This is a genomic window from Stenotrophomonas sp. 1L-E-5-B-C3, assembly GCF_057292075.1.
In genome coordinates this window covers 54,694-168,357 of sequence record NZ_JBXAWS010000009.1, presented here as the reverse complement: position 1 = coordinate 168,357, position 113,664 = coordinate 54,694, and the positions used below count along the sequence as shown (strand labels likewise).

The 113,664-nt window shown below is 65.4% G+C and carries 98 protein-coding genes, 2 tRNA genes and 2 pseudogenes (1 of these 102 only partly in view); 49 read left to right on the top strand and 53 right to left on the bottom strand.

The genetic code is table 11. The features are described 5' to 3' along the window. Window positions 1–304: 304 nt before the first annotated feature. The 5 genes from AC0Z6F_RS13730 (at window position 305) to AC0Z6F_RS13710 (ending at window position 7,477) form a co-directional block, all read left to right on the top strand. Complete coding sequence (locus tag AC0Z6F_RS13730) at window positions 305–427, top strand: class III lanthipeptide (protein ID WP_197573012.1); 123 nt, start codon at window positions 305–307, stop codon at window positions 425–427. A 106-nt stretch (window positions 428–533) separates the two neighbouring features. Beyond that, window positions 534–3,275, top strand: a complete 2,742-nt coding sequence (gene lanKC, locus AC0Z6F_RS13725; protein ID WP_448123521.1) for a class III lanthionine synthetase LanKC — start codon at window positions 534–536, stop codon at window positions 3,273–3,275. Then, complete coding sequence (locus AC0Z6F_RS13720; RefSeq protein WP_448123520.1) at window positions 3,272–4,876, top strand: ABC transporter transmembrane domain-containing protein; 1,605 nt, start codon at window positions 3,272–3,274, stop codon at window positions 4,874–4,876. The genes lanKC and AC0Z6F_RS13720 overlap by 4 nt, the downstream gene beginning before the upstream one ends. A 55-nt stretch (window positions 4,877–4,931) precedes the next feature. After that, window positions 4,932–6,251: an ABC transporter permease gene (locus tag AC0Z6F_RS13715; protein ID WP_485617438.1), complete on the top strand. Its 1,320-nt coding sequence runs from the start codon at window positions 4,932–4,934 to the stop codon at window positions 6,249–6,251. 11 nt (window positions 6,252–6,262) lie between these two features. Further along, window positions 6,263–7,477, top strand: a complete 1,215-nt coding sequence (locus AC0Z6F_RS13710) for an ABC transporter permease (protein ID WP_485617440.1) — start codon at window positions 6,263–6,265, stop codon at window positions 7,475–7,477. 72 nt (window positions 7,478–7,549) lie between these two features. Here AC0Z6F_RS13710 and AC0Z6F_RS13705 read toward each other — a convergent pair. The 4 genes and pseudogenes from AC0Z6F_RS13705 to AC0Z6F_RS13690 all read right to left on the bottom strand — a co-directional run. Next, a pseudogene (locus AC0Z6F_RS13705) lies at window positions 7,550–7,747 on the bottom strand (magnesium chelatase domain-containing protein); the annotation flags it as partial. A gap of 206 nt (window positions 7,748–7,953) precedes the next feature. Beyond that, the gene (locus AC0Z6F_RS13700) at window positions 7,954–10,641 is read right to left on the bottom strand and encodes an XVIPCD domain-containing protein (protein ID WP_485617442.1); all 2,688 of its coding nucleotides are present in this window, start codon (window positions 10,639–10,641) and stop codon (window positions 7,954–7,956) included. A gap of 41 nt (window positions 10,642–10,682) precedes the next feature. After that, on the bottom strand, window positions 10,683–11,345 hold the full coding sequence (locus AC0Z6F_RS13695) for an imm11 family protein (RefSeq protein ID WP_006399598.1): 663 nt from the start codon (window positions 11,343–11,345) through the stop codon (window positions 10,683–10,685). Between the two features lie 200 nt (window positions 11,346–11,545). Next, window positions 11,546–11,902 carry a hypothetical protein gene (locus tag AC0Z6F_RS13690; RefSeq protein ID WP_485617444.1) on the bottom strand — a complete coding sequence of 119 codons (357 nt, stop codon included), beginning with the start codon at window positions 11,900–11,902 and terminating at the stop codon, window positions 11,546–11,548. Window positions 11,903–12,569: 667 nt separating this feature from the next. Here AC0Z6F_RS13690 and AC0Z6F_RS13685 point away from each other — a divergent pair. Beyond that, window positions 12,570–13,172 carry a DUF998 domain-containing protein gene (locus AC0Z6F_RS13685; RefSeq protein ID WP_485617446.1) on the top strand — a complete coding sequence of 201 codons (603 nt, stop codon included), beginning with the start codon at window positions 12,570–12,572 and terminating at the stop codon, window positions 13,170–13,172. A gap of 51 nt (window positions 13,173–13,223) precedes the next feature. Next, window positions 13,224–13,589, top strand: a complete 366-nt coding sequence (locus AC0Z6F_RS13680; RefSeq protein WP_485617448.1) for a hypothetical protein — start codon at window positions 13,224–13,226, stop codon at window positions 13,587–13,589. A 797-nt stretch (window positions 13,590–14,386) separates the two neighbouring features. On the opposite strand, the gene AC0Z6F_RS13675 is transcribed toward AC0Z6F_RS13680, so the two are convergent. The 5 genes from AC0Z6F_RS13675 to ubiK form a co-directional block, all read right to left on the bottom strand. Then, window positions 14,387–17,647: a type I restriction endonuclease subunit R gene (locus tag AC0Z6F_RS13675; RefSeq protein ID WP_485617450.1), complete on the bottom strand. Its 3,261-nt coding sequence runs from the start codon at window positions 17,645–17,647 to the stop codon at window positions 14,387–14,389. A 68-nt stretch (window positions 17,648–17,715) separates the two neighbouring features. Next, entirely contained in the window at window positions 17,716–19,008 is a 1,293-nt protein-coding gene (locus AC0Z6F_RS13670) for a restriction endonuclease subunit S (RefSeq protein WP_485617452.1), read from the bottom strand. Then, on the bottom strand, window positions 19,008–21,131 hold the full coding sequence (locus AC0Z6F_RS13665) for a type I restriction-modification system subunit M (RefSeq protein ID WP_485617454.1): 2,124 nt from the start codon (window positions 21,129–21,131) through the stop codon (window positions 19,008–19,010). Before AC0Z6F_RS13665 ends, AC0Z6F_RS13670 begins: the two co-directional genes overlap by 1 nt. Before the next feature lie 837 nt (window positions 21,132–21,968). Then, window positions 21,969–22,403: an NAD(+)--rifampin ADP-ribosyltransferase gene (gene arr, locus AC0Z6F_RS13660; protein ID WP_485617456.1), complete on the bottom strand. Its 435-nt coding sequence runs from the start codon at window positions 22,401–22,403 to the stop codon at window positions 21,969–21,971. A gap of 125 nt (window positions 22,404–22,528) precedes the next feature. After that, the gene (ubiK, locus tag AC0Z6F_RS13655; RefSeq protein ID WP_005419983.1) at window positions 22,529–22,780 is read right to left on the bottom strand and encodes a ubiquinone biosynthesis accessory factor UbiK; all 252 of its coding nucleotides are present in this window, start codon (window positions 22,778–22,780) and stop codon (window positions 22,529–22,531) included. Between the two features lie 155 nt (window positions 22,781–22,935). Here ubiK and AC0Z6F_RS13650 point away from each other — a divergent pair, with 155 nt between their 5' ends. Next, the gene (locus AC0Z6F_RS13650) at window positions 22,936–23,274 is read left to right on the top strand and encodes a P-II family nitrogen regulator (protein ID WP_005411374.1); all 339 of its coding nucleotides are present in this window, start codon (window positions 22,936–22,938) and stop codon (window positions 23,272–23,274) included. Between the two features lie 89 nt (window positions 23,275–23,363). Here the strand turns inward: AC0Z6F_RS13650 and AC0Z6F_RS13645 are convergent, their stop codons facing one another. Continuing rightward, window positions 23,364–24,023 (bottom strand): RIO1 family regulatory kinase/ATPase domain-containing protein, encoded by a 660-nt coding sequence (locus tag AC0Z6F_RS13645; protein WP_012512352.1) that lies wholly within the window; start codon window positions 24,021–24,023, stop codon window positions 23,364–23,366. 436 nt (window positions 24,024–24,459) lie between these two features. Here AC0Z6F_RS13645 and AC0Z6F_RS13640 point away from each other — a divergent pair, with 436 nt between their 5' ends. After that, the gene (locus AC0Z6F_RS13640) at window positions 24,460–25,365 is read left to right on the top strand and encodes an aspartyl/asparaginyl beta-hydroxylase domain-containing protein (RefSeq protein WP_180889855.1); all 906 of its coding nucleotides are present in this window, start codon (window positions 24,460–24,462) and stop codon (window positions 25,363–25,365) included. Window positions 25,366–25,483: 118 nt separating this feature from the next. On the opposite strand, the gene speE is transcribed toward AC0Z6F_RS13640, so the two are convergent. Next, a complete protein-coding gene (speE, locus tag AC0Z6F_RS13635) occupies window positions 25,484–26,335 on the bottom strand; it encodes a polyamine aminopropyltransferase (RefSeq protein WP_012512350.1) in 852 nt (283 codons plus the stop codon). A gap of 191 nt (window positions 26,336–26,526) precedes the next feature. On the opposite strand from speE, the gene speA reads away from it, so the two are divergent. After that, window positions 26,527–28,416: an arginine decarboxylase gene (gene speA / locus AC0Z6F_RS13630; protein WP_012512349.1), complete on the top strand. Its 1,890-nt coding sequence runs from the start codon at window positions 26,527–26,529 to the stop codon at window positions 28,414–28,416. A gap of 43 nt (window positions 28,417–28,459) precedes the next feature. Then, window positions 28,460–28,780 carry a DUF6122 family protein gene (locus tag AC0Z6F_RS13625; RefSeq protein WP_005411369.1) on the top strand — a complete coding sequence of 107 codons (321 nt, stop codon included), beginning with the start codon at window positions 28,460–28,462 and terminating at the stop codon, window positions 28,778–28,780. A 635-nt stretch (window positions 28,781–29,415) separates the two neighbouring features. Here AC0Z6F_RS13625 and AC0Z6F_RS13620 read toward each other — a convergent pair. The 3 genes from AC0Z6F_RS13620 to AC0Z6F_RS13610 are packed head-to-tail and all read right to left on the bottom strand — an operon-like array spanning window position 29,416 to window position 31,681. Further along, window positions 29,416–30,735 (bottom strand): sensor histidine kinase, encoded by a 1,320-nt coding sequence (locus AC0Z6F_RS13620; protein ID WP_485617464.1) that lies wholly within the window; start codon window positions 30,733–30,735, stop codon window positions 29,416–29,418. Continuing rightward, on the bottom strand, window positions 30,732–31,391 hold the full coding sequence (locus AC0Z6F_RS13615) for a response regulator transcription factor (RefSeq protein WP_005414726.1): 660 nt from the start codon (window positions 31,389–31,391) through the stop codon (window positions 30,732–30,734). The genes AC0Z6F_RS13620 and AC0Z6F_RS13615 overlap by 4 nt, the downstream gene beginning before the upstream one ends. Beyond that, window positions 31,391–31,681 (bottom strand): PepSY domain-containing protein, encoded by a 291-nt coding sequence (locus AC0Z6F_RS13610; protein ID WP_485617466.1) that lies wholly within the window; start codon window positions 31,679–31,681, stop codon window positions 31,391–31,393. Before AC0Z6F_RS13610 ends, AC0Z6F_RS13615 begins: the two co-directional genes overlap by 1 nt. A gap of 151 nt (window positions 31,682–31,832) precedes the next feature. On the opposite strand from AC0Z6F_RS13610, the gene AC0Z6F_RS13605 reads away from it, so the two are divergent. Next, entirely contained in the window at window positions 31,833–32,267 is a 435-nt protein-coding gene (locus AC0Z6F_RS13605; RefSeq protein ID WP_032127132.1) for a PepSY domain-containing protein, read from the top strand. 128 nt (window positions 32,268–32,395) lie between these two features. Here the strand turns inward: AC0Z6F_RS13605 and AC0Z6F_RS13600 are convergent, their stop codons facing one another. The 3 genes from AC0Z6F_RS13600 to AC0Z6F_RS13590 form a co-directional block, all read right to left on the bottom strand. Continuing rightward, entirely contained in the window at window positions 32,396–32,878 is a 483-nt protein-coding gene (locus AC0Z6F_RS13600; RefSeq protein WP_049400799.1) for a hypothetical protein, read from the bottom strand. Window positions 32,879–33,004: 126 nt separating this feature from the next. Next, window positions 33,005–34,213, bottom strand: a complete 1,209-nt coding sequence (locus AC0Z6F_RS13595; RefSeq protein ID WP_485617468.1) for an NAD(P)/FAD-dependent oxidoreductase — start codon at window positions 34,211–34,213, stop codon at window positions 33,005–33,007. A gap of 13 nt (window positions 34,214–34,226) precedes the next feature. Continuing rightward, on the bottom strand, window positions 34,227–34,721 hold the full coding sequence (locus AC0Z6F_RS13590; RefSeq protein ID WP_285301785.1) for a lipocalin family protein: 495 nt from the start codon (window positions 34,719–34,721) through the stop codon (window positions 34,227–34,229). Window positions 34,722–34,903: 182 nt separating this feature from the next. On the opposite strand from AC0Z6F_RS13590, the gene AC0Z6F_RS13585 reads away from it, so the two are divergent. Beyond that, window positions 34,904–35,152: a hypothetical protein gene (locus tag AC0Z6F_RS13585; protein ID WP_049422925.1), complete on the top strand. Its 249-nt coding sequence runs from the start codon at window positions 34,904–34,906 to the stop codon at window positions 35,150–35,152. 87 nt (window positions 35,153–35,239) lie between these two features. After that, window positions 35,240–37,669 (top strand): DUF3772 domain-containing protein, encoded by a 2,430-nt coding sequence (locus AC0Z6F_RS13580; protein ID WP_485617471.1) that lies wholly within the window; start codon window positions 35,240–35,242, stop codon window positions 37,667–37,669. A 611-nt stretch (window positions 37,670–38,280) separates the two neighbouring features. Here AC0Z6F_RS13580 and AC0Z6F_RS13575 read toward each other — a convergent pair. Both AC0Z6F_RS13575 and AC0Z6F_RS13570 read right to left on the bottom strand, forming a co-directional pair. Then, a complete protein-coding gene (locus tag AC0Z6F_RS13575) occupies window positions 38,281–40,386 on the bottom strand; it encodes a phosphoglycerol transferase I (protein WP_012512340.1) in 2,106 nt (701 codons plus the stop codon). A gap of 241 nt (window positions 40,387–40,627) precedes the next feature. Then, complete coding sequence (locus AC0Z6F_RS13570; RefSeq protein ID WP_012512339.1) at window positions 40,628–42,319, bottom strand: ABC1 kinase family protein; 1,692 nt, start codon at window positions 42,317–42,319, stop codon at window positions 40,628–40,630. A 165-nt stretch (window positions 42,320–42,484) separates the two neighbouring features. On the opposite strand from AC0Z6F_RS13570, the gene AC0Z6F_RS13565 reads away from it, so the two are divergent. After that, on the top strand, window positions 42,485–43,411 hold the full coding sequence (locus AC0Z6F_RS13565; RefSeq protein WP_012512338.1) for a DUF808 domain-containing protein: 927 nt from the start codon (window positions 42,485–42,487) through the stop codon (window positions 43,409–43,411). Between the two features lie 107 nt (window positions 43,412–43,518). Here the strand turns inward: AC0Z6F_RS13565 and AC0Z6F_RS13560 are convergent, their stop codons facing one another. Continuing rightward, entirely contained in the window at window positions 43,519–45,057 is a 1,539-nt protein-coding gene (locus AC0Z6F_RS13560) for a GGDEF domain-containing protein (RefSeq protein WP_006360671.1), read from the bottom strand. A gap of 106 nt (window positions 45,058–45,163) precedes the next feature. Here AC0Z6F_RS13560 and AC0Z6F_RS13555 point away from each other — a divergent pair, with 106 nt between their 5' ends. The 3 genes and pseudogenes from AC0Z6F_RS13555 (at window position 45,164) to AC0Z6F_RS13545 (ending at window position 47,138) form a co-directional block, all read left to right on the top strand. Then, entirely contained in the window at window positions 45,164–45,799 is a 636-nt protein-coding gene (locus tag AC0Z6F_RS13555) for a Rossmann-fold NAD(P)-binding domain-containing protein (RefSeq protein WP_485617475.1), read from the top strand. After that, a pseudogene (locus AC0Z6F_RS13550) lies at window positions 45,799–46,502 on the top strand (helix-turn-helix transcriptional regulator). The gene AC0Z6F_RS13555 and the pseudogene AC0Z6F_RS13550 overlap by 1 nt, the downstream one beginning before the upstream one ends. Before the next feature lie 249 nt (window positions 46,503–46,751). Beyond that, window positions 46,752–47,138: a VOC family protein gene (locus AC0Z6F_RS13545; protein WP_065723607.1), complete on the top strand. Its 387-nt coding sequence runs from the start codon at window positions 46,752–46,754 to the stop codon at window positions 47,136–47,138. 112 nt (window positions 47,139–47,250) lie between these two features. Here the strand turns inward: AC0Z6F_RS13545 and AC0Z6F_RS13540 are convergent, their stop codons facing one another. The 4 genes from AC0Z6F_RS13540 to pdhA are packed head-to-tail and all read right to left on the bottom strand — an operon-like array spanning window position 47,251 to window position 51,133. Beyond that, the gene (locus tag AC0Z6F_RS13540) at window positions 47,251–48,639 is read right to left on the bottom strand and encodes a dihydrolipoamide acetyltransferase family protein (RefSeq protein ID WP_485617476.1); all 1,389 of its coding nucleotides are present in this window, start codon (window positions 48,637–48,639) and stop codon (window positions 47,251–47,253) included. Further along, window positions 48,636–48,989 (bottom strand): SH3 domain-containing protein, encoded by a 354-nt coding sequence (locus AC0Z6F_RS13535; protein WP_032973473.1) that lies wholly within the window; start codon window positions 48,987–48,989, stop codon window positions 48,636–48,638. Before AC0Z6F_RS13535 ends, AC0Z6F_RS13540 begins: the two co-directional genes overlap by 4 nt. 1 nt (window position 48,990) lies before the next feature. Continuing rightward, entirely contained in the window at window positions 48,991–50,058 is a 1,068-nt protein-coding gene (locus AC0Z6F_RS13530; protein WP_006474353.1) for an alpha-ketoacid dehydrogenase subunit beta, read from the bottom strand. After that, complete coding sequence (gene pdhA, locus AC0Z6F_RS13525) at window positions 50,051–51,133, bottom strand: pyruvate dehydrogenase (acetyl-transferring) E1 component subunit alpha (protein ID WP_065723605.1); 1,083 nt, start codon at window positions 51,131–51,133, stop codon at window positions 50,051–50,053. Before pdhA ends, AC0Z6F_RS13530 begins: the two co-directional genes overlap by 8 nt. Window positions 51,134–51,468: 335 nt before the next feature. Between pdhA and AC0Z6F_RS13520 the strand changes: the two genes are divergently transcribed. The 4 genes from AC0Z6F_RS13520 to AC0Z6F_RS13505 all read left to right on the top strand — a co-directional run bounded on the left by AC0Z6F_RS13520 (window position 51,469) and on the right by AC0Z6F_RS13505 (window position 56,035). After that, the gene (locus AC0Z6F_RS13520) at window positions 51,469–52,344 is read left to right on the top strand and encodes a tryptophan 2,3-dioxygenase (protein ID WP_012512331.1); all 876 of its coding nucleotides are present in this window, start codon (window positions 51,469–51,471) and stop codon (window positions 52,342–52,344) included. Window positions 52,345–52,524: 180 nt separating this feature from the next. Next, window positions 52,525–54,024: a peptide MFS transporter gene (locus AC0Z6F_RS13515; RefSeq protein WP_006399302.1), complete on the top strand. Its 1,500-nt coding sequence runs from the start codon at window positions 52,525–52,527 to the stop codon at window positions 54,022–54,024. Window positions 54,025–54,043: 19 nt separating this feature from the next. Beyond that, the gene (locus AC0Z6F_RS13510; protein ID WP_485617478.1) at window positions 54,044–54,643 is read left to right on the top strand and encodes a thioredoxin family protein; all 600 of its coding nucleotides are present in this window, start codon (window positions 54,044–54,046) and stop codon (window positions 54,641–54,643) included. A 252-nt stretch (window positions 54,644–54,895) separates the two neighbouring features. After that, window positions 54,896–56,035 (top strand): hypothetical protein, encoded by a 1,140-nt coding sequence (locus tag AC0Z6F_RS13505; protein ID WP_012512329.1) that lies wholly within the window; start codon window positions 54,896–54,898, stop codon window positions 56,033–56,035. An 18-nt stretch (window positions 56,036–56,053) separates the two neighbouring features. Here the strand turns inward: AC0Z6F_RS13505 and AC0Z6F_RS13500 are convergent, their stop codons facing one another. Next, on the bottom strand, window positions 56,054–57,109 hold the full coding sequence (locus AC0Z6F_RS13500) for a PDDEXK nuclease domain-containing protein (protein WP_032973448.1): 1,056 nt from the start codon (window positions 57,107–57,109) through the stop codon (window positions 56,054–56,056). Between the two features lie 379 nt (window positions 57,110–57,488). After that, window positions 57,489–58,046 carry a MarR family winged helix-turn-helix transcriptional regulator gene (locus tag AC0Z6F_RS13495; protein ID WP_006399184.1) on the bottom strand — a complete coding sequence of 186 codons (558 nt, stop codon included), beginning with the start codon at window positions 58,044–58,046 and terminating at the stop codon, window positions 57,489–57,491. 66 nt (window positions 58,047–58,112) lie between these two features. Between AC0Z6F_RS13495 and hppD the strand changes: the two genes are divergently transcribed. Then, the gene (gene hppD / locus AC0Z6F_RS13490; protein WP_006399182.1) at window positions 58,113–59,225 is read left to right on the top strand and encodes a 4-hydroxyphenylpyruvate dioxygenase; all 1,113 of its coding nucleotides are present in this window, start codon (window positions 58,113–58,115) and stop codon (window positions 59,223–59,225) included. Window positions 59,226–59,327: 102 nt separating this feature from the next. Further along, complete coding sequence (hmgA, locus tag AC0Z6F_RS13485) at window positions 59,328–60,626, top strand: homogentisate 1,2-dioxygenase (RefSeq protein ID WP_012512325.1); 1,299 nt, start codon at window positions 59,328–59,330, stop codon at window positions 60,624–60,626. 82 nt (window positions 60,627–60,708) lie between these two features. Here hmgA and AC0Z6F_RS13480 read toward each other — a convergent pair whose 3' ends face one another. After that, window positions 60,709–61,242 carry a hypothetical protein gene (locus AC0Z6F_RS13480; RefSeq protein WP_197585098.1) on the bottom strand — a complete coding sequence of 178 codons (534 nt, stop codon included), beginning with the start codon at window positions 61,240–61,242 and terminating at the stop codon, window positions 60,709–60,711. A gap of 125 nt (window positions 61,243–61,367) precedes the next feature. Here AC0Z6F_RS13480 and AC0Z6F_RS13475 point away from each other — a divergent pair, with 125 nt between their 5' ends. Both AC0Z6F_RS13475 and AC0Z6F_RS13470 read left to right on the top strand, forming a co-directional pair. Continuing rightward, window positions 61,368–62,024 (top strand): hypothetical protein, encoded by a 657-nt coding sequence (locus AC0Z6F_RS13475; RefSeq protein WP_197585097.1) that lies wholly within the window; start codon window positions 61,368–61,370, stop codon window positions 62,022–62,024. 73 nt (window positions 62,025–62,097) lie between these two features. Continuing rightward, complete coding sequence (locus AC0Z6F_RS13470) at window positions 62,098–63,063, top strand: sodium:calcium antiporter (protein ID WP_100469763.1); 966 nt, start codon at window positions 62,098–62,100, stop codon at window positions 63,061–63,063. Window positions 63,064–63,431: 368 nt separating this feature from the next. Here AC0Z6F_RS13470 and AC0Z6F_RS13465 read toward each other — a convergent pair whose 3' ends face one another. The 8 genes from AC0Z6F_RS13465 to AC0Z6F_RS13430 form a co-directional block, all read right to left on the bottom strand. Then, window positions 63,432–63,821 (bottom strand): Na+/H+ antiporter subunit G, encoded by a 390-nt coding sequence (locus AC0Z6F_RS13465; RefSeq protein WP_006399173.1) that lies wholly within the window; start codon window positions 63,819–63,821, stop codon window positions 63,432–63,434. Further along, window positions 63,818–64,102: a K+/H+ antiporter subunit F gene (locus AC0Z6F_RS13460; RefSeq protein ID WP_006399171.1), complete on the bottom strand. Its 285-nt coding sequence runs from the start codon at window positions 64,100–64,102 to the stop codon at window positions 63,818–63,820. The genes AC0Z6F_RS13465 and AC0Z6F_RS13460 overlap by 4 nt, the downstream gene beginning before the upstream one ends. Further along, window positions 64,099–64,605: a Na+/H+ antiporter subunit E gene (locus tag AC0Z6F_RS13455; RefSeq protein WP_006399169.1), complete on the bottom strand. Its 507-nt coding sequence runs from the start codon at window positions 64,603–64,605 to the stop codon at window positions 64,099–64,101. Before AC0Z6F_RS13455 ends, AC0Z6F_RS13460 begins: the two co-directional genes overlap by 4 nt. After that, window positions 64,602–66,137: a monovalent cation/H+ antiporter subunit D gene (locus AC0Z6F_RS13450; RefSeq protein WP_485618012.1), complete on the bottom strand. Its 1,536-nt coding sequence runs from the start codon at window positions 66,135–66,137 to the stop codon at window positions 64,602–64,604. Before AC0Z6F_RS13450 ends, AC0Z6F_RS13455 begins: the two co-directional genes overlap by 4 nt. Beyond that, complete coding sequence (locus AC0Z6F_RS13445) at window positions 66,134–66,526, bottom strand: Na+/H+ antiporter subunit C (RefSeq protein WP_006399164.1); 393 nt, start codon at window positions 66,524–66,526, stop codon at window positions 66,134–66,136. The genes AC0Z6F_RS13450 and AC0Z6F_RS13445 overlap by 4 nt, the downstream gene beginning before the upstream one ends. Further along, window positions 66,526–69,357, bottom strand: coding sequence for a monovalent cation/H+ antiporter subunit A (locus AC0Z6F_RS13440; RefSeq protein ID WP_006399162.1), 2,832 nt, complete (start codon window positions 69,355–69,357; stop codon window positions 66,526–66,528). The genes AC0Z6F_RS13445 and AC0Z6F_RS13440 overlap by 1 nt, the downstream gene beginning before the upstream one ends. Window positions 69,358–69,690: 333 nt before the next feature. Further along, window positions 69,691–70,176, bottom strand: coding sequence for an Mpo1 family 2-hydroxy fatty acid dioxygenase (locus AC0Z6F_RS13435; protein WP_100435362.1), 486 nt, complete (start codon window positions 70,174–70,176; stop codon window positions 69,691–69,693). Between the two features lie 219 nt (window positions 70,177–70,395). Then, entirely contained in the window at window positions 70,396–71,322 is a 927-nt protein-coding gene (locus AC0Z6F_RS13430) for a phosphoribosylaminoimidazolesuccinocarboxamide synthase (protein ID WP_006399041.1), read from the bottom strand. A 141-nt stretch (window positions 71,323–71,463) separates the two neighbouring features. Here AC0Z6F_RS13430 and AC0Z6F_RS13425 point away from each other — a divergent pair, with 141 nt between their 5' ends. The 10 genes from AC0Z6F_RS13425 to AC0Z6F_RS13380 all read left to right on the top strand — a co-directional run bounded on the left by AC0Z6F_RS13425 (window position 71,464) and on the right by AC0Z6F_RS13380 (window position 80,078). Then, window positions 71,464–71,793, top strand: coding sequence for a J domain-containing protein (locus AC0Z6F_RS13425; protein ID WP_485618056.1), 330 nt, complete (start codon window positions 71,464–71,466; stop codon window positions 71,791–71,793). 30 nt (window positions 71,794–71,823) lie between these two features. Beyond that, entirely contained in the window at window positions 71,824–72,498 is a 675-nt protein-coding gene (rpe, locus tag AC0Z6F_RS13420) for a ribulose-phosphate 3-epimerase (RefSeq protein ID WP_006399038.1), read from the top strand. A gap of 58 nt (window positions 72,499–72,556) precedes the next feature. Then, window positions 72,557–73,039, top strand: coding sequence for a GNAT family N-acetyltransferase (locus AC0Z6F_RS13415; protein ID WP_012512318.1), 483 nt, complete (start codon window positions 72,557–72,559; stop codon window positions 73,037–73,039). A 261-nt stretch (window positions 73,040–73,300) separates the two neighbouring features. Beyond that, a complete protein-coding gene (yegS, locus tag AC0Z6F_RS13410; protein ID WP_100435361.1) occupies window positions 73,301–74,254 on the top strand; it encodes a lipid kinase YegS in 954 nt (317 codons plus the stop codon). Window positions 74,255–74,535: 281 nt separating this feature from the next. Next, on the top strand, window positions 74,536–76,011 hold the full coding sequence (gene trpE, locus AC0Z6F_RS13405; RefSeq protein ID WP_448123494.1) for an anthranilate synthase component I: 1,476 nt from the start codon (window positions 74,536–74,538) through the stop codon (window positions 76,009–76,011). A 67-nt stretch (window positions 76,012–76,078) separates the two neighbouring features. Then, window positions 76,079–76,858, top strand: coding sequence for an SIMPL domain-containing protein (locus tag AC0Z6F_RS13400; RefSeq protein WP_006399004.1), 780 nt, complete (start codon window positions 76,079–76,081; stop codon window positions 76,856–76,858). 2 nt (window positions 76,859–76,860) lie between these two features. Next, window positions 76,861–77,448: an anthranilate synthase component II gene (locus AC0Z6F_RS13395; protein ID WP_012512314.1), complete on the top strand. Its 588-nt coding sequence runs from the start codon at window positions 76,861–76,863 to the stop codon at window positions 77,446–77,448. A 16-nt stretch (window positions 77,449–77,464) separates the two neighbouring features. Then, window positions 77,465–78,496: an anthranilate phosphoribosyltransferase gene (gene trpD, locus AC0Z6F_RS13390; protein WP_012512313.1), complete on the top strand. Its 1,032-nt coding sequence runs from the start codon at window positions 77,465–77,467 to the stop codon at window positions 78,494–78,496. 74 nt (window positions 78,497–78,570) lie between these two features. After that, window positions 78,571–79,365: an indole-3-glycerol phosphate synthase TrpC gene (gene trpC / locus AC0Z6F_RS13385; RefSeq protein WP_049401666.1), complete on the top strand. Its 795-nt coding sequence runs from the start codon at window positions 78,571–78,573 to the stop codon at window positions 79,363–79,365. Beyond that, window positions 79,362–80,078 carry a haloacid dehalogenase-like hydrolase gene (locus tag AC0Z6F_RS13380; RefSeq protein ID WP_012512311.1) on the top strand — a complete coding sequence of 239 codons (717 nt, stop codon included), beginning with the start codon at window positions 79,362–79,364 and terminating at the stop codon, window positions 80,076–80,078. The genes trpC and AC0Z6F_RS13380 overlap by 4 nt, the downstream gene beginning before the upstream one ends. 88 nt (window positions 80,079–80,166) lie before the next feature. Here the strand turns inward: AC0Z6F_RS13380 and AC0Z6F_RS13375 are convergent, their stop codons facing one another. Next, on the bottom strand, window positions 80,167–80,928 hold the full coding sequence (locus tag AC0Z6F_RS13375) for a sulfite exporter TauE/SafE family protein (protein WP_153676110.1): 762 nt from the start codon (window positions 80,926–80,928) through the stop codon (window positions 80,167–80,169). Window positions 80,929–81,067: 139 nt separating this feature from the next. Next, window positions 81,068–81,757: a cAMP-activated global transcriptional regulator CRP gene (gene crp, locus AC0Z6F_RS13370; protein ID WP_010482649.1), complete on the bottom strand. Its 690-nt coding sequence runs from the start codon at window positions 81,755–81,757 to the stop codon at window positions 81,068–81,070. A gap of 149 nt (window positions 81,758–81,906) precedes the next feature. Here crp and speD point away from each other — a divergent pair, with 149 nt between their 5' ends. Both speD and AC0Z6F_RS13360 read left to right on the top strand, forming a co-directional pair. After that, window positions 81,907–82,701 carry an adenosylmethionine decarboxylase gene (gene speD / locus AC0Z6F_RS13365; RefSeq protein ID WP_006473908.1) on the top strand — a complete coding sequence of 265 codons (795 nt, stop codon included), beginning with the start codon at window positions 81,907–81,909 and terminating at the stop codon, window positions 82,699–82,701. Window positions 82,702–82,868: 167 nt separating this feature from the next. Then, window positions 82,869–83,189: a DMT family transporter gene (locus AC0Z6F_RS13360; protein ID WP_005411314.1), complete on the top strand. Its 321-nt coding sequence runs from the start codon at window positions 82,869–82,871 to the stop codon at window positions 83,187–83,189. A gap of 84 nt (window positions 83,190–83,273) precedes the next feature. Here AC0Z6F_RS13360 and coq7 read toward each other — a convergent pair whose 3' ends face one another. Further along, complete coding sequence (gene coq7, locus AC0Z6F_RS13355; protein ID WP_100435357.1) at window positions 83,274–83,918, bottom strand: 2-polyprenyl-3-methyl-6-methoxy-1,4-benzoquinone monooxygenase; 645 nt, start codon at window positions 83,916–83,918, stop codon at window positions 83,274–83,276. A gap of 196 nt (window positions 83,919–84,114) precedes the next feature. Here coq7 and rplM point away from each other — a divergent pair, with 196 nt between their 5' ends. Beyond that, entirely contained in the window at window positions 84,115–84,543 is a 429-nt protein-coding gene (gene rplM, locus AC0Z6F_RS13350; protein ID WP_006398837.1) for a 50S ribosomal protein L13, read from the top strand. Between the two features lie 2 nt (window positions 84,544–84,545). After that, window positions 84,546–84,938: a 30S ribosomal protein S9 gene (gene rpsI / locus AC0Z6F_RS13345; protein WP_005411311.1), complete on the top strand. Its 393-nt coding sequence runs from the start codon at window positions 84,546–84,548 to the stop codon at window positions 84,936–84,938. Window positions 84,939–85,229: 291 nt separating this feature from the next. Here rpsI and AC0Z6F_RS13340 read toward each other — a convergent pair. Together AC0Z6F_RS13340 and AC0Z6F_RS13335 are read right to left on the bottom strand one after the other, a co-directional pair. Next, window positions 85,230–85,303, bottom strand: a tRNA-Gln gene (locus AC0Z6F_RS13340). A gap of 58 nt (window positions 85,304–85,361) precedes the next feature. Beyond that, window positions 85,362–85,438: transfer RNA gene (locus tag AC0Z6F_RS13335), tRNA-Met, on the bottom strand. A gap of 120 nt (window positions 85,439–85,558) precedes the next feature. Between AC0Z6F_RS13335 and AC0Z6F_RS13330 the strand changes: the two genes are divergently transcribed. The 3 genes from AC0Z6F_RS13330 (at window position 85,559) to bfr (ending at window position 87,112) form a co-directional block, all read left to right on the top strand. Continuing rightward, complete coding sequence (locus AC0Z6F_RS13330; RefSeq protein ID WP_012512308.1) at window positions 85,559–86,179, top strand: RNA pyrophosphohydrolase; 621 nt, start codon at window positions 85,559–85,561, stop codon at window positions 86,177–86,179. 108 nt (window positions 86,180–86,287) lie between these two features. Then, window positions 86,288–86,497: a (2Fe-2S)-binding protein gene (locus AC0Z6F_RS13325; protein WP_012512307.1), complete on the top strand. Its 210-nt coding sequence runs from the start codon at window positions 86,288–86,290 to the stop codon at window positions 86,495–86,497. 144 nt (window positions 86,498–86,641) lie between these two features. Then, window positions 86,642–87,112 (top strand): bacterioferritin, encoded by a 471-nt coding sequence (gene bfr, locus AC0Z6F_RS13320; protein ID WP_005419804.1) that lies wholly within the window; start codon window positions 86,642–86,644, stop codon window positions 87,110–87,112. Between the two features lie 58 nt (window positions 87,113–87,170). On the opposite strand, the gene AC0Z6F_RS13315 is transcribed toward bfr, so the two are convergent. The 3 genes from AC0Z6F_RS13315 to AC0Z6F_RS13305 are packed head-to-tail and all read right to left on the bottom strand — an operon-like array spanning window position 87,171 to window position 91,937. Then, the gene (locus AC0Z6F_RS13315) at window positions 87,171–89,387 is read right to left on the bottom strand and encodes an ATP-binding protein (protein WP_485618024.1); all 2,217 of its coding nucleotides are present in this window, start codon (window positions 89,385–89,387) and stop codon (window positions 87,171–87,173) included. A gap of 1 nt (window position 89,388) precedes the next feature. Beyond that, on the bottom strand, window positions 89,389–91,275 hold the full coding sequence (locus tag AC0Z6F_RS13310) for an EAL domain-containing protein (RefSeq protein WP_006398832.1): 1,887 nt from the start codon (window positions 91,273–91,275) through the stop codon (window positions 89,389–89,391). Window positions 91,276–91,319: 44 nt separating this feature from the next. Continuing rightward, window positions 91,320–91,937 carry a DUF4126 domain-containing protein gene (locus tag AC0Z6F_RS13305; RefSeq protein ID WP_006398831.1) on the bottom strand — a complete coding sequence of 206 codons (618 nt, stop codon included), beginning with the start codon at window positions 91,935–91,937 and terminating at the stop codon, window positions 91,320–91,322. 179 nt (window positions 91,938–92,116) lie between these two features. On the opposite strand from AC0Z6F_RS13305, the gene AC0Z6F_RS13300 reads away from it, so the two are divergent. The 5 genes from AC0Z6F_RS13300 to ampE all read left to right on the top strand — a co-directional run bounded on the left by AC0Z6F_RS13300 (window position 92,117) and on the right by ampE (window position 95,850). After that, a complete protein-coding gene (locus tag AC0Z6F_RS13300; RefSeq protein WP_012512305.1) occupies window positions 92,117–92,860 on the top strand; it encodes a DUF6776 family protein in 744 nt (247 codons plus the stop codon). A 4-nt stretch (window positions 92,861–92,864) separates the two neighbouring features. Beyond that, window positions 92,865–93,329, top strand: a complete 465-nt coding sequence (locus AC0Z6F_RS13295) for a bactofilin family protein (RefSeq protein ID WP_006398829.1) — start codon at window positions 92,865–92,867, stop codon at window positions 93,327–93,329. Window positions 93,330–93,360: 31 nt separating this feature from the next. Continuing rightward, window positions 93,361–93,753, top strand: coding sequence for an iron-sulfur cluster insertion protein ErpA (gene erpA / locus AC0Z6F_RS13290; protein ID WP_012512304.1), 393 nt, complete (start codon window positions 93,361–93,363; stop codon window positions 93,751–93,753). Window positions 93,754–93,910: 157 nt separating this feature from the next. Further along, window positions 93,911–94,816 (top strand): NAD(+) diphosphatase, encoded by a 906-nt coding sequence (gene nudC / locus AC0Z6F_RS13285; RefSeq protein ID WP_006398759.1) that lies wholly within the window; start codon window positions 93,911–93,913, stop codon window positions 94,814–94,816. A gap of 146 nt (window positions 94,817–94,962) precedes the next feature. Next, on the top strand, window positions 94,963–95,850 hold the full coding sequence (ampE, locus tag AC0Z6F_RS13280) for a regulatory signaling modulator protein AmpE (protein ID WP_006398758.1): 888 nt from the start codon (window positions 94,963–94,965) through the stop codon (window positions 95,848–95,850). A 474-nt stretch (window positions 95,851–96,324) separates the two neighbouring features. On the opposite strand, the gene AC0Z6F_RS13275 is transcribed toward ampE, so the two are convergent. The 10 genes from AC0Z6F_RS13275 to AC0Z6F_RS13230 form a co-directional block, all read right to left on the bottom strand. Beyond that, window positions 96,325–96,750, bottom strand: coding sequence for a DUF2752 domain-containing protein (locus AC0Z6F_RS13275; RefSeq protein ID WP_006473646.1), 426 nt, complete (start codon window positions 96,748–96,750; stop codon window positions 96,325–96,327). Window positions 96,751–96,793: 43 nt separating this feature from the next. Beyond that, window positions 96,794–97,072, bottom strand: coding sequence for a CD225/dispanin family protein (locus AC0Z6F_RS13270; protein ID WP_005411298.1), 279 nt, complete (start codon window positions 97,070–97,072; stop codon window positions 96,794–96,796). A gap of 34 nt (window positions 97,073–97,106) precedes the next feature. Continuing rightward, window positions 97,107–97,394 (bottom strand): CD225/dispanin family protein, encoded by a 288-nt coding sequence (locus tag AC0Z6F_RS13265; RefSeq protein ID WP_012512303.1) that lies wholly within the window; start codon window positions 97,392–97,394, stop codon window positions 97,107–97,109. Window positions 97,395–97,576: 182 nt separating this feature from the next. Continuing rightward, on the bottom strand, window positions 97,577–99,466 hold the full coding sequence (locus AC0Z6F_RS13260) for an MFS transporter (RefSeq protein WP_012512302.1): 1,890 nt from the start codon (window positions 99,464–99,466) through the stop codon (window positions 97,577–97,579). Between the two features lie 97 nt (window positions 99,467–99,563). Then, window positions 99,564–100,358: an SDR family NAD(P)-dependent oxidoreductase gene (locus AC0Z6F_RS13255; RefSeq protein WP_012512301.1), complete on the bottom strand. Its 795-nt coding sequence runs from the start codon at window positions 100,356–100,358 to the stop codon at window positions 99,564–99,566. Window positions 100,359–100,478: 120 nt separating this feature from the next. Beyond that, window positions 100,479–102,656 (bottom strand): YccS family putative transporter, encoded by a 2,178-nt coding sequence (gene yccS / locus AC0Z6F_RS13250; RefSeq protein WP_100469755.1) that lies wholly within the window; start codon window positions 102,654–102,656, stop codon window positions 100,479–100,481. Window positions 102,657–102,818: 162 nt separating this feature from the next. Then, a complete protein-coding gene (locus tag AC0Z6F_RS13245) occupies window positions 102,819–104,876 on the bottom strand; it encodes a TonB-dependent siderophore receptor (protein WP_485618030.1) in 2,058 nt (685 codons plus the stop codon). Between the two features lie 387 nt (window positions 104,877–105,263). Beyond that, the gene (locus tag AC0Z6F_RS13240) at window positions 105,264–108,386 is read right to left on the bottom strand and encodes an efflux RND transporter permease subunit (protein WP_485618032.1); all 3,123 of its coding nucleotides are present in this window, start codon (window positions 108,384–108,386) and stop codon (window positions 105,264–105,266) included. 31 nt (window positions 108,387–108,417) lie between these two features. Further along, window positions 108,418–111,651 carry an efflux RND transporter permease subunit gene (locus AC0Z6F_RS13235; protein WP_006398468.1) on the bottom strand — a complete coding sequence of 1,078 codons (3,234 nt, stop codon included), beginning with the start codon at window positions 111,649–111,651 and terminating at the stop codon, window positions 108,418–108,420. A 74-nt stretch (window positions 111,652–111,725) separates the two neighbouring features. Next, window positions 111,726–112,970 (bottom strand): efflux RND transporter periplasmic adaptor subunit, encoded by a 1,245-nt coding sequence (locus tag AC0Z6F_RS13230; RefSeq protein WP_006398429.1) that lies wholly within the window; start codon window positions 112,968–112,970, stop codon window positions 111,726–111,728. Between the two features lie 186 nt (window positions 112,971–113,156). On the opposite strand from AC0Z6F_RS13230, the gene AC0Z6F_RS13225 reads away from it, so the two are divergent. Beyond that, window positions 113,157–113,664 carry the 5' end (the start) of a M20 family metallopeptidase gene (locus AC0Z6F_RS13225; RefSeq protein WP_032973396.1) on the top strand. 812 nt of this gene lie beyond the right edge of the window, so the window shows 508 of its 1,320 coding nt (coding positions 1–508); the start codon lies at window positions 113,157–113,159; its stop codon lies off the right edge, out of view.

Here is a 113,664-nt window from a genome sequence, read left to right as displayed (position 1 = left end):
GACATGGCCGAGAGTGACTCATCGGCGAATCTCCTATCAGAAAGAGGATCCTTCATTGAATCGAGTTCTCAACTTGCAGAGACTGCTTGTGGAAAGCACCGGGTCTGCGCTTGCCAACAGCTGTACCAGCTCCCAGCACAGCTGCTGCGCCACGCCTGTGGAAGGAGAGCGTTAACACAAGAGTCGTCAGCTGATCGTGTGATCCGCCAGCTGTCGTGAGTAAGTGCCAACTCAGGGGGCGCGCTCATCCAGGGCGATGAGCCAAGGAGAGTGACGCTACCTTGAGTCACTAAGGAGAGAAAGAATGAATCGTGTACTGAATCTGCAGCGCCTGTCTCTGGATACCTCGTTAAGCCTGATGGGCAACAGCTCTACCAGTTCGACCCATTCATGCTGCGGCCCCACGGAGGAGCAGAAACTGCAGTAGTTGACCTAAAGGAGGGCGCCGGATATCTGGCGCCCTCCCATGACAATGCCGGCTGCCAGTGCTCGGTTGGAGACTGCGGGCCGATCATCTCCAAGGATAGCGCGTGATGTCTTCCAGAAAACCTACGCTGCGCGAGCTGCGGCATGTTGACAAGGTCAACTTCATCAGCAGCGACGAGCGCTTCTACGAGCCGAACTACGAGCATTACAGGCCGAGCGATGAGCTAGTGTCGATTGTTGATCAGCTTCTAGTGGCGCATGGGCAAGGCTGGGGCATTCGCCGGATCGGAGTGTGGTCCCATGTCTTGCCACTCGCGAGGTCTGGCTCGCGGTCGCTTCCAGCTCAGGGTTGGAAGATCCATTTGTCAGCAATCGAAGATAACTGCAAGCAGATTCTTCAGCGTGTTGCTGAGCTTCTGCTTCAGCGTGATGTGGAGTTTAAGTTCGCCAACGACTGCCGCACGATGAGGATGATGACATCCAAGCGTTGGCCCCGAGGTGGATCTGGGAAGTTCATTACGGTCTACCCACATACGGAGACTGAGTTCAAAGAACTCATCGAGCTGATGTACCAAGAGGTGGGGGCGAATGTCGGATCTTACATCCTGTCCGACAAGCGCTACAAAGACAGCCGCTGTATCTACTACCGGTACGGCGGCATCATCCAAGTGAACCGTCTGGACTTCATGGGAAGAATGATCCCGATGCTTGTTTCACCGTCAGGAGACCATGTCCCTGATCATCGGACCCCGTACTTCGAGACTCCTGAGTGGGCTCAGGATCCCTTCCTTGCCGAGGAAGAGGAAACAGGGGAGATGGTCTTGAACAACGGTCGCTACTTGATCGAGAGCGCGCTGGGCTTCTCGAACACTGGTGGAGTGTACCTGTCAAAGGACACTCTCACCGGTCGCCAAGTCGTCATCAAGGAGGCCAGGCCCCATGTGGAGCTCTATGAAAATGGCGGAGATGCAACCACCCGCCTGAAAAGAGAGATGTCGAATCTGAGCATCCTCGGTCCGCTGGGAGTCGCCCCTGCAGTCTTGGACTCTTTCTGGGATTGGGAGAATTTCTACCTCGTTGAGGAGCATTTCGATGCTCTCGACATGCGGCAGGTCATGCTCCAGTTCTCGCCGCTGATGACGGTGCGCCCAACGGTGGCAGACAGTGAGAAGTTCTATGGGATGTATCGAACGATCTTCATTAATCTCTTCAGAGTCGTTGATCTGGCGCATAGGGCAGGAATGGTTATTGGCGATCTATCACCCCCAAATATTCTGGTTAAGAAGGAATCCCTGGAGGTGCGGTTGATTGACCTGGAAGCTGCATTCCGACCGTCTCATGGAGAATCCGACGACATCCATACACCTGGATTCAGAAGCAAGATGAAGAGCAGGACAAAGGTAAGCAGCATCGAGGATGACCTGTACGCAGTTTCGGCGATCATGATGTACTCCATGTTTCCGATCGTGGCGATGGCGTATGTCAGAGACGACCTCTTCGACAACGTCCTTCCCATTCTCGTCCAGGATATCGGCTGGGAAGGGACCCCGGTGCTCGATGTGATTCGTGGTCTCGCGCAGGGACGGATCGATCTTCGCGAGGCCGAAGAAAGGCTACAGGTAGGAGCCTCAATAGATGAGCCGTACGGTATGCGCGAGGCTTCTTCTGAGCCAGTGGAGCACTTGATAGAACGGTTGTCTAGGTTCGTTCTGATGAACTATCGACTGAATTCGAAGTACACGCTGTTTCCTTGTGACCCCTTTGCTCTCTCCACAAATGCAACTAGCTTGGGATTTGGTTCGTCCGGCGTAATCTACGCACTCACACGCGCCGGTGCCGAGGTGGCCAATGAAGTACTCGAGCGGCACTTTTCGGATGCAGGACGTCTTCATGAGGCGAACACAGCGCCCGGTGTGCTGACGGGGCTGGCGGGAATCGGATGGGCCCATTTGGCCATGGGCTACGATTCTGTCGGGCTTGGCTTCATTGACATGGCCAACAGAAGTTCAGTTCCGAAGGGCCAGATCTCGTTCTACTACGGAGCAGCCGGCATCGGAATGGCGAATCTGGCAGCCTTTCTTGCCTCGCAAGGCACGAACTATCTGGAAACTGCCTTAGAGCTCGGTCTGCAGCTGAAATCATCTGCGGTTCGTACGGAGGACGGAATCTATTGGGAGGACGACGGCGTCATTCGAGTAGGACTCGGCTATGGTCAATCCGGAGTGGCGCTTTTCTTCCTCCGGCTGTCTCAAGTGACCGGCGATTCTAAGTGGAGGGCGATAGGAGAGTTGGCACTGGCCTACGACCTGTCGAAGGGAAACGAGCTGGAGGCAGGTATCACCACGTTTGCCGCCGCACCTACTGGCCTAACCACCTACGAACCCTACGTGGAGCAGGGTACCGCAGGCATTATAAAAGTCGCCATCAGGTACGGTCTCTGGGATGTAGTTGAATCTCTGGCCTTGGATCTCTACCGCAAGTATTCCGGATTTCCGGGTCTTATTTACGGCCTTGCCGGATTGATAGACACTCTGGTAGATGCCTATGTGTATTCAGGAGATGCAAAGTACCTGAATCTGGCCAATCGCCCTTATGAGGGGCTGACCGACATCTATGTTTTTGGCGACGATGACACAGCGGCGATACCGGGAGAGAACCTGTTTCGCATTTCCTGTGACTACGCCACAGGTGTTGCTGGGGCTATCCGGGCCTTGCATCGACTGAGTTCGCCGTATCCCGATGAATTCTGTCTGGACATCTTGGACGCCCCCTTCTTGAAGGTGCAGGCAGGCCATCAGCTGGGCCCTACCCTCATGGAAGGGCCTGAGTGGGGAATAGGGCAAGAATGAGTACGCCGAGCGGCAGCACTGCGGTGGATCCTGGCCGCGGCCACACACCATGGCGTGACTTCTCGCGTTTGCTAGGCGAGAACCGGAATGAGTACGTGGCGGTGACGATCACCTCCTGTGCAATTGGTGCATTTGAAGGTCTGATACACCCCCTTCTGATCAAGGCGATTCTTGATGAGGCGTCGTTGAGGGGCGATTTTTCGCGTTTGATGTACCTGATCCTTGGCTATCTTGCGCTAGGTGTGTCGCTCAACGTGGGTGCCTACGTGACTTCGCTTTGGCAGCAGCGATTGGACAATCGCATTGTGAGGCGAGTCAGTGAGGAACTTCTGCGCGTCTTCTACAGTGAACGCTACGAAGACTTCCTGCGAAACGGAGTGGGATACTACATTTCGCGGATCAGATCTGACGTAAAGGATGGTCTGGTACCAATGCTTGCCTTGGTCAGAGGAGTTGCAGTCAAGATCTCCATGCTTGTGGCCTTGGTCATAGCACTGCTCTACATCTCATGGAAGGCCTTCGCAGTTCTTGCCGCGATCATCCCAATTGCCACGATTGTCAGCTTGGTGGTCGGCAAACGCATCAGTGCTTTGACATCTACGGAGCGGGAAAAGGAAGCCCAGGTTCTGGTTGTCCTTGCCAGAGCTGTTGGAAGCCTGAAGATGGTGGGGACGTTCGGATTGACAAGCAAGACGTTGAGTTCGTTCGATAGAGGCATGCACGGCCTCTTGGATGCAGGCTACAGTCGATTCAAGGTGGTGCGCACACTTCAAGGCGCAAGTGATCTGACGATGGTTCTGTCGGATGTCTGCTCGATATTCGTTGGTGCGATATTTGTCTTTCAGAAGAAGATGACATTTGGTTCGTTCATTGCATTCATGAACGCATTCTGGCGTGCGGCTACAACCCTAATTGCCATCTTCAAGAACTGGGCAGATCTGAAGAGCTACGGCGCCACGGTTCATCGAGTTTCAGGGTTTCTTGAGTTGCGAAAATCGTCTGAATTTAAGTATTCAGAAAGTGTCATAGCCGATCGCTTGTCCTTTAGCTTCGGCCAAACCAGCGTTCTTCGAAATGTATCCACAGTCATTGATCGGGGGCAGAGGGTTCTCGTCACTGGTGACAACGGCTCTGGAAAGACCACACTTGCCAACATCCTCGCGAGGCACCTGCTGCCCACAGCAGGCAGTCTTTCACTGCCTGCACGAATCAGCTCATCCACTCTGCCGCTCGCATTTCCTCCTCTCGCCATAAAGGACCTTGGGGTTGACGTAGAGCTTCTGAAGACACTGGCTGTATTTTCTTCAGAGATTCTTGAGGCCTATCCTGACCAGCTGTCTGCGGGTCAGCAACAGAAGGTTGCCTTGGCCATGGCACTTAGCAAGAGGGCCGATCTCTATGTATTGGACGAGCCACTTGCGAACCTGGACGCCGGCATCCAACGTATCGCCATGGATATGATCATGACGATCACGAAAGGCAAAATACTGATAATGATCATGCACGGCGGAATCGAGTACCGAAATCTGTTTGATACAACTCTTGCGCTTGAGTCAGAGAGTGCTGGGACTATGGATGAGAACGCAGTCCAGCAGGCTTAGTCGGACCCCATGGGCCGGCGCAGAACAGGTGGGACAGCACAGGAGGGTTGCTTAGATGTTTGGCTATTACGTGAAAGTTGCGCTGCATAACGCCGCAAGGAACAAGGTCATCACTGGATTGATGATCCTGGCGATATCGGTTGGCATCGGAGCGAGCATGACAACCCTCACAGTCATGCACATCCTGTCTGGAGACCCCCTTCCAGGCAAGAGCGGGCACATCTACTACCCTCAAGTTGATGTGAACCCAGAGTCCAAAGGACGTGAGCCCTATGATGTAATGGATTACCGCACCGCATTTGATCTATGGTCGGCCAAGCAGGCGGACAGCCAGGCGATGGTGGTATCCAATCCCGTCAAGGTTAGGTCAGAGCTTCCTAGCGGAGTACCGCTGATGATCTCTTCGATCTCAACAACTTCGGAATTCTTTACGATGTTCGACGTGCCGCTACAGTACGGGCGCGCTTGGGGTGCTGAGGATGACGCGCGTCGCAGCCGTGTCGCAGTGATCTCAGATCGACTCAACCAGCAGTTGTTCGGCGGCCGCAACAGCGTCGGTCAGAGCTTAAGAGTCAAAGACACGAATCTTCAGATCATCGGTGTTCTAGGCCCATGGCGTCCTTCCCCGCTGTTCTACAAGATCAGAGGTGGGCGCTTCTCTGGTGGTGAGACATCCGGCTTCTACGGTGCAGCGGACGATGTGTTTCTTCCTCTCTCAGCTAGCCTCGAGATCAACGAGGGCGACTTCCAACCGTTTACCTGTTGGGCTACCCCAGATCGTCCTGGTGTTCTGGAGAGCTCGCCCTGTGTCGCGGTCGCGCTATGGGTAAAGTTGAGTGGTCCGGAGCGCGTTCAGGAATACGATCGCTTCCTCCGTAACTATGCAGCTGAGCAGAAGCGCCTTGGACGTATCAAGCACGACGACAACACCCGGTTGAGGTCTCTGATGGAATGGCTGGACTTCAATCAGGTAGTTCCCAGCGACGTAAAAGTGCAGACGGTTCTGGCCTTCGCGTTCCTTCTGATCTGCCTCGCAAACGTAGTCGGCTTGCTGCTTGCGAAGTTCATGAGACACGGTGGAGAGATCGGCCTGCGTCGCGCGTTGGGAGCGAGCAGAGTCGCTATCTTCACGCAGTGTCTGGTCGAGGCCGGTCTAATCGGTGCTTTGGGCGGCGTGCTTGGCTTGTTCCTAACGTTACTTGGCTTGTGGATGATACGCATCCAGCCAGTAGCATACGCAGATCTGGTGCACCTGGACATCGCAATGTTTCTGGTCACAGTCATTCTATCTTTGCTCACAAGCCTCTTGGCGGGTGCGATTCCTGCGTATCGAGCGAGTTTTATCCAGCCGGTCACCCAGCTGAAGCTGCTTTGAAGGAGTGTGCCATGCAAGTTGGAATCATCGTGGCGGCGCTGAAGAAGCACAAACTGGCCACATTCTTGATCACCATTGAGATAGCCTTAGCGTGCGCAGTTCTATGCAACGCGATCTTCATGTTCATGGAGAAGAGTCGAGCGCTCAACCTTGATAGTGGCGTTCAGGAGTCGTCACTTGGAATCGTCCAGCTCTCCGGATTCAGCGCAGAAGACGCACATGACATCAACGCCCGTGTGATGAACGCTATCCGGGCTATTCCAGGTGTGGAGGCTGTGGGCGCCATTAGTGCTGTTCCCTTTGGCGATCCTGGAGTCCGTGCCGGCGTGAACACTGACGAAGCGCTTGAGCGCTCTGGCGGTGTTCTGGATTTCTACCTTGGGGATGCTGTGGCGCTGAAGTTGCTCGGTTTGAATGTGGTGTCTGGTCGTATGCCGGAGCCGGCCGAGTATGCGCCCATCGAGCAGTACGTCCCATCCAACGCGCCGGTGCTGGTGACTCGGCAGTTGGCCGATCGCTATTGGCCGGGGCGAAGCGCAATCGGCCAAAGCATTTGGGCCATGGATACCCGATTCACTGTAATAGGTACCGTCGACCACCTTGCTGTCTCTCAACCGGGAGTGGGAGAGGCATTGGGCAATGACTGGTCGCTCATCGTTCCAGCATTGGCCGGGCCTCGGCTCGCTGGCAGGTACCTGGTGCGAGCCAATCCGGAAGATCTTCCGCAGATCTTTGGCCAAGTAGGGAGGGCTGTATCGGCAGCTGCACCTGATGTGGTTTTTGACCATTCTGCCAGTCGCCCGGTCTCCGAACTCAGGTCAGACCACTTTCGCGGTGCCAAGGTCATGATGGGGTTGCTTGCCGCAGTGATCATTGCCCTTCTTGGGGCCACTGCATTGGGAATTGTGGGCTTGGCTAGCTATTGGGTAGAGCAGCGCCGGAAGCAGATCGGCATTCGTCGTGCTTTAGGGGCCACGCGATCGGATATTCTGCGTTACTTCCAGATCGAGAATTTTCTGATCGTCAGTCTCGGCATTGCGGTTGGACTGGTCCTTTCCTACGCGATGAATATTGGCCTAATGCGGTTCTACGAGTTGCCAAGGCTACCGGCAGCCTACTTGCCGGTGAGTGCTATAGCATTGTGGTTTCTAGGCCAAGCAGCGGTCCTGGTTCCGGCACTGAAGGCCTCAGCAATCACGCCCCTAGAGGCGATCCGCTCGCTCTGACCCATTTTAGGGGAAGCCGAGCCCGCAGCCCGACGACGCCAAGGTGCGACATGCTCGAGGCGCGAGGTTCTAGGTGATGCGCCGCTGTGGAAAGTCGAAGCGTGCACAAAGCAAGGCGGCCCGCACACGTTCGCGCGACTCGCGCACGCTGGTTTCGGCCAGGCCCACAATCTGAGTGACAGGTAGGCCGCCAGAGAGATGCACTTCCACCCGCACCAGCGGGGCATCGACCCCGGCGCGGGCACGGCTGTGGACCAGCGCCAGGCTCATGTGTGGGCTCCTGCGAGGAGACGCTTGATGGTGCGGCAGGTGCTCTGCGGGGAGCTATCGGGAATTGCTGGTGAAGTGGCTAGGAGGATTCCGACAGGTGCCTGGAGCCAGCCTTCTCCCTTCGCGGCACCCAGTCTCTGCAACATCAGCGCCGGAACTCGCCCGGTATCAAGTGGATCGACGTTGATCAGCCAGAACCGCTGCCATCAGCCCATCCGCGGCCCCTGCCGGCTCTCTTCCTGCTGCCGCTCCTGCGCTTGCGCCAGCTGCTGCGACTGCTCCCGATCCTGAGCGTCGAGGCTCCGGTTGGCCGCTGCATACTGCTGCTCCGGTGCGATCGCCAGGGCGTCCTGTGTTGGCATCTGCACCCGGTTGGCGGCGGGGTCCGAGGACGCGCCCGGCCCGGAGCGCGTCACGAACAGCGTGGTACCCGCAGCACGGGTGTCGGTGGCTTCACTCAATGCCATGTCTACTGTGTCGCCGGGCTTGAACCCGGCGTCTGCCGCAAGCCGGTAGGCGCTGGCCAGCAGGCGGTCGCTGCTCTGGTCCCACGGCTTGTTGTTCCTTTCATCCAGCATGGCTACCGACGAGCGCAACTGCTCCAGCAGCCCGCTGCCACCTGGGCGCAGGGCTGTGCTGTGGTGCCGGTCTACGTCAGCGTCGTGCTGCGTGGCAGGCCTGGAGGTGTGTGGCGAAGGTGCGTTCGGTGCGACACCCGCAGGTTGTTGCTCCTGCTCTGAGGTCGTGCGCTGCACGTGTGCCTGAGCAATCTCCTCTGGCGTGGTGACGGAAACGATCTGCATGCGCTCGTCATCTTTCCCAGCCAGTGTGGCCAGCGAGCCATCCTTCTGTACCTGCAGCGTGAACGTGCCGAAGCCGGGCACGGCGCGTGCGTGATCCTGGGCAACGGCGGCTACAGCGTCATCAATCTCTTCGGCACTGCGCACAATGCCGGCACTACGGTAGGCGTCCACCACCTGGCTGCGCAGGCCGTACTCGGTCGGCGTGGGGTTGGCCCGGGCGATGTCGGCCATGGACGTCAGCTCCTGTACGCCGGCCTGCTGGCTCTGGCGCGTACGATTGAGCTCCTCGATGATGCTGCCCTCGGCCGGGTTGGTGCCATACACCCAACCCGGCGTTTGCCACTGCCCGTTGGCGTCCTGTGTGTACTTCTCGCCGTTGGAGGCGCGCAGGGGCTGCGTCTGGGTCAGCGCGTTGGTGATCACCTCCGGTACCGGCTCAATGGTGGCGAACTCGTGCCAGTTGTACTGGTTGAACGCCACCTGGTAACGGGCGGCGAGCGCCTCCGGCGTGTTCAAGGCGTTCTGGGCAATGATGCGCTGCGATTCCCGTTCCAGTTGGTCGGACTTTTCCGGGCCGACGGGCACGCTGTAGTCAACGGGGACGCGTCCATCAATCATTGAGTGGATGGAGAGGTTCCATTCGCCGTTGTGCGGATTGCGCACGTAGTGTCGGTTGGTTTCAAACGGCTCGCGCGGCGGCGTGCTCTCGCCGCCTGCATCGAGCTTGAAGGGGTTCTGCGGCTTGGGCAGGTTGGCCATGCCCAGTGAATATGAGTCGTTGGCGGCTTTGTAGTTCAGCTCGTCCACCAGCCGGCCACCGGCGACCATCGTGATCTCGCGGTAGCTTCCGTCGGGCTGCGGTGTGCGCACGCTGCGGCTCCAGGTGCCCTCTGCATCCTCCGGGTCGCGGTTCCATTCGTTGCCACTGCGGTCCACCTGGGTGTAAACGGCCTTCTTGTCCTGGTACTGGGCCCAGTACTCACCGGCGAAGCCGCCGGCCACGCCGCCCAGCAGTCCGGTAGCCAGCGCACCTGGCCCGGTCCAGGAGCCGGTAACGACTCCGTACCCTGCGCCCAACAGGAAGCCGCCGCCAAAGCCGCCCGCGGTGCGCCCCACGAAGTGGGTGGCCGCAGATTTTGCGCCGGCGTCGTTGCCCTCGCTGCGCAACTCGGCCACGCGGTGGCCGGTGATGGCGAAGTCCACGGCCAGTGCGGCGACACCCGCCGCGCCGAGTACGCGGGCGCCGGTAATCTGTCCGCGCGCGGCGGCAGCTTCGGCGGCAGCTTCGGCGGCACCTTCTGCAGCGCCCGCTCGCCCTACAGAGCCAGCCAGTTCCGGAGCCGTGCTTGCCGGGCCAGGGCGCACGATGGTCAGTGGCATTTCCGGGTTGAACGCAGTGCGTACGCGGGCAGCGGTGTGCTCGGTCAGCGGCAGGCGACCGCCCTGGTTGGCCTCCTGAATCGCGGTGCCCATCGATGCGCGGCCACCCCAGCGCTCGCTCAGGGTCGAGTTGCCGGGTTCGTCGATGGCATCCAGCGCCGCCTTCACATTGGCTTCGGACTGGGTGACAGCGCGCCAGCGCAACTCGGAGGGGTTGAGGGTCTTCAGTTCCGCAATTTGCGCGGCGTGGGTGCGCTGGTAGCCGTCCAGATCGGAGAAGAATGTGCGGATCTTGGCGTTGGCTTCCGCCGCGGTCATGTTCTCGGGCGTGTTGGTGACCAGGTCGCCGTTGAGGATGCCGGCGCGAAGGGTGTATTCCAGGTTCTGGATGCGGGCACCCATACGCTCGACGGCGGCAGCGCGCACATCCGGCGGAGAATCCTTCGCCAGCAGGGTTCGGCCATCGTAGGTTTCCGTGAGGTCGTCGAGAACGAACTTCAGTTGATCCGTGTACGCACTCAACGGGCCGCCTGAGTGTGGCGAAATACCCAGGCGGGTTGCCAGCGCGGGGTTCGCGGGCAGGTTGAGAATGTTGTCGGGTCCGTGGAGCGTGAAATGACCACTCCTGGCAAGCGACTTCAGCAGTTGGCTTTGCTCGAACGCATTCTGTTCGATCAGATGGTGTCCCTGAAAAACCGGTGTGTCGGCCATGCGCACCACCTCGTTCAAGAATCCGTTTGAAGGAGCTCGTCTTAGAGATCGGCTACATCACGCAGCCGTACGCCGGAGAAGTTGGCCGCAGCCAATGCATCAAACATCGCGCGGTCGCAGATGGGCGGTGCGCCCATGCGATCCTGGCGGAAGATATGGGCATCGCCCACAACGTCCTGTTTGAATACCAGGCTGGCTCCTCCAACGAGGCTGTAAAGCTTCTCGTCCTCGCCGGTCTGATAATTGTGATCGAGCTTGATTCTCACGCGGGAAGCGGCTTCATCCAGGGCATCGAGCCTGCGCAGCACATTGCCCAGGTAGTACCGAGGGCCGGGGCTGCCGTCGGCAAGGCTGAAGTCGCAGGCCACAAAGGCAAACGCTTCGGGGTCCATCCGCTCAAACAGCTGCTTCAACGGTTCCGACACAATCCAGATGCCAGCGAGTTCTTCCAGATCGCGTGGCATTGCTCCCTTCTGGGGCACATGAATCAGGTGGGGGCGCTCCGGATACTGGCCTGGCGTTCCATCAGGACGCGAGATGACATTCATCCCTGGATCGATCAGCTTCTCTTCGTTGGCGATCTCTATGCCTGGAACCCTGCCGTTGCCCAGGAGGCCGGCGTCGATCAGGAAGAATTCGCCCTTGTGAGATGCGGCTTCGGCTGAAACTTCAGTGGCGGTCGATTCGGTCACGGGGGCGTCCATCTATGGATGCGGGGGCAGAACGGGAAAGCCGTTGGACCGATGCTAGCTGGGCTTCAGTGCAGCCACAAGTTGCGCCGAAACGGTGCCCGAGGTGTCCGATTCGCGTGAATTCCGAGAAAGTTCGGAACAATGCAGAAGAGGGCGCTGCGATTCATTCGTCACTCCGCACACAGACAGAAAACGCCGCGCCATACGCGCGCTCAGTCCTTGGGTCGCATCCGCTCGTGGATGAAGGCAGTCAGCGCGAGGTCGGCCATCACCAGCCCCTCCATCACCCGGTCGCCTACGTACTGCTCGGGCTCACCGTTCTGGCGCGTACGCTCGGCGGCCAGCAGGACTTCCTGCACGATGCGTTGGCCGGTGAGCGCGCAGTCGGCGTCGGACAACTGCATCTGCCGGCTGCGCAGGTGATGCCGCTCGGGCCAAGGCTGTCCGTCGGCCGCAGCGCCCGCGCCGATGGCGTGCAGGATGGCGATGAGGCTGTTGGGGTCCGGGGCCGGAGCGTTCGAGCGCGCTTCCTGGATGGGGCGCGGGGGCGGGGAGTGCGGCGTGGTCATGGCGGGCTCCGTGCATGCAGGCGGAAGCCGCCACCGATAAAGGTGGCGGACGGGGCGTGGCTCGAAAACCGGTGTGTGATGATCGCCGGCGGGCACGAGGCCCCCACGCCCCGCCCGCCATAGCCGGCAGACGGATTGCCAGCCGGCACCACGCAAGGTGATGCCGGCTGGCAAGCGCAAACTTCATCACAACAACGGGTTTTCGAGTCCCGACCACCGATGCACGGTGGCGCAGTAACGATTACCTGCTGTTGTTCGGAATGCCAACGGGTTGGGGTCAATGCCGCCAAAACCCGAGACGCTTTTGGCATTGTCGCATAGCGCCGGAAGCGGCGAGAGCCTTGGCGTGCTAGGCGGAACGGCACTTCTGGAACGGAGTCGTCAGAACCTTCCGCCAGAGACGCAGGGCGCGGCAAATGCGACAGCATTGGTCCGATGGCAATGTGTGATCGCCCGTACGAAGGAACCGGTGCGACGACCGCCGATGGGTGCCGCGTACTTCGCCTCCAAGCGTGAGTGACTTTCTGCCTATTGACCCCGTAGGACGTCACGCAGAATCTGACTACTGCTGTAGTCACCCGGAACTGTCCTGCGCGGAGCAGGAAGGATCTGCGGCGTTTGAACGGATTCCACCCACTGGCGCAGGCCAAAACAAGGATCACTGCACGTGTTACGCCGCAATCGACTTCTTCTGTCTGCGGGTCTGGTCCCGCTTCCGTGGTTCCTGTTCTGGACCAGCGTTGCCGCCCTGTTCGCGCCGGGCTACAACCCGCTTGCACAGCACGCCAGCGAGCTGCTGCAGGCGCCGACGATCGCAAGCGTTTGCGGCAGGATTGCTGCCATCGGCTCCGGCGTGGGCTTCGTGGCGTTCTCCATCGGGGTATGGCGGGAGTCCGGCCGCCGGATTGCCGTAGGTGCAATCTGCTGGTTGGTCTTTGGCATTTCCATGCTGACCAACGGGCTCTGGCCCATGGGCCATCCGATGCACGGCTTCTACACCATCGGTATCGCAAACATCATTGCACCGGCGATGTCGCACATCGAATTGAGCGCGTGGTCTGCCAATCGAAGGGCTTACGCCGTGACTGCTATGGTGAGCATCGCGAGCATCGTCTATCTCTGGTTGAACGTGGTGGGCGCGGACCCGGAGGGGTTCAGGGGGCTGACCCAGCGCCTGTTCTCGTCGATCAATTCGTTGTGGCCGTTCCTGGTGGCGCTGTACCTGCTGCGAAGGGGTTCAAGCGCGCTGAAGGCGGAGCCGACGTATTGATGGGCGTGCAGGCACATGGACGACCATTGAGCGTGTGGGGTTGAGAAGGGTATGAAGATTTTTCGCCGTCAGCTGATCTACGTTCAAGTGCATCAGGACCACTTCATTGCCCGCGTGGTTGGTGGAGACAGGACCATCCGTCGCCAGTGTCATGCCCTTGGCAATCGCGCGGCTCCGATCAAGGACTATTCGAATATCCGGCCGCTGCTCAAGGCGATCTTCTCGGAACTCCTGCCTGGGTTCTCTCTCGTCAAGCCGTGGGGGATTCTGCACTTTGATCCGGTGGAGTATCCGATCACGAGGGAAGAACTTGCCGGGTTCCAGAAGGCTGCCATGCAAAGCGGCGTGAGCTTCTGTTTTCTCTCCACGTGGGAGCAGCGGCATGAAGACAGGGATCTGTTGGAGATGTTCAAGTAGGGTTCGGTCCGATACTTCGTTCTAGGCCACGCAGATTCTTGGGCCGGTCCGAGGCACTGCGAGAGTCCGCTCTTGACCGAAAGCGGACATCCAGTTGGGGCGCTGCCTGTCTACTGAAGCCTTGGCGATTCAGCTCTACGTGCTGCAACTACTGCGATCAGTTGTTGTTACCACCTAAGTCCGGCGGGCTCATTAGCGACGAACTGGATAGACTCTTCTTTGAGAGTCGACTGCTGGGCTTTGACGAGGTGTGATTGAATCCATGAGCCATGCTCAGATTCGTCATCAGGACCCTGACACGTTGCAACAGTGCCGGCTGCCAATCGCTTACGGCGGGTAGCGACGCGCTAGGCAGACCTACTATCGAATCTCTGGTGAAAGCCCAAATAACACGACGAAGCACTCGTTCTTCTGGGTACCTGGCTGGCTGAGTCTGGCGAGCGACGATGCCTTTGGGCGCGTTGTCGGTCAATCCTATGATGGCAGTTGCCAAGAGTCTGAATGCTGTTGAGTGGTCAGAGTGGATATCGCGCACCATCGCTGCTTGGGCATGCATCTTGGTCGTTCCAACACCAGGCGCACCCTCATTCCTGGCCAGCTCGTTGGCCCACTTGATCCAGCGCCGCCGGTCTTAGCCGCATGGAGGCTAAAGGGGCCTGGACATTCGGGCCTCGGTGAAGCGTGGGAGGTGACCTGGCGAAGTCAGCTTCTGGCCGCAGGACGCCATGGGACCCGAAGCGGTCAGCCACTGTCACCGGATGTTGAACAAATCCACTGCGATCCATCGCTACCCGCGCTCATGCTGCCCACTTCCTGCCGCGCAGCGCGTACTCAACGGCAAGGTCATAGACGTTGTCGCACTTCTGCTTGAAGGTGGTACGGTCATAGCTTTCCGGCAAGTCCGCATCAAGCACGCGTTCGATTTCCGCGCGCACCTGCTTCTGCGTCTGCGCGCTCTGGTGCCAGTTCTGAATCAGCACCTTGGGCTGCTCCTCCACCAGGCGCTTCAGCAGGTGCTTGGCGGCCAGCTTCACGCGCTGGGTCTCTTCCTGCGTCAGTGACTCCTTATTCAGCAGATCGAACAGCTCCAACTCGTCCTCGGTCAGGCCTTCGCGGATGTGGCGCTCGGCCTCTTCCTTCAGCTCCTCGGCATAGGCGGTCAGCTCGTCGTAGTAGTTCTCGGTGGACGTGGCGCCGGAGTTGTAGGCGTCGATCACATTCTGCAGCCGCTGGATGAAGCCCACCCGCGTGCTGTTCTGCGCCAGCATCTCGGCCAGCTTTCGCTGCAGAAAGGCCTGCAGGTCGGCGATCTGGATGTTCTTGAAAGGCGCCTGCTGGAACTCCTCGCGCAGCTTCTCAACGTTCACCTTGCTGAGGTCCCAGGCCTTGCCGCGCTGCACGATCTTGTACTGCGCCTCGAACTCCTTGGCGGAAAAGGCCTCGGCCTTGTCCACCACCACGCTGGCGTCCAGCAGCGCCTCGATGCGCTGCACCGCGCTGTCAATGTCGACCTGCTCGACGATGCTGTCCATCACCCCGCGCAGGTACTGGAAGGCCGACACCACGCGGCCCAGCTTGCGGCCCAGCACCTCAGGCTTGCAGGCCTCGTACAGCGAGGAGATCGTGTTCTCGTAGACGTTGAAGGACTTGCGCTGCTCGTCGCTGGCCAGCAGCGTGTCGGCAAAGCCGTTGAACTGGCCCAGCTTGGTGAACACGTCGTCGCGGTCCAGCGCCTCGTGCAGCGGCACACCCTGGCTTTGGCAGTAGGCCAAGCCCTGCTCCATGGCCTCGTCCAGCAGCGTGAACAGATGACTCTTGTCCCGCACCGGCAGCTCGTCGTCCTCGGGGCCGGCGGCGTAGTCCTTTAGCGCCTTCTTCATGCGGCGGAAGACGTTGTAATAGTCCACGATCTCGCCGTGGCGCTTGGCCACGCCCAGGATCTCGTGGCCGCTCACCCGGTTGGCCCGCGCGATGGTCTGCATCAGCGTGTGGCCCCGCATGGGCTTGTCGAGGTACAGCGTGCTCACCGTCGGCGCGTCGAAGCCTGTCAGCCACATCGCGCAGACGAACACCAGTTGCAGCGGGTGCTCCGGGTCCTTAAAGTTGAACTCGATGTCGTGACCGTGCTCATCCAGTGCGTTCATTCGCTGGCGGTGCGGCTTGAGGTCCAGTCCCTTCTTCGCGAACTTCTCTTCCTCGCCCGCCTCCTCGCTGACGATCACCGCCATCTGCACCGCGCCCATCCAGGCCTTGAGCTGCTTCAGGCGCTGGCGCTCCACGTCGTTGGTCGTCGCGGTGATGCGGCCGTTCAGCGCCTTGATCTCGGCCTTCCACAGAGCCTGGACCTTGTCGAACATCGTCACGGCGGTGAACTTGTCCACCGAGATGACGATGCCCTTGCCCAGGTAGCCGCGGCGGGGGAAGTGGTAGACGATGTCCCGCGCAATCGTGTCCAGTCGGTCCTCGCGCTTGACGACCTCCATCTCCTGCGCGAAGCGCTTCTCCAGCTTCTCCTGCGCCTCGCCGTCGAGGTTCTCGTCTTCCAGGATAGCAGCGAACTCGTCGCTCAGGTCGTCATTCTGGATCAGCACCTCCGGCACACGCTTCTCGTAGAACAGGGGCACCGTGGCGCCGTCTTCCACGCTCTGCTGGAAGTTGTACTCGGACACGTAGTCGCCGAACCAGGCGTTGGTCTTGCGCTCCTGGCCCAACAGTGGCGTGCCGGTGAAGGCCAGGAAGTTGGCGCGTGGCAGGCCGACGCGCATGTTCTCGGCCAGGCCCGCGTACTGCGTCCGGTGTGCCTCGTCCACGATGACGACGATGTCGTCGCGGTCGGACAGCAGCGGGTAGTCCTTGCCCTTCTCGAACCGGAACTTCTGGATCAGCGTGAACACCACGCGCTTGTTCTTGCCCAGCATCTCGCGCAGTTGCGCGCTGCCCTTGGGTCGCACGTCGTCCTTCGGCGCCACCACACCGGTGTGCAGGAAGTTGCGGTAGATCTGCCCATCCAGGTCGTCCCGGTCCGTCACCACTACGAAGGTGAAGTTGCCGGTGAGCTTGCGGAAGATCTTACGCGTGTAGAACACCATCGAGAAGCTCTTGCCCGAGCCCTGAGTGTGCCAGAACACGCCCAGCTTGCCGCCAAGCTCACGCCGGTGCCTGAACTGCTCGAAGGCGTTGTTCACGCCGATGAACTGGTGGTTCTGCGCGATGACCTTCTGCGTCTCGCGGTAGAACACGCAGAAGTTCTCCACATAGTCCAGCAGCCGCTCGGGCGTCAGCAGGCCCAACACCGCGCGCTCCACGCTCAAGCCCTGCGCGGCAATAGCAGGGCGATCCAGCTGTTCCTTCTCGTCATCCACCCGCAGCCAGGTGAAGAAGTGCTCCCACTGCGCGGTGATGCTGCCCAGCCGGGTCTCGATGCCATTGCTCAGCAGGCACAACGCATTGGCGGTGAAGAGCTGCGGAATCTCGGCCTTGTAGGTAGTCAGGTTGTCGTCGAAGGCTGCGCGCAGCTTCACGTTGCTGTTCTTCAGCTCGATGAACACCAACGGCAGGCCGTTCACGTACAGCAGCAAGTCGGGCCGGCGGTAGCCATGTTCGCCGCGCACCCAGAGCTGGCTCACCGCCAGGTAGTGGTTGCGGCCGGTGCGTGGATCATGCGCGTCGAAGTCGATGACCTTCAGCCGCTCGGTCACGGTCTGCCCGACCTGCGGCCCGGCCTCGGGCTTGTAGGTAACCGGCACGCCGTCGCGTATCAATCCGTCCATCTCCCGGTTGGCTGCCACCAGGCTCATCGCCGTGCGTGGCTGCACCAGTTGCGCCAGGGCCTGCTCCACAGCATGAGCCGGGGCCTGCGGGTTCAGCCGCTCCAGCGCGGCGCGCAACCGATCGACCAGGATCACCTCGCGTTTGTCGGCGCGGCCGGAGCCGTCATTCAGGTCGTCGGGCTGTGCCGTGAAGCAGTTGAGCGCATCGAAGCCGCAAAGATGCTGCAGCCGCTGCAGCAAGGCCTGCTCGATGTCGTCTTCGCTGATGAAATTCTTCGCGGCGGCCACGGTACCCCCTGGTGTTTGCCGGTTGTGAAGAAGACCTGCTAACGGGCTATCGCCTCATGCGGCGCGGCCTATGCGGCAGGCTGCTGTTGCATGCTGGGCGGGAACTGGATGTCTAAGGCCTCGACGCGGAGTTTGCCGGAGATCAGGCGGGGGAGCAGGGCGTCTCGGGTAGCGTGGAGGTGGGCGTTGGCCCGGCGCAGCATGAGCGACTGCTCATAGATGGGCCCAGCTACTTCGTTGTACCTGTCACGAAGGGCGTCGCCGGGGTTGACCAGCGGAATGATCTTGAAGGTGTCCATGACCACGTTATCGAAGACGCCAGAGTTGGAGACTCCTTTGATCACATCCACTGCGCACCTCAGCCCGGCAAACACGAAGTACGGCTTCTTGTCGATCTTCGGGACCAGCGCGTAGCAGGATTGGTTCATGGCCATCGGCTCGCCGGCCAACACCAGGTTGCCGACCGTGCCCCGTGCGGTGATGAAGATCGTGTCCTTGGGGAAGAGCCTGGATGCGCAGTTCTCCAAACCCAGTTCAGTGATGCTCTGCTCGGTCTGCAAGCAATAAGCACCATCATGCGAATCCTTCGGAGAGAAGAAGAGGATCTCACCACCCCAGTACTGGCTGACCTCGGTGCTTGGTGTGCCACCACCTTGAACCTGCACCATCGCGGCGGCTGTTGATGCCTGCCAGCCCAAAGGCATTCCTCGCTCGTGTGCAGCCGTTTCATAGCCAGGAAACCTCATCCGCACAAACCACTCGCTGTAGATCTCTTCGGCCATGGACTCCAGCAAGGCGATGCGGCGCTGGTTGATAGCGATCAGGTCGTCGTAGCTCTTGAGCGCCGCCGCGATCTTGGGCTGAGCTGCGCTCTCGCGGAGCGTGAGCCGCGTCTTCGTTCTGAAGGCGGTGAACTGAAACCGGGCGACACCTGTGTGCTGAAGATTGAAGACACCCATGTACCCAGAGGCGTAAAGCGCCTGGAGCACGTAATAGAGATAGACGGGGTGGACTTTGTTTCGATCAACGCGCAAATGCCGAGCGAAGCTCGAACACAAGACAGGGCGCCCCCCCCGGGAGGCTAAAAACTCCTTGCTGACGAGCGCCGTTCTGCCAGTTGATTGCTTGGCGGTACCGCCCGCCGTTTCGATGAGGATGTCATCGGCCTCCAGAGCCTTACGCGCGACCAAGTGCTCGGGAATCCAGCGTTGAGGCAACTCGATGCTCGGAGCGTTCAGGCCGGCGAAGTCAGTCCCGCGAATAACGTCACAGAGCACATGCCCTGGCGCCTCTTGGCCTTCCCCCCATTCGCCATCTTTGGTCTCGACAATGAGGTCAGAAAACAGGATTGGCGCTTGCATCACGTTGGCTGTTCCTCGCCCAACACGGCCGACACGTTGACGGCAATGGTGCGCTGAAGCGCGCCAGCGGCATCACTCAGCTCCTGAAGCTGATCCCGCGCGACGGTGAGGTCCGCCAGGAAGTCCTCCTCCGTCTTCCCATCCTCCTCAATCACCACGCCCACGTACCGCCCCGGGTTCAGCGACCAATCCTGCTCGGCAATCTCCTCGCGGCTGGCAAGCTTGCACAGGCCGGTGACGTCTTCGTAGGCCGCCTTGGGGAAGCGTTCCTGCAGCCAGCTCACATGCTGGTAGTACAGCTCGGCAGCCTTCAGTTCGTCATGCAGCGCCTGCACCGCCGCCTTCACGTCCTTGGTCTGGCGGTTGGCAGTGGCGCGCTTGCCCTCAAGCTTGGCGGCCTCGGCCTTGCGCTTGTCCATCTCGCGGATGGCCTTGTCCAGCGCCTTCACCGCCGCGTGCAGGCCGCTGAAGAAGGGCGTGAACTGAGCGCGCAGCAGGTGCTGGGCTTTGTTGCGCTCGTCCACGCTGTGCTTCTGGCCTCGGGTGCGTTCGTGCTGGTCCTGGGCCTGCGCCAGCGCGGCGAGCTGACCCCGCTGGGCCTGCAGCGCCGCAATGGCGTCACGCGCCACCTGGCTGGTCGCCGCATCGGCAGCTTCTTCCGCCAGCACGGCCAGCAGGCGTTCGCTCAAGGTGGGCAGGTGCTCAGCGGCGTCCTTGAGCTGGGCCATGCCCTGGTGCAGGTAGCGGTCCACCTGGTCCACGAACTCCTGGCGGCGGCCCTTGTGCAGCCGGGGGATAAGGGCAATGTTCTGGATCTGCGCGTCGCTCAGCTCGCGGTGGGCGCGGTCCACCTGGGTGAAGATGTTGCGGGTGTCGATGAACAACACCTTCTCATCGGTCTTGCCCTTGTCGAAGAACCACAGTGTGGCCGGCAGCGTGACGGTGTAGAACAGGTTGGACGGCAGCGTGAGCATGCCGTAGATGAGGTTCTGCTCGATGAGCGTGCGGCGGATGTCGGCCTCGGAATGGCGAGCATCGCTGGCCGAGTTGGCCATCACCAGTGCGGCGCGGCCGCCGGGTTTGAGCGAGGTAGCGAAGAGGTTGATCCAGAGATAATTTCCGTTCGGTACGGTCTCGACGGCTTTCTCCTTGCCGTCTTTCCCGCCCGCCGCCTTTGCCTTGGTCTTGTTGCGGGGCACGCCGTAGGTGTTGAAGCGGCGGTCTTTCTCCACGGCGTCCAGCGTCACGTCGTCCACGTTGAACGGCGGGTTGGCCATCACGTAGTCGAAGGCGCCGAAGGCGTTGAAGGGGTCTTCGTAGTAGGTGTTGGCCTGCTTGATGTCGCCGCGCAGGTTGTTCACAGCAAGGTTCATCTTGGCGAGCTTGGCGGTCTCCAGCGTCTTCTCGGTGCCGCAGACGAACACGTCCAGGTCTGCCGCCTTGTCGGCCTGGTGCTGGAGGATGAAGTCCGCCGACTGCACAAACATGCCGCCGGAGCCGCAGGCGGGGTCGAATACCTTGCCTCCATGGGGCTCGATGATCTCGGTCATCAGCTTGACGACCGAGCGCGGCGTGAAGAACTCGCCGCCGCCCTGGCCCTCGCTGAGCGCAAAGTTCGCGAGGAAGTACTCGTAGATCTGGCCGAACACGTCGCCGGTAGCGTCCACCGGGATGTCGGAGAACAGCTTGAGCAAGTCCTTGGGAATGTGCTGGTTCTTGGGGCTGCGGGTGAAGCGGTCGTACTCCTCCTGCGGCAACACGCCCAGCAGCTCGGGCTTGGTGTTCTCGATGCTGGCCATCGCGGCGCGGATGGCCTTGGCGATGTTTTCCTTCTCGGGCAGGTTCAGCAGGTAGTCGTAGCGGGCCTTCGCATCGAGGTAGAAGCCACACTTCTCGATGGCAATCTCTTCCAAGGTACGCTCACGGCGCGTGCCCTGGAGCTTCTTGAATTCCTGCTCGATTGCCGCTTGGTGCTGCCGGTACTTGTTGTCCGCGAATTTCAGGAAGATCAGACCGAGCACCGGGGTGCTGTACTCGCTGGCCTTGAGATCGGAGTTGGCGCGGAGCTTGTCGGCTGCTGACCACAGGTCATTTTCGAGTTTTTTGAGCTGGTCGCGATTCATTCTATTGATCGTAAAGGGGTTTGACCTGTTCCTGTCTTGCCGCCAATTAATATGTACTGACGCGCAGACTCAGTCATGGCGCCCCATGGATTTTCGATAGGCGACTTGACGTTCGTAAACAAATCTTGAGTTGACAATCAAAGATGATACTAGCCGGAAGGCTGCTTGTGGCCGTCGGGCGTCATACGACCCATAGCGGCCATTGGTGCGGCCGCTGATCCTGCCACTGGGTCCATTTGTACGCTGCCCTGTTAGCCGGACCCGGCCGCCCTAAGATCGAGTTGTATCAAGGCGAAGCGCGCAGATCGGTGCTTTGTGGGCGAGTCGCATAACCGGACCCACGGGTCCGTCTACTTGGTGGTTGGGCGCCACTACAGCTATGACTGATCTTTGGGGTCCCATTTCGGCAACCGATGGGCATGCCACACCCTGCATGGTCGACCGCGCAGCGACCGAGGCTGATGTCGCGGCCGGCTCGGCCATCTTCTATGTACAGGGTGGTTCCACTCCAGCTCCAATGAGCCTTCCATGCTGCGCAGTTCAGATACCGGACGATGGCTCTGAGCAGCCTATCGTCATTGTCCAGACAGAGCTCGCGCAGCAGGGCACCATCTTGGGTGTACGGCCACTATCCGGGGGTAATGGCATCTGCATGTCTACGGACGTTCGGTTTCCTGCCGGCTTCGGATCGCAGGTTGGCGCCTAACAGTTCAGTCAAGCCGAGCTTGCTTCGCGAGTCGGACTAATTCCAGAGTTGAACGTCCGCTTCTGTCCGAAAGCGGACATCGTTCGACGACATTGATCTTCCGTGAGCCAAGGCACGGGTCTCTCCTTCCATCAATTGATGATCTCCCCACTCCCAGACGCCACAAATTCCTTCAACTGCCAAACGAACTCCGCGTCGTACAGCTCCCACTCCACAATCTCCCCAACCACCCGCAACGGCTGCGCACTCCGATACGAGCGCGTCGGGTTCCCGGGAAATTTCTTGTTGGTCACGTTCGGATCGTCCTCGAACGGCCCGGTCGGCTCCACCACATACACACGCGGTCGCCCTTCACCCTTGGCCATCTCCGCAGCCAGCCCGGCGCCTTTGGCGATCGTAGTGAAGTAGATGTGGTTCATCACCACGCTGTCGCGATAGTTGGAGCGGAAGCCCGCGCTCAGCAGTTCGCCCACCGCCAGATCAGCGCGGGTGCCGTGGTAGAACGGCCCGGCGACCTGGTCGCAGGTGTCATGCGAAACGGGTGTCCATTCGGTGTCCTGCGCCATCGGCACTGCCCCTGCGTGTGCTGCCGGATCGACAGGCCGGCGAGTCTAGGGCGCCCGGTGGGCCTTGCTGCAAGGCCCCATCCGGGAAATAATCTGCAAACGGGAGGCGCGGTGCGCCTCCTTTTTTATTCTGCGGCGCCGCGTCCTTCCAGCTCGCGCACGGCGGTTTCCAGCGCGTCCAGCTTCTGGCGGGTCTTGAGCAGCACGGCGCGCTGCACTTCGAACTCCTCGCGGGTGACCAGGTCGAGCTTGGCCAGGCCGGCCTGCAGCGCGCTCTTGAAGGTGGCCTGCAGTTCCTCGCGCGATTCGCGGAGGCCCGGCGGCACCAGGTCGCTGAGGCGACGGGCGAGGTCATCGATTTGGTTCAGGTCGATCATGGGGTGCTCCGTGGGGGTGGGCCCGTGCATCCGGCGCGGGCAGGCCGATCGGGCACAAGGATACTGCCGGCACCCATCGCCCGGACAGGCGGCAGCGGCTTCGCACGGGCCGCGTTCAGGCGCTATCCTCCACGCCGGAAGACAGGAGATAGACGATGAAGATGGTCATGGCGGTGATCAAGCCGTTCAAGCTCGACGACGTGCGCGAAGCGCTGGCCGAGCGTGGGGTCACCGGGATCACGGTGACGGAAGTGAAGGGCTTTGGTCGCCAGAAGGGCCATACCGAGCTGTACCGTGGCGCGGAGTATGTGGTTGATTTCCTGCCGAAGGTGAAGCTGGAAGTGGCGGTGACCGATGACCAGGTTGAGGCGGTGGTTGAGGCGATCGTGAAGGCCGCCGGCACCGGCAAGATTGGCGACGGCAAGGTGTTTGTTTACGACCTAGGCAGCGTGGTGCGTATTCGTACCGGTGAGCTGGACGCGGACGCGTTGTAAGCCGTTCGGCGGGATGTTGTAGAGCCGAGCCGATGCCGGTTCTACAGAGGAGCGGTCGAGCAAGCTCGACCCCTACCAAAGCAACGCATTTACCGGCGCTTCGCCCACTTGTAGAACCGCTTCCAGCCCTGGCGCACGGCGGCGACCCAGCCGGGGTCGGCCACGAGCGCGGCCTGCGCAGCATTCGGTGCCTGGCCGGTTACGCGCTGGCGAATCTTCAGCAGGTTCTTCATGTCGCTGCGGCGCATCTGCCGGCTCAGCGGGTTGCGGCGCAGCCAACGCGGGGCCCGCCAGGCCGAGGTGAAGTCCAGCAGCACCGGCACGCCGCCACTGACCACCACGTTGGTGCCATGCAGGTCGTTGTGGGTGATGCCGGCGGCGTGCAGGCGGCTGAGCGCGTGCTGCAGCTGCTCGAACACTTCATTGCCGACGGCCTGCGCGGTGCTCAGGGTCTGGCCGGGAATGAACTCCATGCCCAGCGCCAGGCCACCGAGGGTGCCGAGCAGCGCGGGGGCATGCTTCCAGCCGCCGAGGCGCTGCAGCATGCGGGCTTCACGTCGCACCATCAGTCGCGCGATCAGTGAAACGGGAGTGCCGCGGTAGCGGGAATAGTCCTTGATGACCGCCTCGCGCCCGTCCAGGCAGGTGCGGTAGACGTCGGGGGCCAGGAAGCGTTCGCCGCGCTTGAGCAGCAGCGGGGTGGCGGCGTCATCGCCGCAGGAGGAGGGGGGGAGAGCAGGAAGATACATGTCGGGGTCTCGGACGACCCGGTGGGTGGCGCAAAGCGTCAAGCGAACCGGTGTTACAGGGAGTTACTAAGTTTTCGTTAATTTTAGTACTCGCCAGTTCGCTATTCCACGATTTGTCGGAGAAATGTCGGGGTCGTGGCTGGAACAGTTCGTCGCGCTCAATCGGACAATTCTGTCTCACTTGGCCGATGGTTCTTTCAGAATCAATAGGTTACGTGTCGCTCCGCTTCGTTCATCCGCGGCCCGCTGAACGCCACGCACGTCCAGCTTGACCCCGACGCACGGCCTGCCGACCATAAGCTGTTAATTCGCGACATCGGCGGCCGCCCCTTTCTGGCACGTCCCCGTCCCCTGCCGCGGTCCCCACCGGTGCTGGCTGTCCGGCCGTGCATCGCCCTGTTTCCCGTTCCGGCTGCGGCTGGAGGAAAGTGCTTTGATCATCAAAATCGTCATCGCAGCGCTGTTCGTCGCCTGCGTGCTGTACATCCACTTCCGTGGCAAGGTCCGCGCGCGCTGGTCGCGCCAGCTGCTGGACCATTCCAGCTTCATGGCCCCGATCAACGTGGTCATGTACATGTTCTCGAAGGTGCCGACCACGCCGTTCCTGGACCCGGCCAAGGAATTCCCGCAGCTGGAGCCGCTGCGCCAGAACTGGCAGATGATCCGCGACGAGGCGCTGGCGTTGCGCGATGCGCAGGCGATCGCGGCCTCCAGCACGTTCAACGATGCCGGCTTCAATTCGTTCTTCCGCCGTGGCTGGAAGCGCTTCTACCTGAAGTGGTATGGCCCGTCGCACCCGTCGGCCAAGGCGATGTGCCCGAAGACCACGGCGCTGCTGGAGTCGCTGCCGGACGTGCGTGCGGCGATGTTCGCGCAGCTGCCGTCGGGCAGCGAACTGCGCCCGCACCGCGACCCGTTCGCCGGTTCGCTGCGCCTGCACCTGGGCCTGGCCACGCCCAACAACGACGGCTGCTACATCGAAGTGGACGGCATCAAGAAGAGCTGGCGCGACGGCGAGTGGATGATGTTCGACGAGACCTACATCCACCACGCGCACAACGAGACGCCGGATGATCGCGTGATCCTGTTCTGCGACATCGCCCGCCCGCTGCGCTTCGGCCTGCCGGGCCTGTTCAACCGCGCGGTGGCGGCCACGCTGCTGGCCGGTGGTGCCTCGCCGAACCTGCCGGGTGACCCGACCGGTGGCGTCAACAAGGCCTTTGGCAGCGTCTACAAGGTGCGCCTGAAGGCCAAGGCACTGCGCGAGCGCAGCGTGGTGGCGTATCAGGTCATCAAGTGGGGCCTGGTGTTGGCGGTGATCGCCGGTATCTGGGCGCTTTGATCGTTACATGAGGTTGCCGGCCAGCGGCCGGCACTACCGGAACATGAAAAAACCCGCGCTGTCGCCAGCGCGGGTTTTTCTTTTGCATGGGCGGGTGCCGACCGTTGGTCGGCACGCATTACTTCAGCGCCGCCTGCACGAACGGCGGGGTCACCAGCACGCCGGTGTGCAGCGCGGCGGTGTAGTACAGGGTCTCGAAGGTTTTGGCGGCCGAGTCGGCCTGGCGGAAGTCGAAGCTGCTTTCGCCCTTGCGCGCCAGGGTCACGCTCCACCAGCCGGTGGGGTAGCACGGCTGCGGGAACGGCAGGGTCTTGAACGAGCCGAAGCCGGCCTTGCCCATCTCGGTGCGCATTTCGTTGATCAGCTCCAGCTGCATCAGCGGCGATTCGGACTGCTGCACCAGGATGCCGTCGTCCTTCAGGGCCTTGAAGCAGCTTGCGTAGAAGGCCTTGTTGAACAGGCCTTCACCTGGGCCGACCGGATCGGTCGAGTCCACGATCACCACGTCCACGCTGCCAGCCGGGCAGTTGGCCATGTAGGCCACGCCGTCGTCGAACAGCAGCTCGGCGCGCGCGTCATCGTTGGAGTCGCACAGTTCCGGGAAGTGCTTGCGCGCCATCACCGTCACCTGCTCGTCGATATCGCACTGGGTCACGCTCTCCACGCCCTTGTGCTTGAGCACTTCGCGCAGGGTGCCGCAGTCGCCACCGCCGATGATCACCACGCGCTTGGGCGCGGCGTGGGTGAACAGCACCGGGTGGCTGATCATCTCGTGGTAGAAGAAGTTGTCCTTGCTGGTCAGCATGATGGCCCCGTCGATGGTCATCAGGTTGCCCCAGTCGGTGGTCCGGAAGATCTCGATCTTCTGGAACGGCGACTGCACCTCGTCCAGCTTGCCGGTGATGCGGTAGCCGATGGCCGAGCCCGTGCGCTCGAAGTGTTCGATGTACCAGTTGTTGCTGTCAGTCATGGGAAAACAGTCCTGTTCGGAGGGGTGAAGCCGGGCTGGCGGGCGGGGCCGCGTGGCACAGATGCCACATCCGGACGGATCGGCCCGTTCAGGTTGGAACCTGCCACGGGCGCGGGCGCGCATGATAACGAACCTGTGGGCATATAGGCGTTATCATGCCCCCCCTTTTATTGCCAACAAGGCCGACTGCAATGACCGATTGGTCCCTCGACCAAGCCCGCAAGACCTACTCGATCCCGCATTGGGCGGACGGTTACTTCGACGTGGATCAGGCCGGGCACATGGTGGTGAGACCGACCGGGGCAGACGGCCCGGTGGTGTCGCTGCCCAAGGTGGTGGACGCTGCGCGCGCAGCTGGCGCCAAGCTGCCGCTGCTGGTGCGCTTCCCGGACATCCTGGGCCAGCGCCTGGGCAAGCTGCAGGCGGCCTTCGGCCAGGCCCAGCAGGACTGGGAGTACAGCGGTGGCTACACCGCCGTGTACCCGATCAAGGTCAACCAGACCCGTGGCGTGGCCGGCACCCTGGCCAGCCACCACGGCGAAGGCTTCGGCCTGGAGGCGGGCAGCAAGCCCGAGCTGATGGCGGTGCTGGCGCTGTCGCGCCCGGGTGGCCTGATCGTCTGCAACGGTTACAAGGACCGCGAGTACATCCGCCTGGCCCTGATCGGCCGCAAGCTGGGCCTGCAGACCTTCATCGTCATCGAGAAGCCGTCCGAGCTGAAGCTGGTGCTGGAAGAGTCCAAGGCGCTGGACGTGAAGCCGGGTCTGGGCGTGCGCATGCGCCTGGCCTCGCTGGGCGCCGGCAAGTGGCAGAACAGCGGTGGCGACAAGGCCAAGTTCGGCCTGTCGCCGCGACAGCTGCTGGACCTGTGGAAGTCGCTGCGTGACACCGAGTACGCCGACTGCTTGAACCTGCTTCACTTCCACATGGGCTCGCAGATTTCCAACGTGCGCGACATCGCCAACGGCATGCGCGAAGCCACCCGCTACTTCGTGGAGCTGTCGCGCCTGGGCGCGAAGATCACCCACGTCGATGTGGGCGGTGGCCTGGGCGTGGACTATGAAGGCACGCGCTCGCGCAGCTTCTGCTCGATCAACTACGGCCTGCATTCCTACGCCAGCAACATCGTGCAGCCGCTGGCCAATGCCTGCGAAGAATTCGGCCTGACCCCGCCGCGCATCGTTACCGAGTGCGGCCGTGCGATGACCGCGCACCACGCGGTGCTGATCGCCAACGTTTCGGAAGTGGAAGAGGCGCAGGAAGGCCGCGTACCGGACCAGCACGACGACGAGCCGGCCGCGATCCGCCACCTGCGCGAGATCCACGACGAGCTGGACGTGCGCCCGGCGGTGGAACTGTTCCAGGAAGCACAGCACTTCCACGCCGAAGGCCTGGCCAGCTACGCGCTGGGCCAGATCGACCTGCCGCAGCGTGCGCGCATCGACGATCTGTTCTACGCCATCGCCCATGGCGTGCGTGCGCGCCTGAGCTACGACGAGAAGAGCCATCGCCCGGTGCTGGATGAACTGAACGAGCGCCTGGTCGACAAGTACTTCGTCAACTTCAGCGTGTTCGAATCGATCCCGGACGTGTGGGCGATCGACCAGGTGTTCCCGATCGTGCCGATCGAGCGCCTGGACGAAACCCCGGACCGCCGCGGCATCATCGCCGACATGACCTGCGACTCGGACGGCATGGTGGAAACCTATGTCGAGAACGAGAGCCTGGACAGCTCGCTGCCGCTGCACAAGATGAAGCCGGGCGAGAGCTACCGCATCGGCTTCTTCATGGTCGGCGCCTACCAGGAAATCCTGGGCGACATCCACAACCTGTTCGGCGATACCGACGCGGTGGAAGTGCTGGCCGATGCCGATGGCTACGCCATCACACAGCAGCGCCGCGGCGACACCACCGACGTGATGCTGGATTACGTGGGTTACCGCCTGGACGAGCTGCGTGCGACCTATGCGCAGCGCGTGGCCGAGGCGCAGCTGTCGCCGGAACGTGCGCAGGAGCTGTCGGAGGCGCTGGAAGCCGGCCTGACCGGCTACACCTACCTGTCCGACGAACCGCTGGTCTGAGGTAAACGGGAACGCCGGGCATGGCCCGGCGCTACCGGCCCCGATGAGCGCGCGCGCGATCTTCCACCTGTTCCTGCATGCCGCCGTGCCAGCCCTGCTGGCATGGCTGTTCTGGCGCAAGCGCTTCGCCTCGGCGTGGCTGCTGATGCTGCTGGGCTGGATCATCGATCTGGACCATCTGCTGGCCGATCCGATCTATGCACCGAACCGCTGCAGCATCGGGTTCCACCCGCTGCACACCGCACCGGCGATTGCGGTCTATGCGGGGCTGTGCGTGCCGAAGAAAACGCGGTTGTTCGGTATCGGCTTGATCATCCACATCGTGCTGGACGCGATTGATTGCTGGTGGATGCATCACCGTTGATGCTGGGTGCGTGTCGACCAAGGTCGACACCTACCGGGAGCACGGCGACCGGTCGGGTTGGCGCTTGGTAGAGCCGGCCGCTGGCCGGCTTCCGCAGGGTGTTCCCGTTGATCACGTGGTTGCCGGCCAGCGGCCGGCACTACCCGCCGTTGGGTTGGCGAAGGTCGACACCTGCCGGGTGCACGGCGACCGGTCGGATTGGCGCTTGGTAGAGCCGGCCGCTGGCCGGCTTCCGCAGGATGTTCCCGGTGATCACGTGGTAGCCGGCCAGCGGCCGGCACTACCCGCCGTTGGGTTGGCCAAGGTCGACACCTACCGGGAGCACGGCGACCGGTCGGGTTGGCGCTTGGTAGAGCCGGCCGCTGGCCGGCTTCCGCAGGGTGTTCCCGTTGACCACGTGGTTGCCGGCCAGCGGCCGGCACTACCCGCCGTTGGGTTGGCCAAGGTCGACACCTACCGGGGGCGCGATGGCCGACGGAACTGATGTACTGCTTTGGTAGATGCCGACCTTGGTCGGCGCTTTTGATGCGTGTCGACCAAGGTCGACACCTACCGGATGCACGGCGAACGGCGTTCCCGGTGACCACGTGGTTGCCGGCCAGCGGCCGGCACTACCCGCCGTCAGGTTGGCCGCCTCACGCCACCGGCAACCACAACGTGGCCCGCAATCCCGGCTGTGCATTTTCCAACGCCAACCGCCCGCCATAACTGGCAGCGATATCACCCACAATCGCCAGGCCCAGCCCACTGCTGCCCTCGCGCTCATCCAGGCGCACGCCACGCTGGGTGACCTGTTCCAGCGCGTCTGCAGCCAGCCCGGGGCCGTCGTCGCGCACTTCGATGCGCAACTGCCCTTCGCTGGTGTCTGCAGTGACGTCCACCTGCTGCTTCGCCCACTTGCCGGCGTTGTCCAGCAGATTGCCCAGCATTTCCTCCAGGTCCGCACTGGCACCGGCGAACTGCAGTGCCGGATCGATACCAGCCGCCGTGAACGTGATGCCACGTTCGCCATGCACGCGTGCCATCAGCCGGCACATCGCCTGTGCGACTGCCGCCACGTCGGTGCGCTGGCGATGGTCGGCGGCCAACCCTGCGGCCAGGTAACGGTCGACGCTGGCCTGCATACGCGCACTCTGCTCGCGTACGGTGGCGCGCCAGTCCGCGCCGTCGCCGTCGGCCTCAGTGGCCAGCACGCTCAGCGGGGTTTTCAGCGCATGCGCCAGATCCTGTGCACTGGTGCGCGCGCGCGCGACCATGCGTTGCTGATGCTCCAGCAACGCGTTGAGCTCCTCGCCCAGCGGTGCGACCTCCGCACCCAACCTCCGTGTATCGATGCGCTGCGCGTCGCCGCGCCGCACCCGTTCCAGCTGTGCACCGAAGCGATGCAATGGACGCAATCCGAAGTGCACCTGGCTGGCCAGCACCGCCAGCCACGCCGCGACCAACACACCCAGCGCGATGGCAGTACGCTGGCGGAACGCGGCAACGTCTGCATCCAGCGCGCTGCGATCGGTGGCAACCACGGCCACGAACGGTTCGTTGGCGCGTGGCAGGCGCACCTGCTGCACGCGTGCGCGCAGGGATTGCTGCAGCGGTCCAGCCAGATTGCGGGTGGCCGCTCCCATGGCCGTGGCAGGCAGCGTTTCATCCCACAGCGAGCGCGATTGCAGCAGCACACGGCCATCGGCACCGGCGATCTGCCAGTAAGCACCTGAGAACACGCGCTGGAAGCGTGCGTCATTCGGTTCCTGGCGCAGGCGCAGCTGTCCGTCCGCATCCACTTCGGCCTGCGCCAGCAGGGTCAGCATGTCCTGCTGCAGTTCATGGTCGAAGCGATCGCGCGCGCTGCGCTTGAACAGCTCGCCCAGCAGTGCACTGGCCAGCAGCGAGACCAGCAGCAGGCCGACACCGCCAGCCAGCAGCAGGCGCCGTCGCAGCGAGGGTTGCCGGCTCACGGCGCGGCCAGCCGCCAACCCTGGCCGCGTACGGTCTGGATCAGATCGATGCCGAGCTTGCGGCGCACCCGCCCGAGCAGCACGTCCAGTGCGTTCGAGTCCGGATCGTGGCCGCCATCGAACACCTGTTCGCCCAGGCGGTCGCGGCCGATCACCTGGCCGCTGTGGTGGATGAAGTAACTGAGCAGGCGGAACTCCTGCGGGCTCAGCGACAGCGCCTGCCCATCCAGTTCAAAGCGGCCGGCGTTGACGTCCAGCTGCAGCGGGCCGCAGTGCAGGCGCGGGCTGGCGTGGCCGTGGCTGCGGCGGATCAGGGCGCGCAGGCGCAGCACCAGTTCGTCGGCCTGGAACGGCTTGGTGAGATAGTCATCGGCACCGGCATCGAACCCAGCCAGCTTGTCGTGCCAGCGCCCGCGTGCGGTCAGCACCAGCACCGGAAAGCTGCGGCCGTTGCCGCGCCAGCGCTCGATCACGCTCAGTCCGTCCAGCCCGGGCAGGCCCAGGTCGACGATGGCGGCCTGCAGATCTTCGATCTGGCCGATCTCCTCGGCCTGGCGGCCGTCGGCGACCACGTGCACCACGTAGCCGGCCTGCTCCAGCAGGGGCACCAGGCGCTGTGCCAGTGCGGCATCGTCTTCGGCCAACAGGATGCGCATCAGTCGTCGAGCTCCGTCTTCAGCAGCTTTCCGCTGCGCGCATCATAGTCCAGCTCCACTACCACGCCGTCGCCGCGCAGGATCTCCACTTCGTAGACGCCATCGTCCAGTTCCACTTCCAGCAGCTGGCCCGGAAAGTGCTTGAGCGCATCGCGCACCACGCTTTCCAACGGCACGTAGCGGCCCTGCTGCACGGCGCGGCGCGCGACCTGCTGCGCCGGGTCCTGTGCCGGTGCGGCGGCGGTGGGGGCGCTGGCCAGGGCCAGCAGCAGGGGCAGGGTGGAGAGCATCGGGGCGCAGGGCGGGCTGTAGGAACAGGCGTGAGTGTGCCGGGGCTGAGTAACAGCTGGCTAACAGTGCCGGCTAAGGAGCTGTTAACCACGGGGTGCATTGTGGCGTTGCCGGGATGGTCCGGCCACGAACACGAACAGGAGAACCCCCATGTTGAAGTCGCTCACCCTCGCCACTGTTGCTCTGCTGGCCATCGCACCGGCCGCACAGGCTGCACCGCTGGGCATGGCCCAGGTCGAACAGACCCTGCGCAAGGCCGGCTACACCCAGATCCATGAGATCGAACGCGATGATGGCCTGTGGGAGGCTGACGTGAGCCGCGCCGATGGCCGCTTCAGCGAGGTCTACGTAGACCCCAAGACCGGCGAGATCTTCGACGAGCACAGCGGCCGCGCGCTGTTGACCACCGAGCAGGTGCTGGCACGGGCACAGGCGCATGGCCTGCGCGAGATCCATTCGCTGGAACGCGATGGTGCGACCTGGTCGCTGGAAGCCCGCAATGCCCGCAACCAGAAGGTGGACGTGCGCCTGAGCGGCTATGACGGCCGCATCCTGCACAGCGAGCGCGATGGCTGGCTGGATTGATTCGCGTGCCGGTAGGTGCCGGCCGCTGGCCGGCACACGGGGAGAAAGCGTGTCGACCAAGGTCGACACCTACCGGACACGTGCAGCGGTAGCGGCCGACCTTGGTCGGCCCAGGCCCGACGCGGCGCTTACCAACCAAACGGCGGCGGGTAATCCCAGTAGCCCGGGCCGCGGCCGTAGTAGCCGCCGTACGGGCCGTAGAAGCCCGGGCCCTTGCCTTCGCTCACGTGGATGTTGACGTTGACCCCGTGGGTCTTGCCCTCATCGGTGGTGTAGTTCTTGCTCAGGTTCAGCGTGGCGGCGTTGTAGTGGCTGTTGCCACCGTTCTTGGAATAGCCGATGCCGGTAGTGAAGCTGCCGGACACTTTGACCTTGTCGTCGGTGACGTCGGCGATCTTCGCGTCGTCGTGCACGCGCGGGCCGCTCTTGTCACCGTAGTACGTGCCCGGCGGGTCCTGCTGCAGGGCCGGGTCGTTGAGGTAGCGCATCGGCGCCTGCGGCAGCGTCAGGTCCAGGCCGGCGGCCTGCGGCGCGGTGGCGCCAGCGGCGGACTGGGCCAGCACGGTTCCCGGCAGGGCCAGGCACAGCAGCAGGGTCAGGGGGCGGATCATGACGGCGCTCCAGCGGACAGGTGGCCACGCAACACGCGGCGGTACAGGCCGACGCTAGCAGGGGTTGCTTGAATGATGCCTGTCGGCGCCGGATTGGGGTAGAGCCAGGCCATGCCTGGCTGCAGGTCACAGCCGCCCGAACCCGAACAGCCCTTCCAGCGCATGCCTGCGCCGCTCGATCCGGGCCCGCAGCAGCTGGGCGCCGATCATCGAATAAGTGATGCCGTTGCCGCCGTAGGCCATGGCGAAATGCACCCGTGGCCCCCACTGATCGTGCGGGCCGAAGAAAGGCAGGCCGTCGGCGGTTTCGGCGAAGGTGCCGGCCCAGGAGAAGGCGGGCACCGGATCCAGCCGCGGGAACCAGTGCTGGAGCTGTTTCATCAGCTTGTCGGCCTTGCGCTCTACGCGCCTATCGCGGCGGGCGGGGATGTCGATGGCGTCGTCCAGCCCGCCCACCAGCAGGCGGCGGTCGCCGGTGGCGCGCAGGTAGAGGTACGGGCGTGCGCTCTCCCACACCATCGTGTTGCGCAGCCGGCCCAGCACGTCTGCATCGATCGGGTCGGTGATGAAGGCATAGCTGCTGCGGTTGCGTGCGACGCGCTGATGCAGCCAGCGTTGGTTGGCATAGCCCATTGCCAGCACCACGTGGCGGGCGTGGATCGTGGCGCCGTCCTCGGTGAGGGCGGTTACCCCGCGCGCGCTGGGCGTGAGCGTGTGCAGTACCGTACGGTCATGCACATTGCCGCCGCGCCGGCGCACGCGTTGCAGCAGCGCATAGGTCAGGCGATAGGGATCGACCCGCGCCGCCTGGCGCGTGAGCAGGGCACCGCCGGCGTCCACGTCGAAGCGCTTCCGCAGTGCCTCCGGGCCCAGCCAGCGGGCATCCAGGCCGATTCCGCGCCGTGCCTCACCTTCGGCCATCAGGCGCGGCACGTCGCGATGGCGGCTGGCCAGGTACAGGCTGTCCATGCGCTGGAAATCAACGTCTTTCAGGCCGCGAGCCACGTCGCCCAGGGCCGGAATCGCCTCGGCACACGCCCGATAGGCAAGCGCGGCGGCGTCCTGACCATGGCGCTGCGCCAGTTCCAGCAGATGGGTATCGATCTCGTACTGCAGCAACGCGGTGCTGGCAGCGGTGCTGCCCCAGCCGATGTCGCGCTGCTCGATCACCGCCACGTCGTGGCCATGCCGGGACAGTTCGTCGGCAATCAGCGCACCGGTGATGCCGCCACCGACCACCAGCACGTCGCAGCGCAGGTCCTTTTCCAATGGCGGAAACGCCTGGATCAATCCATTGCGTACCGCCCACCAGGGGTAACCGCTCTTCAGGTCCATGGCCGTGTGCTGCTCAGGCCGTGGGACGGCCGGTATGCGGGGTCTGGATCAGTTCGGACAGATCGAAGCCCTGCAGGCGGGCAGCGGCCAGATAATGGTCCTGCACGGTAGCGTCCAGCTGCGGTTCGCGGGCCAGCAGCCACAGGTACTTGCGATCGGGGCTGCCGACCAGTGCCACGCTGTAGTCCGGCGCGACCTGGATCACCCAGTAGTCGCCCTTGGCGAACGGCAGCCAGCGCAGGCCCTTGGGCAGGAAGCTCACTTCCAGGCGCGCGCTGTCGTTGTCGACGGCGCAGGCCTCGCCGGTGGCTTCCTCGACCTCGCCGTCCATACGGCAGCGGTTGGTGACGCCGACGTTGCCGTTGTCGAGCAGGGTGTAGTGCGCCGACACGTCGGTGCAGCCTTCCGGCTCGTGGCGCATCGGCAGGCGCGCGATCTCATACCAGGTGCCCAGGTAGCGGGGCAGTTTGAGGTCGGCGACGGTCTTCAGCGGCGGGTGCTCGGTCATCGGTGGTCGTGGCAGGGGTGGGCCTCCACGATGCCGATGGCCTTGCCATGGGCGGGTGAAGCCGGGGCGATGGCCGTGTCCAGAACGTTCCGTCGCCCCGGCGGAGCGCCCGTTGTCACCGGCGTGGCGGTATCCTGCTGCCAGCGCCGTGTTTTCCTGATCCAACCGAGGTGGAGGTGCCGATGTACCAGGTGATCCTGTTGAAGAGTGAATCCGCGTTCGCACGCGAACAGTGGCCGCAGGTCGATGACCTGGTCGACTACGAAGGCGTGGCCTACAGCCTGCGTGCCGGCCCGCGCCAGCCGCTGCCGACCGACCACGACTGGCACCCGGTGGCGGTATATGCGCCCGATGAGATTACCGAGGAAGAGTTCCAGGACTGGTACGCGCTGCAGCAGCCGGCCGTGGAAGAGCTGCGCCTGAAGTACTGATGCGCGACGCTGGCGGGGGCGCCCATCCGGCCTTGACCGGCTCTGCCGTATAGTCGCGCGCAGGCGCGGTGGTCCGCGCGAACCGGTGTGGCTGGCTTGTCTTCTTTCCTGCGATCGATCCGTGCACGGGGCCCTTGGCTGGCCCTGCTGCTGTGCAGCGCCTTCCTGCTGTCCGCGCCGGTGCTGGCGCAGGATGATGAGCCCACGCCGAAGCAGCAGCTGGCAGGTATCGATGCAAAGCTGAAGGAGGTCGACCGCAAGCGTGGTGATGCGGCCGCCATCGAGACGCTGGCGATGCTGTCCGAGAATGCCTCGCAGGCGCGGCGGGATGCTGAGGCACTGGAAAAGGAGCTGCAGCCACAGCTGGTTCGCCTCGACGAACAACTGGCGCAGCTGGGCACACCTGCCGAAGGCACCACCGAGCCGCCCGAACTGGCGGCGCAACGGCGCAGCATCAACAAACAACGCGACGGACTGGCCGCGTCGGTAGCGCAGGCCAAGACCAGTGCCGTGCGCGCCCAGCAGCTGGCGACCGACATCGACCAGCAGCGCGCCGCGCAACGTACCGAAGAACTGGGGCAGAAGGTTGCCTCGCCGTTGTCGCCCGCGCTGTGGAGCAAGGTTGCCGAGCGCCTGCCGATCGATATCGCACGCGTCGCGCCGTTGGCCGAGCAGGGGCGCGATACGTTCGTCGCCGGCATCCGGGCCAACGGCTGGGGCACGCCGTTGCTGGGCCTGCTGGCTGCACTGGTCATGATGTTCCCGCTGCGGTTGTGGCTGCGCCGGCTGGGTCGCCGCTTTGCCGCGTCCGAGCGTGCGCCCGATGGCCGCCTGCGGCGCTCCGGCCTGGCCATGTGGCTGCTGCTGGTGGGCACGCTGCTGCCCGGCTATGCCGTGGTGGTGCTGATGGCGGCGCTGGATGCCATCAATGCGATTGCGCCGCGCCTGCAGGTGGTGGCCGACGGGCTGGAGACCGCAACGTTCCGCGCTGCGTTCATTGCGGCACTCAGCGCCTGCATGCTGGTTCCCAAGCGGCCGTCGTGGCGGTTGCTGAATCTGGATGACACCGCCGCGCTCAAGCTGCGCAAGTACGCGTGGGGCGCGGCGGCGCTGGCCTGGCTGAGCACGGTGCTGGTCGCCCTCGATCAGGCCACACGTACCAGCGACGTCACCACGGTGGCGCTGGATGGCCTGATTGCGCTGACCTACCTCGGCCTGATCATGGCCATGCTGGTGACCCTGGCGCGCCTGCATCGCCGGCAGACCGCCGAGGCCGAGGCCAAGCTGGAGGCGCAGGCCGATGGCGTGGGCGCGGCCACACCGGTGCGCCGCAGCAGCTGGCTGGTATTGGCACGCGTGGCGGGCAACGTCGCGGTAGTAGCGGCCATCATCGCCACCCTGCTGGGCTATCTGAACTTCGCCAAGTTCGTGAACCAGCAGCTGATCGGCGGCAGCATCGTGGTGCTGGCGGCGACGCTGCTGTTCAAATTCGTCGATGACCTGAGCACGTGGATGCTCAATGCCGACAGCAAGGTGGGCCAGACCATTCTGCTCAGCACCGGCCTGAGCGTATCGCGGCTGGAGCAGGCCGGCGTGCTGCTGTCGGCGGCGCTGCGTACCGTGGTCGTGCTGCTCACGCTGCTTGCCCTGGTGGCGCCGTTCGGCAACATCGGTGCGGTGGTGGAGCGATTCACTTCGCTGCTCACCACGGGCATTCCGTTGGGCGGAACCACCCTGAAGCCGATGCAGATCGTGTTGGCGGTTGTGGTGCTGCTGGCCGGCCTGGCGATCACCCAGCTGGTGCAGCGCTGGCTGACCGATACCTACCTGCCCAAGACCGAACTGGACCTGGGGGCGCGTAACTCGGTCAGTACCGTCGCCCGCTACGTTGGCATCATCCTCGCCGTGATCTGGGCGTTGACGGCGATGGGGCTGGAGCTGACCAAGCTGGCGCTGCTCGTCAGTGCGTTGTCAGTGGGTATTGGTTTCGGCCTGCAGGTGATCACACAGAACTTCGTCTCCGGCCTGATCCTGCTGGCCGAGCGTCCTGTGAAGATCGGCGACTGGGTGAAGCTGGGCGACCAGGAGGGCGACATCCGCCGCATCAGCCTGCGTTCGACCGAGATCCAGGTGGGCGACAAGTCCACCCTGATCGTGCCCAACTCCGAGCTGGTCACCAAGACCGTGCGCAACATGACGATGGGCAACAACCAGGGCCGCATCCAGATCCAGTTCGCGGTGCCGCCCAGCACCGATGTCGGCAACCTGCGGCAGGCGCTGCTGGATGCGTATACCGCACACACCAACGTGCTGAAGCAGCCGGCGCCGACGGTCTACATCGACAGCATTGCCGGTGGCCAGATCACCATCAACAGCTTCGCGTACGTGGCCAGCCCGCGGCAGGTCTACGCCACCCGCAGCGATCTGTACTTCAGCCTGCTGCAGATCCTGGCGGAGCGGAACATCCCGCTGTCGACCCCGACCGACATCCACATCACCCGCGATCCGCAGGAGTAGGGGTTTCTTTGCAGGGCTGCGCCCTGCACCCGCTACAAGCCGGAGCAAAGGCAACAGCAACGGCAACGGCAACGGCAAAAGCTGGTTTCCTGTGGGATGGCGGGGTGGGTCCGGTTGCGGGGGACGCCGTAAACCCCCAGGCCGGCCCAGCCGCTGGCGGCTGTGCGTTCGGGCGCTTGCGAAGCAGTGCTTCGCAAGCAAAGCGCCCTCACCCATGGGGGCTTGGCCGCGGCATCCATGCCGCGGACACCCCCGCAACCGGACCCACCCCGCCTTCGACAGTTTGCTGCGGTCTGTCGGAAATGCTCTTGGGGTCAGATCCGTTTTCCGGAGGAAAACGGATCTGACCCCAGATTGATTTCCATATCTGACAGAAGTGTCAACCAAGGTCGACACCCACCGACAGACGCAGGAATCTGTCAGAGGTGGGGCGGTGTCGGAGTGCGGGGTGTCAGCCGCATGGATGCGGCTGTCAAGCCTACAGGGACGTACTTGCGGCGTCCCCGCACTCCGGCACCACCCCACCAAACCACGGAATGCCCGCTGTTGCCGTTGCTGTTGCTTCGGCTGTTGCTTCGGCAGGTGCAGGGCGCAGCCCTGCAAAGAAACCCCTACCCTCGTGGTCGGCTGCGGGATGGCACCAGTGCGAATGTGTCCACCGCCAGCTTCTCGGCGTGGTTCAACCACGCGCGGATCTCCAGATCATCCACTTCGTGATCCAGCCCGAACGACACGTTGATCTTGCCGTTGGCATCGGGCTGCACCCACTGCTGCGCCAGTACCACCTTGCGCTGCGAGGACACCGCCTCGATCCAGAAACCACGATCCGGGCGCGTGCTCGCAACCAGCTGCAGCATGTACTGGCCGGCACGGGTACGGCGCCCCTTCTGGGTGATCATGTGTGCCTGGCGCACGCTCGGGCGCGGGCCCTGGAATGCGTCCAGTGGTGCATCCACCGCGATGCCCCCGCGCAGGTCGTTGTCGCGGTACAGCTTGATGCCGTTGTCGCGGTTGACCAGCAGGGCGCACCAGTCACCATCGGCCGAGCCATCCTCGAATGCGGTGCAACGGTCGACGTAGGCCAGCGTGTTGTCCGGGTTGGCATCATCGAACTGGCGCGAGGTGTTTTCCAGATACACCGACTTCAACCCCCAGTCCTTGTCGTACTCCAGCAACACCGGTGGCTGCACGTGCTGCAGGCCGACCACCACCTGGTCATCGCCATCGATCTTCAGCTCGCGGGTCGGTTCGCCCAGCCACAGCGAACGGGCGAAGGCGAGGTACTGCGGGTAATCGCGGCCACCATCGCGCTGGGTGGCCACGCTGGCGCTGGGCGCGCGCTGGGTATCGATCAGTGAACGCCCGAAGCCCATCGTCTTCAGGTTCGGGTCCAGCAGGCTGAGCAGGGTCGCACCCGAATCCAGCGTGGTGCCGGCGTCGGCGCTGAGCTGCTGCGGGGCAATGTCATCACCCAGGAACAGCAGCAGGTTCTCGCGCTTCTGCCGGGTCAGGATATGGGTCAGATCGTTGGGCATCGCCAGGTGGTCGGAAGCGATGACGATCAGCGTGTCCTTGCCGTACGGGCTGGCCTGGATGCGTTCGACGAGCTGCGAGATCAGGCGGTCGCTGCACTTGAGCGCGTTGAGCATGTTGATGTTGCCGTACTGGCTCTGGTAGCGCTCGCCCTTGCACGACACCGGCAGATGACCGGCCGGGTGGTGGGTGTCCATGGTCAGCGTGGTCAGCATGAACGGCGAACCGGCGCGCGAGAGCTGCTCGAAGCGCTGGTAGGCGGTATCCAGCAGCACGTCATCGTGCACGCCCCACGCCGAGTAGTGGATGCGGCCGATCTTCTTCTGCTGCTTGAACCATGCCAGATCATGGACTTCATCAAAGCCGTGGCTGGCCAGGAACTGGCCCTTGCCGGCGAACTGGCCGTTTGCACCGCCCAGGTAATGATTGGTGTAGCCCTGCTGCTTCAGGTAGTCGCCCAGACACACGGCCTTGGGCAGGAAGCTGCCCATGCGATCCATGCTGTTCTCATCGCCCTGCGAGGTGGTCAGCGGCACGCCGCACATCGACGACACCAGGCCAGCGATGGTCCAGCCGCTACCCTCGGCGGAGGCAAGGCCGCGCACGTCCAGCGACTCGGAGGCCAAGCGGTTGAGGTTGGGCATCAGGCCCGGAAAAACGCTCTCGTCCAGATAGGTACGTTCCAGGCTTTCGCCGTAGATCCAGACGATGTTGCGCGGACGCTGCAGCGGCTGCGTCGGCACCTGGTACTCGGGGGCAATGCGGGCGAAGTCGACCGGACGCAGCTGCTGGTACAGGCGCTGGCCGTCGCGGGCCAGCGGGCTGATCATGATCGTGGCCACCCACACGGCCGCGAAACCGGCGAACAACGCGCCACCGTGGCCGGTCCGGCGCCAGCGCTTCACCCGCGTCGCGAACAGCGGCAGCAGCGAGACCAGCGCCAGCACGATGAAGCCGGCAATGTAGCCCTTGAAGTCGGAGACACCGGCGCCTTCCATATCGGCGCCGAGGTGATACAGGGTTGCAGCGTTGAGCCCATCACCGGACAACTTGTCGATCAGCCACCATGCGCTGAGCATGAGCAGCAGCAGCGAGAGCGAACCGGCCTTCCACCACACCCATTTGCCGGACGCGAGGAACAGCCAGCACAGCAGCAGGAACGACAACAACAGTATCCAGAGCATAGGCAGCTTCGGCAGTGACGGGATGTTGATGGACGTCGTACCGACGCGTGTCCATCCGACCGGCGCTGTCGCAAGCACATACACATGACAGGCCGATGACCCGATAGTGCATGCACGAACCTGACTGAAATGTTTGTTGAAAGAACGCGCGCGCAATCGCGCTCAGAAGGTAAAACGAGCGTGAAAGGGTTCGTTGGATTGCATTAAAAACCGCATGAATACGGATGTTTTCGTTGATGCGCTAGCGGTGCCCACGTTCTTCGCGTGCCCGCGCACGACGATCGAACAACAATGCACTGGTGACGATGCCAAGCCCGAGTACCACGCCGATCAGCAGCAGCACCAGCGCGATGAGCGGATAGCCGAACAGATGCCAGCCGGTGTCGATCTTCATCATCATCGCCGCGGCCATGATCAAGGCCGCACTGATGATGCCGGCGGCGACGCGGTTGGCGATCTTCTGCAGGTTCTCCATCAACCGCGATTCTTCCAGGCCGGTCACCTTCATCTGCAGGCGGTTCTCGGCCAGCAGCGCCATGATGTCCGACAGCTTGCGCGGTCCGTCGCGCAGCAGCTGCTGCAGCTCCATCGCCTCGCTGGCGAGGTTGGCGGCAGACAGCGATTTCTTCAGGCGTGCGCGCATCACGTGCTGCAGCTGGCGCTCGACGATGCGACGGGTATCCAGGTCCGGCGCCAGCAATCGGCATACGGTTTCCAGATTGAGCAGGGCCTTGCCGAGCAGGCTCAGCTCCGGCGGTGTGCGCAGGCCGCAGGCGGTGGCGATGCGCACCATGTCCAGCACCACGCGGCCTTCGGAGAAGCTGCCACTGGCGGCGTAGCGCGCGATCAGCTGACCGGTCTCGCGCAGGTAGCGCTCTTCGTCGAAGGCTTCCAGCCGCGTGCTGATGCTGATCAGGTCGTCGGCCACTTCCTCGCCGCGGCCATCGACCGCCGCGAACAGGATCTTCAGCAGGCGCTCGCGCAGGCGCGGCGGCATGTGCGCGACCATGCCCAGGTCGAAGATCGCCAGCCGTCCGTCGGGCATCACCCGCAGGTTGCCGGGATGCGGGTCGGCATGGATCTCGCCGTGCACGAAGATCTGGTCCAGGTAGCCGCGGATCAGCGCCGCGGCCAGTGGGTCCATCGATTGTTCGGTGCGGCGCACATCGGGAATCGCATCCACGCGCACGCCGGTGGCCAGTTCCATGGTCAGCACGCGCTGACTGCTGTAATCCCACAGCGGCTGCGGTATCCACAGTCGGCGGAACGGCCTGAGATGGCGGCCGAAACGGGCCAGGTTCTCGGCCTCGGCGTGGTAGTCCAGCTCCTGCATCAGGGTCTTGGCGAACTCGTTGAGCCAATCGCGCAGGCGCACCCGACGGCCGACCTGGGTCAGATGGTCCGCGGCCAGCGCGAAGCTGCGCAGTGCCTCCAGGTCCGAGCGCAGCTGCGCGGCGACCTCGGGTTTCTGCACCTTCACCGCTACCTGGCGGCCATCGTGCAGCACCGCGCGATGCACCTGCGCGATCGAGGCACAGCCCAGTGGCTCGGGATCGAACGCGGCGAACAGCTTGTTCACCGGCGCGCCCAGCTCCTGTTCGACGATGGCATGGATGCGAGCGACCGGAATCTCGGCCACCTTTTCCTGCATGCGCTCCAGCGCCGTAGCGAACTCCACCGGCACCATGTCCGGGCGCGTGGACAGCATCTGGCCCAGCTTGACGAAAGTCGGCCCCAGGGCTTCCAGATCGCTGACGAACTGCTCCGGGTTGCCATCGGCGGGCACGTCGGCCTGGTTGCTGGCGGCGTCCAGGTTCATGCCCGAGAACACACCCGAATGGCGATAGCGCATCAGCAGGCGCAGGATCTGGCTGCGCCGGTTCATGCCCTTGACCAGCGGAGGGTTGCCATTGGTGGTGGGCGGATTGCTCAAGCGGAACTCCTTGCAGACGACGGCCGGTAGCGCCGGGCCATGCCCGGCGGAACGGGATCACGCCCCAGTCTGGCCGGGGCGGGGTCGTCACGTGGTGAACCCGATATCTTCCGCAGTCCACGCCGGATCGGTCAGAATCCGCTCATTCCCTCACTTGGACGCCCCATGGCCGGTGCCAGCCTGTTTGCCCTGCTCGACGATATCGCCTCCCTGCTGGACGACGTCTCGGTCCTGACCAAGGTCGCGGCGAAGAAGACCGCCGGTGTGCTCGGCGACGACCTGGCGCTGAACGCGCAGCAGGTCACCGGGGTCAACGCCAACCGCGAACTGCCGGTGGTGTGGGCGGTGGCCAAGGGCTCGCTGGTCAACAAGGTGATCCTGGTACCGGCGGCACTGGCGATCAGCGCGCTGGAGGCGTGGCTGCACAGCCGTGGCTGGAACGTGCCGCTGATCGTGCCATTGATGATGATCGGCGGTGCCTTCCTCTGCTTCGAGGGCGTGGAGAAGCTGGCGCATCGCTTCCTGCATTCCTCCGACGACGATGCCGAGCGCCAGGCCGAGCGCCGCAAGGCGCTGGCCGATGCCGAGGTGGACATGGTGGCGTGGGAGAAGGACAAGGTAAAAGGTGCGATCCGCACCGACTTCATCCTCTCGGCCGAGATCATCGTGTTGACCCTGGGCGTGGTCGCCACCGCACCGTTCACCAACCAGGTGGTCACCCTGGCCGTGGTTGCACTGGCGATGACGGTCTTCGTCTATGGGCTGGTGGCGGGCATCGTCAAGCTTGATGATGTCGGCCTGTACCTGTCGCGCAAGGGCGGTGCCATTGCTGCCTTCGGCCGTGGCCTGGTGGCTTCGGCGCCGTGGCTGATGAAATTCCTGTCGGTGGCCGGGACCATCGCGATGTTCCTGGTCGGCGGCGGCATCCTGGTGCACAACGTGCCGGCACTGCACCACGCGGTGCAGGGGCTGGGCGGTGAAGGACAGTGGGGCTGGCTGATCAGCGCCGTGGCCAACATGGTGGTGGGCATCATCGCCGGCGCCATCGTGCTGGCGGCGGTGACCGGATTCCAGAAGCTGCGCGGGAAGTAAGCAACGGCCCTTTGTCCGGTAGAGGCCGACCTTGGTCGGCGCTTTGTTTCCCGCGTGTGCCAACCAAGGTTGGCACCTACCGAGGCAGTTTCCGGTGTACCGGGAAACTACCCTGCCTGCACCCGGTTCTTGCCCTGCCGCTTGGCCGCATACAGCGCGTCATCCGCGCGCCGCAGCAGCGCTTCGGTGTCATCGCCGGGCTGCCATTGCGCCAACCCGGCACTGAAGTGCACAGGCACGCGCTGGTCCTGCACGGTCAACACGCGGTGCGCCAGCGAGCGCTGCAGGCGTTGCACGGTGGCCATGCTGTCGGCACCCTGGGTTTCCGGCAGTACCAGCACGAACTCGTCGCCACCCAGCCGCGCGATGCCGTCGGTTGCCCGCAGCAGCAGCTTGCACACGGTCACCAGGTGCTGCAGCAGTGCATCGCCACCGGCATGGCCATGTGCATCGTTGGTCTGGTGGAAATCGTCCAGGTCGATCATCGCCACGCCCAGCGGTGAGTTGTTGCGCGCGGCGCGGGCCAGCTCACGCTGCAGCAGTTCGTCCAGGCCGCGGCGGTTCAGTGCCTGGGTCAGGGGATCGATGCGGGCCAGATCGCCGGCCGCGCGCAGTTCCTGCTCAAGCTCGGCGATGCGCTGCTCGGCACGTTCCACTTCCTGGCGCGCGCTGGCCAGATGATCGCGCGCCTGCGCGGCCTGCTGCTGCACCTTGCCGGTATCGCGCATCACTTCCTGCAGCAGCTGGTTGAGGTCGGCGATGCTGCGTGCCTCGCGCAGCTGCAGTGCATAGCTGCCGATGCGGTCGTGGTACTCACCGGTGCTGGTGGCCATGCCATCCATGCGTTCGATGAACTCACCCATCAGCCCGCGCATCGCCGCCTTCGAATCGTCGATGCCCTGGCGCAGCAGGCCCTGCTTGTAGATCACTTCGCGCAGCTCGGCGCGGGTGCGCTCCACCGCTTCGGCTTCCAGCGGTCCGTCCAGCAGGTGGCGCACTGCGGCGATCTGGCCCTGAAGCCAGCTGCGGTCGTCCAGCAATTCGCTGACGTTCTCCAGCAGCAGCGCGAACAGCTCAAGCAGCAGCGCCTGCTGCTCCTGCCAGCTCTCGGCACGCACGCCGACCTGGTGGCCGAGTTCGCGCACGCCCTGTTCGATCGGTTCCAGTGCCGTACCCGGTTGCCACTGGCGCAACTGCATGGCCAGCGTCTGCGCCTGCTCGCGCAGGTCCGGATCGTGCTGCAGCAGGGCCACCACCGCGCCGCCCAGCAGCAACCGCAGCTGCTCGGACAGGCGCAGGCTTTCCGGCTGCCCGTCCGGCGAATGCTGTTCGATGGTTCGGATGTACTTGTCGATCAGCTGCCGCATCGCGCGCCCATAGCGCGGCCAATCGGCGCTGGCCTGCGCCGACTGTAGGCGGTCGCCCATATCGCCCAGTTCGCCGGGCAACGTGGCCATGCCATTGGCGAACGCGGCCAGCAGCGGTTCCGGTGCATCGGCCCCGGCGAACAGCTGCTGGAGGGCCACGCCACCGCCGCCCTGCAGCACCACGCGGTCTCCCAGCCCGTCATCCACCACCGCGCGCACGCGTGCCGGCGGCCCAAGGGCGGTACCGGGGGCAGGGCGGTGGTCGGGCTGGTCCGTCATGGAGCAAATCCTGGGGGCTGGCAGGGACTGGTTCCAGCATATCGGCGCGGCTGCCGACGGCTTGAACGGCTAGGATGGGCGACAGGATGCCGCAGTGGAGGTGGTGATGCGCGTGATGTTGCTGGGGGCGACCGGCCTGGTCGGCGGGCTGGCCCTGTCCAGGCTGCTGGACGACACGCGCTGCAGCGCCGTGATCGCGCCGACCCGCCGCCCGTTGGGCGCAGCCCACGGGAAGCTGGAGAACCCGGTGCTGGCCTTCGATGCGCTGCCCGCCGCAGCCGAATGGGCGCGCGTGGACGCGGTCATCTGCGCGCTCGGCAGCACCATCGCTCAGGCCGGCAGCCGCGAGGCCTTCCATCGCATCGACCATGACTACCCGCTGACGTTCGCCCGGCTGGCGCAGGCGCAGGGTGCGCAGACCTATGTGCTGAATTCCGCGGCTGGCGCCAACCCGCAGTCGTCGATCTTCTACAGCCGGGTGAAGGGCAAGCTGGAGCGTGACCTGCGTGCGCTGGGGTTCGCTTCGCTGACGCTGGTGCGCCCAGGGTTGATTGGTGGCGAGCGCAACGAGGTGCGCCGCGGCGAGCGTTTCGCATTGACGGTGCTGGGCGCTCTGGGGCCGGTGTTGCCACGGGCGTGGCGGATCAATCCGGCCAGCGAGATCGCCAAGGCGCTGGTCGAGTCCGCGCTGGCTCCGCAACCGGGTGAGCACGTGGTGGCATCGAGCGCGCTGGTCGGCTGATGTCGCGTGCGCTGCGCCTGACCCAGCTGTTGCAGCTGCTGCGCCGGCATCGGCGGCCGGTCACGGGGCAGGCGCCGATGCGCTGGGCATCAACCTGCGCACGCTGTACCGCGATATCGAGACGCTGCGTGAGCAGGGTGCCGACCTGCGCGGCGAGACTGGCGTTGGCTACCAGCTGGCACCGAGCGATACCCTGCCGCCGATGACCCTGCCACCCGCCGAGATCGATGCATTGGTGCTGGGCCTGCGCTGGGTTGCGGCGCGCACTGAGCCTGCGCTGGCCGAGGCCGCGCGTGATGCTTTGGCGCGTATCGCGCATGTGTTGCCTGCAGCACGGCGCGAAGCGCTGCGTGACAGCGGCCTGCGCGTGGGTCCCTCGCGTGCGGCGGCCAAGGTGCCCGCTGCGCGCCTGCAGGCTGTGCGTGAGGCAGTGGGTTCGCAGCAGCGCCTGAAGTTCGGCTACCAGGATGCACAGGGCCAGCGCAGCGAGCGCATTGTCTGGCCGTTCGCGCTGGGCTACTTCGATGAAGTGCCGATGCTGGCGGCGTGGTGTGAGAGCCGGGAGGACTTCCGTCATTTCCGCCTGGACCGCATCCGCCAGGTGCGCGCGCTGGAGGATCACTACCTCGTGCCTCGCGCCACGCTGCTGCGGCGCTGGCAGAAGGCGCAGGGCATCGCGCCCGACTGGCTGGATCGTTCGTAGCGTCGGGTTTGCCCGCCTGCTTCCGCGTTTCGTTTCCTGCTGCTGGTGGGATGGGTTGGTGGGCTTCGCTCTTTGCTCCTGGTAGATGTCGAGCTTGCTCGACCGCCTTTGATCTTCGCGAACAGCAGTCGAGCAAGCTCGACATCTACCAGAGCAACGGCAACAGCAGTCGAGCACGCTCGACGCTACTGACAGAATCTGTCAGCAGGGCCGTACCACCATGAACGCTCCCAACAACGGAGGTTCCCCATGTTCACGCCCAGCACCCTGCTGCAGTACGTGCGCGACGTCGCCACCAGCGCCACGTTCTACAGCGGCATCCTCGGCAAGCCACCGGTCGAGCAGTCGCCCGGCTTTGCCTTGTTCCTGCTCGGCGATGGTGCTGCGCTGGGCCTGTGGCAACGCGACGACGTGCAGCCGCCGGTGTCCGCACAGGCCGGTGCCGCCGAACTGGCGATGGTGGTCGCCAACCCGGAGGCCGTGCAGCAGATGCACGATGCGTGGCACGCACTCGGCGTGCAGATTCTGCAGACACCGGTGACCCTGGAATTCGGCCACACCTTCGTCGGTGCCGATCCGGATGGCCACCGCCTGCGTGTCTATAGCCGCGCCGAGGGCATGGTCGCGCGCGATTGATCGCCCGCATTGTGTAGATCCACGCCATGCGTGGAAGCAGGCACAAAAAAACGCCGGGCAGTGCCCGGCGTTTCTCCAATTCATGTGCCAACCAAGGTTGGCACCCACCCGATCAGCTGGCCAGCGCCAGGTCGTCCATCATCGCGCGCAGGAAGCGGGCCGCTTCGCCGCCGGTGGCCGCGCGGTGGTCGAAGGTGACCGACAGCGGGATCACCTTGTGCGCTTCCACGCCGCCCATCACCGGGGTCATCTGGTGGCGGGCACGGCCGGCACCGACGATGGCCACGCATGGCGGCACCACGACCGGGGTCGCGTAGCGGCCGGCGAACATGCCGAAGTTGGACAGCGAGATGGTGTAGCCGCTCAGTTCCGAGGCAGCGATCGAACGCGATTCCACCTGCTCGCGCAGGCGGTTGACGCCTTCGCGGATGCCGCGTGCATCGAGCATGTCGGCGTTGCGCAGGGCCGGCACGAACAGGCCGTCGTCGGTGTCCACGGCGATGCCGATGTCCACCTGCGCGTGCAGGGTGCGGGTCAGCGCTTCACCGTCGAACCAGGCGTTCATCGCCGGCACCTTCTGTGCGGCGACCACGATCGAACGCACCAGGCGCGCGGTGACGTCGTTGCCCGGCAGCCAGGCATGGATGTCGGCGTCGTCGTTCAGCGTGGTCGGCACGACCTTGCTGTGCGCATCGGCCATCACGCGGGCCATGTTGCGGCGCACGCCCTTCAGCGGTTCCGGCTGGCCCTTGGCGACCACGCCCGGCGGCTGGGTGCGCATCGGCTTGCCGGCGGCAGACAGCGGGGTGCGTGCTTCGCTCTGCACCGGGGCAGACACCTGCGCCGGGGCCGGCGCGGCGTAGGCGGCAGCAGCGGCCGGCGCCGGAGCGGCACCGATCTTTGCGCTGCTATCCGCAGCCGCCTGCTTGACGTCGGCCATGGTCACCGCGCCATCGGCGCCGGTGGCGCGTACGCGGGACAGGTCCACGCCCAGCTTGCGCGCGGTGGCACGCACGGCCGGTACGGCCTTGACGCCACCGACGGCCAGCGCCTGTTCGGCGTGCACGGCGTTGGAGCTCTGCATCGCGCCGACCACGGTACCGGCGTCATCACGTTCGGCGGCGGCGGGCTTGGCGGCTTCGGCGGCCACCGGTGCGGCAGCGGCCGGCAGCGGCGGCGGGGTCGGTGCAGCGGCAGGTGCGGCATGGCCGTGGCTGTGGCCGGTGTCCTGGCCATCGGCACGCTGCGGCAGGTTCGGGTCCAGCGCGAAGCTGGCCAGCACCGAACCGGTCGGGATGATGTCGCCGGCAGCGCCGGACAGCTTCAGCACCGTGCCGGAGAACGGCGAGGGCACTTCGACGACGGCCTTGGCGGTCTCCATCGAGACCAGCGGCTCGTCCAGCTTGATCACATCGCCTTCCTTGACGAACCACTCGACGATGGTCGCGTCCGGCAGGCCTTCGCCCAGGTCGGGCAGGTTGAAGTTCTTGGTCTGGCTCATTTGCAGTTCTCTTCCAGCAGTTCCAGTTCGCGGGCCGGCAGCCAACCCGTCGCGCCATTGGCGCGCTCGGACCACCACCACCCGCCGTGTTCGTGATGAAGCTTCACCATCTCGCCGTTTTCCACATCCAGCTCGCGGGCGTCGTAGTCGCACAGGGCTTCGGCGCGACCCTCGTCCAGCAGCTGCAACCAGGCGATGGGCGCCCATCCAGCGCGCCCATCGTTGGTGCGTACCCAGGCAAACGCCGGCCATTCCTCGTCACGTACACCTACTTCGACGATCTGGCCGGTGCGGAACCGGAGCGGGTTGGGATACTGGCTGCGGTAAGCCCCCAGGAGGCGGGCCCGCATGTCAGCCGGCCGCCACCGCGCGCTTGGCCGCAGCCACGATCCGCTCAACGCTCGGCAGGTACTTCATTTCCAGGCGGAACAGCGGAATGTGGGTGTCGTAGCCAGTGACGCGCTCGACCGGGGCCAGCAGGTCGTAGATCGATTCCTCGGCCAGGCGCGCGGCGATCTCGGCGCCGAAGCCCGCGGTCTTCGGGGCCTCCTGCACGATCACGCAGCGGCCGGTCTTGGCCACCGATTCGGCGATGGTGGCGAAATCCAGCGGACGCAGCGTGGCAACGTCGATGACTTCGGCGCTGATGCCTTCACCGGCCAGCTTGTCGGCCGCTTCCAGCGCTTCCTTCACCTGCGCGCCCCAGGTCACCAGGGTCACGTCGGTGCCGTCGCGCAGCACGAAGCAGACGTCCAGCGGCAAGGCTTCGCCGTCGTTGACGACCACTTCCTTGTACTGGCGGTAGATGCGCTTGGGCTCCATGTAGATGACCGGATCCGGCTCGCGGATCGCGGCCAGCAGCAGGCCGTAGGCACGCTGCGGCGACGACGGCAGCACCACGCGCAGGCCCGGCACGTTGGTGAAGATCGCCTCGTTGGCTTCGCTGTGGTGTTCCGGTGCGCGGATGCCACCGCCCCACGGCACGCGCAGCACCATCGGGCAGTGCAGGCGGCCACGCGTGCGGTAACGCAGGCGTGCGGCATGGCAGACGATATGGTCGACCATCGGGTACATGAAACCGTCGAACTGCGCTTCGGCCACCGGCTTCATGCCCTGTGCCGCCAGACCGATGGTCAGGCCGGCGATGGTGGTTTCATCCAGCGGGGTGTCGAGGATGCGCTCGGAGCCGAAGCGCTGCTGCAGGCCGGCGGTGGCGCGGAACACGCCGCCGTTGACGCCCACGTCCTCGCCCAGCACCAGCACCGAGGGGTCGTGCTCCAGCTCCCAGGCCAGTGCCTGGGTGATGGCTTCGATCAGGGTGATGGGGGTGGTGGTCATGCTCTGTTCTCCGCGCGCGACGGCGGCGCTGTCGGCGGCGTTGGTGTGCGCGCCGGGCGCGCCGTTCTTGATCTCATCCATGGCGCTGCTCCAGGGCGATCGCCTGGGCACGCTGGGCCAGCAGGTCCTGCGGCGGATCGGCGTAGAGGAAATCGAACATCGCCTCGACCGGCTGCACCGGCGTGTTGAGGTACAGGTTCACTTCCTCGTCCACGCGCGTGCCGCACTGGGCGACCCAAGCAGTTTCTTCTTCCTCGCTCCAGACGCCGGCGTTGATCAGGTACTTGCGCAGGCGCAGCATCGGCTCGCGCTGCCAGGCATCCTTCACTTCGGCGTCGTCGCGGTAGCGGCGCGCGTCATCGGCGGTGGTGTGGTCGGACAGGCGGTAGGTCATCAGTTCCAGCACGGTGCCACCATCGCCGGCCAGCGCACGTTCGCGCGCCTGCTCCATCGCCGCCAGCACTGCGATCAGGTCGTTGCCGTCCACCTGCAGGCAATGCAGGCCGCCGGCCAGGCCCTTCTGCGCCAGCGTCTCGGCACCGGTCTGGGCCGAACGCGGGACCGAGATGGCCCAGCCGTTGTTGACGATGCACAGGATCAGCGGCAGCTTGTAGGCGCCGGCCGAATTCAGTGCCGCGTAGAAGTCGGTCTTCGAGCTGCCGCCGTCGCCACACACGGCCACCGCGATCTGCGGTTCCTTGTTGAGCTTGAACTTCAGCGCGGCGCCTGCGGCATGCAGGCACTGGGTGGAAATCGGCACGCAGAACGGGAAGTCCTTGGCCGCGTTGCCGCCGTAGTCGTTGCCGCGTTCGTCGCCGCCCCAGTACATCAGCACGTCGTGCGGGCGCACGCCGCGCATGAACATCGCGCCATACTCGCGGTAGGACGGTGCGAACACGTCGTCCTTCTGCATCGCAGCGCCGATACCCACGTGCGCGGCTTCATGGCCCAGGCAGGCGGCATAGGTGCCGAGCTTGCCGGTGCGCTGCAGCGCGATGGATTTGCTGTCGAACGTACGTACGAACAGCATCTGCTTGAACAGCGGCACCAGGACCTTGGGGTCGCGCAGCGACGCGGGCAGGTCATCGCGGACGAGCGTGCCGTCCACGTCCAGGTACTGCAGGTATTCGATCTTGAATTCAGCGGCAACCGTCATTGCGTACTGCACCTTCGACAGAGAAGTTACAAATGATATGAATCGCCATGTTAAGGAACGCGTACGGAATAGCCTTCCTGCGGCGCAACACGGCGACGCCCTGTTTTACCCCTGCCGGCGGGTGGGGGGCCAATAACAACAACGTATTCAGTCGTTGCTGCAAAGCATCAGAATACGCCTCTGGCTGACTGCCCGTGCAACGGCCCGAACGGTTCCACGCGCAGCCCCCATATCAGGGGATGCTCCACGGGCGCCCGGACGCCCCGGTATGGACGCGGCGGCTGCCAGCATGGCGGCAACGCGCTACCCTTGCCGCCCCCGATCTGGTCCCGCCCATGTCCGTCGACAACAACCAACGCGATCTCGAAGCTGGCATCCACACCGATCTGCAGGGGCGGCTGACCTATGGCGGCTACCTGCGGCTGGACCAGCTGCTCAGTGCGCAGCAGCCGTTGTCCAACCCGCCGCACCACGACGAGATGCTCTTCATCATCCAGCACCAGACCTCGGAGCTGTGGCTGAAGCTGCTTGGCCACGAACTGCGTGCCGCGATCGGCTTCCTGCAGCGTGATGAAGTCTGGCAGTGCCGCAAGGTGCTGGCGCGCAGCAAGCAGGTGCTGCGCCAGCTGACCGAGCAGTGGTCGGTGCTGGAAACGCTGACCCCGTCCGAGTACATGGGCTTCCGCGACGTGCTGGGCCCGTCCTCGGGCTTCCAGTCGCTGCAGTACCGCTACATCGAGTTCCTGCTGGGCAACAAGAACGCGCAGATGCTGCAGGTGTTCGAGCACGACCCGGCCGGCCAGGCGCAGCTGCGCACCGCACTGGAAGCGCCCAGCCTGTACGAGGAATTCCTGAAGTACCTGACCCGTTTCGGCCACGCCGTCCCGGCGGTGTACGAGGCCCACGACTGGACCCAGCCGCATGTGGCCGACGACGCACTGCAGCCGGTCTTCGAACGCATCTACCAGGACACCGATCGCTACTGGCGCGAGTATTCGCTGTGCGAGGACCTGGTGGACCTGGAGACCGCGTTCCAGCTGTGGCGATTCCGACACATGCGCACCGTGATGCGGGTGATCGGCTTCAAGCGCGGCACTGGCGGCTCGTCCGGCGTCGGCTTCCTGGCCAAGGCGCTGGAACTGACCTTTTTCCCGGAACTGTTCCAGGTGCGCACCAGCCTGCAGGCCGCACCCCCGGCCGATCTGGCCTGACTCCCATTCAGCTTGGTTCCCGGCCGGCGGCTGGATCGTTTCAGATGCAAGTTCAGCGAGCAGGCCGGCACCTGCCTCAAACGGCGTGTATTTGACGTGAACGCCAGAAGTCGGTGATCCTCGCGCGTTGCTCCACTGCACATCGGACGTGCTCGTCATCCACCGAACCAGGAAATCCGCATGAGCTTGAACGCCACTGCGAACACCCCAGAGCCGGCCGTGCCGGACTTCAAGACCATGATGGGCCACCCGCGCCCGTTGTGGATGCTGTTCATGACCGAGTTCTGGGAACGCTTTGCGTTCTACGGCATCCGCTGGGCCTTGGTGCTGTACATCGTCGCCCAGTTCCGTGATGGCAGTGCCGCCGGTGAAGCCGACGCCAGTCGCATCTACGGTGCCTACCTGGCGCTGGTGTACGCCGCGGCGATCTTCGGTGGCTACGTGGCCGACCGGGTGTTGGGGTACCAGCGCTCGATCCTGACCGGTGCAGTCATCATGGCCGCCGGCCTGTTCATGATCTCGTTGCCGGAAGAGCATCTGTTCAAGCTCGGCCTGGCCACGATCATCGTCGGCAACGGCATGTTCAAGCCGAACATCTCGACCATGGTCGGCAAGCTGTACGGCCTGAAGGATGAGCGTCGCGATTCGGGCTTCACCATCTTCTACATGGGCATCAACATCGGCGCGATGATCGCCCCGGTGCTGACCGAGTACCTGGCCCGCAAGGTCTTCGGCACCTCGGAAATGCCGTCCTACAAGGTCGTGTTCATCGCCTCGGGCGTGGGCATGCTGATCTCGCTGGTGTGGTTCTACGTCGGACGTGCCGGCCTGAAGGGCATCGGTGCTCCGCCGGCCGGCGCTGAAGGCTTCGGCCGTGTCGTCATGGTGCTGGTGGGCTCGCTGTTCGCCATTCCGGTGGCCTACTTCCTGCTGGCCACCGGCGCCACCGCGCTGGCCTGGATCCTGGGCGTGATGTTCGCCGCGCTGGCCGTGCTGCTGCTGGTCGAGGGCATCCGCGAGGGCAAGGTGCAGCGCGACCGCGTGATCGCCATGCTGATCATCTTCGCCTTCAACGTGATGTTCTGGATGTTCTTCGAACAGGCCGGCAGCTCGTTCACCTTCCTGGCCGAGAACATCGTCAACCGCCAGATGGGTGAGTGGACCTTCCCGACCGCCTGGTTCCAGTCGGTCAACTCGGTGGCCATCATCACCCTGGCGCCGATCATCGCCTGGATCTGGGTGGCCCTGGGCCGCGCCAATCCGTCGATTCCGCGCAAGTTCGGCCTCGGCCTGCTGTTCAACGGCGCCGCCTTCGCCCTGCTGATGTATGCGCTGTCGCAGATGGTGGTGGACGGCAAGATCCCGTTCTGGACCCTGTTCATGGTCTACGTCATCCAGTCCGTCGGTGAGCTGTGCCTGTCGCCGATCGGCCTGTCGATGGTGACCAAGCTGGCCCCGGTGCGCCTGGTCGGCTTCGGCATGGGTGGCTGGTTCCTGTCCACCGGCATCGGCAACAACCTGTCGGGCATCTTCGCCGGCGTTGTCAGTGGTGAAGGTGGCATGACGGTCGAGTCGGCACTGAAGGGGTATACCTTCGGGTTCTGGGCCCTGATCGGCTCTGGCGTGGTGCTGTTCCTGGTCGCCCCGCTGATCAACAAGCTGATGCACGGCGTCAAATGATGATGAGAGGGTAGAAGGCATGCGTAGCAAGCTCGGTACTGCGGTAGTGGTGGTCTGTGCGGCGCTGATCGGCGCCTGTTCCCAACCGCAACCGCCTGCCGTCGCCGAGCCTACGCAGCCCCTGGATACCCGACCCACCGAGCCACCGGTCGCTGACCCCAGCGAACCGGTGGCCTCGGGCAACACCCCGGTGGCGGCGGACATCGCCGCCATCGCAGGGCTCGGTGCTCAGTTCGACCCGGCCCGCGACCCGGCCAATGACCTGGCCACCGCCAAGGTGGAAGCCCAGCGTGGCAAGAAGCGCATCCTGCTCGAGGTCGGTAACGCCGCCTGCGAGCGCTGCCATGCGTTGGACGAACTGGTGGAAGGCAATGGCGACCTGCGCCGCTTCCGCGATGCCCACTACGTGTGGGTGAAGATCAACGCCAGTGACGAACAGCCCAACACCGCCTTCTTCGCACAGTTCCCGATGATGGAACGCGACTACCCGTATCTGCTGGTGCTCGATGCCGATGGTGGACTGCTGGTATCGCAGGCGACTGGTGAGCTGCGCAAGGGCGGAACTTTCCAGCCCGCGCGCGTGACCGCGTTCCTCAAGCAGTGGGCACCTGACCGGTAGTGCCGGCCGCTGGCCGGCAACCTCGCTGGGTGCCGCCTGCTGGTCAGCATGCTCTGATGGCTGCCAACCGCGGGCCAGCAACCTCGGTGGGTGCCGACCGTTGGTCGGCACAGAAGTGCATCCACGCAGGGCGTGGATCTATTGCGCGCGCCGTCACACTCTCCGAATCGGTGTCTCAATTTCACTGAGTGCACGCCGCTACCGGCAAGGACTTCAGTCGACGCCCCGTCGATGCAACCTACCGGAACGCCCATGCACAGCGACCACGCCGAACGATTGCCCGAACCTGCCAGCGCATTGGCCGAGGGCGGAGCAGATGAGGGCGTGACCCTGCCCCCGCAGGAGGCGCTGCTGGATGACGCGGGTACCGGCGGGGATACCGTTGAACTGGCACCGCCGCGTCACCGCCTGCCGCAGATCGCGCTGCCCGACAACGTGGTGCTGAAGGGTGCGGTGCAGAAACTGGTCGAGCAGAAATCACGGCTCGATGCGTTGGCCGCCGAAGGCCAGCTGGCCGGGCTGCTGCCGCCGGAATGGCAGGGCCATGGCGTGCGTGCCATCGAACTGTCCACCTTCATCCAGGGCGTACTGCCGTTCCTGCAGCCGGGCGAACGTGGCGAAACCGCGCCCGCACGCCTGCCGGTGCGCCATGTGCTGGGCGATGACAGCCGCTGGGGCCTGGACGATGTCTCCGAACCGAAATCGCTGGCCTGGTACCTGGCCAGTGATGAGCGCGCCACTGCCGGCAGCAAGGATGTGGCCGAGGCCTATCTGGTGGGTGCACTCGGCCTGGCGTGGATGCAGGAAGGGCGCAGCCGTCCTGGATTCCTGCGCGCGATGGGCCAGGACAGCCTGGCGGCGCGGGTGACCATGCTCGGCTACCCACCAGCCGGGGAGCTGGCGCTGTACAGCGTCACCGCCCACGGCCAGCCACAGATCTGGTGCGTGCATGGCCGGCGCCGCATGCGCCCGTTGGTGGCGCCGTGGCTGAGCGTGCCGCTGCTGACCGCCTACGGCGTGCCGGCACCGGTGGCGTGGCCGTCCAGTTTCCCGCCGGTGGAGGCCGTGGCCGAGCTGCTGGCGACCGCACGCCAGGGGCGCGCGCTGCCGGAAGTGGACCTGGGCAAGGTGGTGGCGAAGATCGCCGAGGATGCAGCGTCCGATGCCTGGCAACCGGTCAGCCTGCTGCAGCTCAACACCTGGTCGCCGCGCTGGCACTTCTTCCTGGGCACCTTCGTCGGCCTGCCGTCGCTGCTGCTGGTGGCCGCGGCGCTGGCGCTGCCAGGGGCGGTCGAAGCGGCCACGGTTGCGGCTTCGCTGGGCTTCGCCGGTGGCGCCATCGCCGCGCTCGCAGTGCCGTGGATCCATGCACGGCGCAAGCATCTGAGCTGAGGCGTGGGTGCAGTGGAACTACAGAGGGCTGGGCGGCAGGTTCTCCATCTGTTGCCGGGCCCGCTCCATGGCGGTCTGCAATCTCTGCTTGAGGACCTCACGAGAGGGCAGGGTGGTCAGGTATTCCGCAACATGGATGCCTGAGCGGTCCAGCTCCAGCAATTCGATCTGGCCCGCCTTCTTCCCTGTGCAGAGGATGATGCCCAACGGCGCTTGCTCACCGTCCTCACGTTCATGGCGGTCCAACCAGCGCAGATAGAGCTCCATCTGTCCTTTGTACGCAGGCTTGAACTCGCCGATCTTCAGCTCGATGGCAATCAGCCTACGCAGGCGGCGGTTGTAGAACAGCAGGTCCAGATGGAAGTCATCGCCGTCGATCTGGATGCGCTTCTGGCGAGCGACGAAACTGAAGCCCGTGCCAAGTTCGAGCAGGAAGCCCTGCATCTCGCGAAGGATCGCGCTTTCCAGGTCCTGCTCGTCCAAGCTGTCCTTCAGGCCAAGAAAATCCAGTACGTAGGGATCACGCAGTACCAGCCCTGGAGACAGCTGCTGGTTGCCGCGGAGTGCCGCCAACTCATCGGCGATGGTCTGCTCGGGCTGACTGGAAAGCGCGGTGCGCTCATACAGCATCGAATCGATGCGCTGGCGTAGCGTGCGCACGCTCCAGCCCTCGGTGCCGGCCATCTGTGCATAGAAATCGCGCTTGAGCGGATCCGCAAGCGGGATCAGCGCGATGAAGTGGGTCCAGCTCAATTGTCGTATCAGCGATACGACAATCTGCTCGTCTGCAAATGCGATGGAGAACTGCACCATCCGGCGCAGGCTCTTCTCACCGAAGGACGTGCCGAACTCGGCAGACAGTGCCTTTGCGATCCGGGTGAAGAGAAGCTCTCCGTAGCGGGCCCGTTGCCCAGCCATCTGATCCACATGGATGCGGCGGCCTATTCGCCAGTACAGCAGGGTCAGCTCGGCGTTGATGGTCCTGTGCATCCTGTTGCGCGCCGTGCAGATCAGCTCCCTGAGATCGGCCAGCAATTCCTGGCCATGCGGCAGCGTTGAAGGCGTGTCATCCATGAGGGAGTCCGTCCGATGTGGATCCATGGCCGGGCTGATACCCGTTGAACGCTTACCGTCAGGCCGCTCACACGGACAGTCCAATAGGAGAACTCACTGGATCAGCCCGTTTCGATACACCAGCCTCGCGGAAACGGGCGGAATCGGGCCAATGCGGAAATGTCGGCGGGCGAGGGCGACACCCGAGGACGGGATCTGCGGGAAGTGAATGCGTTCGATGGCCTCGCTTGCGTCCCGCCCACGGCCCGCCAAAGAGCGGGTCGCGTCAGAACAAAGGGGGCGGACGACAATCGCCCAGCCACTGTTCCGCTACCGACCAGGGTCGACATCCGCGACCTGGGGCACAAAACGACTTGATCCCCTCCGTCCCCTTTTTCTTTCAGACCCCTTCGCCCATCCGCTCCAGGCCGTCGCCGGCCAGGCGCAGGATCAGCTTCTCCAGCACCTGCTCTTCCTCGTCGCTCAGCACCGACATCAGCTTGCGGGTGATCTCGATCACCATTGGCGCGATGGTCTCGTACACCTCGAAGCCGGCCGCCGACAGCGCCAGCACCGAGCGACGGCGGTCGTCGCCATGGGTCTCGCGCTTGATGAAGCCACGCTCCAGCAGGCGGGCCACGGCGCGGCTGACTGCCACCTTGTCCATCGCCGTGCGGTCGGAGACCTCGCTGGCCGAGGAACCCGGGTACAGCGCCAGGATGGTGATCACCCGCCACTCGGGGATCGCCAGACCGTAACGATCGCCGTATAGCTTGGCGATGTTGCCGCTGACCCGGTTGGACAGCACGCTCAGCCGGTACGGCAGGAACTGTTCCAGGTCGAGCAGGACGTGCGAGGAACGCAGGCGGGTCGAAACGGGATCGGCGGGGCTCATGTTGCGGTGCACCTTGCTGGTGGTTTCAAGTGTAACTATAAGGGGTAGGTCCAGACCCTGCATTCTCGCCGGGTCCCTACCTGCCCGCACCTGGTTTGTACCGATGCGGTACCGATTCGGAGCCACGCCATGAATACCGCAGTCCCGACCGCCTCGCACCCCAACCCCGGCATGCAGGTCACCACCTTCGAGAACCCGATGGGCATCGACGGCTTCGAGTTCGTCGAATTCGCCGCCCCGGCCGGCCGTGGCCAGGAGCTGCATGAGTACTTCCGGAAGATGGGCTTCAGCGCGGTGCTCAAGCACAAGCAGCGTCCGATTACCGTCTATCGCCAGGGCGACGTCAACTTCCTGGTCAATGAAGACCCCGATTCGTTCGCCGCCGACTTCGCCGAGAAGCACGGTCCGTGCGCCTGCGGCTTCGCCATCCGCTTCAAGAAGCCGGGCCAGGAGGTCTACCAGACCGCACTGGGCAACGGTGCCGAGGCGATCGCCTTCAAGCCGGACAGCAAGGCGGTCAATGCCCCCGTCATCAAGGGCATCGGCGACTGCATGCTGTACCTGGTCGACCGCTATGGCAGCGCCGGCAGCATTTTCGATGGCGACTACGAGCTGATCGCCGGCGCCGAACTGCGCCCGAAGGGCTTCGGCTTGACCTTCATCGACCACCTGACCCACAACCTGTACTTCGGCAACATGCAGCAGTGGTCGGACTACTACGAACGCCTGTTCAACTTCCGCGAGATCCGCTACTTCGACATCAAGGGCCTGAAGACCGGCCTGGTGTCCAAGGCGATGACCGCGCCGGACGGCATCGTGCGCATTCCGCTGAACGAGTCGTCCGACCCGAAGAGCCAGATCAACGAGTACCTAGACGCGTACAAGGGCGAGGGCATCCAGCACATCGCCTGCTTCACCGAGAACATCTACGAGACCGTCGAAGCGATGCGCGCGCAGGGCGTGGACTTCCTCGACACGCCGGAGACCTACTTCGACGTGATCGACCAGCGCGTGCCGAACCACGGTGAAGACGTGGCACGCCTGGCCAAGAACAAGATCCTGATCGATGCCGATCCGGAAACCCACCAGCGCAAGCTGCTGCAGATCTTCACCCAGAACTGCATCGGCCCGATCTTCTTCGAGATCATCCAGCGCAAGGGCAACGAAGGCTTTGGCGAAGGCAACTTCACCGCGCTGTTCGAAAGCATCGAGCGCGACCAGATCCGCCGCGGCGTGCTGTAACGTTCCGGGAGGCGCCGGGCCAGTCCCGGCGCCTGCTCATCTGTAGAGCCGAGCCATGCTCGGCTGCTTTCCGTTCCGGTCCCGCCGTACCCAGGAGCCCCCATGTCCCCCGCCATCACCGCCCGCGGCTACCAGTCCGGCTTCGGCAACGAATTCGCCACCGAGGCCGTCGCCGGCGCGCTGCCGGTCGGGCAGAACTCGCCGCAGAAGGTGGCCCACGGCCTGTACGCCGAGCAGTTGACCGGCACCGCGTTCACCGCGCCGCGTGGCAGCAATCGCCGCAGCTGGCTGTACCGGATCCGCCCGGCGGTAACCCATGGTGAGTTCACCCCGTTCGCGCAGTCGCAGCTGCAGTGCGATTTCGCTGCGCAGCCGGCGTCGCCGAACCAGCTGCGCTGGAGCCCGTTGCCGCTGCCGGAGCTGCCGACCGACTTTGTCGAAGGTCTGTATACGATGGGTGGCAACGGCTCGCCGGATGCGCATGCCGGTGTGGGTATCCACCTCTACGCCGCCAACCGCGACATGGTCGGCCGCTATTTCTACGATGCCGATGGCGAACTGCTGATCGTGCCGCAGCTGGGCGCGCTGCGCCTGTTGACCGAGCTGGGCGTGATCGAGATCGAGCCGCAGCAGATCGCGGTGATCCCGCGTGGCGTGCGGTTCCGCGTCGAACTGCCCGATGGCCCGAGCCGCGGCTACATCTGCGAGAACTACGGTGCGCTGCTGAAGCTGCCTGACCTCGGCCCGATCGGCTCCAATGGCCTGGCCAACCCGCGCGACTTCGAAACTCCGCACGCGGCGTTCGAGGATGTTGACGGTGATTTCGAGCTGATCGCCAAGTTCGAGGGCCGCCTGTGGCGCGCGCCGATCGACCATTCGCCGCTGGACGTGGTGGCCTGGCACGGCAACTACGCGCCGTACCGCTACGACCTGCGCCGCTTCAACACCATCGGCTCGATCAGCCATGACCATCCGGACCCGTCGATCTTCCTGGTGCTGCACTCGCCCAGCGACACGCCGGGGACCAGCAACATGGACTTCGCGATCTTCCCACCGCGCTGGCTGGTAGCACAGAACACCTTCCGTCCGCCGTGGTTCCACCGCAACATCGCCAGCGAGTTCATGGGCCTGGTGCATGGCGCCTACGACGCCAAGGCCGAAGGCTTCGTGCCCGGCGGCGCCTCGCTGCACAACTGCATGAGCGGCCACGGCCCGGATGCGCCGACCTTCGACAAGGCCTCCAACGCGGACCTGTCCAAGCCGGACGTGATCAAGGACACGATGGCCTTCATGTTCGAGACCCGCGCGGTGATCCGCCCGACCGCGCAGGCCTTGGCTGCCGGCCATCGGCAGGGCGATTACCAGCAGTGCTGGAACGGCCTGCGTAACAACTACCGCTGACCCGAAAAAGGGACGGAGGGGATTAAGTCGCAATCGGCACACGTGTGCTGATTGCGACTTAATCCCCTCCGTCCCCTTTTCTTCAGGCGGCCTCCGCGAACGCGTCGCAATGCTCCAGCGGCAGCGCCTCCAGCAGGCGTTGCCGCACGCGCTGGCAGTAGCCGTCCGAGGTCAGCCCGGGCAGCATCTGCATCGCCGACTGCAGCCGCTGCAACACCTCGTCTTCCGCACGCGCCTGCTGCAGGTCGCGGAACAGTGCTGCCGCCTGCGGGTGGCGCTGCATCTCCAGGATGCCCAGCACATAGATGCGCGCGGCCACCAGCGAGCGGCGGCGTTCGACCGGTGTGGCCGCAGGCGGCAACGGCGCCGGTGCGGCAGCGACGGATCCAGCGGCCGGCCCGGGGGAGGGGACAGGTGCGGCCGGCCCTGTACTCAGATACCCCGCCTGCACCAGCTGGATGACCATCGCAGGTGCGTCCTGGCCGAGCATGCCGGTCAGGTCGGCAATGGTGCGCTGGCCGTCGCACAGGATCAGCAGCCGGCGCTGGCGCATGTCCAGCGGCGCGCGGTGGGCCTGCAGCGCAGTTCGGGCGAGATCGGTCTTGCGCGGTTGCATGGAAGGGACGGCCAAGTCGGTGCACGCCGAGCCTGAACGAAGGCGATGAAACGGCGATGACAATGCAATGCCTGCACATCTGCTGCGCTAGCGTGCAGCCACCTTCGTGCCAGGGAACCGCACCGATGAAGCACCTCCCGATTGCTGGTCTGTTGCTGCTTTCGCTCACCGCCTGCAGTGCTGGCTCCGAAAAGCAGGGGGCGGCCGGCAGCGGCAGCGATACCCCGGTCGAAACCGCTGCTGCGACCGGGCCCGCGCAGTCGACGGATCCTGATCTGGCAGCCCGTCCAGCCAATGACCGCCGCGAGGACAGTCCCGCGCACCTGGAGGGCTACGCCGGCGCGAAGCTCGGCGCAGCCATCGCCGAGGTCCGCAGCGGCTTCGGCACCCCGCTGCAGGGCTTGGGCAGCGATGCTGCCGGCAAACCGCTGCCGGTCGACGACAGCAACGATGGCTGCTATTTCCTGCGACCGCAGAATGCCGAGGATCCGCGCCTGATGATCGAAGGCCGCAAGCTGGTGCGCTATGACGTGCACAGTGCTGCGGTCATCGCACCGGGCGGCGGCAAGGTCGGCATGACCCTGGGCGAGTTGCAGGTGCTGTATCCCGAGCGTGGTGATGTCGTCCCCGACAAGTACGACGAGAAGGCCCAGCACCTGCGCGTGCGGCCGGCGCAGGAGGGCGGTGCGGTGATCGACTTCGCGCTCGGCGCGGACGGCCGGGTCGGCGCGTGGCGGGTGGGCCAGACCCCGCAGGTCGATTATGTGGAAGGCTGTGGCTGATCCTTGATCCACGGCCCAGCCTTGCGCACGGGCCAAGCGTAGAATCGCGCCACGACCGCTGGGGGAGTGCTCGATGATCGCCATTGCAATTGCCTGGTTCCTGCTTGGCCTGCTGCTGCTGGCGCTGGGCGGGGACTCCATCGTCAAGGCCGTGTCCGGCCTGGCGCAACGCTTCGGGGCCAGTCCGTTCACGGCCGGCCTGTTGCTGCTCGGGGTGACCACTTCGCTGCCGGAACTGGCGGTCAACGCACGCGCGCTGGCGGTCGGTCAGCCGGAGCTGGCGCTGGGCAACGCGGTGGGCAGCAGCATCGTCAACCTGGGCCTGACCCTGGCCGTCGCTGCGATGGCTGCGCCGCTGCTGCTGCGCGCGCGATTGCAGACGGTACTGTGGTGGTCGCTGCTGGCGGCGGGCGTGGTGCTGATCCTGTTCGGTCTTGATGGCGGCCTGGCGCGCTGGGAAGGCGGCGTGCTGGTGGCTGGTTTCATCATCGTGCAGGTGGTGCTGCTGCGTCGTGGCCGCAGCGAGAGCGCCGAGGTGCAGGCGGCGATCGCCGAATCCGCGTTGAGCCGTACCAGCCTGCCGTTGAACGTGCTGCGCGTGGTGATCGCGGCGCTGGCGCTGTACTGGGGTGCCCGCCTGGTGGTCGGTGCGGCGGCGGACTTCGGTGTTGCACTGGGGTGGACGCCGCTGCTGGTCGGTCTGCTGCCGGTCGCGATCGGTACCGCGTTGCCGGAGGTGGCAACCGCGATCGCTGCGGCACGCCGTGGCCATGGCGACATGGTGATGGGCCACGTGCTGGGCTCCAGTGTGGTCAACCTGCTGCTGGTGATCGGTGCGATGGCCGTGCTGCAGCCGCTGGCGCTGCCGGCCTCGTTCGTGCGCCTGGAACTACCGGCACTGCTGGCCTTCGCGCTGGTGCTGTACCCGATGCTGCGTGGCGACCTGAAGATCAGCCGCGGCGAAGGCGCGATCCTGCTGGTCGCGTTCCTGGGCTGGTTCATGCTGGAGCTGCTGCTGGTGGGCGCACCGGGGTTGTAGAGCCGAGCCCATGCTCGGCTGCCGTTGGTGCCAAGAACACCGTGCCGACCAACGGTCGGCACCCACCACCGATCACCCGGTAGCTGCCAACCTTGGTTGGCACTCGCAGCAACAAAGCGCCGACCAAGGTCGGCCTCTACCGGGCATTGCGGTCGGTAGATCCACGCCATGCGTGTATGCGGTTGGCTCCGTACTGACCAACGGTCGGCACCCACCACCGATCACCTGGTAGCTGCCAACCTTGGTTGGCACTCGCAGCAACAAAGCGCCGACCAAGGTCGGCCTCTACCGGGCATTGCGGTCGGTAGATCCACGCCATGCGTGGATGCGGTTGGCTCCGTACCGGCCAAGGTCGGCCTCTACCGGGGTTACCGGCCCTGCGAACCTTCTTCCTCACGCACCGGCTCCGGCGGCGGCAGCTGCTCTTCGGCAGCCGGTTCGTTGCCGGGCAGGCTGGGGCGGGTTTCCATCAGCAGCGACAGCGCGGCCTTGGCCATCATGTGCGCGCTGATCGGTGCGGTGATGAACAGGAACACGGTGATCAGCAGCTCGCGCGGCTGCGGATCCTGGCCGAGGAAGATGTGGTAGCACACCGAACACACCAGCACGCAGCCCACGCCCAGCGTGCTGGCCTTGGTCGGCGCGTGCAGGCGCTTGAAGAACGTGGACAGCTTCACCAGGCCCAGCGCACCGACCAGGATGAAGAAGCAGCCGAACAGCAGCAGGATCGACAGGCCGATCTGGATCGCGGTGATCATTCGACGATGTCCCGGCGCAGCACGAACTTGCTCAGCACCACGGTGCTGCCGAAGCCGAGCATGGCGATGACCAGGGCAGCCTCGAAGTAGATCGCGGAGTTCAGGTACATGCCGAACAGCATCAGCTCGGCGATGGCGGTCACCGACAGCGTATCCAGCGCAAGGATGCGGTCGGGCACGGTCGGTCCGCGCAGCAGGCGCCAGGTAGCCAGCAGCATGGCCAGGCCGACCACGTGCATGCACACCACCAGCGTGGTCTGGATGATCTGGAATCCAGTCATGGGAAAATCTCCATCAACGGGGCTTCGTAACGTCGTTTGATCGTATCGATCAGCGCCTGCGGGTCTTCCAGGTGCAGCACATGCACCAGCAGGAACCTGCGGTCTTCGCTGAGCGCGGCCGAAACCGTGCCCGGGGTCAGCGTGATCATGCTGGTCAGCGCGGCGATGCCGTGGATGTTGGCGATGTCCAGCGGCAGCCAGATGAAGCCCGGATGGATGTTCTTCTCCGGTCCCAGCACCTGCAGGGCGACGCGGATGTTGGACATCAGGATGTCCCACAGGGTCACGCACAGCAGCTTCGGCAGCGGGCGCAGAGTACCGATGCGGGCGAATTCGCGGTCCAGGCGTGCGGCGAACAGTGGCACCACCACGCCCAGCACCAGGCCGAGCACGGTCTGGCCGACGGTGAAGCTGTCGGACATCAGCAGCCAGAACGCCACCACCATGATGCTGAGCATCGGTGAGGGAATGATGCGGCGGAACAGGGAGCGCTGGGCGGTCATGGCTGGCGGATCTCCGGTGCGGTCGCGCGCAGCTGCTGCACGTATTCGCCGGGCTGCAGCAGCTGTGCGGCGGTGGCGTCGGTGTAGCGCATCAGCGGTGCAGCGGCCAGGGTCATGCCGATGCCATAGGCCAGCAGGATGCAGGCCGCGTACAGCTCGACCCGGCGCAGCCGTGCCTTGCGCGGCGGCGGCGCATCCGGATCGACTGGCGGCACGCGCCAGAACAGGCGGATGCCACCGCGGGTCAGGCCCATGATCACCAGCAGGCTGCTGACAAGAACGGCAGTCCACACCGGGCCGGTGTACTGCGCCGGCATGCCGGCCAGCAGTGCGGCCTTGGCCAGGAAGCCGGACAGCGGCGGCAGGCCAGCCACCGACACCGCGGCGATCAGGAACAGCACGGCGGGCGTTTCCTTGCCCGGCATCGGCGCGATCACTTCCTTGCGGTCGCTGGCGCCACCACGGCGGCGGCGGATCAGGTCGGCGATCAGGAACAGCGCGGCGGCGACGAAGCTGCTGTGCGGCAGGTAGTACAGGCCGGCCGACAGCACCTGCGGCCGGCCCACCGAGAAGGCGATGAACAGCGTGGCGGCCGAGACGATCACCAGGTAGGAGATCAGCACGCGCAGGCGGGTCGCGGCCAGCGCACCGAGGCCACCGAGCACCAGTGTCGCCACGCCGGCCCACAGCAGCCAGTCGCGGCCATAGCCGGCCATCGCACCGGCATCGTCGCCGAACCACAGCATCTGGATGCGCAGCACCGCGTACAGGCCGACCTTGGTCATGATTGCGAACAGCGCGGCCACGGCGGCCGGCGCGCGCGAATAGGCTTCAGGCAGCCACAGGTACAGCGGCATCAGTGCGGCCTTGGCGCAGAACACCAGCAGCAACAGGCCCATCGTCGCCTTCACCAGGGTCAGCTGTGCCGGCGGCACCTCGGCGATGCGCTGCGACAGCTCGGCCATGTTCAATGAGCCCAGCGAGGCGTACAGCAGGCCCAGCGCGATCAGGAACAACGTCGAGGCGGTGACGTTGAACACCACGTAGTGCAGGCCGATGCGCATGCGCAGGCCGCGGCCGCCACTGAGCAGCAGGCCGTAGGAGGCGATCAGCATCACCTCGAAGAACACGAACAGGTTGAAGATGTCGCCGGTCAGGAACGCACCGTTGAGGCCGACCAGCTGGAACTGGAACAGCGCATGGAAGTGCGGTGCGCGGCGGTCCCAGCCCGAGCAGGCATGCAGCAGGCAGGGAATGGCCAGCAGCAGGGTGGTCAGCAGCATCCACGCCGACAGCCGGTCGGCGACCAGCGCGATGCCCAGCCGCGACGGCCAGTCGCCGAGCAGGTAGACGCTGATATCGCCACTGGCGGTGGTGGCGAACAACAGGCCCACCACCAGCGCCAGCGCCGACAGCGAAGTCCAGGCCACAGCGCGCTGCACCTTCGGGCCATAACGGCGGTGCTCGACGAACAGCGACAGCGCGGCACCGAGCAGGGGAACCAGGATCGGCAGGATCACCAGGTGGTTCATGCGCGGTCCTCGCCCTGGCGCGGCGGCACACCCTCATCCTGCAGGTCGTCATCCGGCTCGTGAGCGTCCACGTGGTCGCTGTGGTTGTCGCTGCGGCTGCGCATGGCCAGCACGATGCTCACTGCGGTCATCGCGAAGGCAATGACGATGGCGGTCAGCACCAGCGCCTGTGGCAGCGGATCGGTGTAGTTGCCGAGGTTGCTGTCCACGCCCTCCTGCAGCACCGGCGCCTTGCCCAGCACCACACGGCCACCGGCGAAGATCAGCAGGTTGGTGGCGTAGGACAGGAAGGTCATGCCCAGGATCACATCGAAGCTGCGTGCGCGCAGCAGCAGGTAGACGCCGATGGCGGTCAGCACGCCGATCGCGGAGGCCAGGGCCAGTTCCATCAGTGCATCTCCCCGGTACGTGCCGAGCGGCGTTGCAGGTCGATCTCGCCCTTGCGCGCGGTGCGGGTACGAGAGGGTTTCACGGTGGCCATCATCGACAGCATCAGCATCGCGCCACCGAACACCACCAGGTACACGCCGATATCGAAGCCGATCGCGCTGGCCAGCGGTACCTCGCCGATCAGCGGCAGGTGCAGGTCGAGGTGGCCGCTGGTCAGGAACGGCACGCCGAACAGCATCGACGCACTGCCGCTGAGGATGGCGATCAGCAGGCCCATGCCGATGCAACGGATGTAGTCGAAGCCGAAGCGCGATTCCACCGATGCGGTGCCCTGGATCACGTACTGGATCAGCAGCGGCACGGCCAGCACCAGGCCGGCGATGAAGCCACCGCCGGGCGCGTTGTGGCCGCGCAGGAACAGGAAGATCGACACGGTCAGGGTCAGCGGGAACATGATCTGGGCCAGGTCGGCTGGCACCGGCAGCTTGATCGGCGGGCCGGGCATGATCTGCTCCGGCGCCATCCGCGTGCGTCGCAGCAGTGCGTGTACCACCAGCGCGGCAATGCCGAACACGGTGATCTCGCCGAAGGTATCGAAGCCGCGGAAGTCGACCAGGATCACGTTGACCACGTTCTGGCCGTAGGCCTCGGGCAGGGCGCGGGCGAGCAGCTCGCCGGCCATGGTGTTCGGCGGCAGGGTCATCGCGGTGTAGGCCAGCGCACCCAGGCCGGCACCGGCGATGATCGCGATCACCGCGTCACGGCGCTTGCGCCAGCGCGGGCGCTCCGGCCCGGACTGCGCAGGCAGGTAGTTCATGCCCAGTAGCATCAGCACCAGGGTCACCATCTCCACCAGCAGCTGGGTCAGCGCCAGGTCCGGTGCGGACAGGAACACGAAGGTCAGCGCCACCATCAGGCCGACGCCGCCGACCAGCAGCACCGCCAGCAGGCGTTGCTTGTAGACGCGCAGGGTGGCGACCGCACAGGCCATCATCACCAGCCACAGCGCCCAGCCCAGCAGCGGGATCGGCTGCGGCGCGGTCCAGTTCGGCGAGGCCGGATTGGCCACGAACGGCGCGGCGGCGACCACGATCGCCACCAGCACCAGGCCCAGCAGCATGCGCTGCAGGCTGCCGTTGGCGATGCCGTTGGTCAGTCGCTGTGCTGCGGCTGAGAGCAGGTCCAGCTGGCGGTGGAACACGTTGCGGCCGGGGCTGGTATTGGTCACCCCGTGCAGGTTGATCAGCCTGCGCAGGCCGAAGTACAGCGCCACGCCGCCGACCACGCCGATCGCGCTCATCGCCAGCGGCAGGTTGAAGCCATGCCACACCGCCAGGCTGTATTCGGGCATGGCATTGCCGAGGATCGAGGCCGCAGCAGCGTGCAGCACCGGCGCCACGGTCAATGCCGGGGCCACGCCCACCGCTACGCAGATCACCACCAGGATCTCCACCGGCACCTTCATCCAGCGCGGCGGCTCGTGTGGCACGCGGTCCAGATCGTGCGGGCCGGGGCCGAAGAAGGTGTCGTGCACGAAGCGCAGGCTGTAGGCCACGCCGAACACGCCGGCCAGCAGCGCCGCGATCGATACGGCCGTGCGCATCGCGCCCGGGCCGCCACCGGCGGTCAGCGCTTCGGCGAACAGCATTTCCTTGGACAGGAAACCGTTGAGCAACGGGATGCCAGCCATCGCCAGCGAGGCGATGATCGCCAGCGCGCTGGTGAATGGCATCAGCCTGCGCAGGCCACCCAGCTTGCGCATGTCACGGGTGCCGGTTTCGTGGTCGATGATGCCGGCGGCCATGAACAGCGAGGCCTTGAAGGTGGCGTGGTTGAGGATGTGGAACACGCCGGCCACCACCGCCATCGGCGTGGACAGGCCGAACAGGAGGGTGATCAGGCCCAGGTGCGAAATGGTCGAGTACGCCAGCAGGCCTTTCAGGTCGTGCTGGAAGATCGCGTTCCAGGCGCCGATCAGCAGGGTCAGCGCGCCGATGCCGCTGACCGTGTAGAAGAACAGATCGCTGCCGGCCAATGCCGGATGCAGGCGCGCCAGCAGGAACACACCGGCCTTCACCATGGTGGCCGAGTGCAGGTAGGCCGAGACCGGCGTGGGCGCGGCCATCGCGTGCGGCAGCCAGAAGTGGAAGGGGAACTGCGCGCTCTTGGTGAAGATGCCGGCCAGCACCAGGAACAGCGCGTACGGGTACAGCGCGCTGGCGCGGATCTGTTCGCCTGCGGCCAGCACCACGTCCAGGTCGAAACTGCCGACGATGCGGCCGATCAGCAGCACGCCACCGAGCAGGGCCAGACCACCGCCGCCGGTGATCACCAGCGCCATGCGCGCGCCCTCGCGGGCGTCCTGGCGGTGCGACCAGAAGCCGATCAGCAGGAACGAGCTGATGCTGGTCATTTCCCAGAAAATCATCAGCAACAGCAGGTTGCCCGATACCACCATGCCCAGCATGGCGCCCATGAACAGCAACAGGTAGGTATAGAAGCGGTGTGCGTTGTCCTGGCTGCTCAGGTAGTAGCGCGCATACAGCACCACCAGTGCGCCGATGCCCAGCACCAACCCGGCGAACATCCAGGCCAGCCCGTCCAGGCGCAGGGTGAAGTCCAGGCCGATCTGCGGCAGCCAGGGGACCATCGTCCGCACCACCTGGCCGTCGAGCACCGATGGGGTCAGCCAGGCGAGGATGGCCAGCCCGCCCAACGGCGCCAGCGCCGCCAGCCAGGCAGCAGTCGAGCGCGAACTACGGGGGAAGGCCGCAACAGCCACTGCCATCAGGAACGGCAGGGCCAGCAGCAGGGGCAGGCTGGGGAGCATGCAGGGAATCCATGATTCACGAGCAGGTCAGGGAGGATAACAGGCTGCGAAATGTCGCCGAAACCCATCGAACAGCGATCAATTGCATGTAACGTTCGCTGATTCATTTTTTCTGCGGCGCAACATCACGTTCCTGCAGTCGCTCCCGGGTTGCCCTCGGGGATCACCCTACGCCCACGCAGGGAGACCGCAGGCCCTGTCGCACAGGGGCTGCCGTCGACGGGCGGGAGGTGGGGGGCGGGTCACCGGCGCAGGCTGGCAGGGCCGTCGTGGAGTGCGGGTGACGGAATCTGCCCGTTCAGGAAACGAGGGGTACCGTCGGCCACGGGCAGGTCAGTAGCGCCAGTCGAGCTTGCGGTAGAACTTGGCCATCACCCAGGCCGGGCCGATCAGCAGGTAGGTCAGGTCGGTCAGGAAGCTGGGCTTGCGGCCCTCGAACTTGTGACCGATGAACTGCGCGATCCAGGCCACAACGAACACGCCCACCGCCAGCCAGAACAGGTTATGCAGGCCGATCTCGGCCTCTAGCAGCCTGCACAGGCAGCCGAACACGAAGAACTGGATGAGCATGCCGATGCCCAGCGGGCGCGACAGCTTGTTGTAGAAGCACCAGGCGCTGAACATCGCGAACGCCGACCAGATGCCGTACTGGAACCAGGTGATCAGCGGCGGCAGGCACCACAGCAGGGCCACCACCGACCACAGGATCGCCGGCACCGCCACCACGTGGATGCGCTGGTTGATGACATTGCGGTGGTCGTCGGAATAGCTGGCGAAATAGCGGTCGATCGGCCGCGCAAGCTCGGTGGTGGTCTGCATGCTGCGTTGCTTCCTCGGACAACGGTAGTGCCGGCCGCTGGCCGGCAATCCAGAGCATAGCCGAGTTCGCGAGGTTGCCGGCCAGCGGCCGGCACTACCCCAGGCAACCGGCAGTAGAGCCAGGCCATGCCTGGCTGCAGGTTCGCGAGGTTGCCGGCCAGCGGCCGGCAGTACCGCATTCAGAACGCCCCCAGCCGGGCCGGCCGGGGGCGCAGGGGATCAGTCGACGCTGATCCCGGCCAGGCGCTGCAGCGCCTCGCCGTACTTGGCGCGGGTGCGCTCGATGATCTCGGCCGGGATGGTCGGGCCCGGGGCGGTCTTGCCCCAGTCCAGCGTCTCCAGGTAATCGCGCACGAACTGCTTGTCGTAGCTCGGCGGGCTGGTGCCCACTTCGTACTCGTCGGCCGGCCAGTAACGCGAGGAATCCGGCGTCAGCATCTCGTCCATGATGTACAGGCGGCCATCGGCGTCGGTACCGAACTCGAACTTGGTGTCGGCCAGGATGATGCCGCGCTCGCGGGCGTAGTCCGCGGCGAACTTGTAGATGCGCAGGGTGGCATCACGCACGCGCTCGGCCATCTCGGCACCGACCTGCTTCACCATCGCATCGAAATCGATGTTCTCGTCATGGTCGCCGACGGCGGCCTTGGTCGAGGGGGTGAAGATCGGCTCGGGCAGCTGCTCGGCCTGGCGCAGGCCATCGGGCAGGTCGATCCCGCTGACCTTGCCGGTGCGCTGGTAGTCCTTCCAGCCGCTGCCGATCAGGTAGCCGCGGGCGATCGCTTCCACCGGCACCGGCTTCAGCTTGCGGGTGACCACCGCGCGCTTGGCGTACAGGGCCGGGTCCACGCCCTCGGGCAGCACGCTGGCCACATCGATGCCGGTCAGGTGGTTGGGCATCAGGTGCGCGGTCTTGGCGAACCAGAAGTTGGAGACCTGGCAGAGCATCTCGCCCTTGCCCGGGATCGGGTCGGGCAGGACCACATCGAAGGCCGACAGGCGATCGGTGGCCACCATCAGCAGGTAGTCGCCTGGTGGGGTCCCGGCTGGCAGCCGCTCGCGCGGGATATCGAACACGTCACGCACCTTGCCGCGGTGGCGCAAGGGCAGGCCGGGGAGATCGGATTGCAACAGCGTGGTTGGCACGGGCACTCCTGGGGCTTCGTCGATACGGCTGCCCAACGGACCCGGCGGGCCCGCTGACCAGCGGGCGGCCTAGTGTAAAGCGGTCCGGGCCCGCTGTGACGTAAAATGAGCGTCCATTTCGCCGGTCGACCCTGGGGCGCCATGCGCTGGTACGGAAAACTGCTCGGATTCATCGCCGGCGCGCTGCTGTTCCGGCCCAATCCGCTGTTCGGTGCGGTCATCGGCCTGCTGATCGGCCATGCCTTCGATTCGGACTGGTTCCGCCTGAACAAGGAGAACCCGTACCGGGAGCTGGGGCTGACTTCCGAGGCCACCGATGCCGAGGTCGAGCGCGCCTACCGCAAGCTGATTTCCCAGTACCACCCTGACAAGCTCGGTGGCGCGGCCCCCGAGCTGCGGCAGCAGGCCGAGCAGAAGTCGCGGCGGATCAACGCCGCCTACGACCGCATCAAGACCCTGCGCAAGCGCTGACCCCCTTTCCTACCGTTGCAAGGCCCGGCCATGTCCAACTGCCTCATCGCCCCCTCCATCCTGTCCGCCAACTTCGCCCGCCTCGGCGAGGAAGTCGACAACGTCCTCGCCGCCGGCGCGGACTGGGTCCACTTCGACGTGATGGACAACCACTACGTGCCGAACCTGACCATCGGCCCGATGGTCTGCCAGGCCCTGCGCAAGCACGGCGTGACCGCGCCGATCGACGTGCACCTGATGGTCGAACCGGTGGACCGCATCATCCCGGACTTCGCCGAGGCCGGTGCCACCTACATCAGCTTCCACCCGGAAGCGAGCCGCCACGTGCACCGCACCATCCAGCTGATCCGCTCGCTGGGTTGCAAGCCGGGCATCGTGCTGAACCCGGCCACCCCGGTGGACATCCTCGACTGGGTGCTGGATGACCTGGACCTGGTGCTGCTGATGTCGGTCAACCCGGGCTTCGGTGGCCAGGCCTTCATTCCTTCGGCATTGGACAAGCTGCGTGTGGTGCGCAAGAAGATCGATGCCAGCGGCCGCGACATCCGCCTGGAGATCGACGGTGGCGTGAAGGCCGACAACATCGGCGAGATCGCTGCGGCCGGTGCCGACACCTTCGTCGCCGGTTCGGCCATCTTCAACGCCAAGACCAGCTACCAGGACGTGATCGCGCAGATGCGCGCCAACGTCGCCGCGGCGCGCTGACAAAAAAGGGACGGAGGGGATTAAGCTCGCTTGACCCCTCCGTCCTCTTTTTCTGCCCATGGCACTCCTGAACATTCGCTCGGCCACCGTTGCCGATGCCGGCCTGATCCTGCAGTTCATCCGCGAACTGGCCATCTACGAGAAAGCCGAGCATTCGGTGCAGACCGATGAGATCGGCATCGCCGAAAGCCTGTTCGGCGCCGACGCCACGGCGAGCGCGCTGATCTGCGAAGCCGACGGTGAAGCGATCGGTTATGCGGTGTATTTCTACAACTATTCCACCTGGCTCGGCCGCAAGGGCATCTACCTGGAAGACCTGTACGTCAGCCCGCAGAAGCGGGGCTCAGGCGCGGGCAAGGCGCTGCTGAAATACATCGCGCGCCAGGCCGTGGCCGAAGGCTGCGGCCGTTTTGAATGGTCGGTGCTGGACTGGAACACCCCGGCCATCGAGTTCTACACCGCCGTCGGCGCGAAACCGCAGGACGAGTGGACCGTGTACCGGCTGCAGGGCCAGGCGCTGCACGATTTCGCCAACGGTTGAGGCGAAGTGCATCCACGCATGGCGTGGATCTACCAATCGGGTGGGTGCGAACCTTGGTTCGCACTCCCTACGCACCCAAAAAAAAAGCCACGCCAAACACTGGCGTGGCCTTGCTGCATGCGTGGGAGGCTGATCCTGCCTCCATCCGTCGTCCCTGCTATGGCCTTCCATTCTCCAGTAGCTGAATGACACCTGCGTGACATTCACTGCGGACAAACGGCGCATTGCTAGCCTGTGCCACCCCCGTCCTGGAAGCACCGCATGACCACCCCGCGCTGGCGCCTGATCCTCAACGGAAAATCCGCAGGCAACGAGGAGCTGCGCGACGCCGTCGGCCATTGGCGCGGGCAGGGCGTGCAGCTGGACGTGCGGGTGACCTGGGAGGACGGCGACGCCGAGCGCTACGTGGCCGAGGCCATCGACCATGGCGTGGACGTGATTGTTGCTGCCGGCGGCGATGGCACACTCAGCGCGGTTGCAGAAACGCTGGCGCATCGCGAGGAACCGGCAGATGCGTTGCCCTCGCTGGCGCTGATCCCGATGGGGACCGCCAACGACTTCGCGACTGCGGCCGGCATCCCGACCGAGCCGAAGGCGGCCTTGGCCTTGATCGGGCAGGCCACGCCGCATGCCATCGATCTGCTGCGCGTGGACGCCGATGGCACGCCCTGGTGGTGTGCCAATCTTGCCAGCGGGGGCTTCGGCACGCAGGTGACGGTGGAGACCGATGCCGGCTTGAAGAAGATGCTGGGCGGGCTGGCCTACGTGATTACCGGCATTGCAAAGCTGGGGCGGATCGAGCCGATCAACGCGCGGCTGTCGGGCCCGGATTTCGCCTGGCAAGGCGACTTCATTGCGCTCGGCATCGGCAATGGGCGCCAGGCCGGCGGTGGCCAACAGTTGTGCCCGCAGGCACTGATCGACGATGGGCTGCTGGATGTAACCGTGCTTCCGGAGCTGGAAGGTGAGGTCACCGCCACGCTTGGCCAGATGCTGAAGTCCGGCACCCAGGCCGCGCTGGAACAGCTGGCGACGCGCGCGCGCCTGCCGTGGCTGCAGGTGGAATCCGAGCGCCCATTGACGCTCAACCTGGACGGCGAGCCGGTACAGGCCCGCCACTTCCGCATCGAGTGCGTGCCGGGCAGGGTGAGGATGCATCTGCCGGCCGACTGTCCGTTGCTGGGTGGGCAGGGGTTGCAGGGCCGGCAGGGGTAGAGTCGACTGTCAGTCGACATGCGCGCGTAGCGCGGGGTTTTACGCCGTCGGAACGAAGAGCAGTCGACCCTGCCGGTCCCCGTCATCGGTCCCCGTGGCCGGCCCCAGGGGGACCGTGGTTCAGTTTCACAGGGTTCCCCTCCCGCCCAAGCTGCGATACAGTCAAAGGGTGTCCAGCCTGACGACCCCGCATACCCTTTCTTCCGCACGCCGTTGGTGGCGATGGTGGCCTGTTGCCGTCGTCCGTCCCCATAACGCTGTGTCCCGGAAGGAAAGTCGTCTTGAACTCGCACGCTCAGTTTCTGCAGCAGGCCGCTGAAGGCCACACCCATATTCCCGTTGTCCGCGAAGTGCTGTCCGACCTGGACACGCCGCTTTCGGTCTATCTGAAGCTCGCCGACGGCCCCAATACCTACCTGTTTGAATCCGTCGAAGGCGGCGAGCGCTTTGGTCGTTACTCGATCATCGGCCTGCCGGCACGTCGCGTGTACGCCTTCCACGGCCACACCCTGACCGTGCGCGAGGATGGCCAGGTGGTCGACACCCGCGAAGTGGCCGATCCCTTCGCCGAAGTCGAGGCGCTGCGCAGCGCCCACTCGGTACCGAAGCTGGAAGGCCTGCCGGGCTTCACCGGTGGCCTGGTCGGCTGGTTCGGTTTCGAGTGCATTGGCTACATCGAACCGCGCCTGGCCCCGCCGGCCGGCCGCGACGAGCTGGGCACGCCGGACATCCTGCTGCTGGACTCCAACGAGCTGGCGGTGTTCGACAACCTCAAAGGCCGGCTGTACCTGATCGTGCATGCCGACCCGCGTGTCGAGGGTGCGTTCGAGCAGGCGCTGGCACGCCTGGATGCATTGACCGCCAAGCTGCGCGCACCGGGTGCCGGCTATCCCGCACCGCTCAACAGCGACGTGCTGGACGAGTCCGATTTCGTCTCCGGCTTCACCCGCGAAGGCTTCGTCGATGCGGTCCAGCGCAGCAAGGAATACATCCGTGCCGGCGACATCTTCCAGGTGGTGCTCAGCCAGCGCCTGAGCGTGCCGTTCAAGGCGCGCCCGGTGGATGTGTACCGCGCGCTGCGTGCGTTGAACCCCTCGCCGTACATGTACTTCCTGGATGTCGGCGACCTGCAGGTGGTCGGTTCCTCGCCGGAAATCCTGGTGCGTTTGCAGGATGGTGAAGTGACCGTGCGCCCGATCGCCGGCACCCGCCCGCGCGGTGCCACGCCCGAACTGGATCAGGCGCTGGAAGCCGAGCTGCTGGCCGATCCGAAGGAGCGCGCCGAGCACCTGATGCTGATCGACCTTGGCCGCAACGACGCCGGTCGTGTTTCGAAGGCCGGCACCGTGGAAGTGGGCGAGCAGTTCGTGATCGAACGCTACAGCCACGTCATGCACATCGTCAGCGAAGTGACCGGGCAGCTGCAGCCGGGCCTGAGCTACGCCGACGTGCTGCGCGCCACCTTCCCGGCCGGTACGGTCAGCGGTGCGCCGAAGATCCGCGCGCTGGAAGTGATCCGCGAGCTGGAACCGATCAAGCGCAATGTCTACGCCGGCAGCATCGGCTACATCGGCTGGCACGGCGATGCCGATACCGCGATCGCGATCCGCACCGCGGTGATCAAGGATGGCCGCCTGTATGTGCAGGCCGGTGCCGGCATCGTTTACGACTCGGACCCGGGCAAGGAATGGGACGAGACGATGAACAAGGGCCGCGCGCTGTTCCGCGCCGTCGCCCAGGCCGCCAAGGGTCTGTGAGTTCTGCCGTGCCGTGGCCGACGCCGCGGCACCTTCCGCTGTTCCCATTCAAGACAAGGAGTACCGCATGAAGCTGCTGAGCGCATTGCTGTGGTCGTCACTGCTGGCCACGATGGCCCCGTCTGCGTGGGCGCAGGCCAATACCATTCCCTCGCAGCCGCACCTGCTGGTGAAGGGCGAGGCGCGTCGCGTGGTGATGCCGGACCGGTTCGGCCTGCAGTTGAACATCGAAGAGACCGACATGGATGCGGATGCGGCGCGCCGCCGCGTGCAGGACAACGTTGCCCGCGTGCTGGCGCTGTTCAAGCAGTACAAGGCGGTGGAAGGCAGCGTACGTGCGGACAACCTGCGGATCGGCCCGGCAACCCGCTATGAGCAGAGCCGGCAGGTCTTCATGGGTACCCAGGTGTCGCGCCAGTTGCGCGCCAGCTTCGCCAGCGTGAAGCAGATGCAGGACGTGCTGGGTGCGCTGAAGGCCAATGAGAACGTGCAGGTCAGCAGTGTTGCCCCGACCTACTCGGGCGAAGTGGCGCTGCGACGCGAACTCAAGGGCGAGGCCGCGGCCAAGACCCGCGAGTCCGCGCAGGGGCTGGCCAAGGCCTATGGAACAAAAGTGCGCGGCCTGTACAGCATCTCCGATGTGGCGCCGAACTTTGCCTATGGCATCCAGGCCGGCCAATGGCCGCAGCTGGGCGAGGATGGTGAGTATCTCGACAGGATCTCGGTGACCGGCAGCTACGCACCGGCCTCGGCACCGGCGCCCGCTGAACGCGAATCCATCGAAGCCGGCCCCATCACCTACACCGAAAACGTATACGCCATTTTCCTGATAAGCGACGGAACCTGACCATGTTGTGGATGATCGACAACTACGACAGCTTCACCTACAACCTCGTGCAGTACCTGCAGACGCTGGGTGCCGAGGTGAAGGTGGTGCGCAACGATGCGATGAGCGTGGACGAGATCGCCGCGCAGAAGCCCGAACGCATCGTCATCTCGCCCGGCCCGTGCACGCCCAACGAAGCGGGCGTGTCGCTGGCGCTGATCGAGCGCCTGGGGCCGACCACGCCGATCCTCGGCGTCTGCCTGGGCCACCAGGGCATCGGCCAGGTCTACGGCGGCACGGTGATCCGCGCCGGCAACATCATGCATGGCAAGACCTCGCCCATCCGCCATGAAGGCAAGGGCGTGTTCGCCGGCCTGCCGGACCGCTACCAGGCTACCCGCTACCACTCGCTGGTGGTGGACAAGCACAGCCTGCCCGACGCGCTGGAAGTGACCGCCTGGACCGAGAACGACGACGGCTCGATCGAAGAGATCATGGGCCTGCGCCACCGCCAGTTCCCGGTGGAAGGCGTGCAGTTCCACCCCGAATCCATCCTCACCGAACACGGCCACGCCCTGCTGCGTAATTTCCTGCAGCGTCCGGCGGCCTGATCCTAGGAGCATTCCCATGAGCTTCTCCCCCCAGGAAGCCCTGCAACGCACCATCGAACACCGCGAAATCTTCTTCGACGAAATGGTCGACCTGATGCGGCAGATCATGCGCGGCGACGTGTCGCCGATGATGACCGCTGCCATCCTCACCGGCCTGCGCGTGAAGAAGGAAACCATCGATGAGATCGCCGCGGCGGCCACCGTAATGCGCGAGTTCGCGCTGGCGGTGCCGGTGGCTGACAGCACCCACCTGGTCGACATCGTCGGCACCGGTGGTGATGGCTCGCACACGTTCAACATCTCTACCTGCGCGATGTTCGTCGCGGCTGCCGCCGGCGCGCGCGTGGCCAAGCATGGCAACCGCAGCGTGTCGTCCAAGTCCGGCAGCGCCGATGCAGTCGAAGCGCTGGGTGCGGCCATCGAGTTGCAGCCGGCACAGGTGGCCGCGGCCATCGAACAGACCGGCATCGGCTTCATGTTCGCGCCGATCCACCATCCGTCGATGAAGGTCGTTGCGCCGGTCCGCCGCGAGATGGGCGTACGCACCATCTTCAACATCCTTGGCCCGCTGACCAACCCGGCCAGCGCACCGTCGGTGCTGATGGGCGTGTTCCACCCCGATTTAGTGGGTATCCAGGCGCGGGTGCTGCGCGAGCTGGGCACCGAGCGCGCCATGGTGGTCTGGGGCCGCGACAACATGGACGAGATCTCGCTGGGCGCCGGCACTCTGGTTGGCGAACTGCGCGACGGCAAGGTGCGCGAGTACGAGATCCACCCGGAGGACTTCGGCATCGCCATGTCGGCCAGCCGCAACCTGCGCGTGGACGGCCCGGAGCAGTCCATTGCCATGCTGCGTGCGGTGCTGGACAACACCCCCGGCCCGGCGCTGGACATCGTGGCCCTGAACGCAGGCGCCGCGCTGTACGTGGCCGGCGTGGCCAGCGACATCGGCGACGGCCTGGCCCGCGCCCGTGCCGCCATCGCCAACGGCAGCGCCCGTCAACGCCTGCAGCAGTACGTTGACACCACCCGCACGCTGGTAGCCTGAGCGCGCGGTTCAGCCTGACCCCCTCGATGGCCGATAATGGCCGTCCTCACCGCCCCCGCATTGAACCGACGACGATGAGCGACATCCTGCAGACGATCCTGGCCCGCAAGGCCGAAGAAGTGGCCCAGCGCCGTGCCCAGCGTCCCCTCGAGGACCTGCAGGCCGCCGTGGCCAGCGCCCCGCCAGTACGTGGCTTCGTGCGCGCGCTGCAGGCGGCGGTGGCCAACGGCGACCCGGCGGTGATCGCCGAGGTGAAGAAGGCCAGCCCGTCCAAGGGCGTGATCCGCCCGGATTTCCGCCCGGCCGACATCGCCGTCAGCTATGAGTTCGGCGGCGCCAGCTGCCTGTCGGTGCTGACCGATGTGGACTTCTTCCAGGGCGCCGACGCCTACCTGCAGCAGGCCCGCGAGGCCTGCACGCTGCCGGTGCTGCGCAAGGACTTCGTGATCGACGCGTACCAGGTGTACGAGGCGCGTGTGCTGGGCGCCGACTGCATCCTGCTGATCGTCGCTGCGCTGGACGACACGCAGTTGGCCACGCTGTCCGAACTGGCGATGTCGCTGGGCATGGACGTACTGGTGGAAGTGCACGACATCGACGAGCTGGAGCGTGCGCTGCAGGTGCCGGCACCGATGATCGGCATCAACAACCGCAACCTGCGCACCTTCGAGGTGTCGCTGCAGACCACGCTGGACATGCAGAAGGCGGTGCCGCGCGATCGCCTGCTGGTCACCGAGAGCGGCATCCTCGGCCCGCAGGACGTGGCGCTGATGCGCGACGCCGGCATCCACTCGTTCCTGGTGGGCGAGGCCTTCATGCGCGTGGAAGAGCCGGGCGAGGGCCTGCGTCAGCTATTCTTCGCGGCATGAAAACGCACTATCCAACGCCGCGCGAGGATGCGCCGCTGGTGGTCTTCGACTTCGACCACACCCTGTACGACGGCGATTCGGGCACGCATCTGTTCGCTTCGCTGATCAAGCGCAACCCGCTGCGGATGCTGGCGGCGCTGCTGGTCACCCCGATCGCCGGGCCGCTGGTGGCGATGCTGCCAACCCGCCGTACCGGCATTTCGGTCTATGTGTGGATCGGCAGTTTCGGCCTGCACCGTGCGCGCGATTTCAACAAGGTCATCGACGCCTATGTGCTGCGCAATGAGGCGCAGATGCGCGCCAAGCTGCTGCCGCAGGCGCTGGAGGTGTTCGCCGCGCACCGTGCCAAGGGGGACCGCGTGGTGGTCGCCACCGGCGCGCCACCGGAACTTGCACGCGCGATCCTGGCCTTCGTGGCCCATCAGGACGTGCCGGTGATCGGTACCGAGGTCGGCCCGCGGCTGGGCGGTGTTGGCCCGACCCGCCACTGCCACAACGAAGAAAAGATGCGCATGCTGCGCGAGCGCGGCTACGGCGATATCGACATCGCCTACTCCGACAGCACCGCCGACCTGCCGCTGCTGCTGGCCGCCAAGGCGCCAGTGGTGGTCAACCCGAAGCCGGGCCGCGTGGAGTTCTTCCGCCGCGTGCTGCCGGCCGGTACCCGCATCCTCAACTGGGGTTGCGTCGACCGCGGCGGCGACAAGGCCTGATCCCGCCGCACGGTAATGGATTTGCCGGCCAGCGGCCGGCACTACCCCTTTTCCGTCCTGGTAGTGCCGGCCGCTGGCCGGCAAACGATCAGCGCGCCAGATACCCGGTCAGCGCATGTCCGATCTGGAACAGGCTGATGGCCAGCACCAGCACGCCGACGGCCACCAGCACCCAGCGCTCCTTCACCCGCTTGACCAGGATCGCCGCCACCGGCGCGGCCATCATGCCGCCGATCAGCAGGCCGGCGACGATCTGCAGGTGCTGCACGCCCATCGACAGCAGGAAGGTGGCCGAGATGGTCAGGGTGACGATGAACTCGGCCGCGTTGACCGTACCGATGGTGGTACGCGCCTGGCCGCCACGGGCGAGCAGGGTGGAGGTGGCCACCGGCCCCCAGCCGCCGCCGCCGCTGGCATCGAGCAGGCCGGCGAAGAAGCCCAGCACCGGCACCCGGCGGATCTCGCCCTTGGGCATCCAGCGCCCGGCCGCGCGGGCCAGGATGATGATGGCCAGCACCAGCAGGTACAGATAGATCAGTGGCCGGATGAAGTCGCCAGGGATCTGGGTGAGCACGTAGGCGCCCACGGCACCGCCGACTGCGCCGGGCAGGGCCAGGCGCAGGAACAGGCGCTTATCGACATTGCCGGCTGCCAGGTGCGACACACCTGAGGCGCCGGTGGTGAACACTTCCGCGGTGTGGATGCTGGCGCTGACCTGTGCCGGTGGCAGGCCCATGCTCAGCATCACCGACGAGGACACCAGGCCGAATGCCATGCCCAAAGCGCCGTCCACCAGCTGTGCGCCGAGGCCGATGAGGATGAACCACCAGAATTCGCTGCTCAGTTCCATGCACCGAGCCTAGCGGAAGCGGGTGTGCGGGGCATGCGATGGTAGGTCGCATGTCCCGCGATCCGCCGGGCATGGCCCGGCGCTACCGTCGCCGGTGATCCTGGGTAGCGCCGGGCCATGCCCGGCGAATGCTCAACGATCAACGGGTGCCGTACAGCACCACGGTCTTGCCACGTGCATGCAGCAGGCCGTCGGTCTGCAGCTTCTTCAGCACGCGGCCAGCCATTTCGCGCGAGCAACCCACCAGACGGGCCAGTTCCTGCCGCGAGACGCGCAGCTGGCTGCCCTGCGGGTGGCTCATCGCCTCCGGCTCCTGTGCCAGGTCGTGCAGGGTGCGCACGATCCGGTCAGTGACGTCCAGGAACGCCAGGCGACTGGCCTTGCGGCTGGTGTCGAGCAGGCGCTTGGAGATCTGCTGGCCCAGCGCGTACAGCAGGCGCGGGGCATCGGCCGACAGCGGGCCGAGGAACAGCTGGTGCAGGCGTTCGTAGCTGATTTCGGCCAGCTCGCAGGCGGTACGGGTCCGCAGGATCACCTCGCGGCGGTCCGATTCAACGAACAGGCCCATCTCGCCGACGAACTCGCCGGCACCGAAGTAGCCCAGCACCAGCTCGCGATCGTCATCTTCCTCGGCCATGATCGAAACCGAGCCGCTGATGACGTAATACAGGGTTCCCGCCGGGTCACCGGGTCGGAAGACGTCGGTACGGGTGGGGTATCGCCGCCTGTGGCTGTGCGCCAGGAAACGATCGATTGTGGCGATATCCAGGGCCAGTGGACTGCTAGCTAGGCGCACGGTTGACACGATAGGAGCGCTCCCTCTGCGCATGAACGGATTCACGGGGTCGATAGCGGAGCTTAACCAGCGCAATTGTTAAGGGCAAACAGTGTGCCAGATGTGAGCGGTCTTCACGTTCCCCCCGGGGACAGTTTGCCCCATAATTCACCCTTTCCCTTCTTACACAGGAATCGACCGCCGTGGTCAAGCCGTTGCCTCGCCTGAGGCTGCAGGGTTTCAACAACCTCACCAAGGCGCTGAGCTTCAACATCTATGACGTGTGTTACGCGCGCACCGAAGAGGAGCGTCAGCGTTACATTGAATACATCGATGAAGAGTACAACGCCGACAGGCTGACTCAAATCTTGACCGATGTCGCTGAGATCATCGGCGCCAACATCCTCAACGTGGCTCGCCAGGATTACGATCCGCAGGGTGCCTCGGTGACGATCCTGATCTCCGAAGAACCGGTGATCGACAAGAAGCAGGCCGGCAAGGAGCTGATCTCCGATGCCGTGGTCGCGCACATGGACAAGTCGCACATCACCGTGCACACCTATCCGGAAACGCACCCGCAGGAAGGTATCGCGACCTTCCGCGCCGACATCGATGTGGCTACCTGTGGCGTCATTTCGCCGCTGAAGGCGCTGAACTACCTGATCGAGAGTCTGGAATCGGACATCGTGATCATGGACTACCGCGTGCGTGGCTTCACCCGCGATGTGAAGGGCAAGAAGCACTACATCGACCACAAGATCAACTCGATCCAGAACTTCCTGGCCAAGAACATCAAGTCGCGTTACGAGATGTTCGACGTCAACGTCTACCAGGAAAACATCTTCCACACGAAGATGCACCTGAAGGACTTCGACCTGGACCAGTACCTGTTCGAGGAGAAGGCCAAGAACCTGTCGTTCAAGGAACGCATGAAGATCGAAGCGCTGCTCAAGCGCGAGATCGAAGAGCTGTTCCACGGCCGGAACCTGTCCGAGTAAGCCCCATGCGCGATGCCGGCAGGCATCGCTGCCCAGGCGGGACGACCCGCCCCGTGGAACCTGCGCTTTGCGCACTGTATAGTTCCACGGTGATGTACCGACCCACGGCCCGGTGTGAAAACACCGGGCCGTTTCGTTTTTTCAAAAAAGGTAAGGAGCCCCCACCCATGCCCTGGATCTACCTGCTGCTGGCCGGCCTGTTCGAGATCGGTTTCGCCCTCGGAATGAAGTACTCCGAAGGCTTCAGCAAACCCCTGCCCACCGCCGCCACGGTGGTGTCCGCGCTGATCAGCCTGTACCTGATGAGCCAGGCGATGAAGAGCATCCCGGTCGGCACGGCCTATGCGATCTGGACCGGCATCGGCGCCATGGGCGTGGCGGTGCTGGGCATCTACCTGTTCAACGATAGCGCGTCGCCGGCACGCCTGGCCTGCGTGGGCCTGATCGTGGCGGGTGTGATCGGCCTGAAGCTGGTCTCGCCGAACTAAGGCGGCCCGACCAACGGTCGGGCCCCACCGTCGGGGCCCATCGTGCCCTTGGGTAGGCCCCCACCGTTGGTGGGGGCGCCCCGGTCAAATGCGGTAAGCGATGGTCTTCATCACTTTGGAGGCCAGCGCCATCGCGCCCGGAATCGGGAACGGCAGGCGGCGTGCGCCGGCCTGCTCGGCGTGCTCCGCGTGGCGAGCCTCGTCGTCCTTCATCACCTTGATGACCGCGCGGCTGCGCAGGTCGCCTGGGGGCAGGTCGACCAGGTGTTCGTCCAGATGGGCCTCCACCTGGTGCTCGGTCTCGACCACGAAGCCCAGGTTCCAGCCGTCGCCGCGCAGCCCGGCCAGGGTGCCGATGGTGTAGCTGCCGGCATACCACAGCGGGTTGAACAGGCTTGGGCGGCTGTCCAGCTCGCCCAGCCGGGTGGCGCACCACGCCAGGTGGTCGGTTTCTTCCTGTGCCGCTTCCAGCAGGTGTTCGCGCGTGGCCGGGTCGCGGGCCACGGCGGCCTGGCCGAAGTACAGGCCCTGTGCGCAGACTTCGCCCACGTGGTTGATCCGCATCAGGCCGGCCGCGTGGCGGCGCTCGGCGCTGTCCATGCCCGGCTCGTCGGTATCCGCGGCCGGGTAGGGGCGGGCCGCCGGCGGATTGCCGAAGACCGTGTCCAGGGCTCGTTGCGCCTCGGTCAGCAGATGGTCCAGCGGGGTGGTCTGGCGGAGCACGGTCATGGCGGTACGCGATGGGGCGAAAGACCCCGCGATTCTCGCCCGGCCCCGGCCCCCTGCCAACCCGCGGCTGGGGGCAGCTTGCACCGGGGGCTTGACCTGCGTACAATCCCGCCTCTTACGCTTCATCTTTCACAACGCGTGGCAGAGTTCCGGTGAGTCCTTCGCCGCAATGAGCCCGACCTAACTAGAGTTCTTCATGAGCACTTTCACTGCCAAGAACGAGACCGTCCAGCGCGACTGGTACCTCGTCGACGCCGAGGGCAAGACCCTGGGCCGTCTCTGCACCGAGCTGGCCCGCCGTCTGCGTGGCAAGCACAAGCCGGTCTACACCCCGCACGTTGATACCGGCGACTACCTGGTCGTCATCAATGCAGAAAAGATTGTCGTCACCGGCAAGAAGCTGCAGGACAAGATGTATCACCGTTTCACCGGCTACATCGGCAACCTGAAGACCGAGTCCCTGGCTCAGGCGCTGGAGCGTCACCCGGAGCGCGTGATCGAGACCGCCGTCAAGGGCATGCTGCCGAAGGGCCCGCTGGGTCGCCAGATGTACCGCAAGCTCAAGGTCTACGCCGGCACTGAGCATCCGCACGCCGCACAGCAGCCGCAGGTTCTGGATATCTAATCATGGCTATCACTCAAAACTACGGCACTGGCCGCCGCAAGTCCTCCACCGCTCGCGTGTTCCTGCGCAAGGGTTCGGGCAACATCACCGTCAATGGCCGTCCGCTGGACGAGTTCTTCGGTCGTGAGACCGCGCGCATGATCGTGCGCCAGCCGCTCGAGCTGACCAAGAACACCGAAAGCTTCGACATCCTGGTCACCGCCGCTGGCGGCGGCACCACCGGCCAGGCCGGTGCGATCCGTCTGGGCATCGCCCGTGCGCTGGTCGAGTACGACGAAACCCTGAAGTCCGAGCTGCGCAAGGCTGGCTTCATGACCCGTGACGCCCGTGAAGTCGAGCGTAAGAAGGTCGGTCTGCATAAGGCCCGTCGCGCCACCCAGTTCTCCAAGCGCTGATCTACCGTGCCTGGTTGGGCTCCTTCGGGGGCCCGCTGGTTGGAAAAGCAAAAGCCCGGCTTCGGCCGGGCTTTTGTCGTTCTGGGGGTATGCATTTCGAGGTTGCCGGCCAGATGGGGTGGGGTCAGAGCCCTTTCCTTTGGAAAAGGATCCGACCCCGAATCTATCTCTGGAGAGGAGCCCCCTTGTTGTTCAAGGGGGCGCGCCGACAGGTGCGGGGATAAGGTGGAATGCGCGACCAAATTAAAAGCAAAAGGCCAGATCTTTCGATCTGGCCTTTTGCTTTTAATTTGGCTGCCCCTGATGGATTCGAACCACCGATGCCTGAGTCAGAGTCAGGTGCCTTACCGCTTGGCTAAGGGGCAATGTAACGTGTAACTATTTTCTCACTCTTCACACTGAAAAACAACTTGAATTTCAGTGTGGTGGCTATGGGTGGACTCGAACCACCGACCCCAGCATTATGAGTGCTGTGCTCTAACCGGCTGAGCTACATAGCCTTGGTGAGCCCGCTATTCTGCTGATGTGTATCGACCCTGTCAACACTTTTGTGTCGTGCTTGTAGGCCGACAGACGGCATGGGATAGTCCCAACCAGTAGATTTTTTAGGAGTCCGCATCGTGATCGATCCGGACGGCTATCGACCGAACGTCGGCATTGTGCTGATGCGGCAGGACGGCCAGGTGTTCTGGGCACGACGCGTGCGCCGGGACGGTTGGCAGTTCCCGCAGGGTGGCATGAATACCGACGAGACGCCTGTCGAGGCCATGTATCGTGAACTGCAGGAAGAGACCGGCCTGCTGCCTGAGCACGTGGAAGTGCTCGGGGCAACGCCCGGCTGGCTGCGCTACAAGCTGCCGGCGCGGGCCATCCGCCGCAACGAGCGGCAGGTCTGCATCGGCCAGAAGCAGGTCTGGTTCCTGCTGCGCCTGACCGGTGACGAATCCCATGTGTGCCTGGACCACACCGACTCGCCGGAGTTCGACCACTGGCGATGGGTGGATTTCTGGTACCCGGTGGAGCACGTGGTGATGTTCAAGCGCGGCGTCTACGCACGTGCTTTGCGACATCTGGCTCCGCTGGCCCAGGGGGTGGCCGGGCAGGGCGTCACGGCCATGCCCAAGAGCGCTGCCGAGGCCTGGATGCCTGGCCACACGGCTGGCCACGATCGCCCGCGAAAGCGTCCGCGCAGCCGCGGCTACTGGCCGAAGAAGGCGCAGGGCGACGTCCCGCCGACGTAAACTGCTGAACGGTATCGAGAATGGTTCAGGTCTCTGATTGACAACCATTCTCGTTTCCATTGGAATAGCCAACAGGCCGCCTCTGGCCTGTCAGCCCGGTTCACGCCTGTGTACGTCTGCATCTGCAACGGAGTCACCGACCACCAGATCCGCGAAGCCGCCAGCCATGGCGTCACGTCGGTGGCCGAGCTGACCATGCGTACCGGCTGTGGCGCCACCTGCGGTTCCTGCCTGGACATGGCCGGCGAGCTGCTGGCCAAGGCGCACGCCACCCACGACCTGCCGTTGCCGGTGCTCGGCCTGGCACAGGTCGCCTGAGCGACTTCTTTCGCGGCGCATTGACGCCGCGCATTCGTTTCCTTCACTGCGTGCCGCACAGGCCAATGCGCACGATTCGCGTTCCTTCACCGGCGCGCGCAAGGCGCTAAAGTGCCTGCGTTTTCAGCGCGCAGGAGCACCCCCATGAAGGGCGACACCAAGGTCATCGAATTCCTCAACAAGGTCCTCTACAACGAGCTGACCGCGATCAACCAGTACTTCCTGCACGCCAAGATGCTGAAGAACTGGGGCATCAAGGAACTGGCCGAACACGAGTACAAGGAATCGATCGACGAGATGAAGCATGCCGACATGCTCGCCGACCGCATCCTGTTCCTCGAAGGCCTGCCGAACTTCCAGGCGCTGGGCAAGCTTCGCATCGGCGAGAACCCGACCGAGATCCTGCAGTGTGACCTGTCGCTGGAACGCGACGGCGTGGTCACCCTGCGCGAGGCCGTGGCCTATTCCGATTCAGTCGGCGACTACGTCAGCCGCCAGCTGTTCGTGAAGATCCTCGATTCGGAGGAAGAGCACATTGACTGGCTGGAAACCCAGCTCGACCTGATCGAGCGTATCGGTGAGCCGAAGTACCTGCTGAGCAAGCTCGAAGAGTGACGTAGCGTCGAGCTTGCTCGACGGTGATCAGCATCGCGATGGTCGAGCAAGCTCGACGCTACCGATGCTGTGCCAGGTAGCCCGTCAGCGCCACGCGCGCGCGGGCGAATTCCGCAACCAGCAGCGCCACCGCCACGGCGGGGCGCTGCAGGCTGCCGGCACGGGCTTCCTGCTCGATGCGCTGCGCGACCGCCGACAGCGACAACACGCCCACATTCGCACTGGAAGATTTCAGGGTGTGCGCGAGCGCCTGCAGGCGCGGCTCGTCGCCGTTCTGCGCGGCCTGCTGCAGCTGCTGCACCATTGCGGGTGCATCTTCCAGGAACACCGCGACGATCTGGAGCGCGGCATCGCCGATCACCGCGTGCAGTTCGTCCAGAACACCGCGGTCAAGCACCGGCTGTGGCTTGGAGCCGACTCGGCTGTCATCGTCTTGTAGAGCCGAGCCATGCTCGGCTGATGGAGCGCGACTGCTATTGGCCGTCAGCCGAGCATGGCTCGGCTCTACAGAAGGCCGTGCAGGTGATGCAGCTCTACCGCCCCCCCAGCGCTGCAACAGCGCATGCAACGTGGCGCGCGCGATCGGCTTGGACAGGTAGTCATCCATACCGGCCTGCAGGCAGCGTTCGCGGTCACCGGCCATGGCATTGGCGGTCATCGCGATGATCGGCAACCGCGGGCGACCGGCTTCCATTTCCTCGGCGCGCCACTGGCGGGTGGCGGCGTAGCCATCCAGCACCGGCATCTGGCAGTCCATCAGCACCACGTCCACGCCGCCCTCGCGCAGCGCGAGCAGTGCCTGTTCGCCATCGCTGGCGTTGCGCACCTCGCACTGGAATACCCGCAGCAGCTGTTCGGCCACCATGCGGTTGACCGTGTTGTCTTCCACCAGCAGCACGCGCAGGTGCAGCGGCGGCAACGCCGCAGCCGGTTGCCCGTCTTCCGCGTTGGCCAGCAGCGCAGCCGGGCGCGCATGCGCCACCGGAACGGCCAGCAGCGCATGCAGGGCGGCATCGTCGAAATGGGCGGGCAGCTGGTGCTGGCGCGGGTGCGGCGGAAGCGCCTCGTCCTGCAGCCACAGCACCCGCAGTGCGTCGTCCTCGCCACGTTCGGCCAATGCCCGCTGCAGCGTCACCTCGCCGTTGCGGCGCGCACGTGCATCAACCAGCAGCCAGGCAGGTGCCTGCCGGCCAGGGCGCGGCACCGCGCGCAGGCGTTCGACCAGTGCATCCAGTTGCGGCAGCGGCTGAACCTGCAGGCCATGGTGGGCCGCGACGCGCTCGACGCGTGCCTGCAGCGTGGCATCGGCACTGAACAACAGCAGCGCTGCGGGTGTGCGCGCCATCGCGGGCAGATCGCCGGGTACCTTCAGCAGCGGAATCTCGAACCAGAACGTGGCGCCCTGGCCCGGCGTGGACTGCACGCCGATGCGGCCCTGCATCAGGTCGATGATGCGCTTGCAGATGGCGAGGCCCAGGCCGGTGCCACCATAGATGCGGGTAGTCGAGGCATCGGCCTGGCTGAAGGACTGGAACAGTCGCGCCTGCAGTGCCTGGTCGATACCGATGCCGGTATCGGTGATCTCGAAGCGCAGCTGGTGTTGCGCGGCACCTTCGCCCAGCCGCTGCACGCGCAGCTGCACCTGGCCACGCGCGGTGAACTTGATCGCGTTCGCAAGCAGGTTGCTCAGCACCTGGCGCAGGCGCACCGGGTCACCACGCACTGGCAGCCGTACCGACGGGTCCAGCTGCAGGCCCAGTACCAGGCCCTTCGAATCGGCGGCGCGCTGCATCAGCTGCACCACGCCATCGAGCAGCTCGCGCAGGTTGAAGCTGGTGATCTCCAGTTCCAGCGCCTGCGCTTCCAGGCGTGAGTAATCGAGGATGTCGTCGACGATGCGCAGCAGCTGCTGCGAACTGGCCGAGGCGGTGGCCAGCATTTGTCGCTGGTCCTCGCCCAGCGGTCCACGTGCGATCAGCTCCAGCATCGGCAGGATGCCGTTGAGCGGGGTGCGGATCTCATGGCTCATCGTGGCCAGGAACTCGCCCTTGGCCAGCACCGCCGCTTCGGCGGCCTGCTTGGCCTGCAGCAGCTGCTGTTCCAGCTGGCCCTGGCGTTCGGTGGTGCGGCGCAGCTGGTCGCGCTCGCTGGCCAGTACGCTGCGCTCGCGCTGCAGGCTGGCCAGCGCACGGTTGCGCGTGCGCAGGCGCAGGCCCATCAGCAGCACGATGGCGGCCGCAGCAAGGGCAACCAGCAGCGCGCCCCACAGCGGCACGTCAGAGCACCGCGTTGTGGAAGTCGAAGTTCAGGTCACTGCCGGCCGACTGCACCATGTTGCCCTGGATGTAGTCGACGCCACCGACCCACATCGCGGCGGCGGCCTGCGGGTCTTCGATCTGCTGCCCGATGATCTGCAGGCCGGCGGCATGCGCCTGCTCGATCGCCCTGCGCAGTTCTTCGCGGGTGGCCGGGTTGGCATGGCTGCTGGAGAAGCGCGCGGCCATGCGCACGAACGACAGCGGCAGCTGGGTCAGCAACGCATCGGCGTCGGCACTGGGTTCGAACTGGCTCAGGCAGAAACGCACGCCGGCGCCGGCCATGCGCTGGCAGAACTGCTGCAGTGGCACGGTGTGGATCAACGCGTCGGGCAGGCGTACGTCGATCACCAGCGCACTACCGGGCAGGTCGCGCCGCTGCAGCGATTCCAGCAGCCAGTCGGCGAAGGCATCGCGCTGCAGGGTACGCAGTGACTGCGAGACGAACAGGTTCAACGGTTGTGTGGCATGCCGGTACAGATCGAGCAGGCCCAGCGCATGGTCCATCACCTGCTGGTCGAGATCAGCGATGCGGCCTGCCGCTTCCGCAGCCGGAATCACCTGGCCGGCCGCCAGTACCGTGCCATCGGCCTGGCGCAGGCGCAGCAGCAGCTGGTACTGCGCGGTGTTGCCACCGGCGACGGCGACGATCGGCTGGTACGCCAGTTCCAGCTGGCCTTCCAGCAGGGCCAGGTGTTCCTGTTCGGTGATCGCCTGGCGATGCACATGGCCGGCGACGCCGGCGCTGAGCAGCCGCGCCTGCAGGGTGGTGCGTTCGACCGCTTCCAGCGCGCTGTTGGCATCGTCGAAGCCCGGCGACATCGGCGCGTAACCGACCACGCCGCGCAGGTGCACCGATTCGTCGTCGCGGATCACGAAGGCCCGCGCCGACAACTGCTCGCGCAGGGTCGCGGCGATGCCTTCGAGGCTGTCTTCGTCAGCACTGCGGGCCAGCAGCAGGAAACTATTGTCGTTCAAGCGCGCCAGCAGGTGCGGATGACCGGCCTCAGCCAGGCGCTGCCCGGCCTGCACCATCAGGCGCTCGAACGCGGCATAGCCGTAGCGCTCGCGCAGGCCCAGCGCGCTGGCCACTTCAATGAAGAACACGCCCCCGTGGTCGCGGTGGGCGAGCGCGGTGTTGAGCTGCTGCAGCACGTGGTGGCGGGTCGGCAGGCCGGTTTCCGGATTGCTGGTGGCCGGTGCGCCGGTAGCACCGGGCAGGGTCGCGGCCTGGGCACGTGCGCGGCGGATGCGGTTGGCCACCGCCGCGATCAGGTGGCGGGGGCGGATCGGCTTGCTCAGGTAGTCATCGGCACCACTGTCGAGCACCTCGAACTGGCGCTCCGGGTCCGGATCGCCACTGAGGAACACGATTGGCAGCAGCTGCAGGCCAGGCTGCTGGCGGATCAGCGCGGTCAGGCGCATGCCGTCCAGGCCGGGCAGGTGCAGGTCCATCAGGATCAGATCGGGGCGATGTTCCTTGATGGCCTGCAGCGCGCCATCGGCATCGCTGTGCACGATCGCCTGCATCCCGGCACCGTGCAGCACGCTCTGCGCGAACAGGGCCTGGGCGCGGTCATCCTCGACGATCAGCACGCGGTAGGGCGAATCGGAGGGCGGCGGTGCCTGGTCGTTGTTGCCTGCTTCAGCCAGTGCGCCCGGGCCGGGCAGCGGCGGCGGTGCGCTGCCGATCGTCGCCGGCGTGTCGACTGTGGCCAACGACGGCGTTGCCGCCGGTGCCACTACGACCGCGCTTGCCGGGTCAGCGGCCCAGCGTTGCCAATGATCGGCCGGAGGGGTTTCAGCGCGTCCCGGGCGGGCGCCCGCGGGGGATTCGTTTGCGGCCATCGGTGCTCCTGGTGTTCGTGTCCATTATGCGACAAGCCCGACGTTCAACCGGTGCCGGGCTGTCGCGGACCGTCTGCGGAGACGCCGCGCGCCAGCCAGCGCACGCCTTTCCACAAGGTGCGCCAGACCATCCACACCAGCAGGGCACCGGCCAGGCTGCAGGCCAGCACCACGATCAGCGCGATCCACGGGTGTGCCAGGGCCAGGGCCAGGCCACCGATCACCACGGTGTCTTCGGCAGCGGAGGCAACCCAGTTGCTGGCTGGTTCCGGCGAGGTATTGAGCAACGCGCGGGTGCCGGCCTTCAGGCCATGGCTGGCCAACGCGACACCGGCGCCGGCAGCAAGCGCGCCGGTGCCCAGCTGCCCATCGGGCGACAGCGTGGCGGCGGCGAGGAAGGCGCCGGCAGGCACGCGCGCGAGTGTCTGCACCAGGTCCCAGGCCGAGTCCACGCCGGGAATCTTGTCGGCGAAGAACTCGGCCACGGCCAGCGCCGCCGAGGTGCCCAGCACCCACCATGACTCAGTGGCCTGCAGGGCGGGTGGGAGATCGACCCAGCCGAGCAGGCCGGCCAGGCCGACGCCGAACACGGTGAGGTAGACACGGATACCGGCCAGCCAGGCCAGCAGGATGCCGATCACGAACAGGTGGGCTTCGGTCATGGCGATGCTCCGGCGGCGGAACTGTGCAGGGGGCCACACTATCGGTGATGGCGTGCCTGAACGCCACAGACCGCCGCCGCTCCCTGCGCAGGAAACCCACCTGTCCTGTCATACACTAGCCCGTCGTTTGCCACAGGGGCCGTATCGGTGTCGCCCTCGCGATGCCCCGGAAACCACCCATGAACAACCGCCCTCCCATGCGCGTGCAGGTGCGCCTGCCCGGCGCGCCGCAACCGCCGATGGACCGTCGCCGCCTGCTGGTGATCGGTGGCATCTGGCTGCTCAGCCTGGTGCTGGCCGCGCTGGGTGGCTGCTGGATGGCCACGCCGCGCGATGCGCAGGGCCAGCGCCTGCAGGCCGCCGAGAAGCGTGCCGAGGGCCTGCAGACGCAGCTGACCGAGCTGCGCCAGAAACAGGCCACGCTGGAAGCCTCCGACCGCATCAGCCGCGCCGCCAACACCGAGGTGCAGTCCTCGCTGGCCGAGCGTGACGAAGAAATCGCCGGCCTGCGCGCCGACGTCGCCTTCTACGAGCGCCTGGTGGGTTCAACCAGCCAGCGCAAGGGCCTGAACACCCATTCCATCGAGTTCAGCCCGGAAGCGGCCGGCACCTGGCAGTACACCGCCGTGCTGACCCAGAACCTCAACCGCGGTGCCATCAGCCAGGGGCAGATGCGCTTCACCGTGGAAGGCGTGAAGAACGGCAAGCTGGCCACGATCAGCTGGGATGATCTGCACCAGCGCAGCAAGGTGCCGGGACAGGATTACTCGTTCCGGTACTTCCAGCAGATCAGCGGCAGCGTGATGCTGCCGGCTGACTTCACCCCGCAACGCGTGCGGGTGACATTGGGGAGTGGTGCGGGGGGCACCACCCAGGTATTCGACTGGAAACAGGCCGGTGCGCCGGCCGCCAAAGGGGAGTAGGCAGATGTTCGGAAGCAGCAAATCCAACCGTGAAGGCCAGCTGGTGGTGGATGCCCTGATCGGCAACCAGGTGGTGATCCGCGGTGATGTGGAATTCAGTGGCGGGCTCTACGTGGAAGGCCGCATCCATGGCAAGGTGATCGCCGCCGAAGGTGCCAGTGGCGCGACCCTGACGGTCGCCGAGCATGGCGTGATCGAGGGTGAGATCCGTGCCCAGGTGGTCGTCATCAGCGGTCGCCTCGACGGTGACGTGCATGCTACCGAGAAAGTCGAACTGACCCCGAGCGCGCGGGTCAACGGCAATGTCCATTACCAGGTGGTGGAGATGAATGCGGGTGCCCAGCTGAACGGCCGCCTGATCCATGCCAGCGCCCCGATGGCGGCCCTGCCGGCCCCGGAAGGTGATGAGGCCAATGGCGGCAAGGGTGACACCGCCGCGCGCCGCAAGCTGGCCGAGGCGATGGCTTGAAAGCCATCGTCGGCACCCCCATGCTGAGGCCATGAGCACGCTAGTCTCCCTGCCCGGCGCCACCCCGGTTGCCGCGCCCGATTACCAGTCGCTGGAGCGCCCGCTGAACTTCACCGAGTCGGCGGCCGCCAAGGTCAAATCCCTGATCCAGGAAGAGGGCAACCTCGACCTGGCCCTGCGCGTGTATATCGAAGGCGGTGGCTGTTCGGGCTTCCAGTATGGGTTCGAGTTCGACGAGAACCGTGCCGAGGACGATCTTGCGGTGCAGACCAGCGGGGTGACCCTGCTGGTCGACCCGCTGAGCCTGCAGTACCTGATGGGCGCCGAAGTGGATTACACCGAGAGCCTGACCGGTGCCCAGTTCGTGATCCGCAACCCGAACGCCAAGACCACCTGCGGCTGCGGCAGCAGCTTCAGCATGTAAGAACCCTGTGGCCGGCATGTGCCAACCAGGGTTGGCACCTACCAGAGCGGATCAGTAGATCCACGCCATGCGTGGATGGTCCTTCCTGCAACCACACCGGCAGATTGCGCACAGCGCCGACCTTGCCACCTGCATCGATTGGCGGCACGCTTGCCGGATGCCCAATACTTCTTCGCCGCTTTCCGGTTTCGCCTTCGTTGGCGAACCGCTGGAGCGCGCCGATGCCCTGCGCGACGATGCCGATGCACTGGCGCGCCTGTGGCCGGGCGCGCGCATCCTCGTGCTCGATCAGGACGGTACCGCCTTCACCGGCGATGACGACCAGCCACTGGCGCTGACCGGCGCCGACATCGGCGGTGGTCCCGGTGCCGCAGTCTTCCTCGGCCTGCGCGGCGAGCAGGCCTGGTTCTCGGTCGAAGCCGCCAGCGTTACTGTTGCCGCGCCGCGCCGGCTCGACCTGCGCCAAGCCGCGCTGCTGTGGTCGATGGCCGATGCGACCGCCTTCAGCTACGCCCGCGGCATGTCCTACTGGCATTCGCGCACCCGCTTCTGCGGCGTGTGCGGCGGGGCCGTGGCGTTCTCCCGTGGCGGCTTCGTCGGCCGCTGCGCGCAGTGTTCCACCGAGCACTACCCGCGGGTCGACCCGGCGGTGATCGTGGCGGTGGAGAACCAGGGCCGGCTGCTGCTGGGCCGGCAGTCGAACTGGGCACCGCGCCGTTACTCGGTGCTGGCCGGCTTCGTCGAACCCGGCGAGACCTTCGAACAGACCGTAGTGCGCGAAGTACACGAGGAGAGCAAGGTGCGGGTGAGTGCCTGCCAATACCTCGGTTCGCAGCCGTGGCCGTTCCCGGGCGCGCTGATGATCGGCTTCCGTGCACAGGCGCAGGATGACCTGCCGACCGTGGACGGAGAGCTGGAAGATGCGCGCTGGTTCAGTGCCGACGAGGTCGGCGCGGCACTGGCACGTGATGTCGAGGACGATGGCCAGGGCATCCGCCTGTCGCCGCCGATCTCGATTTCGCGGGGCCTGATCGAGCACTGGTACCGCCAGCAGCGGGGCTGATGGCGAGGGGCTGCAAGGCTTGCGCTGATGCCAGCATTGCCGCCACCTGAACACGCCTCGGGTTACAGTGCGATCCACCGCGGGAGGCGTCGCTGCGACAGGTAAGGTAGCGACGCCTAGCGTTCTGTTTCGTAGGGAGACCTGCCATGTTCACCACTCTGGCCGCCGTGCTGGTAGCACTGGCCCTGGGCCATGTGGCCCCGGCCGCTGCCGCTTCGCTGCGCCGTTTCGACGGCTTCCGGCGCTGGCTGGGCTGGCTGGACGCGCGGGGTGGCAAGGCCTGGCAGGGGCCGGCAGGCGTCGCCCTGGCGCTGCTGCCGCCGCTGTTGCTGATGGCGCTGCTGGCGTGGCTGCTGCGCGGCGTGCTGTTCGGCCTGCCATCGCTGCTGCTGGGCGTGGCGGTGCTGGCGTGGTGCTGGGGCCCGCGCGACCTGGACCGTGATATCGAAGCGATCATCGATGCCGATGACGCGGCGACGCGCCAGGCCGCGGTACGCAACCTGCAGGCGGCCGGTGGCAGCCTGCGTGAGGACATTCCGTCACTGGTCGAGGCGACCGTACTCAACGCGCTGCGGCGCTGGTTCGCGGTGCTGTTCTGGTTCCTGCTGCTGGGCCCGGCCGGTGCGCTGGGCTACCGGTTGCTGGCACTGATGGCGGAAAGCCCGATGCGCGCCCGCGTGCCGGTGGAGCCGCTGGCGCTGGCGCAGCGCCTGCTGGGCTGGATCGAGTGGCCGGTGGCGCAGCTGATGGCGTTCTCGATGGCGCTGGTGGGCAACTTCGATACGGCGTGGAAGGCCTGGCGCCAGGCCCATGGCGAACGCCTGGCCGGTGACATCGGCTTTCTCGGCGCGGTGGCGCGGGCCAGTGTCAATGCTGAGCTGCGCGAGGACGCGCACGATTACACCGAGGCGGGATTGTTGCCGGTATGGCAGCGGCTGCCGGACCTGCGTGATGCGATGAGCCTGGTGTGGCGGATGCTGCTGCTGTGGCTGGCGATCCTCGCCCTGCTGGTGATTGCAGGCTGGGTGACGTAGTGGCTTTTGCAGGGCTTGCAGCCCTGCACCTGCAGAAGCAACAGCAACAGCAGCTCTGGATTGCTGATGGTTGGGCGGGGCGGTGTGGGGCTGCAGGACACGCCGTAAACCCGTCCTTGGGGGCTCGATGGCGCCATCCATGGCGCCAACGGTCCTGCAGCCCCACACCGCCCCACCCCCGACAGTTTCCCGGTGACGGTTGTTCTGTAGAGCCGAGCCATGCTCGGCTCCGAGCAAGCGCAGCGAAGCGATCCGCTTTCGCTTTTGATCTTCTCTTTCTTTCCCGTGGTGGACGCGCACGGAAACTGTCCGTGGCCGGGCGGGATGGGTTTGCGGGGGTGTCCGCGGCATGGATGCCGCGGCCAAGCCTCCACGGACGGATTCACGGCGTCCCCCGCAAACCCATCCCGCCCGGCCAACCCCATGATCGACAAACGTCGCCCACCACGAGGGGCTGCGCCGTTGGCTGGAAACCTAGATCGGTGCCAGCGCAGTGAACGGTGCCCACGGCAGGTTGCGCAGCAGCGCATACCCGGGCAGCACCCAGAGCCAGAACACGGGATTGGCCAGTACCCGCATCAGCGGGTCGAGCACACGGGGGCGGATGCCGGCGATGTTCAGCAGCATCAGCAACAGGAACGGCAGGCTGATGACCAGCAGCGGGTTCATCGCCATCGCGCCGGGCAGGTCGAAATGGACCAGCGAATACAGGCAGCGGGTGCTGCCACAGCCCGGGCAGTACAGGCCGGTCAGCGCGTACAGCGGGCAGCTCGGCAGGGGATTGCCGGCGACATACGGATTGACGTTGCGCAGCACCACCGTGGCGCCCACGGCCAGGCCGGCGGAGACCAGCAGCGGTGCCCAGCGGGCGAGTCGGGAACGAGCGGGAAGCGCGGACATGCAACAACGGATCCGGCGCAGGCGCCGGATCCGTCCAGGCGTATCAGTAGCCGCTGTTGCTCATCGCGCCCATGCCGCCGAGCACAACGAAGAACAGCACGTACAGCACGACCAGCACGGCCCAGGCGATGGCCGACCAGATGGCCCACTTCTTGGCCTTGGCAGCGGAGTCCTGGGCACCGGCAATGTCGCCAGCAGCCAGCTTGCCGTTGACCTGTGCGGCGTAGACGATCGACACGATGCCGGCCGGCAGGCAGCAGAACAGGGTGGTCAGGATGGCCCAGACCAGGTTGTTCGGGACCTGCGGAGTAGCAGTATTCATGGGTTCAAGCTCCTTGATGGGTGGTGGTGGTGAATCATTGGTCGGAAAGAGCGCCCAGTACGGCCAAGCCGCCGAACAGCCCGAACCACAACAGCAACAGGACCGGCAGGGACACGGCCGAAGCCACCGCCCACCAGCCCGCCTTGCGCGACGCGCTGTAGGCCCCCGGGAGGTCGCCAGCCGCGCGGCGGCCATCGACCTGGGAGGCATAGACGATCGACACCACGCCCAACGGCAGGCAGCAGAACAGCGTCGTCAGGATCGCCCAGACCAAGTGGTTGGGGATGTAGACCGGACGGCTGAGCGGTGGTGGTTGATTCAAAGCGAGACTCCATTCCTTGGTGGCCGGCCGTGATGAATCGGCCGGACCTCCCCCCTGTGGGTGCGTAATCTACCGCAACCGGCGTTGCATGTATGCGTTTACAGTCACGGCATGTCGCGTACGCCACTGGACGGTGACGTATGTGGGGGAGTTTGCCGCGCCCGCGCGGCGGGCCTATCTCGTCAGGCGTGATCGCCGCGCAGGGCCCGCACCTGGGCATCCAGCACCGGGGCGGAGGTGGTGTGGCCATCCACCGCCGGCGCCGCGACCACTTCGATGGTGGCGCGGAAACGGCGCGGTACGCGCATGCGGCCCAGCCGGGTATCACGTCGGCTCCACATGCTCGACCACATGCCGCGCAGCGCCATCGGCACCACCGGCACCGGCCGCCGTTCGAGGATCTTCTCCACCCCGGACTTGAACGGTGCCATCTGCCCGTCACGGGTCAGCGCGCCCTCGGGGAAGATGCACACCAGCTCGCCTTCGGCCAGCGCCGCGTCGATTTCGTCGAACGCGCGCTGCATCAGCGCCGGGTCCTCGCGCGCGCCGGCGATCGGGATCGCCTTGGCGGTCCGGAAGATCCAGCGCATCACCGGAATGTTGAAGATCTTGTAGTACATGACGAAGCGCACCGGGCGCGGGATCGTCGCCGACAGGATCAGCGCGTCCATGTAGCTGACATGGTTGCAGACCAGCAGCGCGGCGCCTTCGTCGGGTACGTTGGCCTCGATGCCGTGCGGGCGCAGCCGGTACAGCGTGCGCACCATCACCCAGCTGAGGAAGCGCATCAGGAATTCGGGGACGATGGTGAAGATGTAGATCGCCACCAGTGCATTGGCGATGGCCAGCGCCAGGAACTGCTGCGGAATGGTCCAGTGCAGCAGCTTGTGCGCAGCCAGTGACAGCAACGCGGCGCCGACGATGAAGCCGGAGTTCTGGATGTTCAGCGCGGCGAACACGCGTGACATCTGCGCCTTCGGCGTGCGGCTCTGGATCAGCGCGAACAGCGGCACCACGAAGATGCCGGTGAACAAGCCGATGCCGATCAGGTCGATGACGATACGGATGCTGCCAGGCTGCTGCAGGAACGGGCCGATGGCCAGCCCGTGCACGGTCGCCTCGCCGCTGCGGGCGAAGTACAGGTCGAGCAGGAACGCGGTCATGCCGAACGCACCGAGCGGCACCAGGCCGATTTCCACCGTCCGCGCCGACAGCTTCTCGCACAGCAGGGAGCCAACGCCGGTGCCGACCGAGAACAGGGCCAGGGCGAAGATGTACAGGGTCGGTTCGCCGCCGAGGTTGGTCACCGCATAGGCCGGCAGCTGCGAGGTCAGCACGGTGCCGACGAACCAGAACCAGGACACGCCCAGGATCGCGTTGCGCACTGCCTTCTGCTGACGCGCCATGCGCAGCACCGCCAGCGATTCCGGCAGTGGGTTCCAGTTGATCTTCAGGTTCGGGTCGCCAGCATCGACCTTGGGAATCAGCCGCGCGGCGATGTTGCCGCAGATCGCCAGCGCGATGATCGCGCACGCCGCCACCACCGTACCGTGGCTGCCGGCCACGGTGAACACCAGGCCGCCGACGATCATGCCGGAGAGGATCGACATCGAGGTGCCCATCTCGACCAGGCCGTTGCCGCCGGTCAGCTCTTCGGGCTTCAGCACCGACGGCAGCACCGAGTACTTCACCGGGCCGAACAACGTCGACTGCATGCCGGTACAGAACAGCGCGATCAGCAGCACCGGCAGGCTCTGGGTGAGGAACCCGGTGGCCGCCAGCGACATGATCACGATCTCCATGCTGGTGGTGATCACGATCAGCCGCGATTTTTCCAGTTTGTCGGCGATCTGCCCGGCCAGTGCCGAGAACAGGAAGTACGGCAGGATGAAGATGGCCGGTGCCAGCGTGGCGTACAGCCCCAGTTCTTCCTCCGGCACGGCCATGAACAGCAACATGCTGATGATCGCCTGCCGGTACACGTTGTCGTTGAACGCACCGAGCGCCTGCACGACGAAGAACGGCAGGAAACGGCGCTGGCGCAGCAGGGCGAACTGGTTGTGACCGGACATGGAGCCTCCTTGACCGGCGCAGCCTAGCATTCCTGCCTATCCGCTGTGGGTGCGGACCTGTGGGTGCGGACCGTTGGTCCGCACACTTTGAAAGGCCTCAGACGATATCGTCGACCACGCCGCCATCCACGCGCAGCGCTGCACCGGAGGTGGCCGAAGCCTGCGGCGAGGCCAGGTACACCACCATGTTGGCCACTTCCTCGACCGTGGCGGTGCGCTGGATCAGCGAAGACGGCCGGTGCGCCATCACGAACTCGCGGCCGATCTGCTCCAGTGGCTTGCCACTGCGCTGGCGTTCATCTTCGAACATCGCCGCGAAACCATCGGACAGGGTGGGTCCGGGCAGCACCGCGTTGACGGTGACCCCACTGCCGGCCACGCGCTTGGCCAGGCCGCGCGACAGCGACAGCTGCGCGGTCTTGCTGACCCCGTAATGGATCATGTCGGCGGGAATGTTGCGGGCCGACTCGGAGGAGATGAACAGCACGCGGCCCCAGCCGGCATCAACCATCGCCGGCAGCAGCGCCCGCGACAGGCGCACGCCGGACATCACGTTGGTCTGCCAGTAGCGCTCCCAGGTCGCGTCGTTGGTTTCGAAGAAGTCCTCGGGGCCGAAGATGCCGGCGTTGTTGACCAGGATGTCGACCTTGGGCAAGCCGGCCAGCAGCGTATCGACACCGGCCGCATCGGACAGGTCGGCTGCCACGCCAAGCACATCGGCGCCTGGAACGGCGTCGAGCAGGCGCTGGCGGGCGCGCTCGACGCTGTCGGTGCTGCGGCCATTGAGGATGACCCGCGCTCCGGCGACGGCCAGTCCCTGGGCAATCGCCAGGCCGATGCCTGCGGTGGAGGCGGTGACCAGCGCGGTACGGCCGGTGAGTTCGATCTTCATGGAGGAATCCGGGGCAGGGGATCGCCCAGTATCCGCGCCAGCGCGTGATCGGGATGCAGCACTGGATGCAACATGATGTTGCGTTGGCGGTAGCGCCGGGCCATGCCCGGCGGCAGGCTGTCAGGTGAGCGTGCGTACCGCCTCGTTGGCCGCCGCCCGCACCTTCGGCAGCAGCCGCAGCACCAGCGCCATCTGGGTGCGGATCAGCTGCAGCTTGGGTGGCATGCCCTCGTCGAGCTGTTCCAGTTCGGCAGCCACGGCTCGATCGGCATCGTTGTCGTCCTCCGCTACCGGTTGCCGTGCGGTCAGGGCCGTCGCCAGCTGCTGCAGCGCCTTGCGAACGCGCTCACCGGCAGCCAGCGCCAGCGGATCGCCGGCGTAGCTGTCCACCTGGTCGCGGTGCGCACCCAGGGCCGACAGGTGCCCGAGCAGCGTATTGGACAGCGCCAGGAAGTGGAAGCCGGCATCCAGGTTGCGACGCACATGGCCAGGCTCGCGCAGCATGTTCGACAACGCGGTGGACAGCGCGGCGTCGGCGTTGTGCATGTCGCGGCGGGCAATGCGGTAGGCCAGATCGTCACGCATGCCGCTGCGGTACTGGCCCAGCACCGAATCCAGATAGCGCGCGGCGGTGTCCAGCACCCGCGCCAGCACAAGATGCAGCTGCCGGCCCTGCCAGTCGGGCAGGATCAGGAAGGCGGCCGCGGCGGCGATCGCACAGCCCAGCAGCGTATCGACCATGCGCGGCACGATCAGCACGAAGCCGTCGCCGATCAGGTTGAAGCAGGTCAGTGCCATCACCGTGATCGCCGCCGACGCTACCAGGTAGCGGTCGGTGCGGGTGAAGAAGAACAGCAGCGCCGACAGCAGCGCGATCAGCAGCTGTACGTGCAGCTGTGGGAACAGCTGCAGCAGTGCCCAGGTCAGCACCAGGCCGAACAGCGTGCCGACGATGCGTTGTGCAAGGCGCTGGCGGGTCGCGCCGAAGTTGGGGCGGCACACGAACACGATGGTCAGCAGCACCCACGAGCCGTTCTGTGCATTGAACAAGCGGATCGCCGCGAAGCCGGCGATCAGTGCCAGCGCCATGCGCAGTCCATGGCGGAACAGCACCGAGCCCGGCGTGAGCTGCTGGCGGATACGCACGCCCATCTCGCGCAGGCTATGCGGGTTGCTGTCGCGCAGGCGCGTGTCAACGTTGTCGAGGCTGGCCTCGGAACGCTCCGCATCGAGCAGGCGGCGCTCGATGCTGCGCAGGTTGTGCACCAGCAGGTCCAGTGATCCGAGCAGGCGCTGCCATTGAGGGCGCTGCTGGTCGCGCAGGTAGGCCAGCGCATCGGCCAGGTCGCGCCCGGCCTGCTGGTTGCTTTCGCCATACACGAACGGACGGCGCAGGCGGATCGCCTCGCCCAGCCGCGCGCAGGCCTGGCCCTGCAGGTCGAGCAGGCGCTGGCAGCGGTACAGCACGTCGCTGTGGAAGAACGCATCGACCAGCGCGCCGTACGGATAATGCGAGGAGCTGGCGCGCTCGTGGAAATCCTGCGCCATGTAGTACAGGCGCAGGTACAGGCCGGAATTGACGCCCGGCCGCCCGGAGCGGCCGAAGCGGGCCAGGATCGCGGTCTTGGCTTCGTTGAGCGCACCGACCACGCGCCGGTTCTGTTCGGCCAGGTCCAGCTGGCGACGCTGCAGGTCGGCCTCACGCACCGGTTCGAACAGCGCGGCCTTCAGCTGCAGGTAGCGGCCCAGTTCCACATACAGGCGCGCCACCCGTTCGCGCACCGGTCGGTTGGCGAACAGCGTGGTCCACAGGATCGACAGCAGGCCGTACCAGACCGCACCGGCCAGCAGGTGGCTGACCGCGTCCAGCGCGCTGTGCAGATCGCTGGCACCGTGCTGTTCCAGCCCGATCATGGTGTAGATCGCCAGCGTCACCGTGGCCTGGGCGATGGACGCATAGCGCTCGCCGAGCGCACCGAGCAGGGTCAGGCCGAAGGTGGACAGCGCCAGCGCGCCGATGAAGATCCACGGCCATGGGAACAGCCAGATCACCGAAGCTGCGGCGAGGCAGAAGCACAGCAGCGACAGCGCCACGGCCTTGGTCCGGCCCCACCAGTTGTCGTCGGTCTCGGCGATGGCGCTGGCGATGATGCCCAGGAACACGCCGGGCAGCGCGGTCAGTGCATCCAGCTGCCAGCACACCGCCAGTGCCGCTGTCAGGGCGATGAACACCCGCAGGCCATAACTGGCCTTTTCGTGGGCCCACAGGCGGCTGAGGCTGGATTGGCGGGCGGGCATGCAGGCTCGGTGGAAGGGTCTCCCACCATTATTGCGGGTGCGGGGTGAAGGGGACAGCCCGCGAAGGAATACCCGGTAGTGCCGGCCGCTGGCCGGCTCTCATGCGCCCGGACGGAGGTGCGAGGAGCCGGCCGGCGGCCGGCACTACCGGTTTGTCGGGTATTACATGTCGAACCGCACGCTCACGGCGAACGTGCGCGGCAGGCCGGCGCCGGCGTTGGACCAGTACCTGCGGTTGGCCAGGTTCTCGACGCTGGCACGCAGGGTCACCGGATGGCCGGACGCCAGCAGGCGATAGCCGATGCCTGCATTCACCAGCGTGTAGTCGGGCAGCTTCAGAGTGTTGTCGGCGTCGTACCAGACATCGCCGTAGTAGCGCACGGCGGCATAGGTTTCCAAGCCGTCTACCCACGGCAGCTGGTAGGTGGCGTGCAGTACGCCGCTCCAGCGCGCAGCACCGGCGGTACGGTTGCCTTCCTGTGCGGCGCTGCCCGGGGACAGCTTGTCGTAGGTCGGATCCAGCCAGGTGACGCCGCCGCCGACGGTCAGTGCATCGTTGAGGTGCAGGTCAGCACTGGCTTCAATGCCTTCGTACAGCGTGATGCCGTCCTGCACCAGGCGCTTGCCGGCCGGGGTGAGCTCATCGATGTTGGCACCACGTTCCAGCCGGAACGCGGCCACGTTCGCATTCCAACGCGCCGCTTCGACCTTGGCACCGATCTCGTACTGCTTGCTGATGGTGGGATCGAGCACGTCACCGGCGTTGATGTAGCTGTTGCCTACGCGGCTGCCCGCTTCCAGCGACTCGATGTAGCTGGCGTAAAGGGTGACCGCCTCGCTGGGCTTGAACATCACGGCGTAGGTCGGGGTGACCGGGTAGGTGTGGTATCGCCCCTTGGTTTCGAAGTCGTTGTAGCGCCAGCCCGCCAGCACCGACCAGCCGCTGCCGAGGTTCACCGTATCGCTTGCGAACACCGCCTGCTGCACCGTCTCGTCGCCGCGGGTCATCACCCGAGAACCGACGGCGTCGTGGCGGATGGCATGGCGCTGGTACAGGTTGGCGCGCCCGATCAGGTTCCACTCGTAGGGACGGTCCCAGCCCAGCCCGGTCTGGTGGCTGATACCCGCCACCACCTGATGCTGCAGCGGACCGGTGCGGAAGCTGCCCTGCAACATCGCCTGGGCCAGCTTCCACTCGCTCTTGCCACCCAGCTCGTAGACATTGACGTCGTAGTCGCCGTTGAGATCGTCGATGTAGGCGAAGATCTTGTTGACGTCGTTCCATGAAGTGGTGACGCCATAACTCAGGCTGGCCTTCCAGTCGCTGTTGATCTGCCAGTTCAAGCCGGTCGACAGCAGGCTGGAGCGTGTGTCGTAGTAGGTGCCGGGTACGCTGTTGTCGGTATCTCCGGCGATCGGCCGCGGCAACGAGGTCAGGCCACGGAAGTAGTACTGCGGCGATTCCTCGCGCAGCTCGCGCGACTGGAACACGCCATCGAAGGTCCAGGTGAGCGCATCACTCAGGCGCGCATCCAGCGACAGTGCACCCACCTTGCGATCGACATGGCCGCCGTTGAAGGTCTCGCCCTTTTCCTGGAAGGCGTTGAAGCGGTAGCCGAACATCTGCTCGTTGCCGAAGCGGCCGCCAACGTCGATGCCGCCGCTGACGATGCCCTGTTCGCGCCAGCCCAGTTGGGCGGAGAAGGTGGGCGTGTCCGTCGGCTTCTTGGTGATGTAGTTGACGATGCCGCCGGGGGTGCCGAAGCCATACAGGAATCCACCCGGGCCTTTCAGCAGATCGACCTGTTCCATCACTTCCAGCGGCCATTCGGTGCCCCAGGACGAGACCTGCAGGCCATTGACCCGGTAGCTGTCGTAGTTCAGCTCCAGACCGCGGTTGCGGATGGGCGAGCTCCAGCCACTGGCATAGGCGCTGACCTGGGTGCTGACCGAAGGGTCGAGCAGGAAGGCTTCGCCCAGCGAGACCACCTGGCGCTGCTCGATCTGCTCGCGGCCAACGGCGGTGATCGCGAACGGGGTATCGCGCAGCGCACGGTCGCCCAGTGCGCCGGCTTCGGTATGGGTGCGTTCGGCAGTGACTTTCACCGCATCCAGATCGGTGGCGCTACGGCTGCCGGCCGGCGCTTCGGCATGGGCGGTACAGGCGGCGGAAAGGGCGACGGCCAGCAGGGCCAGGCGGGGGGAACGGGAAGGCAGCATCGATGGTGGTCCTCGACGGACGGCCACAGGCCATCCGCCCACAGGTGGGGGAAGGGGTAGTGGCTGGGATCACGCAGGCTGGCCGGAGATGGCAGCGGGGCGCCACAACGGGCGCAGGACCATGGCTGGATGAGAATTGTTCTCTTTTCGTTACGGCGCGTCAAACCCGGAAGCGTGCGGACCAACGGTCCGCACCCACCATCCACACCCACCATCCACATCCACCATCCACATCCACCATCCACATCCACCATCCACATCCACCATCTGCATCCACCATCTGCATCCACGGTAGTGCCGGCCGCTGGCCGGCAGATTGGCTGTATGGAGAACGCCGGCCAGCGGCCGGCTCTACCAGTAGATCCACGCCATGCGTGGATGGCCCTTCTACGCCTGCTGCGCGCGCTTGAGCAGCTTCGCTTCGCGCTTGCGTGCGCGACGTGCCCGCCAGCGCTCGGCCAGGCACGAGAAGATCACATACAGCGCCGGCGTACTGAGCAGGGTCAGGCTCTGCGAGAACAGCAGGCCGCCGATCATCGCGATACCCAGCGGACGACGCAGCTCGGACCCTTCGCCGAGGCCGATCGCCAGCGGAACCGCGGCCAGGATCGCCACCATCGTGGTCATCATGATCGGCCGGAAGCGCACGATGCTGGCCTCGCGCGCCGCTTCGCGTGGTGCCAGCCCATGCTCGCGCTGCGCCACCAGCGCGAAGTCGATCATCATGATCGCGTTCTTCTTGACGATGCCGATCAGCAGCACCAGCGCGATCATCGAGATCACCGACAGTTCGGTGTTGGTGCCGAACAGCGCCAGCAGCGCGCCCACGCCGGCCGCCGGCAGCGTGGACAGGATGGTGACCGGGTGGATCAGGCTCTCGTACAGCATGCCCAGCACCAGGTACACGGTCAGGATCGCCGCGAATACCAGGATCAGCATGTCGCTGGGGTCGGAGTTGAAGCCGAAGCCGGCGTCATCAGCCAGGCGGATGTCGCCCGGCATGCGCATGCCGGCCACGGTGGCGTCGATGATCGCCTTGGCCTCACCCATGCTCACATCCGGCGCCAGGTTGTAGCTCAGGTCCATCGTCGTGTACTGGTTCTCGTGGGTGATCTGCGACGGCGCCAGCCCCGGCATCTGCTTGGCCATCGCCGTGATCGGCACCATCTCGCCATTGCGCGCCCGCACGTACACCTCGTCCAGTGCCGCCGGCGTAGCGGTCTGCGAGGGCAGGGCGTTGACCACCACGCTGTACTGATTGATGTCCGAGTAGATCGTCGAGATCTGGCGCTGGCCGAACGCGCCGTACAGCGCCCCATCGATGGCGCCGACCGAGACGCCCAGGCGCGCGGCCTTGGCGCGGTCGATCTCGATGTTCTGGCGCAGCCCGGCATTGTCGACGTCGGTGCCGACATCGCGCAGCTTCGGGTTCTTCTTCAGCTCCGCCTGCAGCTTGGGCAGCCATTCCTGCAGCGACGCCAGGTCATTGCCCTGCAGCGAGATACGGTACTGCGCACCTTGGCTGGAGCCGCCGCCATCGTTGCTGGGCAGGTCCTGGATCGCGCGCAGGCGCAGCTGCAGGTCGGGGTAACGGTCGGCCTTGGCGCTCAGGCGTGCCAGTGCATGCGCGGTGGTTTCGCGTCGGCCTTCCTTGCGCGATTTCAGCTCGACGTTGAACTGCGCGCTGGAGCCCTGGCGACCGCTGCCCAGGCGCACGCCCACGGTCTTCACCGCCGGGTCGGCCATCAGCATGTCGGTGATGCGGCGCTGGCGGGCGACCATGTCCTCGAAGGAGACGGTGGCGCTGGAATTGGCGCGGCCCCAGATCAGGCCGGTGTCCTGCGGCGGGAACGCGCCCTTCTTCACCGCGCCGAACAGGAAGATGGTGACGCCGATCAGGATCAGCGGAGTGAGCGACATCAGCAACGCGTGGCGCAGCGAGAAGTCGAGGAACACGGTGTAGATGCGCAGCATGCGCTCGTGGCCGGCATCCAGCCAACGGCCGAAGCGCGATGGCGCCGCCTTGTGGTCGTGGGCACTGAGGAAGCGGCTGCACAGTGCCGGGGTCAGCGTCAGCGAGACGACCATCGACACCACGATGGCCGCGACCAGGGTAACGGTGAACTCACGGAAGAACGCACCCATCATGCCGCTGGCGAACAGCAGCGGGATGAACACCGCCACCAGCGAGGCGGTGATCGAGACGATGGTGAATCCGATCTCGCGTGCACCGGTCAGCGCCGCCTGCATGCGTGGCATGCCCTCGTCGAGGTGGCGCATGATGTTCTCGATCACCACGATCGCGTCGTCTACCACGAAGCCGATCGCGATCACCAGCGCCAGCAGGCTCAGGTTGTTCAGGGTGAAACCCATCACGTACATCACCAGCGCGGCACCGGCCAGCGACAGCGGCACGGTCACGGCGGCGATCAGCGTCGGTGCCAGCCGGCGCAGGAACAGCGCCATGGTCAGCACCACCATCGCCAGGCTGATCAGCAGGGTGATCTGCACTTCGTGCAGCGACGAGCGGATGGTCGGCGTACGATCGAAGTACGGCGTCATCGTGGTGCCGGGCTGCAGGTAGTCGCGCAGGGTCGGGATCTGTGCCTTGACCCGGTCCACGGTCTCCACGATGTTGGCGCCGGCGCGGGTGAACACGTACATCACCACCGCCGGCTTGTGGTCGAACCACGCCGCCTGGTAGGCGTCCTGCTGGCCGTCGTAGACGTTGGCGATGTCCTTCAGGCGGATCACCCGGCCATCGCCCTGGGTCTTCACCACCAGCTCGGCAAAATCGGCAGCGCGTGCGACCGAATCGTTGGCGATGATCGCGGTGGTGGTGTTGCCATCGCTGAGGAAGCCGGTGGGTGAGGTCACGTTGGCCGCACGCACCGCGTTGCGCAGGTCATCGGCGGTCAGGCCGAGTGCGTTCATCAGGCGCAGGTTGACGTCCACACGCACCGCCGGCGTCGAGGCACCGGCGATGTCGACCGAGGCCACGCCGCTGATCTGGCGGATGCGCTGCGCCAGCAGCGAATCGGCGACGTTGTACAGCTCGTCGGCCGACTGCGTCTGCGAAGTCAGCGCGATGGCGATCACTGGGTCGTCATTCGGGTTCGCCTTCTGGTACATCGGCGAGCCCATGCCCGAGGGCAGGTCGGCCTGCGCCGAATTGATCGCGGTCTGTACGTCCAGCGCGGCCGAATCGATGTTGTGGCCGCTCTGGAAGATCATGAACACCAGCGAGCTGCCTTCCGAACTCGACGAGCGCATGCGGTCGATGCCGGGCAGCTGGCCGAGGTGGCGTTCCAGCGGTGCGGTGACCGTCGATGCCATGGTCGCTGCGTCGGCACCGGACTGGCTGGCGTGCACGAAGATCACCGGGATCTCGATGTTCGGCAGCGCCGACACGCCCAGCCGCAGGTAGCAGATCAGGCCGACCATGAACAGGCCGATGGCCAGCAGCGCGGTGCCGATCGGACGGCGGATGAAGGGACCGGACAGGTTCATCGTGCGGCCCGCCACGGCAGCGGGGCGTGGATCATGCCTGCGGCTCCTGCAGAGAACCATCGCGCAGTGCGCGCTGTTCACGGCGGCGTGCCAGCCACTCGGAGAAGCGTTCCATGTACAGGTAGATCACCGGCGTGGTGTACAGGGTCACCAGCTGCGACAGCAGCAGGCCGCCGACGATGGCGATGCCCAGCGGGCGGCGCAGCTCCGAACCGATGCCGGTACCCAGCGCCAGCGGCAGCGCGCCGAGCATGGCCGCGGCGGTGGTCATCATGATCGGGCGGAAACGCAGCAGGCAGGCGCGGCGGATCGCTTCGTGCGCGTTGGCACCGGCGCGGCGTGCCTCGATCGCGAAGTCCACCATCATGATGCCGTTCTTCTTGACGATGCCGATCAGCAGCACGATGCCAACGATGCCATCCACCGACAAGCTCAGCCCGCACAGCATCAGCGCCAGCAGCGCGCCAACACCGGCTGGCGGCAGCGTGGAGATGATCGTGATCGGGTGTATGTAGCTCTCGTACAGCACGCCCAGCACGATGTAGATCACCACCAGCGACGCCAGCAGCAGCCACACCACATCGGTCTGGCTGCCGGTGAATTCGGCAGCCTTGCCGATGAACTCGGCATGCAGGTGGGTGGGCATGTCCAGGCTGTCCTTGGTTTCCTGGATCGCCCGCACCGCTTCGGACAGCGAATAGCCCGGTGCCACATTGAACGAGACCGTCACTGCCGGCAGCTGCTGCTGATGGCTGACCAGCAGCGGCGCGCTGCTGACCTTGCCTTCGGCCAGCGCCGACAGCGGGATGATGTTGCCGGCGCCGACGGTGATGCCGGTGTTCTGCGCACCGATGCCGGTAGCGGTCGACGAGTTCGACGAGGTGACCTGGCCGAAGCTGGTGGCATTGGTGCCGGTGAGCGCACCGGCGCCGTTGGACGCTACGGCCAGCTGCTCCATCAGCGCGGTGCTGGTGCGGAACTCCGGCGCCACTTCCAGCACAACGCGATACTGGTTGAGCTCGGTGAAGATGGTCGAGATCTGGCGCTGGCCGAACGCGTCGTAGAGGGTGTCGTCGATGGTCTGCATCGGCACGCCCAGCACGCTGGCCTTGTCGCGGTCGATGTTCAGCTCAAGCGCACGGCCCTGGTTGGACAGGTTGTTGTCGACGTCGGCCAGTTCCGGGCGTTTGCGCAGCGCTTCGGTCAGGCGCGTGGCCTGGGTGGCCACCGTGGCCGAATCCACGTCCGACAGCGAGTACTGGTACTCGGTGGCGGCCACGCGGGTATCCAGGGTCACGTCCTGCACCGGCTTCAGGTACAGCGCGACACCTGGAATGCCGGCGACGGCCTTCTGCAGGCGCGGCAGGATCTTGTCCAGGCCGTCTCGCTCGCCGCGTTCCTTCAGCACGATCGACAGCTGGCCCTGGTTGAGCGTGGGGTTCATGCTGCCTGCGCCGATGAACGCCGACACGCCGGTCACGTCCGGGTCCTGGCGCAGCGCTTCGGCCACCTGCTTGGTGCGCTGCTCCATCTGCGGGAAGGCGATGTTCTGGTCAGCCTGGACCACGCCGGTGATCAGGCCGGTGTCCTGTTCGGGCAGCAGGCCCTTGGGAATCAGCACGTACAGCAGCACGGTCAGCACCAGTGCGCCGCCGGCCACGGCCAGGGTCAGGCGCTGGTGGTCCAGCACCCAGTCCAGGCTGCGCTCGTACAGGCCCACGGTGCGCGTCCACAGGTTCTGCTTGCCGGCCGCCGCCGCACGCTCATGCGCGTCCTCGCCCTCGGGCAGTGCGTCGGGCTTGAGCAGGTAGGCGCACATCATCGGGGTGAGCGTCAGCGAGATCAGCATCGACAGCACCACCGCGATGCTCAGCACCCACGCGAACTCGTGGAACAGGCGGCCGGTAACGCCGGGCATCAGCAGCAGCGGCAGGAACACCGCCACCAGCGAGACCGTCAGCGACAGCACGGTGAAGCCGATCTGGCGTGCACCGATCTCGGCCGCTTCCTTGCCACTCTTGCCCTGCTCGATGTAACGCACGATGTTCTCGATCATCACGATCGCATCGTCGACCACGAAGCCGGTGGCCACCACCAGCGCCATCAGCGACAGGTTGTCCAGCGACATGCCGGCAAAGGCCATCACCGCGAAGGTGCCGGCCAGCGACAGCGGCACCGCCACCGAGGGAATGATCGTGGCCCACAGCCGGCGCAGGAACACGAAGATCACCGCCACCACCAGGCCGATGGTCAGGATCAGGGTGAACTGCACTTCATGCACCGAGGCGCGGATGGTCTCGGTGCGGTCGTTGAAGATCTCCAGGTGCACGTCGGCCGGCAGCACGCCCTGCAGCTGCGGCAGCAGGGCGCGGATGCGCTCGACGGTCTGCACGATGTTGGCGCCGGGCTGGCGACGCACTTCCAGCAGCACCGCCGGCTTGCCATCGGCCCAGGCGGCCAGCTGATCGTTCTCAACGCCATCGATCACCTGGGCTACATCCGACAGGCGCACCGGACGTCCGTTCTTGTAGCTGATGATGGTGTCGCGGTACTCGGCGGCGCTGGACAGCTGGTCGTTGGTGCCGATGCTGTAGGACTGGGTCTTGCCGTTCAACGAACCCTTCGGTGCGTTGACGTTGGCCTGGGTCAGCGCACTGCGCAGCTGCTCCAGGGTCAGGCCCATGTTCGACAGCTGCGCCGGATTGACCTGGATGCGCACGGCCGGGCGCACGTTGCCGGCGATCGAGACCAGGCCCACGCCCTGCACCTGCGACAGGCGCTGGGCGAGGATCGAGTCGGCGTAGTTGTTGACGTCGCGCAGCGGGCGCGTGTCCGAGGTCAGCTTCAAGGTGACGATGGCAGCGTCAGCCGGATTCACCCGGTTGTAGACCGGCTGGTAGGGCAGCGACGAGGGCAGGGTGGCCTGGCGGATCGCCGCCTGCACGTCCTGCGCGGCGATGTCGATGTCGCGGTCCATCGAGAACTGCAGGATGATCGTCGACAACCCGGCCGACGAGTCGGAGGTCATCAGCTCCAGCCCGGAGATCTGCCCGAACTGGCGCTCCAGCGGCGTGGTGACCAGCGAGGCCATGGTGGTGGCGTTGGCACCGGGGTACTGGGTGGTGACCACCAGGCTGGGCGCATCGATTTCCGGCAGCGCCGACACCGGCAGCTTGCGGTAACCCAGGATGCCCAGCAGCAACAGGCCCGCCATCAGCAGCGAGGTGGCGATGGGACGGCGGATGAAGATCGTCGAAAAGCCCACGGACTGATCCTTGCTGGCACTTCAATGTCGGCGCCGGCAGGCTTGCCGGCGCGAGGGAGGTCGGTAGCCTGCGCTCAGCGCGGGCCGCCGCCACGACGGCCACCGCCGCCAGCGTTCTTCTGCTCGGCCGCCTTCAGCTCGGCTTCGGTCGGCACCGCCGGGGTTTCGCCCGGCTTCAGCGCGGTGACCTTGCTGCCCGGCTTCAAGCGGAACTGGCCTTCACTGACCACCCGCTCGCCGCCCTTCAGGCCTTCGGCGATCTGCACCTGGCTGTCGCCCACTTCCACGCCGCTGCGCACGGTCTGCATCTTCACCGTGTTGTCGCCCTGCACCACATAGACGTACTCGCCGTCCGGGCCACGCAGCACCGCCTGGGTCGGAATGACCACGCCGCCGGCAATCGTGCGCAGCTGCATGCGTACGTTGACGAACTGGCCCGGCCACAGGCCGTTGTCGGTGTTGTCGAAGATCGCGCGCGCCTTGAACGTGCCGCTGTCGGCGCTGATCAGGTTGTCGACCACGTCGAGCTTGCCGTCGCCGGACAGCACATGCGAATCGGCGCGGTCCAGTGCCGCGACAGGTACCGCACCGGCGGCCTGCGCCTGACGCACGTCGCCGAGCTGGCGCTCGGGCAGGTTGAACAGCACGTGGATCGGATGGATCTGGGTCAGCGTGACCAGCGCGGTGCCGGCGTTGACCACGTTGCCGGCGTCGACCGCGCGGATGCCGGCGATGCCGGTGATCGGCGCGGTGACCTTGGTGTACTGCAGCTGCACCTGCGCCGAGCGCATGCTGGCCTCGTTCGCCGCGACTGCGCTTTCGTACTGTGCCACTTGGTTTCGCTGTGTATCCAGATCGGTCTTGGCGACGAACTGGCGATACTCCGGCGCGTTCGAGCGCTGGTAGTTGGAACGCGCGGTGGCCAGCAGCGCCTCGTTCTGGCGCTTGGATGCCACCGCCTGGTCGTAGCTGGCCTGGGCGGTGCGCGGGTCGATCACCGCCAGCACATCGCCCTTCTTCACTTCCTGGCCTTCGCGGAAATTCAGGCTCATCAGCTGGCCGCCAACCTGCGGGCTGACGGTGACGGTGTTCATTGCGGTCACCGTACCCAGCGCGCTGGCATAGACCGGCACGTCCTGGCGTGCCGCATCCACCACGGTCACCGGCACCGGGCCGGCATCCGGGTCTTCACCGCCCTGGCGCGCAGCTGCCGCCGGGCCACCGGCCTTGTCCTTGCCCCCGCCGAGTACGCGCAGGCCGACCACGGCCAGCACCAGTACCGCCACGACCAGCAGCACGATCTTCCAAACACGTGACATTCAAGGACTCCAAGGGGGCTGGACGGGGCGGCGCCCCGGTTGGCAATGCGCAAAGCATACCTGTGCCACATCACGTTTCCTGCATGACGGATGGGACGGGCGCTAAGACCGGATCCGGCCGCGGAGGTTCCCGTGACGGCGGTGTTGCCCTACATTCAGCTGGAACCCCCTGCCGTGGAGATCGTGATGCGCCGTTCGTTGCTGCTGTCCGCCCTGCTGCTGGCCTTGCCGGCCCTCGCCCACGCCCAGGACGCGCAGCGCCCGGAAGTGACCGCCGCCGCCCAGCGGCTGCAGGCCAAGGTGGTGGAGTGGCGGCGCGACTTCCACCAGCACCCGGAGCTGTCCAACCGTGAGGTGCGCACCTCGGCCGAGGTCGCCAAGCGCCTGCGTGCGATGGGCCTGAAGCCGAAGACCGGCATCGCCCACCACGGCGTGGTGGCGATCATTGAAGGTGGCAAGCCCGGGCCGAAGATCGCCCTGCGTGCGGACATGGACGCGCTGCCGGTGACCGAACAGACCGGCCTGCCGTTCGCCTCCAAGGCCACCGACCAGTACCGCGGGCAGACCGTTGGCGTGATGCATGCCTGTGGCCATGATGCGCACACCGCCACCCTGCTCGGCGTGGCCGAAGCGTTGGTGTCGATGAAGAAAGACCTGCCGGGCCAGGTGATGCTGATCTTCCAGCCGGCCGAGG

Coding starts and splice junctions, on each gene's coding strand:
- AC0Z6F_RS13730 (WP_197573012.1), top strand. CDS start 305: ATGAATCGTGTACTGAATCTGCAGCGCCTGTCTCTGGATACCTCGTTA.
- lanKC (WP_448123521.1), top strand. CDS start 534: ATGTCTTCCAGAAAACCTACGCTGCGCGAGCTGCGGCATGTTGACAAG.
- AC0Z6F_RS13720 (WP_448123520.1), top strand. CDS start 3,272: ATGAGTACGCCGAGCGGCAGCACTGCGGTGGATCCTGGCCGCGGCCAC.
- AC0Z6F_RS13715 (WP_485617438.1), top strand. CDS start 4,932: ATGTTTGGCTATTACGTGAAAGTTGCGCTGCATAACGCCGCAAGGAAC.
- AC0Z6F_RS13710 (WP_485617440.1), top strand. CDS start 6,263: ATGCAAGTTGGAATCATCGTGGCGGCGCTGAAGAAGCACAAACTGGCC.
- AC0Z6F_RS13700 (WP_485617442.1), bottom strand. CDS start 10,641: ATGGCCGACACACCGGTTTTTCAGGGACACCATCTGATCGAACAGAAT.
- AC0Z6F_RS13695 (WP_006399598.1), bottom strand. CDS start 11,345: ATGGACGCCCCCGTGACCGAATCGACCGCCACTGAAGTTTCAGCCGAA.
- AC0Z6F_RS13690 (WP_485617444.1), bottom strand. CDS start 11,902: ATGACCACGCCGCACTCCCCGCCCCCGCGCCCCATCCAGGAAGCGCGC.
- AC0Z6F_RS13680 (WP_485617448.1), top strand. CDS start 13,224: ATGAAGATTTTTCGCCGTCAGCTGATCTACGTTCAAGTGCATCAGGAC.
- AC0Z6F_RS13670 (WP_485617452.1), bottom strand. CDS start 19,008: ATGCAAGCGCCAATCCTGTTTTCTGACCTCATTGTCGAGACCAAAGAT.
- AC0Z6F_RS13665 (WP_485617454.1), bottom strand. CDS start 21,131: ATGAATCGCGACCAGCTCAAAAAACTCGAAAATGACCTGTGGTCAGCA.
- arr (WP_485617456.1), bottom strand. CDS start 22,403: ATGGCGCAGGACACCGAATGGACACCCGTTTCGCATGACACCTGCGAC.
- ubiK (WP_005419983.1), bottom strand. CDS start 22,780: ATGATCGACCTGAACCAAATCGATGACCTCGCCCGTCGCCTCAGCGAC.
- AC0Z6F_RS13650 (WP_005411374.1), top strand. CDS start 22,936: ATGAAGATGGTCATGGCGGTGATCAAGCCGTTCAAGCTCGACGACGTG.
- AC0Z6F_RS13645 (WP_012512352.1), bottom strand. CDS start 24,023: ATGTATCTTCCTGCTCTCCCCCCCTCCTCCTGCGGCGATGACGCCGCC.
- speE (WP_012512350.1), bottom strand. CDS start 26,335: ATGACTGACAGCAACAACTGGTACATCGAACACTTCGAGCGCACGGGC.
- speA (WP_012512349.1), top strand. CDS start 26,527: ATGACCGATTGGTCCCTCGACCAAGCCCGCAAGACCTACTCGATCCCG.
- AC0Z6F_RS13625 (WP_005411369.1), top strand. CDS start 28,460: ATGAGCGCGCGCGCGATCTTCCACCTGTTCCTGCATGCCGCCGTGCCA.
- AC0Z6F_RS13615 (WP_005414726.1), bottom strand. CDS start 31,391: ATGCGCATCCTGTTGGCCGAAGACGATGCCGCACTGGCACAGCGCCTG.
- AC0Z6F_RS13610 (WP_485617466.1), bottom strand. CDS start 31,681: ATGCTCTCCACCCTGCCCCTGCTGCTGGCCCTGGCCAGCGCCCCCACC.
- AC0Z6F_RS13605 (WP_032127132.1), top strand. CDS start 31,833: ATGTTGAAGTCGCTCACCCTCGCCACTGTTGCTCTGCTGGCCATCGCA.
- AC0Z6F_RS13600 (WP_049400799.1), bottom strand. CDS start 32,878: ATGATCCGCCCCCTGACCCTGCTGCTGTGCCTGGCCCTGCCGGGAACC.
- AC0Z6F_RS13595 (WP_485617468.1), bottom strand. CDS start 34,213: ATGGACCTGAAGAGCGGTTACCCCTGGTGGGCGGTACGCAATGGATTG.
- AC0Z6F_RS13590 (WP_285301785.1), bottom strand. CDS start 34,721: ATGACCGAGCACCCGCCGCTGAAGACCGTCGCCGACCTCAAACTGCCC.
- AC0Z6F_RS13585 (WP_049422925.1), top strand. CDS start 34,904: ATGTACCAGGTGATCCTGTTGAAGAGTGAATCCGCGTTCGCACGCGAA.
- AC0Z6F_RS13575 (WP_012512340.1), bottom strand. CDS start 40,386: ATGCTCTGGATACTGTTGTTGTCGTTCCTGCTGCTGTGCTGGCTGTTC.
- AC0Z6F_RS13565 (WP_012512338.1), top strand. CDS start 42,485: ATGGCCGGTGCCAGCCTGTTTGCCCTGCTCGACGATATCGCCTCCCTG.
- AC0Z6F_RS13560 (WP_006360671.1), bottom strand. CDS start 45,057: ATGACGGACCAGCCCGACCACCGCCCTGCCCCCGGTACCGCCCTTGGG.
- AC0Z6F_RS13555 (WP_485617475.1), top strand. CDS start 45,164: ATGCGCGTGATGTTGCTGGGGGCGACCGGCCTGGTCGGCGGGCTGGCC.
- AC0Z6F_RS13545 (WP_065723607.1), top strand. CDS start 46,752: ATGTTCACGCCCAGCACCCTGCTGCAGTACGTGCGCGACGTCGCCACC.
- AC0Z6F_RS13540 (WP_485617476.1), bottom strand. CDS start 48,639: ATGAGCCAGACCAAGAACTTCAACCTGCCCGACCTGGGCGAAGGCCTG.
- AC0Z6F_RS13535 (WP_032973473.1), bottom strand. CDS start 48,989: ATGCGGGCCCGCCTCCTGGGGGCTTACCGCAGCCAGTATCCCAACCCG.
- AC0Z6F_RS13530 (WP_006474353.1), bottom strand. CDS start 50,058: ATGGATGAGATCAAGAACGGCGCGCCCGGCGCGCACACCAACGCCGCC.
- pdhA (WP_065723605.1), bottom strand. CDS start 51,133: ATGACGGTTGCCGCTGAATTCAAGATCGAATACCTGCAGTACCTGGAC.
- AC0Z6F_RS13520 (WP_012512331.1), top strand. CDS start 51,469: ATGTCCGTCGACAACAACCAACGCGATCTCGAAGCTGGCATCCACACC.
- AC0Z6F_RS13515 (WP_006399302.1), top strand. CDS start 52,525: ATGAGCTTGAACGCCACTGCGAACACCCCAGAGCCGGCCGTGCCGGAC.
- AC0Z6F_RS13510 (WP_485617478.1), top strand. CDS start 54,044: ATGCGTAGCAAGCTCGGTACTGCGGTAGTGGTGGTCTGTGCGGCGCTG.
- AC0Z6F_RS13505 (WP_012512329.1), top strand. CDS start 54,896: ATGCACAGCGACCACGCCGAACGATTGCCCGAACCTGCCAGCGCATTG.
- AC0Z6F_RS13500 (WP_032973448.1), bottom strand. CDS start 57,109: ATGGATGACACGCCTTCAACGCTGCCGCATGGCCAGGAATTGCTGGCC.
- AC0Z6F_RS13495 (WP_006399184.1), bottom strand. CDS start 58,046: ATGCAGGGTCTGGACCTACCCCTTATAGTTACACTTGAAACCACCAGC.
- hppD (WP_006399182.1), top strand. CDS start 58,113: ATGAATACCGCAGTCCCGACCGCCTCGCACCCCAACCCCGGCATGCAG.
- hmgA (WP_012512325.1), top strand. CDS start 59,328: ATGTCCCCCGCCATCACCGCCCGCGGCTACCAGTCCGGCTTCGGCAAC.
- AC0Z6F_RS13480 (WP_197585098.1), bottom strand. CDS start 61,242: ATGCAACCGCGCAAGACCGATCTCGCCCGAACTGCGCTGCAGGCCCAC.
- AC0Z6F_RS13475 (WP_197585097.1), top strand. CDS start 61,368: ATGAAGCACCTCCCGATTGCTGGTCTGTTGCTGCTTTCGCTCACCGCC.
- AC0Z6F_RS13470 (WP_100469763.1), top strand. CDS start 62,098: ATGATCGCCATTGCAATTGCCTGGTTCCTGCTTGGCCTGCTGCTGCTG.
- AC0Z6F_RS13465 (WP_006399173.1), bottom strand. CDS start 63,821: ATGATCACCGCGATCCAGATCGGCCTGTCGATCCTGCTGCTGTTCGGC.
- AC0Z6F_RS13460 (WP_006399171.1), bottom strand. CDS start 64,102: ATGACTGGATTCCAGATCATCCAGACCACGCTGGTGGTGTGCATGCAC.
- AC0Z6F_RS13455 (WP_006399169.1), bottom strand. CDS start 64,605: ATGACCGCCCAGCGCTCCCTGTTCCGCCGCATCATTCCCTCACCGATG.
- AC0Z6F_RS13450 (WP_485618012.1), bottom strand. CDS start 66,137: ATGAACCACCTGGTGATCCTGCCGATCCTGGTTCCCCTGCTCGGTGCC.
- AC0Z6F_RS13445 (WP_006399164.1), bottom strand. CDS start 66,526: ATGGAACTGGCCCTGGCCTCCGCGATCGGCGTGCTGACCGCCATCGGC.
- AC0Z6F_RS13440 (WP_006399162.1), bottom strand. CDS start 69,357: ATGCTCCCCAGCCTGCCCCTGCTGCTGGCCCTGCCGTTCCTGATGGCA.
- AC0Z6F_RS13435 (WP_100435362.1), bottom strand. CDS start 70,176: ATGCAGACCACCACCGAGCTTGCGCGGCCGATCGACCGCTATTTCGCC.
- AC0Z6F_RS13425 (WP_485618056.1), top strand. CDS start 71,464: ATGCGCTGGTACGGAAAACTGCTCGGATTCATCGCCGGCGCGCTGCTG.
- rpe (WP_006399038.1), top strand. CDS start 71,824: ATGTCCAACTGCCTCATCGCCCCCTCCATCCTGTCCGCCAACTTCGCC.
- AC0Z6F_RS13415 (WP_012512318.1), top strand. CDS start 72,557: ATGGCACTCCTGAACATTCGCTCGGCCACCGTTGCCGATGCCGGCCTG.
- yegS (WP_100435361.1), top strand. CDS start 73,301: ATGACCACCCCGCGCTGGCGCCTGATCCTCAACGGAAAATCCGCAGGC.
- AC0Z6F_RS13400 (WP_006399004.1), top strand. CDS start 76,079: ATGAAGCTGCTGAGCGCATTGCTGTGGTCGTCACTGCTGGCCACGATG.
- AC0Z6F_RS13395 (WP_012512314.1), top strand. CDS start 76,861: ATGTTGTGGATGATCGACAACTACGACAGCTTCACCTACAACCTCGTG.
- trpD (WP_012512313.1), top strand. CDS start 77,465: ATGAGCTTCTCCCCCCAGGAAGCCCTGCAACGCACCATCGAACACCGC.
- trpC (WP_049401666.1), top strand. CDS start 78,571: ATGAGCGACATCCTGCAGACGATCCTGGCCCGCAAGGCCGAAGAAGTG.
- AC0Z6F_RS13380 (WP_012512311.1), top strand. CDS start 79,362: ATGAAAACGCACTATCCAACGCCGCGCGAGGATGCGCCGCTGGTGGTC.
- AC0Z6F_RS13375 (WP_153676110.1), bottom strand. CDS start 80,928: ATGGAACTGAGCAGCGAATTCTGGTGGTTCATCCTCATCGGCCTCGGC.
- crp (WP_010482649.1), bottom strand. CDS start 81,757: ATGCGCAGAGGGAGCGCTCCTATCGTGTCAACCGTGCGCCTAGCTAGC.
- AC0Z6F_RS13360 (WP_005411314.1), top strand. CDS start 82,869: ATGCCCTGGATCTACCTGCTGCTGGCCGGCCTGTTCGAGATCGGTTTC.
- coq7 (WP_100435357.1), bottom strand. CDS start 83,918: ATGACCGTGCTCCGCCAGACCACCCCGCTGGACCATCTGCTGACCGAG.
- rplM (WP_006398837.1), top strand. CDS start 84,115: ATGAGCACTTTCACTGCCAAGAACGAGACCGTCCAGCGCGACTGGTAC.
- rpsI (WP_005411311.1), top strand. CDS start 84,546: ATGGCTATCACTCAAAACTACGGCACTGGCCGCCGCAAGTCCTCCACC.
- bfr (WP_005419804.1), top strand. CDS start 86,642: ATGAAGGGCGACACCAAGGTCATCGAATTCCTCAACAAGGTCCTCTAC.
- AC0Z6F_RS13310 (WP_006398832.1), bottom strand. CDS start 91,275: ATGGCCGCAAACGAATCCCCCGCGGGCGCCCGCCCGGGACGCGCTGAA.
- AC0Z6F_RS13305 (WP_006398831.1), bottom strand. CDS start 91,937: ATGACCGAAGCCCACCTGTTCGTGATCGGCATCCTGCTGGCCTGGCTG.
- AC0Z6F_RS13300 (WP_012512305.1), top strand. CDS start 92,117: ATGAACAACCGCCCTCCCATGCGCGTGCAGGTGCGCCTGCCCGGCGCG.
- AC0Z6F_RS13295 (WP_006398829.1), top strand. CDS start 92,865: ATGTTCGGAAGCAGCAAATCCAACCGTGAAGGCCAGCTGGTGGTGGAT.
- erpA (WP_012512304.1), top strand. CDS start 93,361: ATGAGCACGCTAGTCTCCCTGCCCGGCGCCACCCCGGTTGCCGCGCCC.
- nudC (WP_006398759.1), top strand. CDS start 93,911: ATGCCCAATACTTCTTCGCCGCTTTCCGGTTTCGCCTTCGTTGGCGAA.
- ampE (WP_006398758.1), top strand. CDS start 94,963: ATGTTCACCACTCTGGCCGCCGTGCTGGTAGCACTGGCCCTGGGCCAT.
- AC0Z6F_RS13275 (WP_006473646.1), bottom strand. CDS start 96,750: ATGTCCGCGCTTCCCGCTCGTTCCCGACTCGCCCGCTGGGCACCGCTG.
- AC0Z6F_RS13270 (WP_005411298.1), bottom strand. CDS start 97,072: ATGAATACTGCTACTCCGCAGGTCCCGAACAACCTGGTCTGGGCCATC.
- AC0Z6F_RS13260 (WP_012512302.1), bottom strand. CDS start 99,466: ATGTCCGGTCACAACCAGTTCGCCCTGCTGCGCCAGCGCCGTTTCCTG.
- AC0Z6F_RS13255 (WP_012512301.1), bottom strand. CDS start 100,358: ATGAAGATCGAACTCACCGGCCGTACCGCGCTGGTCACCGCCTCCACC.
- yccS (WP_100469755.1), bottom strand. CDS start 102,656: ATGCCCGCCCGCCAATCCAGCCTCAGCCGCCTGTGGGCCCACGAAAAG.
- AC0Z6F_RS13245 (WP_485618030.1), bottom strand. CDS start 104,876: ATGCTGCCTTCCCGTTCCCCCCGCCTGGCCCTGCTGGCCGTCGCCCTT.
- AC0Z6F_RS13240 (WP_485618032.1), bottom strand. CDS start 108,386: ATGAACCTGTCCGGTCCCTTCATCCGCCGTCCGATCGGCACCGCGCTG.
- AC0Z6F_RS13230 (WP_006398429.1), bottom strand. CDS start 112,970: ATGTCACGTGTTTGGAAGATCGTGCTGCTGGTCGTGGCGGTACTGGTG.